106 protein-coding genes, 2 tRNA genes, 1 pseudogene and 1 riboswitch (2 of these 110 cut by a window edge) are annotated in these 112,009 nt (G+C 69.4%); of the genes and pseudogenes, 54 read left to right on the top strand and 55 right to left on the bottom strand.

Annotated features, from left to right (window positions below):
* Positions 1-511, top strand: partial view of an FtsX-like permease family protein gene (locus tag LDL49_RS19415; RefSeq protein WP_225292495.1) — the end only. It extends 1,472 nt beyond the left edge of the window; 511 of the gene's 1,983 nt are visible here — the last part of the coding sequence; its start codon lies beyond the left edge, outside the window; the stop codon is at positions 509-511.
* A gap of 219 nt (positions 512-730) precedes the next feature.
* On the opposite strand, the gene LDL49_RS19420 is transcribed toward LDL49_RS19415, so the two are convergent.
* A complete protein-coding gene (locus LDL49_RS19420; RefSeq protein ID WP_225292496.1) occupies positions 731-1,732 on the bottom strand; it encodes an LLM class F420-dependent oxidoreductase in 1,002 nt (333 codons plus the stop codon).
* A gap of 144 nt (positions 1,733-1,876) precedes the next feature.
* Between LDL49_RS19420 and LDL49_RS19425 the strand changes: the two genes are divergently transcribed.
* On the top strand, positions 1,877-3,256 hold the full coding sequence (locus tag LDL49_RS19425) for a sulfatase family protein (RefSeq protein WP_225292497.1): 1,380 nt from the start codon (positions 1,877-1,879) through the stop codon (positions 3,254-3,256).
* Here LDL49_RS19425 and LDL49_RS19430 read toward each other — a convergent pair.
* Positions 3,245-4,006 (bottom strand): helix-turn-helix domain-containing protein, encoded by a 762-nt coding sequence (locus LDL49_RS19430; protein WP_225292498.1) that lies wholly within the window; start codon positions 4,004-4,006, stop codon positions 3,245-3,247. The genes LDL49_RS19425 and LDL49_RS19430 overlap by 12 nt on opposite strands.
* Positions 4,007-4,058: 52 nt before the next feature.
* Between LDL49_RS19430 and LDL49_RS19435 the strand changes: the two genes are divergently transcribed.
* Complete coding sequence (locus LDL49_RS19435; protein WP_225292499.1) at positions 4,059-4,901, top strand: NAD(P)H-binding protein; 843 nt, start codon at positions 4,059-4,061, stop codon at positions 4,899-4,901.
* On the opposite strand, the gene LDL49_RS19440 is transcribed toward LDL49_RS19435, so the two are convergent.
* Positions 4,894-5,586 carry a FadR/GntR family transcriptional regulator gene (locus LDL49_RS19440; protein WP_225292500.1) on the bottom strand — a complete coding sequence of 231 codons (693 nt, stop codon included), beginning with the start codon at positions 5,584-5,586 and terminating at the stop codon, positions 4,894-4,896. The genes LDL49_RS19435 and LDL49_RS19440 overlap by 8 nt on opposite strands.
* A 69-nt stretch (positions 5,587-5,655) precedes the next feature.
* On the opposite strand from LDL49_RS19440, the gene LDL49_RS19445 reads away from it, so the two are divergent.
* From LDL49_RS19445 to LDL49_RS19455, 3 genes are read left to right on the top strand one after another with little or no spacing between them, the layout of a single operon-like run.
* Positions 5,656-6,393, top strand: a complete 738-nt coding sequence (locus LDL49_RS19445) for a (Fe-S)-binding protein (RefSeq protein WP_225292501.1) — start codon at positions 5,656-5,658, stop codon at positions 6,391-6,393.
* On the top strand, positions 6,390-7,781 hold the full coding sequence (locus tag LDL49_RS19450) for a lactate utilization protein B (RefSeq protein WP_225292502.1): 1,392 nt from the start codon (positions 6,390-6,392) through the stop codon (positions 7,779-7,781). The genes LDL49_RS19445 and LDL49_RS19450 overlap by 4 nt, the downstream gene beginning before the upstream one ends.
* Positions 7,768-8,352: a LutC/YkgG family protein gene (locus LDL49_RS19455; protein WP_225292503.1), complete on the top strand. Its 585-nt coding sequence runs from the start codon at positions 7,768-7,770 to the stop codon at positions 8,350-8,352. Before LDL49_RS19450 ends, LDL49_RS19455 begins: the two co-directional genes overlap by 14 nt.
* Here LDL49_RS19455 and LDL49_RS19460 read toward each other — a convergent pair.
* Positions 8,339-9,355: a baeRF2 domain-containing protein gene (locus LDL49_RS19460; RefSeq protein ID WP_225292504.1), complete on the bottom strand. Its 1,017-nt coding sequence runs from the start codon at positions 9,353-9,355 to the stop codon at positions 8,339-8,341. The genes LDL49_RS19455 and LDL49_RS19460 overlap by 14 nt on opposite strands.
* A gap of 3 nt (positions 9,356-9,358) precedes the next feature.
* Complete coding sequence (locus tag LDL49_RS19465; protein WP_225292505.1) at positions 9,359-9,652, bottom strand: DUF2795 domain-containing protein; 294 nt, start codon at positions 9,650-9,652, stop codon at positions 9,359-9,361.
* Positions 9,653-9,741: 89 nt separating this feature from the next.
* Here LDL49_RS19465 and LDL49_RS19470 point away from each other — a divergent pair, with 89 nt between their 5' ends.
* The 6 genes from LDL49_RS19470 (at position 9,742) to cobA (ending at position 16,433) form a co-directional block, all read left to right on the top strand.
* Entirely contained in the window at positions 9,742-10,806 is a 1,065-nt protein-coding gene (locus LDL49_RS19470) for a GNAT family N-acetyltransferase (protein ID WP_225292506.1), read from the top strand.
* 125 nt (positions 10,807-10,931) lie between these two features.
* Positions 10,932-12,107 carry a bifunctional cobalt-precorrin-7 (C(5))-methyltransferase/cobalt-precorrin-6B (C(15))-methyltransferase gene (locus LDL49_RS19475; protein WP_225292507.1) on the top strand — a complete coding sequence of 392 codons (1,176 nt, stop codon included), beginning with the start codon at positions 10,932-10,934 and terminating at the stop codon, positions 12,105-12,107.
* A 65-nt stretch (positions 12,108-12,172) separates the two neighbouring features.
* Positions 12,173-13,015, top strand: coding sequence for a sirohydrochlorin chelatase (locus LDL49_RS19480; protein WP_225292508.1), 843 nt, complete (start codon positions 12,173-12,175; stop codon positions 13,013-13,015).
* A gap of 21 nt (positions 13,016-13,036) precedes the next feature.
* A complete protein-coding gene (cobT, locus tag LDL49_RS19485) occupies positions 13,037-14,107 on the top strand; it encodes a nicotinate-nucleotide--dimethylbenzimidazole phosphoribosyltransferase (protein ID WP_225292509.1) in 1,071 nt (356 codons plus the stop codon).
* 10 nt (positions 14,108-14,117) lie between these two features.
* Positions 14,118-15,131, top strand: coding sequence for an agmatinase (speB, locus tag LDL49_RS19490; protein WP_225292510.1), 1,014 nt, complete (start codon positions 14,118-14,120; stop codon positions 15,129-15,131).
* 69 nt (positions 15,132-15,200) lie between these two features.
* Positions 15,201-16,433, top strand: a complete 1,233-nt coding sequence (cobA, locus tag LDL49_RS19495) for a uroporphyrinogen-III C-methyltransferase (protein ID WP_225292511.1) — start codon at positions 15,201-15,203, stop codon at positions 16,431-16,433.
* Positions 16,434-16,774: 341 nt separating this feature from the next.
* On the opposite strand, the gene LDL49_RS19500 is transcribed toward cobA, so the two are convergent.
* Positions 16,775-17,197, bottom strand: a complete 423-nt coding sequence (locus tag LDL49_RS19500; protein ID WP_225292512.1) for a hypothetical protein — start codon at positions 17,195-17,197, stop codon at positions 16,775-16,777.
* Between the two features lie 21 nt (positions 17,198-17,218).
* Between LDL49_RS19500 and LDL49_RS19505 the strand changes: the two genes are divergently transcribed.
* From LDL49_RS19505 to ettA, 7 genes are all read left to right on the top strand, one after another.
* Positions 17,219-18,937, top strand: a complete 1,719-nt coding sequence (locus LDL49_RS19505) for a GTPase (protein WP_225292513.1) — start codon at positions 17,219-17,221, stop codon at positions 18,935-18,937.
* The gene (locus LDL49_RS19510) at positions 18,934-20,556 is read left to right on the top strand and encodes a GTPase (RefSeq protein WP_225292514.1); all 1,623 of its coding nucleotides are present in this window, start codon (positions 18,934-18,936) and stop codon (positions 20,554-20,556) included. Before LDL49_RS19505 ends, LDL49_RS19510 begins: the two co-directional genes overlap by 4 nt.
* 379 nt (positions 20,557-20,935) lie before the next feature.
* A complete protein-coding gene (locus tag LDL49_RS19515) occupies positions 20,936-22,141 on the top strand; it encodes a single-stranded DNA-binding protein (protein WP_225292515.1) in 1,206 nt (401 codons plus the stop codon).
* 459 nt (positions 22,142-22,600) lie between these two features.
* Complete coding sequence (locus LDL49_RS19520) at positions 22,601-23,893, top strand: GGDEF domain-containing protein (protein ID WP_225292516.1); 1,293 nt, start codon at positions 22,601-22,603, stop codon at positions 23,891-23,893.
* A gap of 322 nt (positions 23,894-24,215) precedes the next feature.
* Entirely contained in the window at positions 24,216-24,701 is a 486-nt protein-coding gene (locus LDL49_RS19525) for a GbsR/MarR family transcriptional regulator (protein WP_225292517.1), read from the top strand.
* 861 nt (positions 24,702-25,562) lie between these two features.
* Positions 25,563-26,762 carry a cytochrome P450 gene (locus LDL49_RS19530; RefSeq protein WP_225292518.1) on the top strand — a complete coding sequence of 400 codons (1,200 nt, stop codon included), beginning with the start codon at positions 25,563-25,565 and terminating at the stop codon, positions 26,760-26,762.
* Between the two features lie 834 nt (positions 26,763-27,596).
* Entirely contained in the window at positions 27,597-29,261 is a 1,665-nt protein-coding gene (gene ettA, locus LDL49_RS19535) for an energy-dependent translational throttle protein EttA (RefSeq protein WP_225292519.1), read from the top strand.
* Positions 29,262-29,895: 634 nt separating this feature from the next.
* Here ettA and LDL49_RS19540 read toward each other — a convergent pair.
* A pseudogene (locus tag LDL49_RS19540) lies at positions 29,896-31,212 on the bottom strand (MFS transporter).
* A 153-nt stretch (positions 31,213-31,365) separates the two neighbouring features.
* On the opposite strand from LDL49_RS19540, the gene LDL49_RS19545 reads away from it, so the two are divergent.
* The 3 genes from LDL49_RS19545 to LDL49_RS19555 are packed head-to-tail and all read left to right on the top strand — an operon-like array spanning position 31,366 to position 33,571.
* On the top strand, positions 31,366-31,875 hold the full coding sequence (locus LDL49_RS19545) for a VOC family protein (RefSeq protein WP_225292520.1): 510 nt from the start codon (positions 31,366-31,368) through the stop codon (positions 31,873-31,875).
* Positions 31,876-31,930: 55 nt separating this feature from the next.
* The gene (locus tag LDL49_RS19550; RefSeq protein WP_225292521.1) at positions 31,931-32,401 is read left to right on the top strand and encodes a Zn-ribbon domain-containing OB-fold protein; all 471 of its coding nucleotides are present in this window, start codon (positions 31,931-31,933) and stop codon (positions 32,399-32,401) included.
* 42 nt (positions 32,402-32,443) lie between these two features.
* A complete protein-coding gene (locus LDL49_RS19555; protein ID WP_225292522.1) occupies positions 32,444-33,571 on the top strand; it encodes a thiolase C-terminal domain-containing protein in 1,128 nt (375 codons plus the stop codon).
* Positions 33,572-33,653: 82 nt separating this feature from the next.
* Here LDL49_RS19555 and LDL49_RS19560 read toward each other — a convergent pair whose 3' ends face one another.
* Genes LDL49_RS19560 through LDL49_RS19570 form a run of 3 tightly spaced genes read right to left on the bottom strand, consistent with a single transcriptional unit; the run spans position 33,654 to position 36,741 of the window.
* The gene (locus LDL49_RS19560; RefSeq protein ID WP_308016157.1) at positions 33,654-35,042 is read right to left on the bottom strand and encodes an acetate--CoA ligase family protein; all 1,389 of its coding nucleotides are present in this window, start codon (positions 35,040-35,042) and stop codon (positions 33,654-33,656) included.
* Positions 34,966-35,571 (bottom strand): CoA-binding protein, encoded by a 606-nt coding sequence (locus LDL49_RS19565; RefSeq protein WP_225292523.1) that lies wholly within the window; start codon positions 35,569-35,571, stop codon positions 34,966-34,968. Before LDL49_RS19565 ends, LDL49_RS19560 begins: the two co-directional genes overlap by 77 nt.
* A gap of 15 nt (positions 35,572-35,586) precedes the next feature.
* On the bottom strand, positions 35,587-36,741 hold the full coding sequence (locus LDL49_RS19570; RefSeq protein ID WP_225292524.1) for an acyl-CoA dehydrogenase family protein: 1,155 nt from the start codon (positions 36,739-36,741) through the stop codon (positions 35,587-35,589).
* Between the two features lie 98 nt (positions 36,742-36,839).
* Between LDL49_RS19570 and LDL49_RS19575 the strand changes: the two genes are divergently transcribed.
* The gene (locus LDL49_RS19575; protein ID WP_225292525.1) at positions 36,840-37,451 is read left to right on the top strand and encodes a TetR/AcrR family transcriptional regulator; all 612 of its coding nucleotides are present in this window, start codon (positions 36,840-36,842) and stop codon (positions 37,449-37,451) included.
* A gap of 61 nt (positions 37,452-37,512) precedes the next feature.
* On the opposite strand, the gene LDL49_RS19580 is transcribed toward LDL49_RS19575, so the two are convergent.
* Entirely contained in the window at positions 37,513-38,418 is a 906-nt protein-coding gene (locus tag LDL49_RS19580) for an SDR family oxidoreductase (RefSeq protein ID WP_225292526.1), read from the bottom strand.
* A gap of 94 nt (positions 38,419-38,512) precedes the next feature.
* Here LDL49_RS19580 and LDL49_RS19585 point away from each other — a divergent pair, with 94 nt between their 5' ends.
* The 3 genes from LDL49_RS19585 to LDL49_RS19595 all read left to right on the top strand — a co-directional run bounded on the left by LDL49_RS19585 (position 38,513) and on the right by LDL49_RS19595 (position 41,321).
* On the top strand, positions 38,513-39,688 hold the full coding sequence (locus LDL49_RS19585; RefSeq protein ID WP_225292527.1) for an MFS transporter: 1,176 nt from the start codon (positions 38,513-38,515) through the stop codon (positions 39,686-39,688).
* 65 nt (positions 39,689-39,753) lie between these two features.
* Positions 39,754-40,134, top strand: coding sequence for an acyl-CoA thioesterase (locus LDL49_RS19590; protein ID WP_225292528.1), 381 nt, complete (start codon positions 39,754-39,756; stop codon positions 40,132-40,134).
* Positions 40,131-41,321, top strand: coding sequence for an MFS transporter (locus LDL49_RS19595; protein ID WP_225292529.1), 1,191 nt, complete (start codon positions 40,131-40,133; stop codon positions 41,319-41,321). The genes LDL49_RS19590 and LDL49_RS19595 overlap by 4 nt, the downstream gene beginning before the upstream one ends.
* A gap of 21 nt (positions 41,322-41,342) precedes the next feature.
* Here the strand turns inward: LDL49_RS19595 and LDL49_RS19600 are convergent, their stop codons facing one another.
* From LDL49_RS19600 to LDL49_RS19615, 4 genes are all read right to left on the bottom strand, one after another.
* A complete protein-coding gene (locus LDL49_RS19600) occupies positions 41,343-42,851 on the bottom strand; it encodes a glycoside hydrolase family 13 protein (protein WP_225292530.1) in 1,509 nt (502 codons plus the stop codon).
* Between the two features lie 16 nt (positions 42,852-42,867).
* The gene (locus tag LDL49_RS19605) at positions 42,868-43,248 is read right to left on the bottom strand and encodes a globin (protein WP_225292531.1); all 381 of its coding nucleotides are present in this window, start codon (positions 43,246-43,248) and stop codon (positions 42,868-42,870) included.
* Between the two features lie 9 nt (positions 43,249-43,257).
* Positions 43,258-44,187 carry a mechanosensitive ion channel family protein gene (locus LDL49_RS19610; protein ID WP_225292532.1) on the bottom strand — a complete coding sequence of 310 codons (930 nt, stop codon included), beginning with the start codon at positions 44,185-44,187 and terminating at the stop codon, positions 43,258-43,260.
* Positions 44,188-44,681: 494 nt separating this feature from the next.
* Entirely contained in the window at positions 44,682-44,966 is a 285-nt protein-coding gene (locus LDL49_RS19615) for a hypothetical protein (protein ID WP_225292533.1), read from the bottom strand.
* Positions 44,967-45,268: 302 nt separating this feature from the next.
* Between LDL49_RS19615 and LDL49_RS19620 the strand changes: the two genes are divergently transcribed.
* From LDL49_RS19620 to LDL49_RS19650, 7 genes are all read left to right on the top strand, one after another.
* Positions 45,269-46,795 (top strand): NsdA family TPR-like regulatory protein, encoded by a 1,527-nt coding sequence (locus LDL49_RS19620; RefSeq protein ID WP_225292534.1) that lies wholly within the window; start codon positions 45,269-45,271, stop codon positions 46,793-46,795.
* Complete coding sequence (locus LDL49_RS19625) at positions 46,792-47,313, top strand: GNAT family N-acetyltransferase (RefSeq protein WP_225292535.1); 522 nt, start codon at positions 46,792-46,794, stop codon at positions 47,311-47,313. The genes LDL49_RS19620 and LDL49_RS19625 overlap by 4 nt, the downstream gene beginning before the upstream one ends.
* Positions 47,314-47,540: 227 nt before the next feature.
* On the top strand, positions 47,541-48,788 hold the full coding sequence (locus LDL49_RS19630; RefSeq protein WP_225292536.1) for a DMT family transporter: 1,248 nt from the start codon (positions 47,541-47,543) through the stop codon (positions 48,786-48,788).
* Between the two features lie 196 nt (positions 48,789-48,984).
* Positions 48,985-50,724 (top strand): tetratricopeptide repeat protein, encoded by a 1,740-nt coding sequence (locus LDL49_RS19635; protein WP_225292537.1) that lies wholly within the window; start codon positions 48,985-48,987, stop codon positions 50,722-50,724.
* A 25-nt stretch (positions 50,725-50,749) separates the two neighbouring features.
* Positions 50,750-51,205, top strand: a complete 456-nt coding sequence (locus tag LDL49_RS19640) for a hypothetical protein (protein WP_225292538.1) — start codon at positions 50,750-50,752, stop codon at positions 51,203-51,205.
* A gap of 91 nt (positions 51,206-51,296) precedes the next feature.
* Positions 51,297-52,079 (top strand): hypothetical protein, encoded by a 783-nt coding sequence (locus LDL49_RS19645; protein ID WP_225292539.1) that lies wholly within the window; start codon positions 51,297-51,299, stop codon positions 52,077-52,079.
* A 21-nt stretch (positions 52,080-52,100) separates the two neighbouring features.
* Positions 52,101-52,844, top strand: a complete 744-nt coding sequence (locus tag LDL49_RS19650; RefSeq protein ID WP_225292540.1) for an MBL fold metallo-hydrolase — start codon at positions 52,101-52,103, stop codon at positions 52,842-52,844.
* 42 nt (positions 52,845-52,886) lie between these two features.
* Here the strand turns inward: LDL49_RS19650 and LDL49_RS19655 are convergent, their stop codons facing one another.
* Genes LDL49_RS19655 through LDL49_RS19665 form a run of 3 tightly spaced genes read right to left on the bottom strand, consistent with a single transcriptional unit; the run spans position 52,887 to position 54,965 of the window.
* Positions 52,887-53,342, bottom strand: coding sequence for an NUDIX hydrolase (locus tag LDL49_RS19655; protein WP_225292541.1), 456 nt, complete (start codon positions 53,340-53,342; stop codon positions 52,887-52,889).
* A gap of 26 nt (positions 53,343-53,368) precedes the next feature.
* Positions 53,369-54,001, bottom strand: a complete 633-nt coding sequence (locus tag LDL49_RS19660) for a DUF47 domain-containing protein (protein ID WP_225292542.1) — start codon at positions 53,999-54,001, stop codon at positions 53,369-53,371.
* Positions 54,002-54,026: 25 nt separating this feature from the next.
* The gene (locus tag LDL49_RS19665; protein ID WP_225292543.1) at positions 54,027-54,965 is read right to left on the bottom strand and encodes an inorganic phosphate transporter; all 939 of its coding nucleotides are present in this window, start codon (positions 54,963-54,965) and stop codon (positions 54,027-54,029) included.
* Positions 54,966-55,139: 174 nt separating this feature from the next.
* Between LDL49_RS19665 and purU the strand changes: the two genes are divergently transcribed.
* Positions 55,140-55,991 carry a formyltetrahydrofolate deformylase gene (gene purU, locus LDL49_RS19670; protein ID WP_225292544.1) on the top strand — a complete coding sequence of 284 codons (852 nt, stop codon included), beginning with the start codon at positions 55,140-55,142 and terminating at the stop codon, positions 55,989-55,991.
* 14 nt (positions 55,992-56,005) lie between these two features.
* Here the strand turns inward: purU and LDL49_RS19675 are convergent, their stop codons facing one another.
* The gene (locus LDL49_RS19675) at positions 56,006-58,069 is read right to left on the bottom strand and encodes a prolyl oligopeptidase family serine peptidase (protein ID WP_225292545.1); all 2,064 of its coding nucleotides are present in this window, start codon (positions 58,067-58,069) and stop codon (positions 56,006-56,008) included.
* A 278-nt stretch (positions 58,070-58,347) separates the two neighbouring features.
* On the opposite strand from LDL49_RS19675, the gene LDL49_RS19680 reads away from it, so the two are divergent.
* The 3 genes from LDL49_RS19680 (at position 58,348) to LDL49_RS19690 (ending at position 59,968) form a co-directional block, all read left to right on the top strand.
* The gene (locus LDL49_RS19680) at positions 58,348-58,857 is read left to right on the top strand and encodes an HNH endonuclease (RefSeq protein WP_225292546.1); all 510 of its coding nucleotides are present in this window, start codon (positions 58,348-58,350) and stop codon (positions 58,855-58,857) included.
* A 78-nt stretch (positions 58,858-58,935) separates the two neighbouring features.
* The gene (locus LDL49_RS19685; RefSeq protein ID WP_225292547.1) at positions 58,936-59,745 is read left to right on the top strand and encodes a GNAT family N-acetyltransferase; all 810 of its coding nucleotides are present in this window, start codon (positions 58,936-58,938) and stop codon (positions 59,743-59,745) included.
* A gap of 25 nt (positions 59,746-59,770) precedes the next feature.
* Positions 59,771-59,968 (top strand): FmdB family zinc ribbon protein, encoded by a 198-nt coding sequence (locus LDL49_RS19690; RefSeq protein ID WP_225292548.1) that lies wholly within the window; start codon positions 59,771-59,773, stop codon positions 59,966-59,968.
* A gap of 76 nt (positions 59,969-60,044) precedes the next feature.
* On the opposite strand, the gene LDL49_RS19695 is transcribed toward LDL49_RS19690, so the two are convergent.
* The 3 genes from LDL49_RS19695 to LDL49_RS19705 all read right to left on the bottom strand — a co-directional run bounded on the left by LDL49_RS19695 (position 60,045) and on the right by LDL49_RS19705 (position 63,530).
* A complete protein-coding gene (locus tag LDL49_RS19695; protein ID WP_225292549.1) occupies positions 60,045-60,539 on the bottom strand; it encodes a WYL domain-containing protein in 495 nt (164 codons plus the stop codon).
* Positions 60,540-60,813: 274 nt separating this feature from the next.
* Positions 60,814-62,652, bottom strand: a complete 1,839-nt coding sequence (ilvD, locus tag LDL49_RS19700) for a dihydroxy-acid dehydratase (protein WP_225292550.1) — start codon at positions 62,650-62,652, stop codon at positions 60,814-60,816.
* A gap of 224 nt (positions 62,653-62,876) precedes the next feature.
* A complete protein-coding gene (locus LDL49_RS19705; RefSeq protein ID WP_225292551.1) occupies positions 62,877-63,530 on the bottom strand; it encodes a nuclease-related domain-containing protein in 654 nt (217 codons plus the stop codon).
* Between the two features lie 311 nt (positions 63,531-63,841).
* Here LDL49_RS19705 and LDL49_RS19710 point away from each other — a divergent pair, with 311 nt between their 5' ends.
* Positions 63,842-65,248 carry an amidase gene (locus LDL49_RS19710; RefSeq protein WP_225292552.1) on the top strand — a complete coding sequence of 469 codons (1,407 nt, stop codon included), beginning with the start codon at positions 63,842-63,844 and terminating at the stop codon, positions 65,246-65,248.
* On the opposite strand, the gene LDL49_RS58405 is transcribed toward LDL49_RS19710, so the two are convergent.
* Positions 65,139-65,720, bottom strand: a complete 582-nt coding sequence (locus LDL49_RS58405) for a zinc ribbon domain-containing protein (protein WP_308016152.1) — start codon at positions 65,718-65,720, stop codon at positions 65,139-65,141. The genes LDL49_RS19710 and LDL49_RS58405 overlap by 110 nt on opposite strands.
* Positions 65,721-66,118: 398 nt before the next feature.
* On the opposite strand from LDL49_RS58405, the gene LDL49_RS19720 reads away from it, so the two are divergent.
* Both LDL49_RS19720 and LDL49_RS19725 read left to right on the top strand, forming a co-directional pair.
* Positions 66,119-66,409, top strand: a complete 291-nt coding sequence (locus LDL49_RS19720) for a hypothetical protein (protein WP_225292553.1) — start codon at positions 66,119-66,121, stop codon at positions 66,407-66,409.
* A 5-nt stretch (positions 66,410-66,414) separates the two neighbouring features.
* Positions 66,415-66,777 carry a DUF5130 family protein gene (locus LDL49_RS19725; RefSeq protein ID WP_225292554.1) on the top strand — a complete coding sequence of 121 codons (363 nt, stop codon included), beginning with the start codon at positions 66,415-66,417 and terminating at the stop codon, positions 66,775-66,777.
* Between the two features lie 200 nt (positions 66,778-66,977).
* Here the strand turns inward: LDL49_RS19725 and LDL49_RS19730 are convergent, their stop codons facing one another.
* The 9 genes from LDL49_RS19730 to pepN form a co-directional block, all read right to left on the bottom strand.
* Positions 66,978-67,925, bottom strand: coding sequence for a hypothetical protein (locus LDL49_RS19730; protein WP_225292555.1), 948 nt, complete (start codon positions 67,923-67,925; stop codon positions 66,978-66,980).
* A gap of 59 nt (positions 67,926-67,984) precedes the next feature.
* Complete coding sequence (locus LDL49_RS19735; RefSeq protein WP_225292556.1) at positions 67,985-69,250, bottom strand: serine/threonine-protein kinase; 1,266 nt, start codon at positions 69,248-69,250, stop codon at positions 67,985-67,987.
* 155 nt (positions 69,251-69,405) lie between these two features.
* On the bottom strand, positions 69,406-71,625 hold the full coding sequence (locus LDL49_RS19740) for a glycoside hydrolase family 31 protein (protein WP_225292557.1): 2,220 nt from the start codon (positions 71,623-71,625) through the stop codon (positions 69,406-69,408).
* Positions 71,622-72,824 carry a glycoside hydrolase family 15 protein gene (locus LDL49_RS19745; protein ID WP_225292558.1) on the bottom strand — a complete coding sequence of 401 codons (1,203 nt, stop codon included), beginning with the start codon at positions 72,822-72,824 and terminating at the stop codon, positions 71,622-71,624. Before LDL49_RS19745 ends, LDL49_RS19740 begins: the two co-directional genes overlap by 4 nt.
* A gap of 35 nt (positions 72,825-72,859) precedes the next feature.
* Positions 72,860-74,122 carry an ABC transporter substrate-binding protein gene (locus LDL49_RS19750; RefSeq protein WP_225292559.1) on the bottom strand — a complete coding sequence of 421 codons (1,263 nt, stop codon included), beginning with the start codon at positions 74,120-74,122 and terminating at the stop codon, positions 72,860-72,862.
* A gap of 26 nt (positions 74,123-74,148) precedes the next feature.
* The gene (locus LDL49_RS19755) at positions 74,149-74,955 is read right to left on the bottom strand and encodes a carbohydrate ABC transporter permease (RefSeq protein WP_225292560.1); all 807 of its coding nucleotides are present in this window, start codon (positions 74,953-74,955) and stop codon (positions 74,149-74,151) included.
* Positions 74,948-75,877, bottom strand: a complete 930-nt coding sequence (locus tag LDL49_RS19760; RefSeq protein WP_225292561.1) for a carbohydrate ABC transporter permease — start codon at positions 75,875-75,877, stop codon at positions 74,948-74,950. Before LDL49_RS19760 ends, LDL49_RS19755 begins: the two co-directional genes overlap by 8 nt.
* A 23-nt stretch (positions 75,878-75,900) precedes the next feature.
* Positions 75,901-77,085: an ROK family transcriptional regulator gene (locus LDL49_RS19765; protein WP_225292562.1), complete on the bottom strand. Its 1,185-nt coding sequence runs from the start codon at positions 77,083-77,085 to the stop codon at positions 75,901-75,903.
* Positions 77,086-77,216: 131 nt separating this feature from the next.
* Complete coding sequence (gene pepN / locus LDL49_RS19770; RefSeq protein ID WP_225292563.1) at positions 77,217-79,775, bottom strand: aminopeptidase N; 2,559 nt, start codon at positions 79,773-79,775, stop codon at positions 77,217-77,219.
* A gap of 91 nt (positions 79,776-79,866) precedes the next feature.
* Between pepN and LDL49_RS19775 the strand changes: the two genes are divergently transcribed.
* Positions 79,867-80,499, top strand: coding sequence for a mycothiol-dependent nitroreductase Rv2466c family protein (locus LDL49_RS19775; RefSeq protein ID WP_225292564.1), 633 nt, complete (start codon positions 79,867-79,869; stop codon positions 80,497-80,499).
* Positions 80,500-80,645: 146 nt separating this feature from the next.
* Positions 80,646-82,049, top strand: a complete 1,404-nt coding sequence (locus LDL49_RS19780) for an aldehyde dehydrogenase family protein (protein ID WP_225292565.1) — start codon at positions 80,646-80,648, stop codon at positions 82,047-82,049.
* Positions 82,050-82,079: 30 nt separating this feature from the next.
* Here the strand turns inward: LDL49_RS19780 and LDL49_RS19785 are convergent, their stop codons facing one another.
* Together LDL49_RS19785 and def are read right to left on the bottom strand one after the other, a co-directional pair.
* Positions 82,080-82,823 (bottom strand): SDR family oxidoreductase, encoded by a 744-nt coding sequence (locus LDL49_RS19785; RefSeq protein WP_225292566.1) that lies wholly within the window; start codon positions 82,821-82,823, stop codon positions 82,080-82,082.
* A 9-nt stretch (positions 82,824-82,832) separates the two neighbouring features.
* Entirely contained in the window at positions 82,833-83,318 is a 486-nt protein-coding gene (def, locus tag LDL49_RS19790; RefSeq protein ID WP_225292567.1) for a peptide deformylase, read from the bottom strand.
* A 114-nt stretch (positions 83,319-83,432) separates the two neighbouring features.
* Here def and LDL49_RS19795 point away from each other — a divergent pair, with 114 nt between their 5' ends.
* Entirely contained in the window at positions 83,433-83,900 is a 468-nt protein-coding gene (locus tag LDL49_RS19795; RefSeq protein WP_225292568.1) for a ribose-5-phosphate isomerase, read from the top strand.
* Here the strand turns inward: LDL49_RS19795 and LDL49_RS19800 are convergent.
* Positions 83,897-84,043 (bottom strand): hypothetical protein, encoded by a 147-nt coding sequence (locus LDL49_RS19800; protein WP_225292569.1) that lies wholly within the window; start codon positions 84,041-84,043, stop codon positions 83,897-83,899. The genes LDL49_RS19795 and LDL49_RS19800 overlap by 4 nt on opposite strands.
* Positions 84,044-84,097: 54 nt before the next feature.
* The gene (locus LDL49_RS19805; protein WP_225292570.1) at positions 84,098-85,324 is read right to left on the bottom strand and encodes a GNAT family N-acetyltransferase; all 1,227 of its coding nucleotides are present in this window, start codon (positions 85,322-85,324) and stop codon (positions 84,098-84,100) included.
* Positions 85,325-85,442: 118 nt separating this feature from the next.
* Here LDL49_RS19805 and LDL49_RS19810 point away from each other — a divergent pair, with 118 nt between their 5' ends.
* Entirely contained in the window at positions 85,443-86,558 is a 1,116-nt protein-coding gene (locus LDL49_RS19810) for a PP2C family protein-serine/threonine phosphatase (protein WP_225292571.1), read from the top strand.
* Positions 86,559-86,709: 151 nt separating this feature from the next.
* On the opposite strand, the gene LDL49_RS19815 is transcribed toward LDL49_RS19810, so the two are convergent.
* Positions 86,710-87,309 (bottom strand): response regulator transcription factor, encoded by a 600-nt coding sequence (locus tag LDL49_RS19815; protein ID WP_225292572.1) that lies wholly within the window; start codon positions 87,307-87,309, stop codon positions 86,710-86,712.
* 157 nt (positions 87,310-87,466) lie between these two features.
* Between LDL49_RS19815 and LDL49_RS19820 the strand changes: the two genes are divergently transcribed.
* The gene (locus LDL49_RS19820) at positions 87,467-88,771 is read left to right on the top strand and encodes a M50 family metallopeptidase (RefSeq protein WP_225292573.1); all 1,305 of its coding nucleotides are present in this window, start codon (positions 87,467-87,469) and stop codon (positions 88,769-88,771) included.
* A 154-nt stretch (positions 88,772-88,925) separates the two neighbouring features.
* Here the strand turns inward: LDL49_RS19820 and LDL49_RS19825 are convergent, their stop codons facing one another.
* The 3 genes from LDL49_RS19825 to LDL49_RS19835 all read right to left on the bottom strand — a co-directional run bounded on the left by LDL49_RS19825 (position 88,926) and on the right by LDL49_RS19835 (position 91,949).
* Positions 88,926-89,888, bottom strand: coding sequence for a coiled-coil domain-containing protein (locus tag LDL49_RS19825; protein ID WP_225292574.1), 963 nt, complete (start codon positions 89,886-89,888; stop codon positions 88,926-88,928).
* Between the two features lie 4 nt (positions 89,889-89,892).
* Positions 89,893-90,033, bottom strand: a riboswitch (cyclic di-AMP (ydaO/yuaA leader).
* A 69-nt stretch (positions 90,034-90,102) separates the two neighbouring features.
* Positions 90,103-91,173, bottom strand: a complete 1,071-nt coding sequence (gene galT, locus LDL49_RS19830; RefSeq protein ID WP_225292575.1) for a galactose-1-phosphate uridylyltransferase — start codon at positions 91,171-91,173, stop codon at positions 90,103-90,105.
* Positions 91,170-91,949, bottom strand: coding sequence for a DeoR/GlpR family DNA-binding transcription regulator (locus LDL49_RS19835; RefSeq protein WP_225292576.1), 780 nt, complete (start codon positions 91,947-91,949; stop codon positions 91,170-91,172). The genes galT and LDL49_RS19835 overlap by 4 nt, the downstream gene beginning before the upstream one ends.
* Before the next feature lie 132 nt (positions 91,950-92,081).
* Here LDL49_RS19835 and LDL49_RS59195 point away from each other — a divergent pair, with 132 nt between their 5' ends.
* Complete coding sequence (locus tag LDL49_RS59195; RefSeq protein WP_372455117.1) at positions 92,082-92,159, top strand: 50S ribosomal protein bL37; 78 nt, start codon at positions 92,082-92,084, stop codon at positions 92,157-92,159.
* Between the two features lie 49 nt (positions 92,160-92,208).
* Here the strand turns inward: LDL49_RS59195 and LDL49_RS19840 are convergent, their stop codons facing one another.
* Complete coding sequence (locus LDL49_RS19840) at positions 92,209-93,528, bottom strand: TrpB-like pyridoxal phosphate-dependent enzyme (protein WP_225292577.1); 1,320 nt, start codon at positions 93,526-93,528, stop codon at positions 92,209-92,211.
* Positions 93,529-93,546: 18 nt separating this feature from the next.
* Entirely contained in the window at positions 93,547-94,182 is a 636-nt protein-coding gene (locus LDL49_RS19845; RefSeq protein WP_225292578.1) for a nucleoside/nucleotide kinase family protein, read from the bottom strand.
* Positions 94,183-94,789: 607 nt separating this feature from the next.
* Here LDL49_RS19845 and LDL49_RS19850 point away from each other — a divergent pair.
* Positions 94,790-95,356, top strand: a complete 567-nt coding sequence (locus LDL49_RS19850; RefSeq protein WP_225292579.1) for a nucleotidyltransferase family protein — start codon at positions 94,790-94,792, stop codon at positions 95,354-95,356.
* 492 nt (positions 95,357-95,848) lie between these two features.
* On the opposite strand, the gene LDL49_RS19855 is transcribed toward LDL49_RS19850, so the two are convergent.
* Complete coding sequence (locus LDL49_RS19855; protein ID WP_308016155.1) at positions 95,849-96,268, bottom strand: DUF2750 domain-containing protein; 420 nt, start codon at positions 96,266-96,268, stop codon at positions 95,849-95,851.
* A 60-nt stretch (positions 96,269-96,328) separates the two neighbouring features.
* Positions 96,329-96,664 carry a hypothetical protein gene (locus tag LDL49_RS19860; RefSeq protein ID WP_225292581.1) on the bottom strand — a complete coding sequence of 112 codons (336 nt, stop codon included), beginning with the start codon at positions 96,662-96,664 and terminating at the stop codon, positions 96,329-96,331.
* 197 nt (positions 96,665-96,861) lie between these two features.
* Here LDL49_RS19860 and LDL49_RS19865 point away from each other — a divergent pair, with 197 nt between their 5' ends.
* The gene (locus LDL49_RS19865) at positions 96,862-97,353 is read left to right on the top strand and encodes a site-specific integrase (RefSeq protein WP_225292582.1); all 492 of its coding nucleotides are present in this window, start codon (positions 96,862-96,864) and stop codon (positions 97,351-97,353) included.
* 53 nt (positions 97,354-97,406) lie between these two features.
* Here the strand turns inward: LDL49_RS19865 and LDL49_RS19870 are convergent.
* Positions 97,407-97,480: transfer RNA gene (locus LDL49_RS19870), tRNA-Gly, on the bottom strand.
* 89 nt (positions 97,481-97,569) lie between these two features.
* On the opposite strand from LDL49_RS19870, the gene LDL49_RS19875 reads away from it, so the two are divergent.
* Positions 97,570-97,646, top strand: a tRNA-Pro gene (locus LDL49_RS19875).
* Between the two features lie 54 nt (positions 97,647-97,700).
* Here the strand turns inward: LDL49_RS19875 and LDL49_RS19880 are convergent.
* From LDL49_RS19880 to LDL49_RS19915, 8 genes are all read right to left on the bottom strand, one after another.
* Positions 97,701-98,858 carry a tyrosine-type recombinase/integrase gene (locus tag LDL49_RS19880; protein WP_225292583.1) on the bottom strand — a complete coding sequence of 386 codons (1,158 nt, stop codon included), beginning with the start codon at positions 98,856-98,858 and terminating at the stop codon, positions 97,701-97,703.
* Positions 98,855-99,040: a helix-turn-helix domain-containing protein gene (locus tag LDL49_RS19885; RefSeq protein WP_225292584.1), complete on the bottom strand. Its 186-nt coding sequence runs from the start codon at positions 99,038-99,040 to the stop codon at positions 98,855-98,857. The genes LDL49_RS19880 and LDL49_RS19885 overlap by 4 nt, the downstream gene beginning before the upstream one ends.
* Positions 99,030-100,406 carry a replication initiator gene (locus LDL49_RS19890; RefSeq protein ID WP_225292585.1) on the bottom strand — a complete coding sequence of 459 codons (1,377 nt, stop codon included), beginning with the start codon at positions 100,404-100,406 and terminating at the stop codon, positions 99,030-99,032. The genes LDL49_RS19885 and LDL49_RS19890 overlap by 11 nt, the downstream gene beginning before the upstream one ends.
* A 324-nt stretch (positions 100,407-100,730) precedes the next feature.
* Entirely contained in the window at positions 100,731-100,871 is a 141-nt protein-coding gene (locus LDL49_RS19895) for a hypothetical protein (RefSeq protein ID WP_225292586.1), read from the bottom strand.
* Positions 100,868-101,284: a hypothetical protein gene (locus LDL49_RS19900; RefSeq protein ID WP_225292587.1), complete on the bottom strand. Its 417-nt coding sequence runs from the start codon at positions 101,282-101,284 to the stop codon at positions 100,868-100,870. The genes LDL49_RS19895 and LDL49_RS19900 overlap by 4 nt, the downstream gene beginning before the upstream one ends.
* Entirely contained in the window at positions 101,281-101,976 is a 696-nt protein-coding gene (locus tag LDL49_RS19905; RefSeq protein ID WP_225292588.1) for a DUF2637 domain-containing protein, read from the bottom strand. The genes LDL49_RS19900 and LDL49_RS19905 overlap by 4 nt, the downstream gene beginning before the upstream one ends.
* Before the next feature lie 86 nt (positions 101,977-102,062).
* Positions 102,063-103,433 carry an FtsK/SpoIIIE domain-containing protein gene (locus LDL49_RS19910; RefSeq protein ID WP_225292589.1) on the bottom strand — a complete coding sequence of 457 codons (1,371 nt, stop codon included), beginning with the start codon at positions 103,431-103,433 and terminating at the stop codon, positions 102,063-102,065.
* Positions 103,434-103,526: 93 nt separating this feature from the next.
* Complete coding sequence (locus LDL49_RS19915) at positions 103,527-103,856, bottom strand: SCO3933 family regulatory protein (RefSeq protein ID WP_225292590.1); 330 nt, start codon at positions 103,854-103,856, stop codon at positions 103,527-103,529.
* 147 nt (positions 103,857-104,003) lie between these two features.
* Here LDL49_RS19915 and LDL49_RS19920 point away from each other — a divergent pair, with 147 nt between their 5' ends.
* Together LDL49_RS19920 and LDL49_RS19925 are read left to right on the top strand one after the other, a co-directional pair.
* A complete protein-coding gene (locus LDL49_RS19920) occupies positions 104,004-104,789 on the top strand; it encodes a GntR family transcriptional regulator (protein WP_225292591.1) in 786 nt (261 codons plus the stop codon).
* A 9-nt stretch (positions 104,790-104,798) separates the two neighbouring features.
* Positions 104,799-105,446 (top strand): 2'-5' RNA ligase family protein, encoded by a 648-nt coding sequence (locus LDL49_RS19925; RefSeq protein ID WP_225292592.1) that lies wholly within the window; start codon positions 104,799-104,801, stop codon positions 105,444-105,446.
* Positions 105,447-105,967: 521 nt separating this feature from the next.
* Here the strand turns inward: LDL49_RS19925 and LDL49_RS19930 are convergent.
* A complete protein-coding gene (locus LDL49_RS19930) occupies positions 105,968-107,605 on the bottom strand; it encodes an HNH endonuclease family protein (RefSeq protein WP_225292593.1) in 1,638 nt (545 codons plus the stop codon).
* A 270-nt stretch (positions 107,606-107,875) separates the two neighbouring features.
* Between LDL49_RS19930 and LDL49_RS19935 the strand changes: the two genes are divergently transcribed.
* Genes LDL49_RS19935 through LDL49_RS19945 form a run of 3 tightly spaced genes read left to right on the top strand, consistent with a single transcriptional unit; the run spans position 107,876 to position 110,164 of the window.
* Entirely contained in the window at positions 107,876-108,601 is a 726-nt protein-coding gene (locus LDL49_RS19935; protein WP_225292594.1) for a DUF6879 family protein, read from the top strand.
* A gap of 17 nt (positions 108,602-108,618) precedes the next feature.
* A complete protein-coding gene (locus LDL49_RS19940) occupies positions 108,619-109,488 on the top strand; it encodes a Scr1 family TA system antitoxin-like transcriptional regulator (protein ID WP_225292595.1) in 870 nt (289 codons plus the stop codon).
* Between the two features lie 58 nt (positions 109,489-109,546).
* Complete coding sequence (locus LDL49_RS19945) at positions 109,547-110,164, top strand: hypothetical protein (protein WP_225292596.1); 618 nt, start codon at positions 109,547-109,549, stop codon at positions 110,162-110,164.
* A gap of 188 nt (positions 110,165-110,352) precedes the next feature.
* Here LDL49_RS19945 and LDL49_RS19950 read toward each other — a convergent pair whose 3' ends face one another.
* A protein-coding gene (locus tag LDL49_RS19950) for a hypothetical protein (protein WP_225292597.1) crosses the window boundary here: on the bottom strand, positions 110,353-112,009 show its 3' portion. The gene runs 683 nt beyond the window's last position; only the last 1,657 of its 2,340 coding nucleotides appear in the window; its start codon lies off the right edge, out of view; its stop codon occupies positions 110,353-110,355.

The raw sequence follows: 112,009 nt of genomic DNA on the forward strand, positions 1-112,009 counted from the left end.
CGTCGCTCTCGGCACCTCGGCCGACGCCGCTACCGTCGACCGGGCCCGTACGGCGCTGGCCGGGCTGGTTCCCGGGCACACGCCCACCACGGACGCCGACGACGAGCACTTCGGCGTCCAGATCCTGGCCGACGTCCGCGCGGGCACGGTGGTGGTGCTGTCGGTGTCGTTCCTGGTCGCCATCGCCAGTGCCGGGATCACGGCCGCGTCGTCGATCCTCGACCGCCGCCAGACGTACGGGCTGCTGCGCCTGGCGGGCACGCCGCTGGAGGTGCTCGACAAGGCACGCAGGGCCGAGACGCTCATCCCGCTCACGGTGATGGGCGGCGGCGCGATCCTGGTCGGCGCGTTCTGCGCGGCACCCTTCATGATCGGCGCGGTGAACTCGACCGGGGTGATCACGCTGTTGCTCTGCGTCGGCCTCGGCTTCGCCGGGGTGATCGGGGCAGGGGCGCTGAGCAGACCGCTCCTCAACTCGGTCACCGCCGACCCGGCTCCCCGCCCCGACTAGCGCACCGCTCGCCGCCCTTCCGCCCCTCGGCGGGGTCTCCCGCCATGGGACCTCCGCCACGACGGGCCGTCGTCCCCTCCACCGGAGGGGGTGCGCCTCCAAGGGCCCCCAGCCACTGCGGACCGTCTTCCTCTTCTCCCCCCGGAGGGGTATCCCTCCGGGGGACCTCAGCCACAACGGACCGTCACAGCGACCGAGACGGTCGATGGTCACGAGCTGTCAGTTCAGGACCAGGTCGCGGATGATCGTCAGTGACCGCTCGTCCCGCGGCCCCATCACCAGCAGGCTGGTGACCGGGCTCTGGCGCCACAGTTCGAGGCGTTCCTTGATCCGCCCGGGCGGCCCGACGAGCGAGATGCCGTCCGCCAGCTCGTCCGGGATCGCCTGGAACGCCTCGTCCTTCTTCCCGGCCAGGTACAGCGCCTGGATGCGCTCGGCGGACTCGGCGAACCCCATCCGGCCGATGATGTCGGCGTGGAAGTTGCGGTGCTTGGCGCCCATGCCGCCGATGTACAGCGTGAGCATCATCTTCACGCCGTCGAGCGCGGCCCGTACGTCGTCCGAGATCACCACCATGACCATGGCCGCGACGTCGAAGCCGGGCGCGGCGCCCGACAGCGCCTCGCCGTACATCTCCTCGATCTTGGACGGGAAGGCGAACAGCGGGAGCCAGCCCTGGCCGAGCTCGGCGGCCAGGGCCACGTTCTTGGGCCCTTCCGCCCCGAGATAGAGGGGGATGTCGGGCCGCAGCGGGTGGGTGATGAGCTTGAGCGGTTTGCCCAGCCCGTCCGCCAGGGGGAGCGGGTAGTGCGGTCCGTCGCTGGTCACCGGCTCCTCGCGGCGCCAGACCTGGCGCATGATGTCGACGTACTCGCGGGTCCTGGCCAGCGGCTTGGCGAACGGCTGGCCGTACCAGCCCTCGACCACCTGGGGCCCCGAGGCGCCGATGCCGAGCAGCAGCCGCCCGCCCGTGAGGTGGTCGAGCGTCATCGCGGTCATCGCCGTGGTGACGGGCGGCCTGGCCGACATCTGGGCGATCGACGTGCCGAGCTTGATGCGCGAGGTCCGCGCGCCGTACCAGGCCAGCGGCGTGAAGACATCGCTGCCGTACGCCTCGGCGGTCCATATCGAGTCATAGCCGAGCCGCTCGGCCGTCAGGACGGTTTCGGTCGCGTCGTCCGCGTTGCGCTGCCAGTAGCCGAGCTGTAAGCCAAGCTTCATGTGACACCTCCGGAATTTAGTTCTATTACGGCTGCGGCGGCGCCGGGTGTCAATGCATGATCTTCCGGGGAAATCACACTCGTGGTTAACGTTCTGTGTCGACTCGCTTGCGCGCTGCTGTTTCTTTCGGCAGGTGCGCTGCCCGTGACTCGTCCGGCGGTGGCCTCCGCGGCAAGCCGGCCGAACATCATCATGGTGATGGCGGACGACCTGGAGTACGGGGCGCTCTCCTACTTTCCCGCGATAGATCAGCAGCTGGTGCAGCAGGGCGCCTCGTTCGACCGGTTCTTCGTGTCCAACTCCTGGTGCTGCCCGTCGCGCACGACGATCCTGCGTTCCCAGTACGTCCACAGTCATGGCGTGCTGACCAACACCGCGCCGGAAGGCGGCTTCGACCGCTTCCACACCCTGGGGCTGGAACAGTCCACGATCGGCACCTGGATGCAGCAGGTCGGCTACCGCACGGCGCTGATGGGCAAGTTCCTCAACCACTATCCGGGCGGCACCGCCACTCAGACGTACGTGCCGCCGGGCTGGCACGAGTGGGACGTGCCCGTGCGCAACCTCTACCAGGAGTACGGCTACCGCCTCAACGAGAACGGCAACCTGGTCGACTACGGCTGGGGAGAGCAGGACTACCTGTCCGACGTGCTGGCGGGCAAGGCCAGAGACTTCATCAACGCCGGCCCGGAGCCGTTCTTTCTCTATCTCGCCCCCATCGCGCCGCACAACCCGGCCAATCCCGCCGTCCGCAACATGGACGCGTTCCCCTGGTCGCAGGCGCCGCGCACGCCGTCGTTCAACCAGGCGGACGTGTCGGAGGAGCCGGAGTGGCTGCGATCGAGGCCGCCGATCTCGCCGGAGGGCATCGACGAGGTCGACGAGCGCTACCGCAGGAGGCTGCGGGCCATGCTCGGCGTCGACGACCTCGTCAACTCGGTGATCGCCACCCTCCGCGACTACGGCAAGCTCGACAACACCTACATCTTCTTCACCTCCGACAACGGCTTCCATCTGGGGACGCATCGCCTCCCTCAGGGCAAGACCACCCCGTTCGAGGAGGCCATCCACGTCCCGCTGGTGGTGCGCGGGCCGGGCATCGAGCCGGGTTCGACGATCAACGAGATGACGGCGACGGTGGATCTGGCGCCCACGTTCGCCGCGCTCGGCGGGGCGGCGGTGCCGCCGTTCGCCGAAGGACGGTCGCTGGTGCCGCTGTTGGAGGGGAAGCGGCCGTCGCCATGGCGGCGGAACGTGCTGGTCGAGTTCAGCCGGCCGGCCAACCGGTCGTCGGCCGCGCAGACGCCGGTGCCCCCCTATGAGGCATTGCGTACGGAGACGCACACCTACGTGAGGTACGCCACCGGCGAGATACAGCTGTACGACCTCACCCGAGATCCGTACGAGCTGCACAACCTGGCCAGGTTCGCGGACCCGGGACTGGTGCTGCAGCTCCAGGAACGGCTGTCGAGGATGCACACCTGCTCGGGCGCCGAATGCCTGGAAGCCGACTCAGCCGGCTGAGCAGGTGCCGGGGACCGGCAGGCGGCCCGCCCGATAGGCGCTCGGGGGCACGCCCATCACCTCCCGGAACTCCGCCGTCATGTGCGACTGGTCGTAGTAGCCCGCGTCGGCGGCCAGCGAAGCGGCCTCTTCGCGACACACCCTGGCCAGCACGCCACGGACCCGGCTGATCCGGGCGAACCGCTTGGGTGGGACACCGACGCCGCCCGTGAACAGGTTGCGCAGGTGCCGCTCGCTCACCCCCAGCTCCCTGGCCACCGCGACCACCGGAGGCGCCGCCGCGAGGCTCACCAGGTCATTACGGTCCAGCGCCGCCTCGGCCGAGAGCAGCGCCGCCGCCGCGCCCACCAGGCCGGCGCGGTCCAGGTCAGCGGGCGACTGCGCGGACAGCCGGTCAAGGAAGGCCGCCTCCAGGCGCGTCATCACCTGCTCGGCCCAGTCGCTTCCCGTCACCATGCCCGCCAGCTCTTCGGCCAGCCGGTCCGCCCGTACCCCCCAAAGATCCCGGAGCGGGACGACCCGGTCCACGAGCTCGCTCAGCGGCACCCCGAGCAGCGGCCGGGCGGTCGCCGGGCGCAGCCGTACCGTGACGCAGTGCGGCACGTCCTTGGGCGCCAGGTACGACGCCCGCGTCCGCGGCCCCAGCACGTACAGGCGCCCAGCCCCGTCCACCGTGCGGAAGGCCACCGTCGGCGTGGTGTCGGGCTCCCGGACGTGAATCCGCCGGGTTCCCAGGAGTGCTCCATCCATAGTGCCGATTCTTCCTATAACCGACGCCAGGTGCGCTGCCAGCCTGGCTGACATGATTCTGATCACCGGTGCCACGGGCGCCATAGGCAGCCAGACCGCCCGCCTCCTCCTTGAGCGCGGCGAGGCCGTACGGTCGATGACCCGGGACCCGTCCCGCTCACCCGGCGGCGAAGCCGTCCAGGCCGACTTCGAAGACCCGCGATCGCTGCGGCGGGCGTTCGAGGGCGTGTCGGCCGCCCTCCTGCTGACCGGATTCGGCGGGCGGCTGAAGGAGCACGACCAGGCCATGATCGAGGCGGCCGGAGCGGCGGGCGTCAAGAAGGTGGTGAAGCTCTCGGCCATCGGCACGGGCGACTCCGACGACCCCGGCGATGCCCGGTCGTGGCACGTGCCGGGTGAGGAGGCCATCAAGGCGAGCGGCATCGCGTGGACCATGCTGCGCCCGGCCGGCTTCGCCTCCAACTCGCTGGGCTGGGCGGCAGCCGTCAGGTCGGGCGGCCCGATCCCCAACTTCACCGGAGACGGCGTGCAGCCCGTCATCGACCCGCGCGACGTCGCGGCCGTGGCGGTGGCCGCGCTCACGACGAGCGCGCACGACTCGCGCACCTACGACCTCACGGGCCCGGACCTGCTCAGCGTCCCCGCCCAGGTGTCGATCCTGGCCAAGGTGCTCGGCCGCCCGCTGGAGACCGTCGAGATCCCCATCGAGGCGGCCAAGGAGCAGATGCTCGCCTCGGGCGCCGATCCGAGCCTGGTCGCGGTCGCGGCCACGGGCTGGACCATGCTCAAGGAGGTGGGCTGGCCGCATCTCTCGGACGCCGTCCAGTCGGTGCTGGGCCGCCCGGCCACCTCCTACGAGTCCTGGGTCCGGGACCACCGAGCCGCTTTCAGCTAAGGGAGGGGTAGGCGTGGGCGAGGTGCTCGGCGACCGCGTTCGCAGCCTCGTCGGGATCGCCCGCCCGTACGGCCGCGAGGATGCGTTCGTGGTCGGCCCGCAGCACGGACGTGTCGCCGAGCCGCGTCACCGCCTCCACCGCGTAGCGCCTCATCGAGTCGCGCAGCGACCGCATGATGGCCGCGATCAGCCGGTTGCCCGACGCGTCGGCCAGTGCGCAGTGGAAGGCGGTGTCGTGCTCGACGAACTCCTCGGCCGACCTCGCCGCGTCCATGCCCGCCAGAGCCGTGGCGAGGCCGGTGGTGTCGGAGCCGGCCGAGGCCGCGCGGGCCGCCGCCCCACGTTCGATCATCAGCCGGGTGTCGATCACCTCGCGCAGCTCCAGGCTGGCCAGTCCCAGATGCAGCCTGAGCAGATCGGTGAGCGCCGTGTCGGGGCGGGAGGTCAGCACCGCCCCGGCGTCCGGCCCCCGCCCCACCTGCGACGACACCACGCCGAGCGTCTCCAGCACGCGCATGGCCTCCCGTACCGACGAGCGGCTGACCCCCAGCTGCTCGGCGAGGCTGCGCTCGGCGGGCAGCCGGTCGCCCGCCTTGAGACCGTCCGCGGCGATGCGCCGTTCGATCTGTGCGATGACGTCCTCGAACGTACGGGTCCGCCGGACGGGCTGCCAGTCGGCCACCATTGTCCCCCTCGTGCGGCTTCGATATGGTCTGACCATACTGTGGTCAGACCATACATCGGAAGGAGAGCCGTGCGAGTCGCCCTGTTCATCACGTGCGTGAACGACACGCTCTTCCCCGGCACCGGCAAGGCCGTCGTGTCGCTCCTGCGCAGGCTCGGCTGCGAGGTGGACTTCCCCGCCGCCCAGACGTGCTGCGGCCAGATGCACGTCAACACCGGCTACCGCGACGAGGGCGTACGGCTGGCGCGCCGCTTCACCGAGGTGTTCGCCGGATACGAGGCGGTCGTCGCGCCGTCCGGATCGTGCGCCGCCATGGTGCGCGAGCAGTATCCCAAGCTGGTGCGGCAGGGGAGCAGGGGAGCGGCGGCGATCGCCGAGGTCGCGCCCAAGGTCTACGAGCTGTCCGAGTTCCTGCTCGACGTCCTCAAAGTCGACGACGTAGGCGCATATTTCCCGCATCGGGTGACATATCACCCGACGTGTCACTCGCTGCGCGGGCTGCACCTCGGCGACCGTCCGACCAGGCTCCTCCAGAACGTCCGGGGCCTGGAACTGGTCCCGCTCCCGGCGGCCGAGGAGTGCTGCGGCTTCGGCGGCACGTTCTCGGTCAAGAACCCGGCCGTCTCCGCCGCCATGGGCGCCGACAAGGCGCGCAGCGTGCTCGACACGGGCGCGGAGGTGCTGTGCGCGGCCGACAACTCGTGCTTGATGCACATCGGCGGCACGCTCAGCCGCCAGCGGACCGGCGTCCGGGTCATGCATCTCGCCGAGATCCTCGCCTCCACCGAAGAGGGCGGTGCCCAATGAGCGCGACATTCCTCGGCATGCCAGGAAATTTCCCGCAAAATGCGGCGGAGGCCGTACAGAACTCTCAGCTCCGCTACAACCTCCGCAAGGCCACGCACACCATCCGTGGCAAGCGCGCGAACGTCGTCGGCGAGCTCCCCGACTGGCAGGAGCTCCGCGCGGCCGGCAAGGCGATCAAGGACGACACCCTGCGCCACCTCGACCGCTACCTCCTCCAGCTGGAGGAGGCCGTGACCAGGGCGGGCGGCCACGTCCACTGGGCCCGCGACGCCGACGAGGCCAACCGCATCGTCACCCGGCTCGTCCAGGCCACCGGCGAGAGCGAGGTGGTCAAGGTCAAGTCGATGGCCACCCAGGAGATCGGTCTCAACGAGGCGCTGGCCGCGCATGGCATCACCGCCTACGAGACCGACCTGGCCGAGCTGATCGTGCAGCTCGGCGACGACTTCCCGAGCCACATCCTGGTGCCCGCGATCCACCGCAACCGGGCCGAGATCCGCGAGATCTTCCTCGACAAGATGCGCCCGGTCCCGGCGGACCTCACCGACGAGCCGCGCGCGCTGGCCGAGGCCGCCCGGCTGCACCTGCGCGAACGCTTCCTCAAGAGCAAGGTCGCCGTCTCGGGCGCCAACTTCATGATCGCCGAGACCGGCACGCTGGTGGTGCTGGAGTCCGAGGGCAACGGCCGGATGTGCCTCACGCTGCCGGAGACCCTGATCAGCGTGGTCGGCATCGAGAAGCTGCTGCCCTCCTGGCGCGACCTCGAGGTCTTCCTGCAACTGCTGCCGCGCAGCTCCACCGGCGAGCGCATGAACCCCTACACCAGCATGTGGACCGGCTCGGCCGAGGGCCAGGACTTCCACCTGGTCCTCCTCGACAACGGCCGCACGAACGTGCTCGCCGACGAGGTGGGCCGCCAGGCGCTGCGCTGCATCCGCTGCTCGGCCTGCCTGAACGTCTGCCCGGTCTACGAGCGCGCGGGCGGCCATGCCTACGGCTCGGTCTACCCGGGCCCGATCGGCGCGATCCTCACCCCGCAGCTCAGGGGCATGTCGTCGGATCTGGATGCCTCGCTGCCGTACGCCTCCAGCCTCTGCGGCGCCTGCTACGAGGTGTGCCCGGTCGCGATCGACATCCCCGAGGTGCTCGTGGACCTGCGCGCCAAGGTCCGCCACGCGCCGGCCGAGCGGGTGGGCATGCGCGTCGCGGGCTGGATACTCAACGACGAGGTACGGCTGGCCAAGGCGCAACGCCTGGCCACCCGCTTCCGCAAGGTGGTGCCCAAACGCCTGCCGGGCCCCCTGTCGGCCTGGACCGACACCCGGGACCTGCCGGAGATCCCGGAAGAATCCTTCAGAGACTGGTGGGAGCGGAATGAGCGCGCGTGACGAGATCCTGGCCAGGGTCCGCCGAGCCGTTGAAGGCGCCCCCGAGGTGGCGATCCCGCGCGGCTACCGTACGGCCACGCAGGTAGCGGACCTCGTGGGCCTGTTCGCCGAGCGGGTGGACGACTACCGCGCCGTCGTGCACGTGCTGCCCGCGGCCGAGGTGCCCGGCAAGGTGGCCGAGCTGGTGGCCGGCCGCCGGATGGTCGTGCCCGAGGGGCTACCGGCGGAGTGGCGGGTGCCCGGCGCCGTCGCGGGTGACTCCGTGACCGAGCTGGACGCCGCCGACGGTGTGATCACCTGCTGCGCGGTGGCCATCGCCGAGACCGGCACGATCGTCCTCGACTCCGGCCCCGGCCAAGGGCGCCGGGCGCAGACCCTGGTGCCCGACTACCACCTGTGCGTGGTCCGCGCGGACCAGATCGTGGCCGGAGTGCCCGAGGCGGTCGCCCGGCTCGACCCGGTCCGCCCGCTGACCTGGATCAGCGGCCCGTCGGCCACCAGCGACATCGAGCTCAACCGGGTCGAGGGCGTACACGGGCCGCGGACGCTGGAAGTGATCATAAGTACCTGATGACCGCCGCCGCGTCCGAGATCTCCTGGCTGAACCACAGCTCGGCGTCCGTCATGGTCGCGGCTCTGGTCAGCGCGGAGTCCGCGCGCTCCGGCACCGGATCGTCCACCCCCCAGCCGCGTAGCTCCTCGGGGGCGGTGGCCAGCTGCGTGCCGCCTCCGCCGCCGATCCACATGGGCTTGGTCACCTCGCCCGGCATCAGCACCGCGTGCACCCTGCCCTCCCGCAGGGCGTGCGCGACTTCGGCCAGCCCGGTGGGGCCGCCGGTCTCCCGGTACCGGTCGAGCAGCTCCGCCCGCCGACGGTCGAGGTAGGAGTCGAGCGCGGTCTCGACGTCTCGTTCGAACTGCTCGTGGTCGGCGCGGCTGCCGTGTTCGACCATCATCACGCGGTCCACGGACTTCGTACCGAGATGATCGCAGAGCAGCGAACGCGACTTGGGGTCGCCGGCCACCACGACGAGTTCGAGGCCGAGCCGCCGGACCTGCTCGTCGATCTCATGCGCGACGGTCTTCGCGCTCTCCTCCCACGGCTCCTCCACGCGGCACTCGTACCGCTTCCGTGACCAGCCACCCCAGCTGGTCCTGTGCAGCGGCCACGAGGCGGCCGCCACGGTGGGCCGGCGGGGGGAGCCGCTGCCGAAGACGGTCAGCTCGGTGCCCGCGTGGTCCACGATGGCCCGCAGGTGCGGGAGGTTCTCTCCGCGCAGCATCAGCAGGGGCGTGACCAGCGGCAGCGGGCTGTACGCGGCCAGCTCCGGCGCCTCGGCGAGCGTCTCCGCCAGCACCACGTCGCCGTGGGTGGCGAACATCACCCGCGCGGCCGCCGACCCCGCGGCCTCCCTTTCCAGAGCGTCGAGCGTGTCCGGGTCCACCTCGCCGCGGAGCTGGGCACGCAGGTCACGCCAGTGCTTCTCACGCTCGCGCCCGGTGAGGGCGGCCAGATAGACCGAGGCGTACGGCCCGCGGCGCTCATAGAGCGGCCGGATGAAGTCGAGCCGCACCGTTCACCACCCCCGCTTCTCCATGCCGAGCCCGAACGCGTCCGCGGCCTGCCCGATGGTGAGGTACTGCCGCTCCGGGAACGAGTGCAGCAGCTCCAGCACCTCGTCGGGCGCGTGCCGATACTCGGCGTGCCGCAGCAGATCCTCCCTGGATGAGGGGAAAGAGGTGTCACTGACCCATTTGAAGAGCTCGGCGCCCTCGGTGTGCGTGGGGCCGCCGCCCCGGACCATGCCTTCCGTCTCGTGCTGCCGCTCCTCGTCAAGGCGGGGGCCGTGTTCGGCGCTGCCACGTTCCATGGTGGTCACTCCTCTCTAAGGCGACCTACCCCCGCTTTCATGGGCAAACATCGCGGCTGTGTACCCTGCCGAGGGTGTTCGATCCCGGTGTGAGAATCACCACCGCGCGGCTCGTGCTCCGGCCCTTCGGCATCTCGGACGCCGACCGGATCCGCTCGATCGTGCAGTCCGGTGCCCAGTTCCTGCCGCCCGGCACCCCGGGCAAGGCGTCGGGCATCGCACACTGGCTCAAGACCGGCGTGCACGAGCTGCGCCGCTCCGGGCAGGGCGTGCACCTGGCGATGGCCGACGCCGACGACCGCGTCGTGGGCGCCATCAGCCTGTTCAAGACCTCGTGGAGCGCGGGAACGACCGAGGTCGGGTACGGCGTGCACCCCCTCTACCGGGGTCGCGGGTTCGCGCCCGAAGCCGTCCGCGGGCTGGTCGACTGGGTCTTCGCCACAACGGAGCTGCGCAGGATCGACCTGACGGCCAACCTCGACAATCTCGCCTCGCTGCGCGTCGCCCAGAAAGCGGGCTTCACCTGGGAAGGCGTGCTCCGGGACGCCGCGATGGAGGACGACGGGCCGCACGATCTGGTGATCTTCGGCCTGCTGCGCGGCGACAGCCGCGCCCCGTCCGACACGCTGCCCCGCACCGAGCTGCGTACCTCGCGGCTACTGCTCAGGCCACCGGCCGAGGCCGACGTGCCGGACCTGGCGGCCACGGGCGCCGACCCGCTCACCCAGGCCGAGACCGGGCTGCCGCGCGGCTACACGGAGGCGGACGCCCGCGCGTTCATCGGCGCCGCCGAGCGGATCCGGACCAGGGGCCAGGGGATCGCCTACACCGTGGCGGAGCTGGCCGGCGGCCGTTTCGTGGCGAACGTGGACCTCAGGGACGCCGACTGGGCCAACAGGTCGGCGGAGGTCGGCTACATGACCGCGCCCTGGGCCCGCGGCCGGGGGTACGCGGGGGAGGCCGTGCTGGCGATCGCCCGCTGGCTGTTCGTCACGCAGGGCTTCGCACGGCTGCAGCTGCGGGCGGCGGTCACCAACGTGGCCTCGCAGCGGGTCGCGGAGAAGGCGGGCTTCGTCCGGGAGGGCGTGGCGCGCAACGCGCTTCTGGGGCGTGACCTGGTCGTCTACAGTCTCACTCCGGCCGATCTGGCCTGATGGATCTCGCCGGTCCGGCGGGCAGGACGGGGCGGTTCGGGCGGACAGGCACACCGGACAGGCGTTCGTACCCTTTGTGAAACACCTCGGCACCCGTCACCCTTAGTGGTGAGGCGGTGAGGCGCATGATCACGGTGGTCGGGTGGGACGGATCGGAGCTGTCGGCCAGGGCGGTCGAGCGGCTGCGCGGGGCGACGCTCGTGGTGGGGCCGGACGCCATCATCGGGCAGCTCAGGCTGACCGCTTCGGTCGTGGCCGACGGGTCGCTGCTCCAGACCCTCGACAATCACCTCGAACAGGGCGAGGGCGCCGCCGTGGTCGTCGCCGAGGGCGATCCCGGCTTCTTCGGCGTGGTGCGCAGGCTGCGCGCCCACGGGCTCAAGCCCGACGTGCTGCCCGCCACCTCACTCGTCACCCGCGCCTTCGCCTGCGCAGGGCTCAACTGGGAGGACGCGCTCGTCGTCGCCCCGGCCGGTCCGCACCAGCTCAACCGGGTCGTCAACGCCTGCCGGGCGCACCCCAAGGTGGCCCTGCTGGTCGCGCCCGGCGTCGGGCCCGGCGACATCGCCCGCGAGCTGGCGCCCACGACCCCGCGCGAGCTGATCGTCTGCGAGGACATCGGCGGGCCCGACGAGCGGGTCACCCACAGCCGCATGGGCGAGGCCACCACCCGGCCGTGGAAGGACCCCGACGTGGTGCTCGTCATCGACCCCCTCCACCAGACCAGGGAGCCCGGCTGGGTGGCGGGCGCGCAGCCGGGGCCGGCCGAATGGGCGCTGCCGTTCGCGTCCTCGATGCCGGCCGAGGTCAGGGCGTACATCCTGGCCAAGCTCGGCCCCCGGCTCGGCGACCTGGTCTGGGACGTGGGCGCGGGCTCCGGCGAGATCGCCGTCGAGTGCGCCCGGCTCGGCGCGGCCGTCGTGGCCGTCGAGCGGGACGAGGCGGCCTGCGCCCGGCTGCGCGCCAGCGTTCTCGAACACGGCGTCAAAGTGGCTCTGGCCAGGGGACAGGCGCCGCCCGCGCTCGAGCCGCTGCCCGATCCCGACGCGGTGTTCGTCGGCGGGGGCGGGGCCGACGTCATCGTGGCCTGCGCCGCCCGCCGGCCGCGCACGCTGGTCTGCGCGCTGAAGACGGTCGAACGGGTCTCCGCGGTGCTCGACCGGCTCCGCGAGCACGGCTATCGTGCCGAGGGCACGCAGATAATCGCCTCAAAGCTCACCATTCAGCCGGACGGATCGCATAGCCTGGCCGCGGCCGACCCTGTCTTCGTCGTACACGCGACCCCCTCGCGTGTGGCGTGACCTGTTTCAACCGGCACGCATCGGTTATCCTCGCGTGTCTTGCCTACGCACCGGAGATTCCCTCAATGAAGCCCCCGCTCCTGCTCATCGGGCAGGGCTCGAACGATGACGCCGACTCCGCCGAGTTCGGCAGGTTCGTCCACAGGCTCCGTTGCCGCCTGGACCAGCGGGCCGCCGACGTCTCCGGAGGCTATCTGGAGCGCGCCACGCCACGGGTCAGCGAGTCCGTCGCCTCTCTGGTCGCTCGCGGACACCACCGGCTGGTGGCGCTGCCGCTGAGCCTCAGCCGGGTGGGCGCGGAGTTCCCCGCCGCCATGGCCAGGGTGCAGGAACGCCACCCGACCCTCATGTGCGACTACGGCCGCCCGCTGGGGCCCGACCCCCGCGTGCTCGCGCTGCTGGCCGAGCGCCTCAACGACGCCGCCACCGAGATGCCCAAGCTGCGCCCGCTGGAGCTGGTCGGCGGCCGGCCGCGGCTGCGCGCCGTCGACTCGGCGGCCACCGAGCTGCCCCTCCACGTCGAGCCGGGAGAGACCGCGGTCGTCCTGGTCGGCGAGGGCTCCACCGACCCGGCGGCCAACGCCGAGATCCACCGCGTCTCGCGGCTGTTCTGGGAGACGCACGCCTACGACTTCATGACGGTCGAGACCGCCTTCGTCTCGGTCACGCCGCCCGGGGTGCCCGGCGGGCTCGAGCGCTGCCGCCGCCTGGGCGCCAAGCGGGTGATCGTCGTCCCGTACCTGCTGTTCGCGGGCGGGATGCTGGAGCGCGTGTGGGCGCAGGCGCTGGCCTACGGCGCCGGCCATCCCGATCTCGACATCCGTTGCGCCGAGGTGATCGGCGACTGCGAGACCCTGGCCGATGTCGTCATCGACCGTTACGAGGAAGCGCTCCAACTCGTCCCGTGACCCCCTACCCGGAGGTAAGCCGTGCTCGCTGAGACGCTCGCCGCGATTCGCCCCGCCGACCCGCGCGCCATCGCCGACGCTCGGGCCTACCAGGACCGTCTCACCAAGCCGCGCGGCTCGCTCGGCGCGCTGGAGGAGGTCGCGGTACGTCTGGCGGGCGCCGCGGGCACCACCCCGCCGCCCATGCCGGTCCCGGCGGCCTTGGCCATCTTCGCGGCCGACCACGGCGTCCACGCCCGCAACGTCACCCCGTGGCCGCAGGAGGTCACGATCCAGATGGTGGCCAACTTCCTGTCCGGCGGCGCGGTGGCCAACGCCTTCGCCAAGCAGGTCGGCGCGACGGTGACCGTGGTCGACGTGGGTGTCGCGGCGGACCTGCCCGACGCGCCGGGCCTGATGAAGCGCAAGATCGATTACGGCACGGCCGACCTGTCCGCGGGGCCGGCCATGACCGTGGATCAGGCCGTACAAGCGCTGGAAGCCGGCATCTCGGTGGCCCGCGAGCTGGTGGCGGGCGGCGCCCGCTGCCTGATCACCGGCGACATGGGCATCGCCAACACCACCGCCTCCGCCGCGCTGATCTCCGCCTTCACCGGCCGGGACCCGGCCGACGTGACGGGCCGGGGGACCGGGATCGACGACGAGACGCACGCCCGCAAGGTGAGCGTGATCCGTGAGGCGCTCCGGGTGAACGGCGTCAACTCCGTCATGTCCCTGCCCAACGACGCCCTGCGGGCCCTGGCCGCCGTGGGCGGGTTCGAGCACGCGGCGCTGGTGGGCTTCATCCTCGGCGGCGCCGCGGCCCGCGTGCCGCTGATCCTCGACGGGGTCATCGCCGGGGCGGCCGCCCTCGTGGCGGCGGCGCTCGACCCCGCCGCGCTGGACCACTGCGTCGCCGGGCACCGCTCGGCCGAGGTGGGCCACACCGCGGCCCTCGGCCATCTCGGCCTGCGCCCCATGGTGGACCTGGAGCTGCGGCTGGGGGAGGGCACCGGCGGGCTGCTGGCCTACCCGCTCGTCTGTGCCGCCGTACGCGTCATGCACGAGGTCGCCACCTTCGACTCGGCGGGAGTGACCGAAAAACACGTGTGATGATGGGGCCATGTCGAGATACGGCCCCATGTACGGTCCCGATGTCACCTTCCTCGGCGTCGAGCGGTGCGATGTCGGCGATCCCGCGACGTACGCGGGTGCCGACGTAGTGATCATCGGAGCTCCGTTCGACGGCGGCACCTCCAACCGTCCGGGCGCCAGGTTCGGCCCGATGGCCCTGCGCCAGGCCTGCTACCTGCCGCACGACGGCTCCAGGCCCAGCCTGGCCCTGCGCGTCGACGCGCTGCGGGACCTGCGCGTGCTCGACGCGGGCGACGTCGAGTGCTACTCCGGCGACGTCGAGTCCTCGCTGGCCGCCATCGAGGACGCGGTCCACCGCGTCGCCGCCTCCGGCGCCGTGCCGCTGGTCCTGGGCGGCGACCACACGGTCGCGCTGCCCGACGCCAGGGGCACCGCCAGGGCGTACGAGCCGGGCCGCACCTCGATGATCCACTTCGACGCGCACGCCGACACGGGCAACATCGCCTTCGGCCACCTGTACGGCCACGGCCAGCCCATGCGCCGCCTCATCGAGTCCGGCGCCATCCGCGGCGACCGGTTCCTGCAGATCGGGCTGCGCGGCTACTGGCCGGGTCCCGAGACGCTCGGCTGGATGGCCGAGCAGAACATGCGCTCGTACGAGATGACCGAGATCGTCACCCGAGGGCTCGAAGAGTGCCTGACGGAGGCGTTCGGGATCGCGCTCGACGCGTGCGACCAGATCTTCCTGTCCGTCGACATCGACGTCTGCGACCCCGGGCACGCCCCCGGCACCGGCACCCCCGAGCCGGGCGGGCTGTCGGCCAGGCAGCTCCTCGACTCGGTCCGGCGGATCTGCTACGAACTGCCGGTGGCCGGTATGGAGGTGGTCGAGGTGGCTCCGCCGTACGATCACGCGGACATCACCGCGTTCCTCGGGAACCGGGTTATCCTTGAGGCGCTGTCAGCGATGGCCAGACGCCGGAAGGACGATAATGGCGGGCCCCGCTGGGATCCTCACCAGCCGCTCCTTGACGGCCGATAAATCTCTCGGTAAGACCCGGTAGGTTTACCTCTTGACACACCAAGCTTCGCGAACGGGAGATTCCCCAGCATGGGCCCCTACCTCCTCGGCCTGCGGCTTTCCGGGCGCAGGGTCCTCGTCGTGGGCGGCGGGCGCGTCGCGCAGCGGAGGGTCCCCGCCCTACTGGAGGCAGGCGCCGAGGTCACCGTGGTGTCCACGAGCGTCACGCCCGCGCTCGACGACCTGATCGCCTCCGGCCGGGTCATCTGGCACGCGCGCCCCTACGAGGTCGGCGACTGCGACGGAGCCTGGCTCGTCCAGGCGTGCACCGACGACAAGTCCGTCAACACCGCCGTCGCGGCCGAGGCCGAGGCCAAGCGGATCTGGTGCGTGCGAGCCGACGACAAGGACGCCTCCGCCGCCTGGACGCCCGCCTCCGGGCGGGTGGACGAGATCACCGTGGCCGTGACCGCCGGCGGCGACCCGCGCAGGGCGGCCGGCATCAGGGACGCGGTCGTGGGCGCGCTGCGCGACGGCACGGTCGACGCCCGCCGCAGCCGCACCAAGCCCGTCGGCGTCGCCCTGGTCGGCGGCGGCCCCGGCGATCCCGGGCTGATCACCGTGCGCGGCCGGCAGCTCCTCGCGCAGGCCGACGTCGTGGTCGCCGACCGGCTCGCACCACGCGCCCTGCTCGACGAGCTGGCGCCCGACGTCGAGCTCATCGACGCCGCCAAGGTCCCTTACGGCAGGTCGCTGTCGCAGGAGACCATCAACGAACTGCTCGTCGACCGGGCCAGGCAGGGCAAGTTCGTGGTCCGGCTCAAGGGCGGCGACCCGTTCGTGTTCGGGCGCGGCGGCGAAGAGATGATCGCCTGTGCCCAGGCGGGCATCCCGGTGCTCGTGGTTCCCGGCATCACCAGCGCCGTGGCGGTGCCCGCCTCGGCCGGGGTCCCGGTGACGCATCGCGGGGTCAGCCAGGAGTTTCACGTGATCTCCGTGCACGTCGCGCCGGACGACGCCCGGTCGACCGTCGACTGGCCGGGGCTGGCCCGTTCGCAGGGCACGCTGGTGCTGATGATGGCCGTCGAGAGGCTGGCGAAGGTGGCCGAGGCACTCCTGAGAGATGGACGCCCTCCGGAGACTCCCGTAATGGTGGTACAGGACGGTACTCTTCCGACCCAGCGGGCGGTTGTGGCTCCACTTTCCAGCGTGGCCGACCGCGTGTCCGCGGCTGGTATACGGCCGCCGGCGATCGTCATCGTCGGCGACGTCGTAAGGGTCGGCCAGGAGGTCGAGATGGTTCGAGCGGAGCGTCTGCCGTGAACACGGCCATGGATGACGGGCGGCCGGAGTCGCCTGGGGAGCAGACGTTGAGCTTCCGCGCCTTCACGGACGAGTCCGCGGCGCCACCGGAGGCATCCGCGCCTGACGAGGAGACCCCCGTCCCGGCCTCGGCCTCGGAGCCGTCCGGCGAGCCGTCGGCGGAGCTCGGGGCGTCGTCGTCCGGCGATGAGCCCTCTGACGAGCCTGAGGCGCCGTCCGATGAGCGCTCTTTGGACGAGCCTGAGGCATCGTCTGACGAACGCTCTTTCGACGAGCCTGAGGCATCGTCCGATGAGCACTCTTTCGAGGAGGCTCAGGCGCCGTCCGACGAGTCTGCGGCGTCATCTGACGAGCAGCCGTCTGACGAGCCCGAAGCGCTGTCTGACGAGGTTGACGCGCCGTCTGGCGAGCAGCCGTCTGACGAGCCCGAGGCGCCGTCTGACGAGGAGGCTCTCGGCGGTGCCGAGGCGTCGTCCGACGATGAGCCTGCGGGCGATGCCGAGGCGTCGTCGGAGGAGGAGCCTGAGGCGTGGGCCGAGCTGGCCGAGTTGGCCGCGCCCGCGGATGATGAGGGTGCGGGCGATGAGGCCGCGGGCGACGAGCCTGCGGACGACGAGCCTGCGGACGACGAGCCTGCGGACGACGGCCTTCGCCTCGCCGATGACGAGCCTGAGGGGTCGGCGGACGTCCGCCCGGAGCCGTCCGCGTGGCACTTCCCGGACCCGCAGGCCGAACAGGACTCGGACGACGCGCAGGCCGTACACGCTGAGTCTGCTGAACCTGCTGTGCCGGCTGAGCCCGCGGAGCTCGTCGGCGCCGAGCAAGCCGCGGTTGAGCGGCCCCCCGTCCGGCGGGTCGAGCCCCTGCCCCCCGAGATGGTCGCCGCGCTGACGGCGGCGCTCGACGCGCTCCGCGAGAGCGTGTCCGACCTGCGGTTCGGCCTGGACCTGCCGGGCGCGGCCGAGGCCAGGCAGGCCCGCGCCGACCTGCTCGCCCAGCTCAAGGACTACGTGCTCCCGAGAGTACGGACGAACACCGCGCCCGCCCTCATCGTGGTCGCGGGCTCGACCGGCGCGGGCAAGTCCACGCTGGTCAACTCCCTGGCCGAGAAGAACATCTCCCGCACCGGCGTACGACGGCCCACCACCGGCATCCCCGTGCTGGTCTGCCACCCGGACGACCGGCAGTGGTTCACCAAGGGCGACCTGCTCGGCGGCATGCGGCGGATCGACAAGCCGTCGCCCGAGGACGGCATCGGCAGCCTGGTCGTGGTCGCGACCGAGAAGCTGCCGCAGGGCGTCGCACTGCTCGACACCCCCGACATCGACTCGGTCGTCGAGGAGCACCACGAGATCGCCCACCGCATGCTCGACGCCGCGGACCTGTGGATCTTCGTGACCACCGCCGCCCGCTACGCCGACGCCCCCGCCTGGAACCTCCTGCGGCTGGCCAAGGAGCGCGGCGCCCGGCTGGCCATCGTGCTCTCGCGCGTCCAGCCCAAGGCGCGGGAGGTCGTGCTGAAGCACTTCGTCCGGATGCTCACCGAATACGGCTTGGGCGAGGTCGACCGGTTCGTCATCGGCGAGACGAAGGTCGTCGACGGCAGGCTGCCCGATCATGAGATGACCGATCTGCGCCTCTGGCTGGCCGAGCTCTCCGTCGACGAGGACCGCCGCGCGCAGGCCGTACACGAGACGCTCAACGGTGTGCTCGACAGCTTCCGCACCCGCGTCCCCGCCCTGGCCAGGCATCTGGAGGGGCAGGTCGCGTTCCGTACCGAGCTGCGCGCCGACGTGGAGGCGGCCTACATGAGCGCGCTCGCCGAGATCGACAAGGCGACCAGGAACGGCATGCTCGTCCACGGTGAGGTGCTGGCCCGCTGGCAGGACTTCGCCGGGTCCGGCGACCTCATGCGCACGATCCAGTTCCGCAAGCGGGGCAGGTCGGGCAGGCAGGCGCCCGAGCGCGTCACCGCGTTCCGCTCGGCGCTGCGCGCCGGTCTGGAGTCGGTGATCGTCGCCGCCGCCCACCGCGCCGCCGAAGAGGTGGTCGCCCGCTGGCGGCACCGCTCGGAGCTGGGCGGCACGATCGGCGCGGGCCTCGAACGACCTTCCGACGAGCTCGTACGGCATGCCACCCGGGCCATCGCGGCCTGGCAGGAGCACGTCACCGAGCTCGTACGCACGGAAGGTGTGGCCAAGCGGTCGGTGTCCAAGTTCGTGTCGTTCGATGCCGACTCGCTATCGTTGATCTTCATGGTTGCGATGTTCAGCGGCGGCACCGTCGAAGGCGTGCCGCATCGGCTGGTCAATGCCCTGCTCGGCGCCGAGTCGCTGCGCGGCATCGGCGCCAAGGCGCTCAGTGACCTGCGAGCCAGGATCGGCATGCTGTTCGACGAGGAATCCATGCGTTACGTGCAAGCGCTCGACTCGGCCGGGATACCCGACGAGTCCACCGCGACCCGCCTCTACCAGGCGACGTACAACCTCGAGGTCGCTCGATGACCGCCGTCACCACCAGGCCGGGCCTGGCTCCGCGGCTGACCGCCCTGACCAAGATCGTTGAACTTGGCCCCGGGCGGCTCGACCAGAAGGTGCTCTCCGAGGCAAGCGCGCTGCTGACCCGGGCCGGCGAACGGCTCAAGCTGTCGTCGGAGCACACCGTGGTCGCCCTCGCCGGCGGCACCGGCAGCGGCAAGTCGTCGCTGTTCAACGCGATCTCCGGGCTGGAGCTCTCGCCCACGGGCGTACGCAGGCCCACCACGGCCCGTACCCACGCCTGCGTGTGGGGGCTGGAGGGCGCCGCGCCGCTGCTCGACTGGCTGCAGATCCAGTGGCGCCACCGCTTCGCCCGCGCCAGCGCGCTGGACAAGGGTGAGAGCCAGCTCCACGGCCTGATCCTGCTCGACCTGCCCGACCACGACTCGATCCGGGCGCTCACCGACACCGAGGCCGACCGGCTCATCGGCCTGGCCGACCTGGTGGTGTGGGTGCTCGACCCGCAGAAGTACGCCGACGCCTCCACGCACCGGCGCTATGTCACCGACCTGGCCGGGCACGACGCGATGACCGTGTTCGCGCTCAACCAGGCCGACAAGCTGTCGACCGAGGAACTCGCCGAGCTGGTCATCGACCTCAACGACCTGCTCCGCCGCGAAGGCGTCGAACATCCCAGCGTGGTGCCCACCTCGGCGGTCAGCGGCCGGGGCATCGACAGCCTCAAGAGCGTCATCTCGGGCGCGGTCAGCCGGCGGCGGGCGGCCATCCACAAGCTCGAAGCCGACCTGCGCCGGCTGGAGCGGCGCTTGACCGAGACCATGCCGGTCGGCGAGGCCCTCTCCGCGCCGGCGTCGGTCGACGAGGCCCGCAGGCTCGGTCTGACGGACGCGCTCTGCGACGCCGTGGGCGTTCCGGCGGTGGGCGAGGCCATGGAGAACGTCTACGCCGAGCGGTCGAGCCGCTGGGTGGGCTGGCCGTACCCGCGCTGGCTGGCCAAGTTCCGGCCGGACCCGCTCAAGTCACTGCGCCTGGACGATGTCAGCGACGAGATCCGCGGCATCACGACCGGCTCGGTGAGCGCGCAGGCCGCCGAGGTGTCCAACGCCGTCCAGGCACTCGCCGACGGGCTGACGGTCGGGATGCACCCGGTGTGGCGTACGGCGGTGCACCGCGCGGCCCGCTCCCGCTCCAGCCAGCTGCCCAAGGTGCTGACCGAGGACCTCACGGAGGTCGCGCCCGAGCTCGACCGGGTGCCGGGTTGGTGGCGGATACTGAAGATCTGGCAGTACTTCCTGGTCGGGGCCTTCGTCGGCGGGCTCGCCTGGCTGACGGTGGGACTGACCGTCCCCGGCCAGCTCCCCGCGTCCCTCCAACTGCTCGGCGACAGCGCCGCGCTGCCCTGGGTGGGGCTGATGATGGCTTCCGTACTGGGGTTGGGGGCGCTGTCAGGCATCGCGTCACGCAACTTCGTCGTGCTCGGGGCATCGAGGGAACGCGAACGCCTGGAACGGGAGATGCGCCGACGGGTGGCCGCGGTGTCGGAGACCATGGTGGTGGAGCCGGTGGAACGCGAACTGGGCCGCCACCACGCTTTCTACAGCGCGATGCGCGGGCTGTCCGGCTGACTCCTGTGTGGGCGGGGCCGCTTTCTCTTCAGGGTGCTGTGCGTGGTCGGCTTCGGGAACGCCTCGCCTGACCTCTTTCCGGGGCAGCCGCCTCGTGCAGGGGCAGCCGCCGCAGGGGCGGTTTCGTTCTACGGCCAGTTCGTTCTACGGGCAGTCGCCGCAGGGGCGGCTTGGTTCAAGGACAGCCGCCGCAGGGGTGACTTCGTCCATGGGCAGTCACCTCAGAGCAGGTGGCTTCGGTGGTGGCTTCGTCCACAGGCAGTCGTCCTCAAGATGCCCCTGTCCACAGAACCCCGTTCGGCCCCTCCCGCCCGTCCTCGCCTGAGGCACCGTATTCCCAGGTCGCGGGCACCCCGCCCGCCACAGGGGAGGCAACGGGATGAACGACATCTACATCACGCTCACTGGCAACGTCGCAGCAGAGCCACGGCAATACAGCTTCGACGACGGGGCCAGGGTGACCTCACTCCGGGTGCTCACCACCCACCGATACTTCGACAAGAAGACCGGACAGTGGGCCGATGGGGAGCGGGTGTGCTTCGCGGTCCGCTGCTGGCGGACCCTCGGTGACAACGTCGCCAAATCCGTGCAGGTAGGACAGCCCGTGGTCGTCTCCGGCAAGCTCCGCATCAGAGAGTTCGGCCCCGAGGGCGACCGGCGCTTCATGCCCGAGGTCGAGGCCAACTCGGTGGGCCACGACCTGCGCTGGGGCACGGGCGTCTTCGCCAAGCCGGAGCGCGGCGGCGGCACCGGCTCGGTGAGCAAGGAGATGCGCGACCGCCTGGACGAGGAAACCCAGGACTGGGCCCTGGGCGCCAAGCCCGTTCCCGACCGCCGCACGGCAACCCGCGCAGATGCCTGGGTGGCAGAAGGCTCCGCACCCCGCGTCGCGGAGGACCAGAAGCGCGGCCCTGACCGTCCGACGGAGCCGCGAGCCCTGACGGACGAGGCGATGGCATCGGGGGACCACACGGCATCACAGCAGGCTCGCCCGACTTCACCGCCCCCTGCGTTTGGGGAGAGCGGCACCGTCGAGGAGGGGCGTGCGCCGACTTACACCATCAAGGACCAGATATCCGCCAGCGTGCTCGGCACCGGGTCCCGTCGTGCTCGCCCACTCGAAAGCACCACTACGGCAGAGGTCCCCAAGCAGAGTGGCCCCGCAGCCACCAGGCAGCCCAGCGCCAAGCAATCCGCCTCTTCACCGAGCACCACCTCACCCACCGGTGATTCGTCAACTGACTCTGCACCCACAGACGCCGCGTCAACGGTTGCGGCGTCAATGGGCTCTACGCCAACCGGCGCCGCGTCAGCAGGCGGCGCATCATCCGGTTCCACGCCAACCGGCGCCACGTCAGCAGATGCGGCGTCAGCAGGTGCCGCATCATCTGGCTCTGCATCTGGCTCTGCGCCGACCAGCACCGCGCTGCGGGGTGCGGCGTCAACGAGGTCCCAGTCCCGAGGTGCTCTGTCTCCGGCAGCCCGCCCGGGCGGCGGCGCGACCGTACGAATCCTGGGTGCTGACGACAACGAGACCGAGGCGGAGGACGCTGGTTGGCCGACGGAGGAGCGAGCAGCAGCCTAGCGAGCGAGGAGCGAACAGCGGCCTAGCCGGCGAGGAGGGGACAGCGGCGTAGCTGGCGAGGATCGACCGGCGGCCTAGCGGGTTCTGCGGCACAACGGCTCACGCATGAGCGGAGCATCGGTCTATCAAGCCGGTGCCCGCTCATGCGCCCGCAGGTGAGCGGGAAGGAAGGGAGGGGTCACCGACCGTACGCGGTGATGCCATGAAGCCCCACGGGGTGGCACCGAAAATTCGGCCGATGGTGTTGCCGGGTGTCAGATGGCTAGAGCGTCTCTCAGGTCCAGGTCACGCCCTGCACCATGGCTGCTCCTTTCCAGCACGGTCCGCTCGCGGAGTGAGCGGGTCATTCGCCGACTACAGCACGTATGTGGTCACAACGTCAAACGTAGTTGGTTCCCATCGCGCAAGGCACACTCCGCAATTAATGTGTTACACATCGTTAGTCAGGGAGGGGACGAGATGGCGGCGACCAGTCACGCCTCGGTCAAGCCTCGCAACGGTGTTTCAACACTGGCCGGACGTTGGCCGCTGCTCGGACAACGGCGTCCGCTTCTTTACTACCTGAGCGGGATCGTCATCCTGAATCTCGCCGCAACCATCTTTTTCACGACATCTACCGAACTCCGATGGCCGCAACTGCTGACGTTCGCCGCTCTCATGGGCTGCGGCGCGGTCTGCATCGAGGCCACCAGGCGTCTGGGCATGCCTGCCGGTGTCTCCCGCGACCTGCTGTCGGCGTGGTGGTTGCCGGTGGCGTTGCTGCTGCCGCCGGCCTACTCGCTGTTCGCGCCGATCGTGCTGCAGGTCCTGCTGCAATGGCGGGTCCGTGCGACGGTCCTCTATCGCCGGGTGTGCAGCGCGGCGGTCATCGGGCTGGCTGCCTGTACGGCGTCCGTGACGTTCCACTGGCTCGTACCCGACTCGGCGGTGCTCTCGCGGGGCAGCGGGCCCCCGATCCTCTTCGCGATCGGCTCCGCCGTGCTCTTTGCCCTGCTCAACACCATCCTGATCGCGATCGCGGCACACACCGCCAACCCCGACATCTCCTGGCGAGAGGTGCTCTGGAACAGGGAGAACGTGCTCCTCGACGTCGTGGAGCTCTGCCTCGGCGTCACGGTCGCGATCGCCTGCGGGCTCAACCTCGCCCTCTTGCTCCTCGCCCTGCCGCCGGTCGTCCTGCTCCAGCGCAGCCTCCTGCACGCCCAGCTCCAGGCGGCGGCCCGCACCGACGCCAAGACCGGTCTGCTGAACGCCGCCGCCTGGCAGCGAGAGGCCGACACCGAGATCGTCCGCGCCCGCCGCACCGGCGAGACGCTCGCCCTCCTGATCATCGACATCGACCACTTCAAACGGGTCAACGACACCCATGGCCATCTGGCCGGCGACCAGGTCCTCGTCGGCGTAGCGGCCACCCTCCGCAGCCAACTGCGCGACTACGACGTGGTGGGCCGCTTCGGTGGAGAGGAGTTCGTGGTCCTCCTGCCCCGCGCCGACATCCACGAGGCCCGCCGAGTGGCCGAACGCCTCCGCTACTGCATCGGCCGCATGTCCGTCCCAGCGGACGACGCGATGATCTCTGTCACCATCTCGGCAGGCGTGGCCCTGATGAGCGTCCACGGCGACGACCTGATCGAACTCCTCGCCGCCGCAGACTTGGCGCTGTACCGCGCCAAAGAACTCGGCCGCGACCGCGTCTGCGTCCCCGTCATCCAACCATCCCCACCCGCCCTCCCCGAAGACCCCGCCGCCTGACGCCCTCCCCAATCCCCCGTCGCCTGATGTCCTCTTGGAATGCCAGCTGCCTGGTCGTCGTACTGGGCTTCGGTGGGCTGCTGCCTGATGTCCTTCTGGGAGATCGTCGTGTGGCGTCGCACCGGACTTCTGCGGCCCGCTGCCTGGTGTCCTCCTGAAGAGGCCGTCGTCTGACGTCGAACCCGCAATCCTCCAGCCCGCATCTGAACCCAGCGCCTAAGCCAGGGGTTTGTCTGCGTCCTTCTGACTATTGCTATACGCCGAGGCAGTACGTACACTTCGTCAAGTACGTACTTTACGATAACGCCGGAGTTCGCATTTGATGGAGCCGCAGGAGGCCGAGTTCGTCGACCGAATGGGCCTGGTCATGGAGCGTTTGGGCGGGACGCGGACGATGGGCCGTCTGTATGCGTGGCTGATGATCTGCGACCCCTCGCAGCAGTCGCTCACTGATCTGGCCGCGCAGCTCGGGGTGAGCAAGACCGCGATCAGCACGGTGGCCAGACAGCTGGAGGGCGCCGGGATGATCGAGCGCGTTCCCACCTCAAGCCGTGAGCACCGTTACCAGGTGGCAGGCGGGGGATGGGAACACGTCCTGAGGGTTCAGTTGGGCGGGGTGGGGTTCGGCCTGGAGACGTTGGACTTCGGGTTGTCGATCGTCGGCAAGGGCCAGACCGACCAGCGGGCGCGGCTGGAGGAATCCCGGGAGTTCTTCGCCTTCATCGAGCACGACACGAACGAATTCCTTCTGCGCTGGCAGGACTATCGCGAGAAGTCGGGTCACGACGAGGATCGGAGCGCTAAATGAACACGGGAAGGGTCCACTTCAGCGGCATGCCGATGAGGGAGTGATCTGGACATTGTCGGCACTCTCTACCTGTGGACGTGCGAGAGCCGCTCGCCACGGACGATCCCCGGCGACCACCACGTGAGCGATGGAACCCTCACCTCGCATGCGGAGAGCATGTGCCCTTCATCACGCACCGCCACGGGACCAACGTATTTCCTTAGGTTCCCGGCATCGCCGAACGAACAAGGCGCCGACGCACGAACAACGCGCCGCCGCACGCTTCACGTATAACAGCACGATCCACGTACCACCGTAAAATAGGGCTCTACCGCACGACGGCTGCTGTGACGGAACCCGGTCTCCGATTCCAGATCGCGCCGAGTCCCCTCCGGCGAGCAGCCGTACAACGTATTTCCATATATTTCCGGCCCCGCCCCACAGTTCATGCCTTACCGCAGGACCCCGCACCACGGCAGGACCTCTGCACTTCCACAGGATCCCGGCCCACCGCAGGATCCGGTACGGCGCTACCACTTCCGCTTCCGCTATCGGCCCAGGCGCCCTGCGCCAGGGCGTCTGGAACGTGGTCAGCGATCACCGGTCTCTGCTCTAAGCGCGCCGATGCCACGGATTCGCGCCAACCGCGCATCTCCATGGAGATCGTGGTGGAGTCCACCGCGATGTCGCGCCGGGATCCAGCACGGATGCAACCGCACGCGTCTCTCCGCTGGGGTGCTCGCCGCAGCGGTCAAAGACAGGCGGCCGTATGTAGACGGCCGCATCTAACCTCGGGCCGTCCCCGGGCGGCCAGGGCAGTACATCTCGATCTTTCAGGAATCGATCCACAGCCGAAACGGATCTACTACCAAGGGAGAGGCGATGGCCGACATCGTCGAGAGGTACAACATCCCCAAACAGCACTTCTGGCTGCACGGGCCGCGATCGGGTCAGCCGGTCGAGTATGACGCCGACATGGGAATGTGGAACGTCTACGGCTACCCGGAACTGCAGGAGGTCCTCGGAGACCCGGCGACGTTCTCCTCCGACACCATGCGGGTCATCCCCAAGGGCCTGATGCCGGCCGCCGAGGAATTCTCGATGGAGGGTTTCATCACCCAGATCGACCCGCCGGAGCACGGCAAGCTGCGCAAGCTGGTCAGCAGCGCCTTCACCCGTAAGGTCGTCGCGGATCTCGAGCCGAGGATCGCCGCCCTCACCCACGAACTGCTCGACGCGGCGCAAGAACGTGGCGAGCTGGAACTCGTGACCGATCTGGCCTACCCGCTTCCGGTCATCGTCATCGCCGAACTGCTGGGTGTACCCAGCAGCGATCGCGCCCTGTTCAAGCAGTGGGCCGATGCGCTGTTCCAGCGTGACGCCAAGATCTCACTCGCCAAGCCCACAGAAGAACAGAACGTGGCCATTCAGGCCACACTACGACCGTGGCATGAAATGTCCGCCTATCTCGCTGGCCACGCCGCAGAGCGCAAACGACAGCCGCGCGCCGACCTGCTCACCAAGCTGGTCGAGGCCGAGGTGGACGGCGAGCGCCTGCCCGACGCCCAGGTGGTCAACTTCGCGATCATCCTCCTGCTCGCCGGACACATCACCACGACGATGCTCCTCGGCAACACGGTGCTCTGCCTGGACGCCTTTCCCGAGCAGCAGGACAAGGTACGGGCCGACCGCGCCTCGGTCCCGGCCGTCATAGAGGAATCTCTCCGCTTCTTCACCCCGTTCGCCGCCCTCGGCCGCTCCACCACCCGCGAAGCCGTACTCGGCGGTGTGACGATACCGGCCGATCAACTGATCATGGTCTGGCCCGGACCGGCCAACCGAGACCCTCGTCAGTTCCCCAACCCCGACGTCTTCGACCCTGGTCGCGACCCCAACCCGCATCTCGCCTTCGGCCGCGGCATCCACTTCTGCCTGGGCGCCCCCTTGGCCCGGCTGGAGGGACGGGTCGCCCTGAACATCCTGCTCGACCGGTTCAACCCCCTGCGCACCGATCCGAACGACCCCGTGGCGTTCATGCCCACGCCGACCATGACAGGAGTGCGCCGCCTTCGATTGATCTGACCATTTGCGCGCGGGGTCACTGGGTCGGGGTGCGCAAACAACTCGTCGAGTACGGCATCCCGCGCGCCGACGGTCAGTTAGGGGTGTGTCCGGGGAGGAGTACGGCATTCCGCGCCAATGGTCGGCCAGGGGGTGTGTGCAAGGAGAGGTCAGGATCCCGCGCGTCGGCGGTCGGCTAGAGGGTGTGCGGGGAGGAGGAGGACGGTATCCGGCGCGTCGGCGGTCGGCCAGGGGGTGTGTGCGGGGATGCGATCCAGCTGGTGAAGCCGGGTGTGGTGGCCGACATCACCCGTGGCTGGCCTGGCCTGGCGGATCCGACGACGATCATCCGTGCCGACCGCCCCAAGGAGTTGGGGCTGCGGTGTGCCGATCTCGGGTTGTGGTGCGGCGGACGAGGTCGCCTCCGTGGCGACAGCCCGAGTTCGGGATCACGCCGGCTGCTGATGGCAGACCCCCTGCGGAGCCCGGCCGCACCGATCGTCAGCTGGCGTGTACGTCGCGCAGGGCCCGGCCACGCCGATCGGCACGGGGCGCATACGGCGTACAGGAAGAGGTTCCAGACGGCCGACTGCGCAACGCGGCGGTGGACGACGGCGGAACAGGCCGTCCTTCTCCTGAGCGCTCGCCCTCCTGAGCGCTCGCCGGACATGGATCCCAACGACCGAAGCTGTCGCCGGACATGGATCCCAACGCTCGAACCTATTGCCGGACATGGAGCCCAACGTCCGAAAACTGTGGCCGGAGATCGCCCACTATCCGATGTCGCGCCCGCCATCTCATGACCGTCCGGTGGAGCGGCGGAAGCCCGGGTCGAGAGCCCCTAAGCTAGATGCCATGCCGGAGTACATCTATACGCTGCAGCGCGTGCGCAAGGCGCACGGCGACAAGGTTGTCCTTGACGACGTCACGCTGTCGTTCCTGCCCGGAGCCAAGATCGGCGTCCTGGGCCCGAACGGCACCGGAAAGTCGACGCTGCTCCGGATGATGGCCGGCCTGGAGCAGCCGTCCAATGGCGACGCCAAACTCATGCCGGGTTTCACCGTGGGCATGCTCCAGCAGGAGCCCCCGCTCAACGAGGAGAAGACCGTCCTGGGCAACGTCCAGGAGGGCGTGGCCGAGACGCTGGAGATGCTCGAGCGCTACAACGCGATCGCCGAGCAGATGGCCACCGACTACAGCGAAGAGCTGCTCGCCGAGATGGGCAAGCTGCAGGACCAGCTTGAGCACCGCAACGCGTGGGACGTCGACAGCCAGCTCGAACAGGCCATGGACGCCCTGCGCTGCCCGCCGCCCGACGCCGACGTGACCACGCTGTCCGGTGGTGAGCGCCGCCGCGTCGCCCTGTGCAAGCTGCTGCTGGAGGCGCCCGATCTCCTGCTGCTCGACGAGCCCACCAACCACCTCGACGCCGAGAGTGTGCAGTGGCTGGAGCAGCACCTGGAGAAATACGCGGGCACTGTCCTCGCCGTCACCCACGACCGCTACTTCCTCGACAACGTCGCCGGGTGGATCCTGGAGCTCGACCGCGGCCGCGCCTACGCCTACGAGGGCAACTACTCCACCTACCTGGAGGCCAAGACGCAGCGCCTCAAGGTCGAGGGGCAGAAGGACGTCAAGCGTAAGAAGCGCCTCGAGGACGAGCTGGAGTGGGTCCGCTCCAACCCGAAGGCCCGCCAGACCAAGAGCAAGGCGCGTCTGCAGCGCTACGAGGAGATGGCGGCCGAGGCCGACAAGCACCGCAAGCTCGACTTCGATGAGATTCAGATCCCGCCGGGCCCGCGTCTCGGCACCACGGTGATCAGGTCCGAGGACCTCACCAAGGGGTTCGACGACCGGGTGCTCATGGAGAAGCTGACGTTCGACCTGCCGCGTAACGGCATCGTCGGCATCATCGGCCCCAACGGCGTCGGCAAGACCACGTTGTTCCGCATGGTCACCGGTAGTGAGACGCCCGACAGCGGTTCGATCGTCGTCGGCGACACCGTCAAGATCTCCTACGCCGATCAGAGCCGCGGCGGCATCGACCCGAACAAGAACGTCTGGGAGGTCGTCTCCGACGGGCTCGACCACATCAAGGTCGGCAACGTCGAGATGCCGTCCCGCGCCTACATCGCGGCGTTCGGTTTCAGGGGCCCCGACCAGCAGAAGAAGGCCGGCGTCCTGTCGGGCGGCGAGCGTAACCGCCTCAACCTGGCGCTCACCCTCAAGCAGGGCGGCAACGTCCTCCTGCTCGACGAGCCCACCAACGACCTCGACACCGAGACGCTCTCCTCGCTGGAGAACGCGCTCCTCGACTTCCCGGGCTGCGCGGTCATCACCTCGCACGACCGGTGGTTCCTCGACCGCATCGCCACGCACATCCTGGCGTGGGAGGAAGGGTCGAACTGGTTCTGGTTCGAGGGCAACTTCGCCGACTACGAGAAGAACAAGATCGAGCGTCTGGGCGCGGACGCCGCCCGCCCGCACCGGATCACCTACCGCAAGCTCCACCGCGACTAACTTCCGCACCCGGCCCGGGAGTGTTTGGGGTTTCCTCGACACTCCAGGCCCGGACCGCTTTTCCGATCTTGTACGCCCAGCTCGGTGAGCCGCGCCCCCGTGCGGGGCGCGTGCCGCTCGTCGTGGCTGGGCGTTTTTTCAGCCAGCATTTACGGCAGGCCCGGTGAGCCCCACCCTCTGTGCGTGGCTGGGGTCTGTCCAGGGACACGCTCCTCCGGTGGAGGTGGCTGGGCGCCGTGACGTGCGCACGGTTGGCCCTCTGGGTGCTGACCCCGACCCCGTGGATGCGGCGGCACCTGTCCACGAGGCGGCAGGCACCGGCACCCTGGAGAGCGCGGCGGACAGCTCGGTCGTCTCCGGACTCCCCTGCTCGTCACCCTCGGCCCCCGGAGGACAGCCGTCTTGGGCCTCCCCGAGCGCGGTCGTCCTTTCGGTCTTCCGTCTGTTGAGGGTGATCAGGCTTCGGTGTTCCGGAGCGCGGTCGTCCGTTCGGTCGGTCGAGGGCGGTCGTTTTCCGTCCGCCGAGGCCGGTCAGCCTCCGGTCTTCCCGGCCTCGGTCGTCCCTTCGGTCGCCCGGGCCCGATCATCGCCTCGGCCCGCCCAAGAGGGTCAGCCTTCGGCCTCCCCAGGGCGGTCAGCCTTCGGCCTCTCCCAGAGCGACGGCTACAGGGGTGCGGGCGGGGCGGCGCCATGGGCCGTTGAACAGGACGATCGCCGGGATGAACAGGATCAGGCAGCCGAGCGAGATGAACAGCCAAGTCTGCCAGTTCGTAGCCTCCACCACGCGTGGGATGGTGACCAGGCCGATCACGGCGATGCCCTTGGAGAGGAAGCCGAACAGCCCCCAGGCCGTGCCCTGCAAACGCGGGTCGGCGTCCTCCGCGTCCTCCGAGTAGTTGGCCATCCAGGGTGCGTACGCCACACCTAGCGAGCCGCCGAGCAGCGCCCCCACCAGCATGAGGGTGCCCGTCGAGACGCCTTCCTGCCCGAGCGCGACGGCGAGGTAGGCGGTGACGAGTACCGCGGCGATCGTGCCGCAGAGCGAGAACGGCTTGCGTAGCTGTGTGCGGTCCGAGAGGCGCCCGGTGATGATCAGTGTGATCAGGTTCAGGCTCCAGAACGCCGCCATGATCGTGGACGCCTGGGCGGTGCTGATGCCGAGCGCCCCGACGAGCATCGTCTGCCCGAACAACGACAGCGTGATGTAGAGCACCAGCCAGAGCGAGATGCCCACCACGTGCGCCCAGATGTTGCGCCTGGCGAACAGCGAGCGGAGGCGGGCCGGCTGGCTCAGGTCGACGACCTGGGTGGCGGCCTGTTCGGTGTGCTGGATCCTGGCCCGCAGCTCGGGGGAGAGGTCGGCGATGTTGAAGGCGATGACGAACGAGATCACCAGCGAGAAGCAGCCCATGATGACGAACTGCGAGCGCCACGAATCGTGGAAGATCGGCAGCGTCCAGCCCGCGATGGCCGCGGCCAGGAAGTTGGCGCCGACCGGTCCTCAGGTCCAGAAGCCGAACGCCTGCGCCCGGCCGAGCCGCGGCGAGAAGTCGCGGACCAGAGGCGCAGTGCTGGCCATCGCCACGCCGTCCACGAACGCCAGCAGGATGCGGGCCAGCAGCAGGTCGCGCGGGCTGTGCACGAGTGTCATGACGAAGCAGCAGACGGCGGTCAGCATCATCAGGGGCACCAGCAGCCGTACCCGGCCGAGCCGGTCGGTGAGCCGTCCGCCCAGGATGGAGGCGATCGCGCCGGCGATGGCCGCGGCGCCCGACACGGCGCCGTAAGTGGCCAGGGTCATGTGCAGGTCCTTGAGCAGCAGCGGGACCACCGGCGCGATCTGCGCCTCATAGGAACCGATGAGGATGGCGAGCACGGCCATCGTGAGGATCTTCATGCGTCGGGCGCCGGTGGGGTACTCGTCGAGTTCGCGGACGTAGGACAGCCTCATGACTCGCCTCTCTCGTCGTACAGGCCCCCGTCATGAGTTCTAGAAGGTAGCTCTAGAATCCATTTCTGAAATGCTGCTCCTCACAACGCCCCACGTCAAGAGTGCGGGTCGCTCCGCTAAGATCTAGAATAGAATTCTAGGAAGGGAGTCGGTGTGGACCTCGAACTGGACGGGCTAGAGGTGACCTTCGACCACACGGCCGTGGCGGCGCCCCGCATCCGGGACCTGCTGCCGATCTATCGCGACCTGCTCGGAGGCCGCCACCTGGGCGGCGGTGGCGACAACCGTTCAAGTGGCTACCGCACTCTGCAGCTCACGTACGCGGGTGGCGGCAAGGTCGAGCTGATGGAGCCGCTGGCCGGGTCGGACTTCTTCGACAGCTTCTTCGAGCTGACCCGCGGCAGAGGCGGCGTCCACCACCTGAACTTCCACGTCAACGACCTCGACGCCGCCGTGGCCAGGCTGACCGAGCGGGGCTACCGGCTCCACGGCCTGAACGTTCGCGACCAGCGCTGGCGTGAGGTGTTCCTGCATCCCAAGGAGGCGCACGGCGTGCTGATCCAGCTGGCCCAGGCGGGACCCCGTGGCGGGGAGTCCCGGCCTTCGTTGGACGACGTGCTTGACGGCCGCGGTCGCAACGGCAACGGGATTCCCAGCCCTTGAGATTCACCCGAATCTAAATCTAGAGTGTCATTCTAGAACCAGATTGGGGAGGCCGATGAAGCCCGTGCCGAAGCCCACGCCGGAGACGCAGCCCTTCTGGGACGGCACGGCGGCCGGAGAGCTCAGGATCCAGCGCTGCCGGGCGTGCGCGCGGCACTACTTCTATCCACGGCCCGGCTGCCCGCACTGCGGCTCCGCCGATGTGGAGTGGGTGCGGGCCAGCGGCCGCGCGACTCTCTACTCGTACGTGATCAACCACCGTCCCGCGCCCGGCTTCGAGGACGACGGTCCGTACGCGATCGCCGTCGTGGAGCTGGCGGAGGGGGTACGCATGATGACCAACATCGTCGGCGTCGAGGTCGTCCCCGAAAACCTGCCACTGGACCTGAGCCTCCGTGTGGTCTTCGAGCGGCGCGGCGACGTGCACGTGCCGCTCTTCGAACCGACGGAAGCGGCCGGCCCCAGAGACCGGCCCGAGCGACCAGCCGAAGCGACCGGCCGGAGCAACCCTGGACCGACCGGATGAACCCGGCGGGAGCCACTGGATGAACCAGGCAGGAGCGACCGCATGAACATCGTGATCGCCGGCGCGGCCGAGACCGACGAGGTGGGCCGCCTGCCGTACCACTCGACCATGGGACTGCACCTGGAGGCGGCGCGCAACGCGCTCGCCGACGCGGGGATGACCAAGGACGACATCGACGGCCTCGCCACCGTGGGCACCCCGGGGCCGGTGCAGATCGCCCACGCGCTCGGCGTCACACCCGCCTGGCTCGACGGGACCGGCGTGGGCGGGTCGTCGTTCCTCTTCCATGTACGGCATGCGGCCGCGGCGATCCGCGCCGGGCTCTGCCGCACCGTGTTGATCACCCACGGCGAGTCGGGACGGTCCCGGGTCGGCGCGGCGCGGTTCGGGATGGGGGCCGACTCGTTGCTGGGGCAGTTCGAGCTGCCGTACGGGGTGGCGGGGCCGCCGACGCTGTTCACCCTGACGGCGCTGCGGTACATGAAGGAGACCGGGCTCCCGCACGAGCAGCTGGCCGAGGTGGCGGTCGCGCAGCGGAGGTGGGCGCACCTCAATCCGCGCGCGATGTACCAGGAACTGATCACGGTCGAGGACGTGCTGGCGTCTCGGCTGGTGGCCTACCCGTTCCACCTGCTGGAGTGCTGCCTGGTGACGGACGGGGGCGGCGCGCTGATCGTCACCTCCGAGGATCGGGCCAGGCGCGACCCGGTCCACCTGCTCGGCTCGGGCGAGGCGGCCGACTCTCCGATCATCTCGCAGATGGAGGATTTCACCACGTCCAAGGCGTTCCGGCTGTCGGGGGAGTCGGCCTTCGCCGAGGCCAAAATCTCGCATGAGGATGTGGACCATCTGATGGTGTACGACGCTTTTGCGCACGTGCCGATCTACGGGCTGGAGGATCTGGGCTTCGTCGGGCGGGGCGAGGCGGGGGCGTTCATCGCCGAGGGGCACACGTCGCCGGGCGGTCGGCTGCCGCTCAACACCAACGGGGGCGGTCTCTCGTACACGCATACCGGGATGTACGGGATGTTCGCCATCCAGGAGGCGGTCCGGCAGCTCCGCGGGGAGGCCGCCGCCCAGGTGCCGGGGGTGGAGGTGAGCGTGGTGCTGGGCAACGGCGGCATGTTCGCCACCGCTGCCACCTTGGTCCTGTCGAACCGGCTGCCATGACCGACCCGGCCCCGCCGAACCGGCCTCCGTGACGGACGTCCGCAGTCCCGTCCGGCTGCCCTGACGGGCGCCTGCGGTCCCGTCAGGTGCGCCACGTCACCAGCGCGTCCAGAGCCTCCACGTGGGACCCCCTGACCAGCAGCGGGTTGATCTCCAGCGACTCCAGCCGGTCCCCCAGCGACTCCGCGAACGCCGCCACCCGCGCCACCACTTCAGCCACCGCGTCGAGGTCGGCGGGCTCGGCGCCCCTGACGCCACGCAGCAACGCGGCCCCGCGCAACTCCGTCAGCGCCTCCCGCACCGAACGGGCGTCCACCGGCAGGATCCGCAGGGCCGTGTCACGCAGCACCTCCACCCAGATCCCGCCCAGCCCCACGGCCAGGGTGAGGCCCCAGGCGGGATCTCGCACGACGCCCACCAGCAGCTCCACCCCGCCGTCGCGCTGCGGCTGCACCAGGGCGGCCGCCTCCCCGGCCAGCGCGGCGACCACGTCGCGGTAGGCCAGCCGTACCTCGTCGGGGGAGGAGAGCCCGAGCCGTACGCCGCCGACGTCGCTCTTGTGGCCTAAGCCCTCGGCGGCGGTCTTGAGCACCACCGGGAACCCGAACCGCTCCGCCGCCGCGACCGCCGCCACCTCATCGCCCACCAGCTCCGACGGCACGACGGGCACCCCCGCCGAGGCCAGCAAGGCAGCGGCGCGATGCTCCCCCCACACCCCGAACGCCCCGACCAAAGCCGCCTCCTCACTCGCGATGGCAGCCGCTCCGCCCGAGGCCGGGCCGGCGAGGGCGCGGGTGTGGGCCGCCGACCACCGGACGGCCGCGCCGATCGCGGACATCCCGTGCTCGATCCCGCCCACCACGTACGGAAACCCGGTCTCCTCCTGCACCGCCCGGCCGAACTCCGTGACGTCCGTCAGCACATTGCTCACCACCACGACCGGCACCGGCGACTCGGCGATTCGCCGGGCGCTGGCCGCGTACAGCGCGAAGACCGGAGCGGGGTCCGGCGGCGCGACCCGAGGCGGCTCCGAGAGCAGCATGACCAGATCGATCCCCGGATCGGCGGTCACCGCTTCCAGGGCCCGGCCCAGCAGCGTCCGGTCGATCAGCACGTAGCCGGTCACGTCGAGCGGGTTCTGCACGGTGCCGAAGGACGGGACGATCTCCGCCAGTCGCGCCACCGTCGAGGGCGCGAACGGCGGCAGCTCCAGGCCCTCGTCCTCGGCCCGGTCGGCGATGATCTCCGACGCGCCGCCCGACGGCGTGACGACGCCGACGCGCCGCCCGGGCAGCGGTCCCACGGAGGCGAGCAGCCCCGCCGTGATGACCAGGTCCTCCAGGGACCGGACCCTGATCACGCCGAGCTGCCGCAGCGCCGCGTCGATGACGTCGTCATCGCCGACCAGCGCGCCGGTGTGGGCCTGCGCCGTGTGGGAGGCGAGCCTGCTGCGGCCGATCTTCAGCGCCACGATCGGCTTGCCCGCCAGCAGCGCCCGCCTGGCGACGCGCGCCGCTCTGCAGCACCACACCCACCGATCCGCGCAGCAGCGGCTGGGGGATGGGCAGCCCGTACGGGGTGATGCCGGCGGCGGCGTTGATGTAGCCGTTCCCGTTCGGCCCCAGGATCGTCAGATCATTTTCCGCAGCAAAAGCCGAAATTTCCGACTCCAGCCGCGCGCCCTCAACACCTGCCTCCCCGAAGCCCGCCGTCAGGATCACGTAACACCGGATCCCCAGCTTGGCCCCCTCCCGCAGCACCCCCAGCACCGCGGCGGTCGGCACCATGACGTAGGCCAGATCGACCGGCGCCGGAACCTCGGCCAGGCTCCGGTGGGCGGGCGCGCCGTGCACGGTCCCGCCGCGCGGATTGACCAGGTGCACGGGCCCGGCGAAGCCGTACATGCGCAGGTTGAGCAGTGTGCTGATCGACCACCCCGACTTGTCGGTGGCGCCGACCAGCGCGATGGACCCCGGGTTGAACAGCGCCTCGACCGACATCTCACTCCCCAATGGTCACTCCCCGATAGTGCCCAGGCGGGCGTGACCCTTGATCAGATTGCGGGCTATCGTGCGGCGCTGGATCTCGTCGGTGCCCTCGAAGATGCGCAGCAGGCGCAGCTCGCGATACCAGCGTTCGATCGGCAGCTCCTTGGTGTAGCCCATGCCGCCGTGGATCTGCAGCACCCGGTCCACGACCTGGTTGGCCATGACCGCGCCGTTGAGCTTGGCGATCGAGGCGGCGTGCCGGGCGTCCAGGCCCTCCTGCACCCGCCAGGCCGCGTACAGGGTCAGCCACTTGGCCGCCTCGATCTCCACCTGCGAGTCGGCGATCATCCACTGGATCGCCTGGTACTCGGAGATCGTCTGCCCCATCGACTTGCGGATCTTGGCGTAGTCGATGGCCATCCCCAGCATGCGCTCGGCCGAGCCGATGGCCCGCGCCGGGATCATGTAGCGGCCCTGGCCGATCCACTGCATGGCCAGCTCGAAGCCCTTGCCCAGCTCGCCGAGGATGTTCTCCTCCGGCACCCGGACGTCCTGGAACACCAGCGACGCCGGGCCCCATTCGCCCATGGTCGGGATCGGCTCGGATGTCCAGCCCATCTCGCGGTCGACCAGGAAACAGGTCACGCCGTACGGCTCGGCCACGGCGAACACCATGACGAAGTCGGCCTCGCTGCCGCCGGTGATGAACGTCTTCTCGCCGTTGATGATCCACTCAGCGCCGTCACGGACCGCGCGGGTGCGGATGTTGCGCGCGTCGGAGCCCGCGCCCGGCTCGGTGATCGCGAAGCAGGAGCGGCGCTCACCCTCGATCGTCGGGAGCAGGTAACGCGCCTGCTGCTCGGCGGTGCCCGCGTAGAGGATGTTGTCGGCGCTGCCGCCGAACATGAACGGGACGAAGGTCCTGCCCAGCTCCATGACGATGATCGCGGACATGACCGGGCCCAGCGCGGCTCCGCCGTACTCCTCGGGGGTGTTGATCCCCCAGAAGCCCATCTTCCTCGCCCTGGCCCGCAGGTCGCTGAGGACCTCCGGGGCGAGCGCCGGGCGGCCCTCGCGCTCGTTGCGCAGGACCTCCGGTTCCAGCGGCATGATCTCCTTCTCGACGAAGGAGCGTACGGTGTCGCGGATCTGACGCTCCTCGGCGCTGAGCGAGAAGTCCATGACCGCCTCCTCAATTTCTAGAACGTTCCTCTAGGAAGCCAGTCGGGCCGCGCTCCTGTCAAGAATCAAATTCTAGAATTCACGGTACGATGGGACGCATGGCACGGAAGTCGTCGTGGGAGTGGAGCCGTACGGCCCAGACCCGCCAGAGCATGCTGACGGCGGCTCGCGAGGTCTTCAGCGAGCACGGTTTCGCCGAGGCTAACGTCTCCGAGGTCGTGGCCCGCGCCGGCTCCAGCGTCGGCAGCCTCTACCACCACTTCGGCGGCAAGACCGAGCTGTTCCTCGCGCTCTACGAGGACCACCAGGCGGCGCACGAGGAGGCCGCGGCCGCCAGCGTGTCGCGGGCCAAGCAGGCAGGCGTCCATGACCCCGTCGAGCTGCTCATCGCCGGGGCGCGGGCCTACCTCGCGGGCGCGTGGGAGCGGCGCGACCTGGTCCGGCTGTTCATCGACGGTGACGGGCCGCCGGGCTTCGAGCTGGTCCGCCGCACCCGGGGCCGGGAGTGGGTGCGCCAGAACGCCGTGCTGCTCGGTGCGGGCGCCGACCCGCTCGACCGGTTCACCGTCGCCGCGCTGACCAGCGTCATCGGCGAGGCGGCCCGCGAGGTCGCCACCAGCGACACCGAGGACGCCGCCCGCGAGGTGATCGAGGCGGCGATGACGCTGATCCGCCGCCTCGACCCGCTCAGGGTGCCGGCAGAAGGCTGATCACCCCGACCACACGCGGCGCACCACGGTCAGCCCTCCCGCTCGGGGAAACCGCCGTTGGTCAGCTCTCCCGCCCGGGGATCTGGCCGTTGGTCAGCGCGTTGGGCGCGGCCTTGTCGACCAGGGCCGGGATGACCGCGCCCAGCTCGGCCGGGTCCCACCGGCCGCCCTTGTCGACGGCCGGACCGGCGTGCCAGCCCTCGGCCACGCTGATCACCCCCGCCCGCACGTTGAACACCCGCCCGGTGATGCCCCTCGCCTCGGCGCTGGACAGCCAGACCACCAGCGGCGCGATGTCGTCGGGGTCGGCGCTCGATGAGCCGGCGCCGGTCGGGGCGAGGTTCTCCGTCATGCGGGTGAGCGCCGCCGGGGCGATCGCGTTCACGGTCACGCCGTAGCGCTCCAGCTCCTTGGCCGCGATGACGGTCAGGCCCGCGATGCCGGCCTTCGCGGCGCCGTAGTTGCCCTGCCCCGGATTGCCGTAGATGCCGGAGGACGAGGTGGTGTTGATGATCCGCGCGTCCACCCGCTCCCCGGCCTTGGCCTTGGCCCGCCAGTAGGCCGCCGCGTGGCGCAGCGGCGCGAACGTGCCGCGCAGGTGCACCCTGATGACCGCGTCCCACTCCTCGGCCGTCATGTTGACCAGCATCCGGTCGCGCAGGATGCCCGCGTTGTTGACCAGCACGTGCAGGTCGCCGAAGCGGTCGACGGCCGCCTGGACCAGCCGGGCCGCCCCGTCGAAGTCGGAGACGTCCTCGCCGTTGACGATCGCCTCCCCGCCCAGCGCCTCGATCTCCTCGACCACCGCGGCGGCGGCGTCCGACGAGCCCGTGCCGTCGACCTCCGCGCCCAGGTCGTTGACCACGACCTTCGCGCCCTGCCGGGCGAACTCGAGCGCGTGACCGCGCCCGATGCCCCTGGCCGCGCCCGTGACGATCACCACGCGACCCTCGACGATCCCGCTCATGTCACACCTCGATCCTTGCCTGCCGATGATCCTTGACTGCTCGCCGATGCGAACTAGATTCTAGTATTGAAATCTAGAAAGGACAGTGCGCCCGGTGGTGTACACGTTCGCGGCGCTGCTGGCCGGACTGTCGCCGGACGCCTGGACGATCGTCGCCCTGCGGGTGTTACAGGCCGCCGGCGCCGCCATGCTGCTGACCAACAGCGCCGCCCTGGTCACGGACGCCTTCCCCCGCTCGCGGCTCGGTGAGGGGATGGGCGTCTATGTCGCCTCGTTCTCCATCGCCCAGCTCGCCGGTCCCACCCTCGGCGGCTTCCTGGCCGAGCGCCTCGGCTGGCGCTGGGTGTTCTGGTACAACGTGCCGCTCGGCCTGGCCTGCCTGGTGTGGGGCGCGATCGTGCTGCGACGGGTCGAGCCCGCCGGCCGCGATCGCGGTCTCGACCTGCCGGGCAACGTGCTCGTCCTGGTCACCCTGGGCGGGCTGCTGCTCGCGCTGTCGGAGGTGACCAGGCTCGGCTGGGCCCACCCGCTGATCCTCGCCGGGCTGGCCGCCTTCGTGCTGGGTCTGCCGCTGTTCGTGTTCAGGGAGCTCAGGGCCGCCCATCCGGTCGTGGACATCGGCCTGTTCCGGGACCGCGGCTTCGCCTTCGGCACGCTGGCGTCCTTCCTCAACTCCGTCGCCCGCGTCGGGCTGGTGTTCCTCCTGGCGCTCTACTTCCAAGCCGTGCGCGGCGACGACCCGGTGCGGGCCGGGCTGAAGGTGCTGCCGCTGGCCGCCGCGGGGATGATCGGCTCGGCGGGCTCGGGCCTGCTGCAGCGCCGGCTGAGCCCGCGCGCGCTCGCGGTCGCCGGGGCGGCCACGACCACCGCCGGGCTGTTACTCCTGCTCTGCACGATCTCGTCGCGTGTCCCGTACGCCACGGTCGCGCTCGCGCTGGTGCTCATCGGACTCGGCTCGGGGGTGTTCCTGCCCTCCAACACCACCGCGATCCTGGACGGGCTGCCCTCGAACCGGCTGGGCATCGTCAACGCGATGCGGCTCATGCTGCAGAACACCGGCGTGGTCGTGGGCACCGCGCTGACGCTGTCCATCATCACCGCGCCGCTGCCCGCCGCGCTGCACGACCGGGTCTTCGCAGGCACGCTCTCGCGGGTCTCCGGCCTCGCGGTCGAGCAGCTCGTCACCGGCTACCGGTGGGCCCTCGGGTGCACGGTCGCGATCTCGGTCCTGACGGTGCTGGCCTGCACGGCCCGGAGCAAGGCCACCTGACCGGGACGGGTACGGTGGCCTGCGTGGTTGAACATTCCCTCGCCCAGCGGCATATCTTCCCCCGAATGGTGAGATTTGCGGACATCGACTCACTTGGGCATGTGAACAACGTCCGCTTCTTCGACTATCTGGAGGACGCCCGGCTGGGGATGCTCCACATCGATCCGTACAAGGCGGGCGACGCCCCCTTCAAAGGACTCGTCGTCTCCCGTCACGAGATCGACTACCTGCGCCCGCTCGGCTTCCGCCCCGAGCCGGTCCGGGTGGAGACCTGGGTGACGGAGATCAGGCCGGTCCGGTTCACGCTGGAGTACGAGATCCGCGACGACGACGAGCTGTTCGTCCGGGCCACCTCGGTGATCGTCGCCTACGACGTCGAACGTGCCGCGCCGCGCAGGCTCACCTCCGACGAACTCGGCTACCTGCGGCGGTTCATGTCGGCATGAGGCGCTGGCTGATGCTCGGGCTGGGGGTCAACGCGCACGCCTGCGTCACGCTGGGGCTGTTCGGCCTGCCGCTCGTCATGCCGGATATCCAGCGATATTTCGGTGTCTCGCTGCCGGTCGCCGGGGTCATCGGCAACGCTCCCGGCTTCGGCATCCTGCTGTCCCTGGTCGCCTGGGGCATGCTGGCCGACCGGCGGGGCGAGCGGCTGGTACTCGGTGTCGGCGTCGGGCTGGCCGCCGTGCTGTTCGCCGCCTTGGCCTTCGTGACCGAGATCTGGGCGGTGGTCCCGCTGCTCGCCCTGGCCGGGGCCATGGGGTCGGCGGCCATGGTCGGCGGCGGCCGGATCGTGCTGCGCTGGTTCGAGCCGCCGGAGCGCGGCGTCGCGATGGGCCTGCGCCAGGTCTCCTACACCCTCGGCATGGCCGTCGCGGCGTTCGTCCTGCCGCCGATCGCGCGGGCCCACGGCATCTCGGGCGTGTTCATCGTCTGCGCCGGAGTCAGCCTGCTCGCCGCCGTGCTGGCCGCCCTCTTCCTGGCCGAGCCGCCGCACGCGATCTCGGGCGCGCGTACGGCACCGGCCGCCTCGCCGTACCGGCAGCCCGCGCTCTGGCGGGTGCACGCGACCAGCGCGTTGCACGTGGTGCCCCAGATCGTCGTCAGCACGTACGGCGTGGCCTGCCTGGTCGGCGTCTACGGCTGGGACGGCGTACAGGCGGGACAGCTCTTCGGCGTGGCGGCCATCGGCGGCGCGGCGATACGTATCGCGGTCGGCCGCTGGTCCGACCGGAGCGGTCTGCGGATGGCGCCGCTGCGGCTGCTGACCTTCGGCTCGCTGGCCGTGCTGGCCCTGCTGGTGCTGGGCGCGGTCACCGCATCCTGGCTCGGCCCGGCCATGCTGGCGCTGGCCGCGGTGATCACCGTGGCGGGGAACGGGCTCGCCTACCTCTCGGCGGGCGAGCTCGCCGGCCCCGGATGGGCGGGGCGGGTGCTGGGCACCCACAACACCATCCAGAACGTCGTCTCCCTCGTCGTCACGCCGCTGGCCGGACTGCTGATCACGGCCACGGGCTACTGGGCCGGGTTCGCGGCGGGGCTGGCGTGCGCGCTGATCTCGCTGCCCGTCATCCCCACCCGCGGCGAGCGCCACGCCACCGCGGAGCCGGAGGCGTCCCAGCCGTCAGGATGACGCACGCCCCAGAAGACGGTCTCAGGATGACGTACGTAGCCAGACTGCGGTGTCGGGCGGCAGCAGGTCGCCGTCGAGCGGCCCGCTGGGCAGCAGGACCCCGCCGTGCGACGGCAGCCGCACCGGCTCGGTGCCGCAGTTGAGTGCGCAGATCAAGGACCCGCGAGTGAAGAAGAGCGCGCCTTCGGGGGAGTCCAGCCACTCCAGCGTGTAGGGCAGCGACCCCACCAGCTCACGGCGGCAGGCCAGGGCCCGGCGGTAGAAGGTCAGCGTCGATCCCGGATCGCCGGCCTGGGTCGCCGCGCTGAGCGCCGCGAACGTGGCCGGCTGCGGCAGCCACGGCGCCACCCCGTCGGGAGAGAACCCGTAGGACGCGCCGTCTGCCGACCACGGCAGCGGCACCCGGCAGCCGTCGCGGCCGACCAGCTCGCCCTTCGACTGGATGAAGACCGGGTCCTGCCGCGCCTCCGGGGGAAGATCCTTCACCTCGGGGAGGCCAAGTTCCTCCCCCTGGTAGAGATATGCCGACCCGGGGAGGGCCAGCATCGTGAGCAACGCCGCCTTGGCCCGCATCAGTCCCGTGCCCGGATCGGCGGTGTCGTAGCGGGTGCGGTGCCGTACGACGTCGTGGTTGGACAGCACCCACGTGGCGAACGGGACCGCGGCCAGCGTGTCGTCGATGACCTTCTTGAACGCGGTCGATGACCAGGGCGCCTGCAGCCAGGCGAAGTTGAAGCTCTGCTGCAACTCGTCGGGGCGCACGTAGAGCGCCAGGTCCTCGGAGCTGTCCGTCCACACCTCGCCCACCGCCATGCGCTCGCCGGGATAGCCGTCGAGCAGCTTGCGCCAGGACCGGTAGACCTCGTGCACCTCTGGCTGGCCCCAGATCGGCGAGACCGACTTGAACGACTGGTCCTGGATGTCGGGCAGCCCTTTCGCCTTGTACAGGCCCATCGCCACGTCGATGCGGAACCCGTCGACACCCCGGTCGAGCCAGAACCGCAGGATGTCGAGGAACTCCCGGTGGATCTCGGGGTTGCGCCAGTTGAAGTCCGGCTGGCCGGGGGCGAACAGATGCAGGTAATACTGCCCGTCCGGCAGCTTCGTCCAGGCCGGGCCGCTGAAGGTGGACTGCCAGTTGTTCGGCTCGGCGCGGAAGATGTAGCGGTCGCGGTGCTCGCCGCGCAGCGCGGCCTGGAACCAGGGGTGCTCCGAGGAGCTGTGGTTGGGCACCACGTCCACGAGGACCTTCAGGCCGAGCCGGTGCGCGTCGGTGACCAGCGACTCGAAGTCGTCCAGCGTCCCGAACAGCGGGTCGACGCCGCGGTAGTCGGCCACGTCGTAGCCGCCGTCGGCCATCGGCGACGGATAGAAGGGAGTCAGCCAGATCGCGTCGACGCCGAGCTCCGCCAGGTAGGGCAGGTGCTCACGCACTCCGGCCAGATCGCCGACGCCGTCTCCTGAGGCGTCGGCGAAGCTGCGAACATAGATCTCGTAGACGACGGCATCACGCCACCAGGGGATGTCCATGGGGCCGTCATGCCCGCTATGTCGGAGAGTTCACCATGCTGTGCGCCGCGTAGACCAGGTAGTCCCAGAGCTTGGTCTCCTGTTCCTGCGGCAACTCCAGCGACTCGACCGCGTCGTGCATGTGCCGCAGCCAGGCGTCGCGCTCGGCCTCGCCGATGACGAACGGGTTGTGCCGCATCCGCAGCCGCGGGTGCCCGCGCTCCTGGCTGTAGGTGGTGGGGCCACCCCAGTATTGGATGAGGAACCCCCGCAACCTGTCTTCGGCCCCGGTGAGGTCTTCCTCCGGGTAGAGCGGGAGCAGCAGCGGATCCTGCGCGATCCCCTCATAGAAGCGGTGTACGAGTCGCCGGAAGGTCTCCTCGCCGCCGACGGCCTCGTAAAAGGAGGTTTCAGTCACCGTACAAGCCTATGCGGTGGCGACCATGGGGATGCCCGCGGCGTCGAGCGCGGACTTGACCTGGAGCCTGAGCTCCCGCGCGACCTGCGCCTGCCTGGACGGCAGTGTCTTGGCGGAGATCCGGAACACCAGCGAACTGTCGGACAGCTGCTCCACGCCGACCACGGTGGGCTCCTCCACGATGAGCGTCTCGCGGAAGTCGGTGTCGGCCCAGATCTCCTCGGCCACGTGCTCCAGGATGGCCCGGACCGTGGTGACGTCGGTGTTCCAGGCGACGGGGACGTCGAGGTAGGCCCGCGACCAGCCCTGCGACTCGTTGCCGATGCGGGTGATGGTGCCGTTGCGGATGTACCAGACGCGGCCGTCTGCGTCACGCAGCCTGGTGACGCGCAGGGTGACCGCCTCGACGGTGCCGACCGCGGCTCCCGAGTCGATCACGTCGCCCACGCCGTACTGGTCTTCCAGCAGCATGAACATGCCCGCGATGAAGTCCTTGACCAGCTCCTGCGCGCCGAAGCCGATCGCCACGCCGAGGATGCCGACGCTGGTGAGCAGGGGGGCGATGGGGATCGTCAGCCGGTCGAGCACGGTCAGCACGGCGGTGCCCATGATGACGATCGAGGCGATGTGCTGCAGCACCGAGCCCATCGTCTCGGCGCGTTGCTTGCGGCGCTCGTGGAGCAGGGCGTCGATGCCCTCGGTCGCGGCGCCGGTCCTGCGGAACCGGCCGGTGAGCGAGGTGCCGGTGGCGGCGCGGCTGACCACCCGGGTGATCAGGCGCTTGGCGATGTTCCGCACGACGAGGGCGAGCACCAGGATCAGGACGACCGTGATGAGCGTGGCGACGATGGGGGCGAGGGAGCCTACAGGTAGGGAGTCTTGCAGGAACCCGCAGAGGAACTTGTCATTCTCGCAGGCCGCACCCACATCGCTGATCATCTTCGACGGGTCCAGCGGACTCGGCGGAGGAGTAGTAGGCGGTGCCAGCAGGAACACTGGTGGGGTCCCCTTCCGGAAGCGGTTCGGTCGACGGACTTTTCGAGCGGAACGCTCAAAAAGATACCGCCGACCGAACCGGCCGCAGTCACATCACGCCGGGGAAGACGGGGTTGTCAGGCCCCTTGGGCCGCGGAGGGCGAGGCCTGACGCTCCGGTGACGTACGGCTCGGCTGGGACACACACCCGGAAGCATGTCCCAAGCCGTTTCCGGGAGGGGTCCCCCGAACACCCTCCAGGCGGACCTGGAGGGCATCTCCTGTGTACGGCTGGCTGGCCGTACAAGCACGAGTCCCGCGAGAAGCGGAACCGGCGGGATGGCCAGAGCCCCTGCGGCGTGCAGGAGACCCTCCGCACCGGCCACCCCGCCGGCTCCGAGAAGCCGCCATGGGTGCGGTGAGCCGTGGTGGCTGCGCTCCACCCGGACCACCGCGTCATCATTCCCCCACGGCGGCGAGTACGCGTGCGACCTTGGTCGCCGCACCAGCCGGGTCGTCGGCCGTATGCATGCGCTCACCCCAGGACCAGCAGTACCACCAGTCCGGAAGCTCGGCGACCGCAATGGGCCGGCAGGTGACGCTCTCGGTCAGACTGGTCGCGTTCGGGTTGATCACCCGGACGAACACCCGCCCGTTCTGGGTCCGAACCACTCGTGCGAGCAACCCGCGAGCGTCGAGTTCCGACACCAAACGCTCCAGGTGCCCGAAGTTGTCGTCCCCCACCTTTCGTCCCTCCCTTGAATCGTTGCTGGTGGGCCAAAGATGACTCAAGTCAACGGAGTGCGCAACGAGGGGTTTCTGCTCACGGGGAGTCCGTTGTCCCTCATAGGGGGGAAGAAACAGTCCGCCGGAAGACGATCCTTAACCGGAACCTTCATGAAGGCGTTTCCAACCCGTCAGCAATGCGCCATAGTCATTGGTAGGCGCAGCGCGACCTTATCGCTACGCTCGGTTAGCAGTTTCGGACCGACGGGACTTGCGTGAGAGGGGCCGGGATGTCCGGCAGGCAGCACAGAGAGACGGAGATGGCGCGGCGGATCCGGGCCAGAGGGCTCGCGACCGGGCGCACCTCCGCTCAGATCGCTGAGGAGATCCACGAGCACTGTGGACCCCAGTTCGGCACGACCAGGATCAAGGGACATCGCCTCTCGCACGGCATCGCCCTGGCCGACGTCATCGAGCAGGTCAGAGCCCTGTTCGAGCGCGACGGCAAGACCCAGCCCGGCATCGGCGAAACCCTGCTGTCCGCCTACGAGAGCGGGCTCAAACGGCCCGGCCCCGAATATCTCCACTACCTCTGCTCGGTCTACCGGGTCGAGCCGGGCGCCCTCGGCTACGAGGGTCCGTGCATCTGCGGCCACGGTCACCGGATGCCCGGGGTGGTCGCCGCCGAGGTCAAGGAGCGGCCCTCCATCGCGAGCCCACAGCGCGAGCTGCTGGTGCCACCGGAGAAGGCGACGCCGGCCCCCTCCGACGAGGAGGACGAGAACATCCTGCGTCGCACGCTGCTGAAGCTGCTGAACAACAGCACCCAGACCGCCAAGTTCGAGGGCGAGGTGCTGGGCGCCTGCGAGGGCATCAGGCGGCGGATGGACGCCATGCTCGTGTCGGCCACCGTCTCTCCCGCCATGCTCGATCAGTGGGAGGAGGCCACGCTGGCCTTCGGGCGCCAATACACCACCACCGCGCCGCTGCGGCTGCTGTGCGACGTGCTGCTCGAGCTCAGCGCCGTCCACAACGCCATGTCCTGCCGCCAGCCCATCGACCTGCAGGAACGCCTGTGTCGCATGGCCGCTCAGCTCTCCGGGCTGAGCGGCATGATCATGATCAACCTCGGCGACCACCGGCTGGCCCGCTCCTTCTTCCGTACCGGCCGCACGGCCGCCGACGAGACCGGCGACCGCGCGCTGCGCGCCTGGGTGACGGCCCGCGAGGCGCTGGTCCCGCTCTACTACGGCGACGCCCGCGAGGCGCTCAACCTGGCCAAGAAGAGCCGCGACCTGGCCGGCCAGACACCGTGCGCCGCGCAGGCCATGGCGCCGGTCGTCGAGGCCCGCGCGCTGGCCATGATCTCGGGCGTCGACAGCAAGAAAGAGGTCGTCGACCAGGCCAAACGCGCTCTGGCGCGGGCCAGGAACGCCTTCTCGCACATGAAGTCGCACGAGCGCGAGGACATGGCCTTCGGCTACACCGAACGGCAGCTCTACTTCTACCAGGGCGACGTGCTGACGAAGCTCGGCCAGACCCTCGAAGCCGAGGTGGTGCTCGACCAGGCACTCGACAAATATCAGGATCACATCATCGACCAGACGCTGATCAGGCTGGACCGCGCACAATGCCGCCTGATCGAGGGGGACGTCGGGGAGGCCATCGCCATGGGACATGAGGCGATGCGCCTGCTCGGTCCCGAATACCGCACCGATTTCATCATGCGCCCGGCTATCGCGCTCGCACAGGCGATCAAGGCGCGCGACGCGAATCATCCCGACCTGGCCGCGTTCCAGGAGGAACTGCGTCCTTCTGAGCTGGCCACCGGGGAAGGGAGTGCATGAAGCTGAAGATCCGACGTTATCGTTGGTCTGACCTCGACACCATCCTCGCCCTGCACCGGATCTCTCTCGCCGAGGTGGGACTGGCGCCGGGCGACGGTGTTTACTACGACGACGACTTCCCCCGCATCCAGGAGCTCTACCTGGCGTGCGGCGGTGACTTCCTCGTCGGCGAGCTCGGCTCGCGGGTCGTGGCCATGGGCGGCCTGAGACCCATCGACTCGGAGACGGCCGAGGTGTGCCGGCTGCGGGTCCATCCGGACTTCCAGCGACGCGGGTTCGGCGCCACCATGCTGCGGGCCCTGGAGAAACGGGCGGTGGAGCTGGGCTTCCACCGCGTCCGCGGAGACACGACCCTCAACCAGGGGGCCGCCCTGGCGCTGTACGAGCGCCACGGCTGGCGGGAGATCGCCCGGCGGCAGGTCGGTGACCTCGTCGTCGTCTATGGCGAGAAGCGCCTTGTGCCGCAGGAGGGTGACCACCGGCGGGTCGTCGAGTCCGCCGACGCGCTCGAATCGTAGTGCCATAACCCCGTGCCTGCCCGGGCCGAAGTGTGCGGGCAGGCACACTCCGTAGTCGCGCGGCCGAGCCGGGCGAGCGGAGGTGAGGGAAATGGTGCCCTGGAGACTCCTGCGGATAGGGATGTACGCACCCGCGGGTGAGGCTCGTTCTTCTCGGTGGTAGAGGAACATCACCGGCTGCTGCCTGTACACCGATGGCTGCTGATTGTAGTGAGATGCTTTTTGGCATGGCCGTTGTGCCCGCTCCCCGGCCCCTCCTGGGAGCCGTGCTCCTGTTGTTCGTCAGCGCCGCGTGGGGGTCGGCGTTCCCGCTGATGAAAGATCTCATCCTTCGGTTACCCGTCGAGGATCTGCTCGCCGAGCGCTACCTCCTCGCGGCGCTCACCCTGCTCCTGCTCCGGCCGCGCAGCCTCCGGCGCCTGTCACGGGGGACCTGGGTCAACGGGGTCATCCTGGGGGCCATGTTCGGCGTCGGGCAGTGCGCCCAGGCCATCGCGCTCGACAGCCTCCCATCGGCGGTGTCGGGGTTCGCCGTCGGGTGCAACGTGGTCATCACCCCGATCCTGGCCCTGGTGGTGTTCCGGGCCAAAGTGCTCCACCGGGTCTGGGCGGGCGTGGGACTCGCCTTGGCCGGCATGACCGTATTCACGTTGATGCGCGGCGCGGAGGACCGGGAGATCTCCTTGCTCGCGCTCGGGGTGACGCTCGGTGCCGCCGCCCTCTACTCCGGCCACACGCTGTACCTCTCGCGGCTCTCGGGCGGCGAGAAGGTCTTCGACGCCTACGCGCTCACCGTCATCCAGCTCGCCACGATCGGCGCCATGGCCGGGGTGCTGGCCGTGCGCGACGGGATCGCGGTGCCCGCCACCCTCTCCGACTGGGGGATACTCGCCCACCTCTCCGTCGTCTCGTGCGCTCTGGGCTTCCTGGCCCGCTCGTACGGCCAGGCGCACGTCCCGGCCATCCCCAGCGCCGTGCTGATGTCGTCCCAGCCACTCTGGGTGACGGCGATCGCGGTGATCTGGTTCCACGAGCAGGTGGGCCTGAGCATGATCGTGGGCGGCGGGCTGATGGCGGCCGCGATGCTGCTGGCCGTGCCCGGCAGGGGCTCGCCGCGAGACATGGGGGACCGGGCCCTGGCCGTGGTGACCAGGAAGGCCAGGAGGGTGCTGGCCGACCTGAAGACCAAGCGGGACGATCCGCTGAAGCTGGAGCGGCGCGCTGTGTCGTACCCCGCCAAGACCGCCTGTGCGCGTCCCGAGGCGTGCCCGTGGAACGTCCGGTCGCACAAGGGGACGAGGGAGCCCAGCCTCGATCGGTTGATCGAGCAGGCCACCAACATCGTCAGAGCGAAGAACCTTTCTCACGACGGTTGCCCATCGGACGGTCTCGTCGGCCGATGTTTGTGCGCGTTGGTCGAGGAATCTGGACAGAAGAGGTCGGTGTCAATCTCCCGCTGGTTTCGGTCCCAATAGGCCAGTAATCGCAGTCAAAAAACAAGCGGTTCTTATTGATTGACCGCTCACTTATTCGCCAGAAAACTTGATATTCGCTGAGGTGTCCGATAGTGGTGAATAAACCCAAAAGTGAGAGGTTCATCATGAAGCGCATCGTCGTCCGCAAGCCTGGCACCGCGAGGCTCGCCGGGACCTCCAGCGTCATACATAAGGGGTGATCGAGGGAAGGTCCCATCTCAGGGCTCAGGGGGGCCCGCCCGACCGATGGGAGGCCGTACACCTGCTGATGCCGTTGATCGACGGGCACAGACGGCCCCTGGGCCCCTACACCGTCGGATCCGCGCTGCTGCACCACCTGGTCCCGGCCGCCTTGGACAGCTCCAAGGATCTCGTGGCGGCCCATGACATCGAGATCCAAGCAGTGGCACCCGGTCTGTGCGACCGGGTACCCCTCCGCAGGATGGCTCTGGACGCGAGCCTGTCCGAGGACGAGCGCATTCTGGTGCCCGCGCCGCGCCGCTCACTGCGGCTGGCCAACGGGATCGCGGAGTTCGTCCGCGCGGTGGTGCCGCCCGGTCGCGCCCTGGCGGTGTGCAACGCCGACGCCGTCGATCCCACCGACGCCGAACTGCTCGACGTGCTGATGCGCAGGATCCCGCCGGACATCCTGACGATCATGGTCTACTCCGGCGGGCCGGAGCCCCCCGAGGAATCGCGCGATGCCGACGAGCTGTGGGAGCTCGTCGACCACTGCACGAGGGAGGGCTTCCTGCACGCGCTGGTCGAGCTGGGCCAGCTCGGCCTCGCGCGCACCGAGCCCGGCAGTCGGCGGTGGTGGCTCTTCGCGCAGCGCACCGCGACCGCGCTCGGCGCGCTCGGCCAGACGCTCGAGGCCCGCGTGCTGTGGGAGGCCGCCCGCCGCTCCAGCCAGGATCCCGCCGTCCACTCCGCCAGCGCCTACGGCACCGCCATGCTCGACGCCCGCCACCCCGACGCCGCCCAGCGCGACCTGGGCCGGGCCACGGGCTGGATCAACCAGGCGATAGCCATCTCCAGCCTGCTGCCCGACCCCATGGAACGCGCCTTCAAGCTCGGCTTCGACCGCAACGGGCTCGCGCTGATCGAGCTGCGGCAGGGCCGTCCCGAGGCCGCGCTCGCCCTGGTGGACTCCGCCATCGACCTGGCCCGCGAGCTGGGTGAGCGGCACCCGGTGCACCGGATGGTGCTGCTGGCCAACCGTGCCCAGCTGCTGGCCACGCTCGGGCGGGTCAAGGAGGCGCTGGAGGAGTACGGTGCGGCCATCGCGATCGATCCGATGTTCCCCGACTACTACCTCGACCGCGGCAACCTGCTCTACCGGCTCGGGCGGCACGGGGAGGCGCTGGCCGACTACGAGTGGGCGATGGAGGTCGGGCCGCCGCTGCCCGAGGCGCACTACAACCGGGCCGAGCTGCGCGTCGTACGGGACGACCTCGGTGGCGCCCTCATGGACCTCGGCCGGGTGATCGAGCTGGACCCGGACTACCTCGACGCCTACATCAACCGGGCGGGCCTGCTGGCCATGCTGGAGCGGGACGAGGAGGCCAGGGCCGACGTGACGGTCGGGCTGGGCCAGTCGCCGGGCAATCCGTACCTGCTGGTCGTGCTGGGTCAGCTGGAGACCGCGGCCGGCCGGCTGGGCGAGGCCCGCCGGGCGCTGGACCTGGCGGTCGGCGCGGCTCCCGAGCTGGCGTCGGCCTGGGGCAACCGCGGCGTGCTGCGCTACGAGGCGGGGGACTGGGTGGGCGCGCTGGCCGACCTGACGCAGGCCATCACCCTCGAAGCCCACCAGCCGACCCTCTACGACAACCGCGCCGTGGTCCATCGCGCCCTCGGCCACCCGGCCGAGGCGGCGGCCGACGACGAGCGGGCGGCCCGTCTGCGGTCGGGCAGCGTTCAGGGCATCCGCGATTAGGCAGGGCATCGGCCAGGATGTAGGGATGCCGAAGCAACGAGCGGCCAGGGCGGCGGCGGTCTACGCGGCCTTGGGCGTTCTCTGGTGGGCCACCGCCCGCATCGGGTGGACGGCCGTCGGCTGCGAGGAGTGGAACTGCATACCTCCGGCGCTCGGCACCCTCCTGGCGATCACCGTGGGCACGTTCGCCCTGTCGGTCGTGGTGCTCAACCGGGTGGAGGTACGGCCGGGCTTCCGCGTGGCCTGGGTGACGGCCGCCATGCTGGTGGTCTTCAGGGTGGCGGGCGAGGTGCTCCCGTCCTCGTCGTCCAGGTTCGCCCACGTGGTGATGTCGGCGGTGGCGTTCGCGATGGCGGGTGCCTTGGCGGCCTTCGCGACGGACACGGAGGTCGCCAAGGGCAGGCGGCTGCTCGTGTCGCTCGGCGTCCCGGCTCTGGTGTTCGTCGCGATCGCGGTGTCCTGGTGGTGGCGCGGACCTTGACCCGGCGCCGGCGGGTTTTCCGGCGACCCGCCGGGCGCGGAGTGGCACGAAGGGCGCTGGCAGAGCCCCTCCTGGGGCTACGGTGGGACCCGTGGCCTTTGACGAGCTGTTGCGCGACCTCCAGGAAGGAGCCAGCGCTCAGGCGGCGGGCATCAGGCGCGGCTACGGCGGCCCGCCCGCCCGCACGGTGAGCGTCCGCTCCGGCCTGGCCCGGCTGCGCTGCGCCTCGCTGCTCAAGCCGCTGTACGCGTGGGTGGCGGCCGCGCACATCCCCGACGCCGAGCGCTGGCGCCGCCACGCCGAGCCTGCGGTGGTCGTCTCGTCCAACGCCGACACGCTCAACCTCTGGCTCGCGGTCGGGCCGCGGGTCATCCTGGACGACATCTACCAGCGCACGGGCGTCGTCTGGGCGCCGCCCAACGGGGATCCGTCGCGCTTCGGCTCGGTCGAGGTGGCGGCCGACGAGGTCGCCACCGCCTACGCGGCGCTCGCCCAGACCGCCGCCGCCGGCGACCCGGTGGCGGGCACGGTCCTCGACTGGATGCGCGAGGTCACGGGCCAGCAGGCGTTCGGCGCCCGCGAGGCGCTCGGCTCGCCGGAGGCCGGGGTCAAGTGCGGCTGGTACGGCGCGCCGGACGAGACATGCCTGCGCACGCACGCCGTGGCGGTGCTCCCCAGGGGCGGCACTCGGGCGACGGTCGTGGTGGGGATGACGGCGCAGCCCTACACCGACCCGGGGGAGCGGGAGATCTACGCGGCTCGGGTGACCGAAGGGCTGCCGGTGGAGGGCGAGCACGAGAAGGTGGCGGGGGAGCTGCTGCGCGGGCTGATGCTGACCACGCTGACGGAGCTGGGTCATCGCCACCCGTCCTGAGCCCGCTATATTTCCCTGTTCATGGTGAGAATCACGGTGCTGGGCGGCTGCGGGGCATGGCCGGCGGCCGGGCAGGCGTGCAGCGGCTACCTGGTCGAGCACGACGGTTTCCGGGTGCTGATCGATCCCGGTTACGCCACCCTGCCCAGGCTGTTGATGTCGACGGCCGCCGAGGAGATCGACGCGGTGCTGGTCACGCATGGCCACCCCGACCACTGCGCCGACCTGAACCCCCTCCTGCGGGCCCGCGCCCTGGGAGACGCGCCGCCGGCCGCGCTGCCGGTGTACGCGCCGCCTGAGGCCCTCACCGCCGTGCTCGCGCTGGACAAAGCTCGCATGCTGGCCGGCAGCTTCGTGTCGTACGACCTGGCTCCCGGCAAGCCGTACGAGATCGGGCCCTTCCGCCTGGACACCTGGTCGCTCCCGCACCATGTGCCCAACGCGGGGCTCCGGCTGACCGGTGGCGGCCGGGTGGTCGCGTATACGGGAGACACCGGGCCCGCTCCCGAGCTGGCCGAGCTGGCCCGGGACGCCGACGTGCTGCTGGCGGAGGCGACCTATCCCGAACGGGTGCCCGACGAGGACGCCCCCTACCTGTCGAGCGCCCTCGACGCGGGTCGTACGGCGGCTCGCGCCGGTGTGGCCCGGCTGGTGCTCACCCACCTGTGGCCTGACACCCCGCCCGAGCCCGCGCTGGCGGCGGCCGCCAGGACGTATGACGGCGAACTGGCCGTGGCCACGGGCGGCCTCACCCTGGACCTGTGAGCGAGCGTCAGGCCGCTCGTGGTCACGAGCTGCCCCACGCTGTCAGGCCGGTCCCGTCAGCTTGGCGATCACCTCGGCCAGCTCGGGCGGCTGGAGTTCGTCCGGCAGCTCGTCGGCGGCGAACCACCGGTAGCCGAGGTAGGCCCGTGCCTCCTCGTCCGTGAGCTCACCGGGATCCACCTCGGGGGCTTTCCCGGGGAAACAGGCCAGGTAGAACGGCTCGGTCTTCACATACCGCACACCGAGCCAGGTGAAGTCCCGATGGACGGGCACCCACTGATCACGCACCGCCGACCCCGGCAGGCCGGTCTCCTCGGTCAGCTCCCGGGCGGCCGCTTCCAGGGGCGTCTCGCCGGGATCGATCCCGCCACCCGGCGGCTCCCAGATCGCCTCACCACTGACGTGGTCATGCCACCGCACGAGCAGCACCCGGCCCTCGGCGTCCACGCAGACCACCCGCGCGGCCGGACGGTCGTTGCCGATCTGGTGGGACTCCATGGATCCTCCTCACGCCGCTGCCGCGGTCAGCGTTTCATGGAGCCGTCGGCGATGGCGTCGGCGGCCTCGCCGATGGCCATGCCGACGATCTCCAGGCGGCGCACCAGCTCGCGCTGCTTCATCGCGTCGGAGGTCAGCTCGCCCGAGAAGATGCGGGCGATCTCGTACTGGTACATGCGCCTGATGGACCTGCCGGTCTTCTTCGCCTCCAGCGCGTCATGGAGCACGGCCGAGGGGCGGGAGGCGAGGTCGCGGACGGCGTTCTCCAGGGCGTCGATGCCCTCGATGACCTGGTCGAGCAGCGGTGCGAAGCGGAGCTGGTCCGGCACCCGATAGAGGTGCGACTCCCGTACGAAGTCGCGCAGCGAGTCCAGGACGTCGTCGATCGAGCGGGAGAGGCGGTAGAGGTCCTCCCGGTCGATCGGGGTGACCAGGGCCGACCTGAGCTCCTCCACCAGGGTGCGCCGCTCCTGGTCGCCGAGGTGCTCGATCACCCTCATCTTCTCGTGCGCGCCCGTCCGGCCCACCTCCCCGCCGATCATGGCCATCGCCAGCCAGGCGCCCTCCTTGGTCGCCGACAGCTGGCCGAGCAGGGCCTCGGTGAGCGCGCTGTCCATGCGTCCCGACAGCAGCGCTTGCGCCCGCCGCAGCCGCTTCATAGCGTCTGGGCCCGCCGCGACCGCTTCATGCCGTCACCTCCCTCACCGCGTACGACGCGACCGCGGCCACCAGCGCGCTCATCGGAAGCGTCAGCACCCAGGCGATGACGATCTTGACGGCGGCGTGCCAGCGGACCCGCCCGGCGCCCCGTGCCACTCCGGCGCCGATCAGCCCGCCGGCGATGGCCTGGGTCATGCTCACCGGCATACCCACGGCCGAGCAGCCGATCACCGCGATGCCGGAGGCCAGTTCGGCCGTTACGCCGTGCAGGGGACGGAAGACGATGATCTCCCGGCCGAGCGTGCGTCCCGCCTTGGGCAGGCCGTACACGGCGCCGAACCCGAACAGCACCGCCACCAGCGAGGTGTAGGGGAGCGGCGCGTTCGAGAAGCCCCCGGCGACCATCAGGACGGCCAGCACCTTCTGGCCGTCGTTGGCCGAGTAGGCGATGGTCTGCAGCAGGAAGCCCGCCCAGTGCCAGCGCGGGAGCCCCCGGCTGGTCGTCACCAGGAGCAGCAGCCGGATCACCACCCAGCCCAGCAGCCCGCCCACGACGGGCGCGGCCAGCGCGAAGGCCAGCACCTGGGCGACCGACCCGGCCGAGACCGGCAGCCCCCAGCCGAGACCGGCCCCGGTGAGGCCGCCCACGATGGCCAGGGTGAGGCTGGTCGGGAGGCCTTTCGCGCTCAGCGCCATGACCACGATCAGCGCGGCGACCACCGCGACCGTCATCGCGACCTTCGCGCCCGGCCCCTGGAAGGTGGCCAGCCGGGTCACGAACGTCCGCGCGACCTGATGGGTCACCAACGGCACCAACGCCATCAGCACCACCAGGGTGACGATGCCGACCGCCGGACGGATCGCGGGCAGTTTGAGCCCGGTCGCGAGCAGGGCGCCACCGTCGTTCATCCCGGACACGAACGCGAACAGACAGGCGATCGCGATCAGTACGGAAGCATCCAAAGGCGGGCACTCCATCCCATTCGGGGCGGTCTAGCGGGAGAGGCGCTCCACGCGCACTGCCCGTCGGCCGTACGGCGATGTGGAGTCCGCCGCTGAGAGGTAGTCTGCCCAGGTCAACCCGAAGCCACCCGGTGATCTCCTGTCCGCGAGAGTGAAGTTAATGAGCAAGAAAAGATGAGCTCTGCCGAATACATCCTGACCCTGTCCTGCCCCGACCGGCCCGGTGTCGTGGCCGCGGTCTCGGGCCTGCTGGCCGGGCACGGGTGCAACATCATCGAGAGCCAGCAGTTCGGGGACCGGGAGGCGCAGCGGTTCTTCATGCGGGTCCAGTTCGCGGCGCCGCTGCCGGAGGACGAGCTGCGTGCGGCCTTCGCCGCCCTGGCGCCGGAGTTCGGCATGGAGATCAAGCTGCGCGACGTGGCCAGGAAGCCGCGGGTGCTCATCATGGTCAGCAAGTTCGACCACTGCCTCAACGATCTGCTCTACCGGGTGCGCGCCAAGGCCCTGGACATCGAGATCGTCGCCGTCGCGTCCAACCACCCCGACCTGCGGCCCCTGACGCAGTCGTACGGCATCGACTACCACCACCTGCCCGTCACCCCCGAGACCAAGCCCCGGCAGGAGGCGGAGGTGCTGGCGCTGGTCGAGCACTACCAGGTGGAGCTGGTGGTGCTGGCGCGCTACATGCAAGTGCTGTCGGAGGACCTCTGCGAAAAGCTGGCGGGCCGGGCCATCAACATCCACCACTCGTTCCTACCGTCGTTCAAGGGCGCCCGGCCCTACCACCAGGCGCATGACCGGGGCGTCAAGCTGATCGGCGCGACGGCGCACTATGTCACGTCCAACCTGGACGAGGGGCCGATCATCGAGCAGGAGGTGGCCCGGGTCAACCACAGCCACTCCCCGGCGGACCTGGTGGCGATCGGGCGGGACGTCGAGTGCGTGGCGCTGGCCAGGGCCGTGAAGTGGCACGCCGAGCAGCGGGTGCTGCTCGACGGCCACCGGACGGTCATCTTCCCCCGCTGACGGGCTGCTCCTGGCTAGAGGCCGGTGTGCCGGGCCAGGAACGTCAGCGTGTCGGCCGACAGATCGACCGACCTGCTGACCGAACGGGCGCCATGGCCCACCTCGGTCTCGTTGCGCAGCACGATCGGCCCCTCGCCCGTGGACGCGTGCTGCAGCGCCGCGCACATCTTCCACGCGTGCAGCGGGTGCACGCGCGTGTCCGACTGGAAGACCGTGAACAGCGTCGCGGGGTACGCCACGCCCTCGCGAACCTGGTGATACGGCGAATAGCTCGACAACCAGCCGAACCCCTCGGGATCGGCGGCGGAGCCGTACTCGACGTTCCAGGTAGCCCCCAGCCCGAACTGCTCGTAACGGATCATGTCGAGCAGCGGGGCGGAGCAGGCGACGGCCGCGTACAGCTCGGGACGCTGCGTCAGCGCCGCACCCACCAGCAGCCCGCCGTTGGAGCCGCCGGAGATCGCCAGCTGCTCGGACGTCGTCACGCCGGTCGCGATGAGGTGCTCGGCCGCAGCGTGGAAGTCGTCGAAGACGTTCTGCTTGTTGCCGAGCATGCCGGCGCGGTGCCAGTCCTCGCCCTCCTCGCCGCCGCCGCGCAGGTTGGCGATCGCGTAGACGCCGCCCGCCTCCACCCAGGCGAGCACCGAGGCGGAGTAGCCGGGGGTCATCGACAGTCCGAAGCCGCCGTAGCCGTACAGGATGGTCGGACGCGGCCCGTCGCCGTCGACCGGCGAGATGACCAGCATGCGGACGTCCGTGCCGTCCTTGGACCGGTAGACGACCTGGGACGTGCGCACCGGCGGCACGTCCACCACGCCCGGCGAGGCGGCCCAGAGCGTGGTCTCGCCGGTCCTGGCGTCGTAGCGCTGGATGGTCGGCGGCGTGGTGTTGTCGGTGTAGCCGAACCACGCCTCGTAGCCGCCCTCGGGACGCTCGGCTATGCCGCCGATCGAGCCGAGGCCGGGGGCCGGCACCTCGCCGATCCGCTCGCCGGTGGCCAGGTCGTGCACCGTGATCTCACTGATCGCGTGGCGGGTCCAGCTCACCAGCATGACCGGGCGCTCCAGGGCGTCGAGGATCGCGAAGTCGGACAGCACCGCTTCGGAGTCCTCCGGGATCAGGTCGCGCCAGTTGTCGAAGCCGGGCGTCTCCGGGTCGGTGACGCAGATCCGGGTGCGCGGTGCGTCGCGGTCGGTGTGGATGTACAGCCTGCCGTCGCGGCCGTACCAGAATCCCGTCTGGGCGTCCACGCCCTCCTGCACGACCTGGAGGTCGGGCCCGTCGGGCGGGGAGGTGGTCAGGTCGGCCACCCACAGGTCGTTGCGCGGCGCCGTGCCCTCGCTGGCGGAGATCTGGAGCCAGCGGCCGTCACGCGAGACCGAGACGCCGTAGTAGTTGGTCATCTTCAGGCCCTCGCCGAAGATCATCACGTCGTCCTCGGTGGACGTGCCGACGCGGTGCAGGTAGACGCGGCGGTGGAACTGCGACTCGCTCTCCGGCAGCTCCGTGCTCGGCAGCCGGCGTACGTAGTAGAACGCCTCGCCGCCGGGCAGCCACGCGATGGGGGAGTAGCGGCACCGATCGATCGGGCCCTCGACCCGGGCACCGGTGGCCACGTCCATGACGTAGAGGACCGACTCCTCGTTGCCGCCCACCGAGATCTGGTAGGCGAGCAGGCGGCCCTCCTTGTCGGGCTGGACGGCGTCGAGCGTGGTCAGGCCCGACGGGTCGATGGCCATGGGGTCGATCAGGACCCGCTCGGTGCCGCCGGCCCCGTCGTCCTCGGCCACGTAGTAGACCGCGTGCTCCTGGTCCGGCGTGCGGCGGCTGAAGAAGTGGCGGTCGCCGCGCCACACGGGCACCCCCACGGAGCCGGACCTGAGCAGCTCGGCGATGCGGTCCCCGAACCGCTGCGGCTTGCTCTGCCGCTTGAACAGGTCGGCCTGCGCGAGCAGCCATCCCTGCGTCTCCGGGCTGTCGGGGTCCTCAAGCCAGCGATAGGGGTCCGCGACGGGAGTGTCGTGCAAAATCTCGGCGCTTTCCTCGCGGCGTGCTGTGGGGTAGGGCTCTCGCGTCATGCCCGAACCCTACTGCCAAGCAGGGCGCGTAAAGCCCTGGTGAAGTGGGCATAAAACGTACCGTGCGTCCCTCTGGTCATTCCGGCTGGGGGTTATGGGGTGGCGGGGAGCACGCGGTAAACGTCAGACTTGGTGACAGGACGGTGCCGTGGTGACCATCCGCTGGACCGTCCGGCGGAGGTCCACGTGACGGAAGCACCAGTGCCCCAGGAGGGGCCGACAGCCGGGACATGCCACGGCATGTCCCCCTTGATACCCATGCAGCAGGGAGAGGCCCGATGACGCGCCAAGTCCTGCTGCTCAACGCTACTTACGAGCCACTCACCACGCTGTCGCTGCATCGAGCCATCGTGCTCGTGCTGCGGGAGAAGGCCGACATCGTCCACCGTGACGGCGGGGGCGCGGTCCTGCGCTCCGCGACGTGCACGCTGGAGGTGCCCTCGGTGGTCCGGCTGCGCAGATACGTCCGTATTCCCTACCGGTCTCGCATCCCCCTGACCAGGGCCGCGCTCATGCGGCGCGACGATTACCGCTGTGCCTACTGCGGCCTGCGGGCCGAGACCATCGATCATGTCATCCCCCGGTCCAGGGGTGGCGCCCACACCTGGGAGAACTGCGTCGCCTCGTGCACGCCGTGCAACCACAGGAAGGCCGACAAGTTCCTGGAGGAGCTGGGGTGGACGCTGCGCGTCGCCCCGGCGGTGCCACGGGGCGCTCACTGGCGGCTCATCGGCGCCTCGCTCGTCGGCGATCCCCAGTGGGCGCCCTACCTGGAAGCGGCAGCCTGACCTTCGGGCCCGGATCCCTGGGATCCGGGCCTGAAATGTCTTTGTCGTGCTTCACGGCTCCTGGCAGGATTCCAGGGCATGTGGACCTTCACCACCGACGTGGAGGAGTACGCGACCGCCGCCGAGGCGTTCCTGCTCGCCGACCCCGTGGGCAACACGGTGCCGCTGACGGTGCTGGCCAACATTCGCGCCGGGATGCCGGCCGATGACGCCTCCTTCGGCTGGTGGACCCGCGACGGCGAGGTCCGGGGGGCGGCCTTCCGCACGCCGCCGAACCCGATCGCCCTGGCCCGCATGCCGGTCGCGTCCATCGCGTCGCTGGTCACGGCGTGGCGGGGCGAGATCACGGAGGTCCTGGGCCCGCAGGAGCTGACCGGCGCGCTCGCCGAGGTGCTCGGCGAACCCCGCTCCGTGTTGTCGGAGCGCCTCTACCGCCTCGGCACCCTGATCGTCCCCGGCACGGCGGGCCACGGCCGCCTGGCGGGTGTCGCCGACTTTCCCCTGCTGGTCGCCTGGTTCCAGGCGTTCGGCGAGGAAGTGGGTCTGGGCGTGGGCGGGGATCCCGTTCAGCAGGTGGAGCACCGGCTGGCCGGGCGGCAGCTGTTCCTGTGGGAGGCGGACGGGGTCCCGGTGTCGATGGCCGCCCTGTCGCCCGCGGCGGGCGGGGTCTGCCGTATCGGGCCGGTGTACACGCCGCCGTCCTGTCGCCGGCGGGGGTACGGCGCCGCGGTCACCGCGTTCGCCAGCCGGGTCGCGGTGGAGACGCGGTGTGAGCAGGTGGTGCTCTTCGCCGACCTGGCCAACCCGACGAGCAACGCCGTCTATCGGTCGATCGGCTACGAGCCCGTCTACGACTACGCCCAGGTGACCTTCGGATCTTTGCCGTAGCCTTGTTTGCCGTAGTCTTGGGGGCATGCCGCGCTATGACTTTCGCTGCCGTGCCTGCGGGTCGACCTTCGAGGTGACCCGTCCGATGGCCGCCTCCGACGAGGCGGCCGCGTGCCCCGAGGGGCACGACGACACCGTCAGGTTGCTCTCCACGGTCGCGATGACCGGCGGCGCCGCCGCCCCGCCCTCGGGTGGCTGCTGCGGCGGGGGTTGCTGCGGCTGACGCCCGGATCCACCGGCCACCCAAGCCTGACCCGCCGCGCCTACGGCTGGGCGCGACGGGTGGGGCAGGGCACTCCTTAGGCGGCGCGGGCCCGCTTGCGTCGCTGGAACGGCAGGAACCGGTCGGCCAGGTGCGGCCGGGACGGGGTCAGCGTCGGCTCGACCGCGAGAATCCGGTCGAACCGGAACGCCCGGATGGCCCGCCGCATCCGGCAGACCCCGACGAGATACCAGTATTCGCGATGCACCAGACACGTCACCGGCTCGACATCCCGAGCCGTGACATGCCCTGAGGCATCCCGATAGTGCAGACGAATCATCAGCCTGCTGGTGATGGCGTCCGCGATGAGCCTGGCCCGCGACGCGATGTCCAGGGGCAGCGGCTCGGTGAGCGTCGTGAGGGTGGTGGCGATGACATCGTCGTCGAGCTCCAGATGCTCGAGCGCGTGTTGCAGACCGCGCCTGGCGGTGACAGCCTGCGGACCGGACCCCAGATGAGCGAGGGACAGGGCGAGGGCAGCGATCTCGGCGGTGGTCAGCGGGCGAGTGTGGGAGTTCACGCCTGTAGCCATACCCCCACAATAGAGACGACCACCGACAGTTTTCGAAAGCCTGTACGGCTGGTAAGCACCCTGTATCGCACGAATAAGGCCCGGAACCCGCCACGTCACCACTGACGCAACCCGCACGCCATCACGGACGGAAGCCATGGCCGACGACTGACGGAAGCCATGGCCGACAAGACGCGCGTCACGGCGCTCAGCCGGTGAACCGGAGGAGCGTGCCCCTGGACAGACACCAGCAGGCACGGTGGGTGGGGCCCACCGTGCCTGCCGTAAAGAAGAATTATCGAGACAGCTGGGAGAGGTCGCGCGAGGCGCCCGTGGAGGCCGAGGTCGTCATGGCCGCGTACGCCTGGAGGGCGACGCTGACCGGGCGGTTGCGGTCGCGCGGGCGGTAGCCGCCCAGGTCGGCGAGCAGACGCGTACGGCGCTCCGCCAGCTCGGCCTCGGGGACCCGGAGCTCCATCGACCGGTTGGGGATGTCGATCTCGATCATGTCGCCGTCCTCGACCAGTGCGATCATGCCGCCCTCGGCCGCCTCCGGAGAGGCGTGCCCGATCGACAGCCCGGACGTGCCGCCGGAGAAACGGCCGTCGGTGACCAGCGCGCACGCCTTGCCCAGGCCCCTGCCCTTGAGGAACGACGTCGGGTAGAGCATCTCCTGCATGCCCGGCCCGCCCTTCGGGCCCTCATAGCGGATGACGACCACGTCGCCCTCCTTGACCCGGTCACCGAGGATGCCCTCGACCGCGTCCTCCTGCGACTCGAACACCACCGCCGGCCCGGTGAACTTCCAGATCGACTCGTCGACCCCGGCTGTCTTCACCACGGCGCCGTCACGCGAGATGTTGCCGTAGAGCACCGCGAGCCCGCCGTCCGAGCTGTAGGCGTGCGCCAGGTCGCGCACGCAGCCCTCGGCCCGGTCGGTGTCGAGGGAGTCCCAGCGGTTGTCCTGCGAGTATGGCTTGACCGTGCGGACATTGCCGGGCGCCGCGTGCCACAGCTCCAGGGCCTCGGGCCGCACCGTGGGCGACTGGGGGTCCCAGGCGGCGATCGTCTCGCCGAGCGTGGTGCCGTTGACCGTCGGCAGATCGCGGTGGAGCAGCCCGGCGCGGTCGAGCTCACCCAGGATGGCCGGGATGCCGCCCGCGCGGTGCACGTCCTCGACGTGGTACTTGCTCGTCGCCGGAGCCACCTTGCACAGGCACGGCACGCGCAGGGAGATCTCGTTGATCTCCTTGAGCCCGAAGTCGACCTCGGCCTCGCGGGCCGCGGCCAGGATGTGCAGGATCGTGTTGGTCGAGCCGCCCATCGCCACGTCCAGCGCCATCGCGTTCTCGAAGGCCTCGCTGGTGGCGATCGAGCGCGGCAGCACCGACTCGTCGCCGTCCTCGTAGTAGCGGCGGGTGATCTCCACGAGCTGGCGCCCGGCGTCCTCGAACAGGTTCTTGCGCGCCTTGTGCGTGGCCAGGATCGTGCCGTTGCCCGGCAGCGCGAGGCCGATCGCCTCGGCCAGGCAGTTCATGGAGTTGGCGGTGAACATGCCCGAGCACGACCCGCAGGTCGGGCAGGCGTTCTCCTCCATCTCCAGCAGATCCTCGTCGGAGACGCTGCTGTCGGCGGCGGCGACCATCGGGTCGACCAGGTCGAGCTTGCGGCCGGGCGTCTTGCCCGCCTCCATCGGCCCGCCCGAGACGAAGATCGTCGGGATGTTGAGCCGGAAGGCGGCCAGCAGCATGCCCGGCGTGATCTTGTCGCAGTTGGAGACGCAGATCATCGCGTCGGCGCAGTGGGCGTTGACCATGTACTCGACGGCGTCGGCGATCAGCTCGCGCGACGGCAGCGAATAGAGCATGCCGCCGTGGCCCATCGCGATGCCGTCGTCGACCGCGATCGTGTTGAACTCGCGCGGGATCGCCCCCGCCTCGCGGATCGCGGCCGACACCACGTCGCCGACGTCGCGCAGATGAACGTGGCCCGGGACGAACTGCGTGAAGCTGTTGGCCACGGCGATGATGGGCTTGCCGAAATCGCTCCCGGCTACGCCGGTCGCCCGGAGGAGGGCGCGGGCGCCGACCATATTCCTGCCGTGGGTGACCGTACGAGACCTGAGGGCGGGCATTGAACTTCTCCCATCGTTGCGAGTCCTCACATCGTACGACCATTTGCCCGGTTGCTGAGACAACTGTCCATCGCTCGGACGTGTACGGGGGCGAGCTGGGTGGACCCGGCCGCGAGGGCCGCCCCGAACGCCTCAGGACCCGGAGCGCGGTCAGGACCCCAGTGACCTGCCTACGGAACTGCTGAAGGCACGCCCGGCGGACGTGCCTTCGGAGTTGGGTCGGGTCAGTCCTCGCCGTATCTGGCGGGCAGGACCTGGGCCGCGATGTCGTGCAGGCGGTCGATCTCGGCCTTGGTCAGCGCCCGCTCCCGCTTGGTGATCCACTTGCGGGCACGGGCGCCCTCGTAGACGTCCACGCCGCGGATCGTCATGATCTTCCATGGCACGGGCGGCCCGTAGATGGCCAGCGAGGGCACGACGGAGATCTCCTTGCCGTAGGCCTCGCTGATCAGCTCGCTGGCGCGCGAAGCCTCCCACTTGGCCTCGGTGAGACGTGGCTTCATGTCGAACGGCCCATGAAAGAGCTTCTTGCCCATCTGGACGCGTACGGGCAGCCGTTTGTCCCACTTCTCGGAGTCGACCGCGTAGACGCCCGTCGGGCCCACCACGAGGTGGTCGATCTGGGCCTCGCTGTCCGGGATCGCCCGCGCGTGGAGCGTGCGATAACCGTTGCGTTCGAGCTTGCGTAGTTGGGCCTCGGTGCGGCGCTCCGCGATGGAGGCACGGCGCCAGGCCGGCACGGTCGAGTTGGACCGCGCTCGGTAAACAGTGTCGAGGATGGCCGCGATCACGCCCGCGGTCACGCCTACCCGCCAGTCGCCCACGAGGATGCCCACGACCACGCCAACGGGGATCGCCAGCAGCGCGCGGTTGCGCATGCGGCGGAAGCGTGGCTGTTGGAGCAGGCTGCGCACGGACGCGCGCTCGATGGGCGCGTAGGTTGACGTGGGCGCCGATTGCTTCGCGGGGGCCGGCTCGCCTTCGGGTCGGTCACTCACCCAGATGGGTGACGCGTTGTGACCGTCTTCTCGCTGATGGTCGGAGTCCACGTAACTCACCGTAGCCCGTGGTTCTTGTCGATTCCTAGTGCTGCCTTGTCCATAGTTTTATGGCCCAGCTCACCGTGTTCTACGCCCGTTTTCCGGGTATCTATTACGTTCTTCTCTAGAGATGCCTAATGTGCGGTAGCGTGCGAGAACTTCACGAGCTTTCGGCGCTCGAGCAGGCGCAAGCCATCCGTGACCAGGAGATTTCGCCGGTCGAGCTCACTCGGCACTACCTCGATCGGATCGAGCGAATCGATCCACAGGTGGGTGCGTATGTGACGGTGACCGCCGAGAGAGCCCTCGAACAGGCGCACCGTCTGGCCAAGGAGCTGCCAGACGGACCCCTCGCCGGAGTGCCGATCCCCATAAAGGATCTTAACCTGGTGAAGGACGTGCCCATCATGTTCGGGTCGTCGACATACCGGGGTTTCGTCGCCCCGGTGGACGACACGGTGGTCGAGCGCCTGCGTGACGCGGGCACGGTGATGCTGGGGAAGACCGCGACACCGGAGTTCGGCCTGCCCTGCTACACCGAGACCGCCTTCTCGCCGCCCGCCCGCTCGCCATGGGATCCGCGTACCTCCGCGGGCGGGTCGAGCGGCGGCGCCGCCGCGGCCGTGGCCGCCGGGCTGGCGCCGGCCGCGCAGGGCAGCGACGGGGCCGGTTCGATCCGCATCCCGGCCTCGGTGTGCGGGCTGTTCGGCATCAAACCCACGCGCGGCCGGATCAGCTTCGCGCCGATCATCCCGGACCTCGCGGGCCTGTCGACGAACGGTCCCCTCGCCCGAACCGTCGCCGACGCCGCCGCGCTGCTCGACGTGATGGCCCACAACAGCCCCGGCGACCTCTACCTCGCACCGCCGCACCAAGGCACGTTCCTGGAGTGCGTCGGGCGTGAGCCGGGCCGGCTGCGCATCGCCCGCTACGCCCGGCCGGTCGTGCCCGGCGCCGACGTCCATCCGGACGTGCTCGCCGCGTACGAGGCCGCCGCCGTGACGCTGGCGGCGCTCGGCCACGAGGTCGTCGAGATCGAGCCGCCGTTCGGGCCGGAGACCGTGCCGGAGTTCACCGTCATGTGGTACGCCTTCGCCTGCATGCACCCCGTGGCCGAGGACCAGGTCGAGCTGCTCCGGCCGCTCACCAGGCGGCTGCGCGAGCACGGCTTCGCCACCCCCGCCCCCGCGTTCCTGAAGGCCCAGGCCGCTCTGCAACTGGCCACCAGGGCGGCGCTCGCGGTGACCGACGCCTATGACGCGGTGCTCACGCCGACCGTCACCCAGCCGCCGCGGCCGGTGGGCTGGTTCGAGGACGTGGACGACGTCGAGGAGACGTTCGAGCGGATGAAGAGGTTCGCCGCCTTCCCCGCGGTCTACAACGTGACCGGCCAGCCCGCCGTGAACCTGCCCCTGCACTGGACCCCCGACGGGCTGCCGATCGGCGTCATGCTGGCGGGCCGCCTGGGCGCCGAAGGCACGCTGATCTCACTGTCGGCCCAGGTCGAGTCGGCCCGGGGCGGTTTCTGGGGGGACCGGCGACCGGCGATCTGGTAGCCGTGTCGTGCCGCTGGCGTGATGGTCGGGGGCCGAGCCCGCAGAAGAAGCGGCCCATGGCGGGCTTGCGCCGCCACCCGGTCAGGCCCTCCTGTGCCCACGCCGTCACCCGCTCCCGCGCTACCACCAGGGTCTGCGCCTGCATCTGCAGATGCGTCCGCGCCCGCATCTGCACCTGTGGTAGCACGGCCGCCCTGATCGGGGCCCGGCTCGACGGCTCTCTCGCTTGGCGGTTGGCCTTCCGGCCCACGCGGTTGCGTGGTTTGCGCGCCCCAGCTCGCACACCCGGTCTGGGTTGTGCGTGCTCCGCCCTCCCGGCGGCGAGGATGTTCTTGGCGGCGTTCACGTCGGCGTGCTCGGTGTGTCCGCAGGAGGTGCACCGGAAGGCCGCTTGACTCTCGCGGGACTTGCGATCCACCACCGTGCATACGTTGCACGTCTGACTCGTGTACGCCGGATTGGCAGTGATCACGTTGGTGCCCGTGTAGCGGGCCTTGCTCCGGGGTGGCCAGTTCGATCCGATGCCAGCTTTTGTCCAGGATGGACCGGTTCAAGCCGGACTTGCCCGCGCCCCTGTTAGGCAGGAACGCGCCCCGCCGTTCGGGGTCGGGCCGGGGTGCGACGCGGGCGGGCGGTCCGGGCGAAGTCCCCAAGTACCGCAGGCGGGTCTCGCCCAGCCACGCGAAGTCCTGCTTGGCTTCGGCTTGACCACGCCCCGGTTGGCTTACCCCCATGGCCAAAGCCAGGGATCCGCGCCGTAGATCATCGATCGCATCCACAGTTGAGTTGACCTTGTCTGGGGGATCTTGAGTCAGACTCTCTCACGACCGGGTCTGGCCGGACAGCCGAACCGGGATTACGTTCGTGGGTGTGGACAGCGCGCTGGAGATTCTGGCTTTTCTCTTGGGGGTTTCGCTCGGTCTGTTCGTGCTGATCAGCCTGGCGGTTCTGGTGCCGGGGCGGGGTTCTGCACGGAGGATGGAGACGGGCCCGGTGTGGCTGGGCGGTCCGTCCGGGAGCGAGCACGGCGTGAGCACGTCGGGGCTGGTTCTGGCCGACCGGGTCGCTCATTGGGCGCCGGCGCCCGAGACCGACTGGGTCGCGATGGCGGAGACGGCCGAGCCCGGCAGGCGCGTCGGCGGCGCTTCGGCGGGATGGTGATGGCGATGCGCGGACTGACCTCGACCCAGGCCGACGACATCAGGCAGGCGCTCACCGTCGCCGAGCGGCGCAGCGGCCTGCGCTTCGGCGCCTTCCTCGGCCCGCCGGTCGGCACCCGGCGGCACTTCGCCGAGCGGCTGCACGCCGCGCTCGGCGAGGAGGCCGACGACGCGGTGGTGATCTTCGTGGACGTCGCCGGACGGGCGCTGGAGATCGTGACCGGCGAGAACGCCCGGCGGCGGCTGCCCGACACCGCGTGCCGGCTGACCGCCATGTCGATGGCCACGGCGTTCAGCGCCGGCGACCTGGTGGGCGGGCTGCTGTACGGCATCGGCATGCTGGGCGAGCAGGCCACCGCCAGGCGATAGAACGGGCGTCGCCTGCGCCCCCGCGGTAGGCGACGCCCACCCCGCCTTTGTAAGCGAGGCGGGCGGCGGGGTCAGCCTGGAGGCTTCCAGGGGGTCAGCATGGGGGCAGGCCCAAACCGTCATCGGGGTAGGCCAAAAGCGTTGGAGCAGGCCCAAAGCGTCATCGGGGCAGGCCAAAAGCGTTGGGGCAGGCCCAGGGGTCAGCGTTGGAGCAGGCCGGCGACGTGCTCGCTGACGCCCGCCAGCAGCGTGGCGGGCACGATGGGCGAGCGGCCGATGGCCGAGAACAGCGCGGGCAGGCCGGGCAGCGGGAACCCGTCATCCTTGAGCGCGGCCGAGCCGACCTCGTTCTTGTCGAGCGCCGCCCGGCTGCGCTGCCAGGCGTCGAGCACCTCTTCCGGCGAGGGCACACCGAAGCCGTGGCCGACGGGCGCCGCGTGCCGCAGGCGTACGAGCGGCGTCTCCGCGAACGCCAGCGCGGTGCGGGCCCGCACGTGCAGGTCGGCGCGTTCGTCCGGCTCGATCCAGTGCATCGCCGTGCACGGGTTGCGGCAGCCGGCGACGCAGACGGCCATCGCGCCCGCCACCTGGCTGTGCTGCCGGTCGAAGTACGCGCGCCAGCCCTCGGGCGGCTCGCTCGCCACCCGCAGGGTCCGGTTGGTGGCCGACTGCTCGGACTTGGTGTGGTCGCACTCGCGGTCGCCGATCACGCCGAACCTGCTGCCCGGCGCGCTCAGCCCCGCGGGCCAGCGCGCGGGGTCGCCGGCATGGCCGAGATGCGGCTCGTAGGCCAGCAGCGGCAGGTATTCGCTGGCGATGTGGACGGCGGCGATCATCGGGCTCAGCTCCCGGCGTTGCCAGCGGATGGCGATGACCTCCAGCAGCAGCCCGTAGGCGGGCCGCAGCGACTCCAGCGCGCCGCGTGGCTGTTCGCGCGGGGTCTGCGGCATGTGGCAGGCCCGTGCCTGGCGCCGCAGATCCGCGGGCACGGCCTTCGCCTCGGCCGCGAAGTCCTCCGCGTCCAGCGAGAGCAGCCTGCTGCCGAACTCGCACACGCCGGCGATCTCCTCGGATGAGGCCAGTGCTCCGAGGTCGGAGAAGGCGTAGCGGCGGGCCAGCGCTACGAGCAGATCGCGAGTGGTATCCACCCGATCACCCTACTCATGACCGGATACTCGCCCGTCCGACAAGACCGCCGAAAGGGCCACTAGCTGGGGCAGGGCGCCTTGATGCACTGGATGTCACCCGGTGGCTCGCTGACCGTGGGCTCGACCGTGGGCGCGGTCGGCTCCGGTGTGGTGGGCGGATCCGTGGGCTCGGGCTCGTGAGTGGTCGGCGTGGCCGTCGGCGTGGCCTTGGTCGGGCGGACGGTGGGCGTCGCGGTGGGGGTCGGCTTGTGCGAGCCGCTCGGCCGCGCGACGGGGGCGGACTTCGACGGGGGCGCCAAGGGCTTCCTGCTCGGGGTGACGGCGCTCGTGGGCGTGCCCGAGTCGTGCGTGACGGGCGGCAGGACGCTGCCGCTCTGCTCGGCCGCCTGGTCGCCGCGTATCCACACCGACCCGGCGACCGCCAGCGTCACCAGGATCGCCACGGCCATGGCCACGACGGCGCTCAGCGCGCGGCGGCCACGCGGCATGGGCGGTGAGCCCGGCGCGTCGAAGGCCTTCCTGGCCGCCTCGCTCATCAGCGCGGCCGTCGGCCAGCGCCGGTCGGGTGTCTTGGCCAGCGCCCTGGTCACGACCTGGCACGGTCCGGGCGGCACCTCGGCGGGCAAGGCCGGGACGGGCGTGTGCAGGTGCTTGTAGATGATCTGGACGGGGGTGTCGCCCTCGAACGGCGGCCGCCCGGTCAGGCACTCGTAGGCGACCACGCCGAGTGCGTAGACGTCGACGGCCGGGGTGATGTCGCTGGCCGTGGCCATCTCGGGGGCGCAGTAGCCGGCCGAGCAGAGCATGGCGCCGGTGGCCGTGAGCTGGACCGCGGAGACCGAGTGGGCGATGCCGAAGTCGGTGAGCGCCACGCTGCCGTCGGGACGGACCATCAGGTTGGCCGGTTTGACGTCGCGGTGCACGATGCCCTGCGCGTGGGCGGCGGCCAGCGCGTCGCCGACCTCGGCGACCAGCCGCATGGTGGCCGCCGGGTCGAGCGCCTCGCGGCGCAGGACGCGGTCGAGCGACTCGCCCTCGACGAACTCCATCACCAGGAAGCTCACCTGGCGCCCGTCGACTTCGGAGGTGCCGTAGTCGTAGACGTCGACCACGCCGGGATGCCGCAGCGTGGCCATCGCCCTGGCCTCGTTCTGGAACCGCTGGGCGAACTTCGGGTCCTCGGTCAGGGCGGGGATCAGCACCTTGACCGCCACGGTCCGGCCGAGAACGGTGTCGGTGGCCCGCCAGACCTCGCCCATGCCGCCGCCGCCCACGCGGCTGATCAGCGTGTAGCGATCGTTGAGGCTGGTCCCGGATCCGAGCACGTCTTCGAGGCTAACACCGCGACCTCGATGGACGCGCCGGATCCGGCGCTCAGAACGCCTCTGTGGTAGTGCCTCCCGTTCCCGAGGCGGGGCTGGTGAAGGTGCTGTTGGCACCGGGCTCGCGCTCGACGGCATCTTCCACAATCCGACCCCGATCAGGTCGCGAACACAGGTGAGAGATGGGGCCAGTGCGCCGCCGCGCAGAGGACCGGCGGGCGGTCGAGCGGCGCGGGCAGCGTGACCACGCGCCCGCCGCGATGGGCGCGACCGGTCCAGACGTCGACCCAGTCGCCTTCGGGCAGGTAGACCGCCTGCTCCGCGATCTCGGCCGCCGTCACCGGGGCCACCAACAGGGCGTCGCCCAGCTTGTACTGCAGCGGATGCTCCCAGACGCGCGGGTCGTCCGGGTGGTCGAAGAACAGCCCGCGCATCAGCGGCGCCCCGCCGCCGACCGCCTGGCGGGCCTGCCCCGCCAGATACGGCACCAGCCGCTCGCGCACCTTGGCCAGCCGCCTGAAGACGGGCAGCACCCGGTCGTCGCCGGTCTGCTCGGTCACGTTCCACGGCGTGCGGTCCCTGAGGGGCAGGCGGTGGTGGTTGAACTCCGAGTGGTACTGCATGATCGGCATGAACGCCGCCGCCCCGGCCGCCCGCAGATAGAGCTCGGCATCGGGCAGGTCGCCGGAGAACCCGGCCAGGTCCCAGCCCCAATAGACGATCCCGCAGGCCGAGGCGGTGATCCCGGCCCTGATAGAGGACCGGAACGCCGCCCAGGTCGAGTCCTCGTCCCCGGCCCAGAACGCGCCGTGCGGCTGGGACCCGGTGAACCCGGCCCTGCTGAACGTCACCGGCGCCTTGCCATAGCGCTCCAGCAGCTCGCCGAAGGCGCGCGCGTAATGCACGGGGAACAGGCCGTTGCCGTCGTCGCCCCTGCGCCCGTCGGCGTAGCGCAGGTCGTGGCCCCACGCGTGCTCGCCGCCGTCGGTCTTGAACCCGTCCACGCCCACCTCGTCCACCAGGTAGGCGCGCTTGGCCGTCCACCAGTCGCGGACCTCGGGCGAGGACAGGTCGGGCATGAGCGCCAGCGGGAACCACCAGCCCCGGTTCCGGTACGGCCGGCCGTCGGCCTCCCTGACGCCGTAGCCGTTCTCGACCAGCTGCCGGGCGTCCACCGCGGCCTGGTGCCGAGGGTGCGGGCGCGTCTTCTGCAGCGGGATCTGCCAGAGCAGCACCTTGACGTCCCGCTGGTGCAGCTCGTCCACCATGCCCTTGGGGTCCGGCCACGGCCCGTCCGGCGGGAAGGCGTAATCCGCCAGCCGGTGCGGCTCCTCCGACGGCTCGTACTCGGCCCCCCGGAACGCCGTGAACGTCGTCTCGTCGCTCCACGCCTCGATGACCAGCGCGCCGACGGGGATGTCGTGCTCGCGATGCCGGTCCATCTCGGCCATCACGCGTTCCTGCGTGTTCCACTCGTTGCCGCTGGCCCACAGCCGGAACACCCACGAGGGCAGCTCCGTCGGCCGCCCCACCTCGTCGAGGAAGTCCCGCAGCACGTCGGCCGGGGTCGCGCCGTCATAGAGCCGGACCGAGGGCTCGCCGTCCGGCCCCACCTCCGCCTCCACGACCAGCCGGTCCGGCGTGGACGCGCCGACGTCGTACCAGGTCCGCCTGGACGTCTCGACGTGGAACCCCCAGCTCGCCGCCCCGCCGACCACGAGCGCGAACGGCATCGGCAGGTACGTTCTGCCGTGCGCCCCCTGCGCCTTGTACTGCTCGAACACCACCGCGTCCAGCCGCCGCCCGCGCTGGTCCACCGCGTCGAACCGCTCCCCGAACCCCACCACGTGCTCACCGTCGGCCAGCGCCAGCTCGAACCGCACCCGCCGTACCCCGTCGCCGCCGGCCAGCCACCGTACGCTCCCCGGCACCACCCGGTCCGCGCCGCGCACGACGAGCTTCCCGCCCGTCCGGCCCCACGCCGCCGCCGTCACCTCGAACCACCTGCTGGTACGGCTCCCGCCTCCGTCCAGCGCGGCCCGGAAGCGGTAGGCGTACCGATGCCCGGCGCGCAACACGGGCGAGCGCGCCACCCACGATCCGGCGGCGGCCCGCGCCGCCCTGGCCTGCGCGCCCGCCAGATGCCCGCCGTCAACGGTCCCCGCGGCGTCCGGCTCCGGCGTGGTGCCTGACCTGGTCAGCGGCAGTTCTGCCGGCGCCGCGCCGTCGGTGGCCCATTCGCACACCACCGAGACGACCTTCGCCGAGGCCCGCACCCGTAGCTCCACCGCCTCGCCGTCCATCGGCCAGGCGGGCACCCGCTGGTCCTCGGTCGTGGCGTACGGGTGCCCGGACCCGTACGGCCGATGCCGGATCATGCCCGCACCCCCAGCTCGTCCAGCTTGCTCAGCTCGTCGGCGAGGATCAGGTACATCCCGTGCGACCACAGCAGCGGCGTGGCCACGGTGCCCCATCGGTCCAGCCACTCCTGGAGCCGGTCGGGCGCCAGGAGCCGGTCGGACACCTGTTCGGGCAGGTCACCCTCGGGGGTCGCCTGGGCCGCCATCCAGTCCAGGTACCGCCGGGCCTCCGCGCGCCGCCCGGCCCGCGCGTGGTTCCAGCCGAGGAACCCGGCCAGCAGCACCCAGCGCCCGCCGCCGTAGAAGGTGTCGGCCAGGTAGCGGTACACGCCCCCGTCGACGGCGAGCTGCCGCTCCACCTCGGCCACCGTCGCCGCGCCGACCGGATGATCGGCCGCGTAGAGCCCGAACGGCTCGACGCAGGCGAGCAGACTGGCGTCCACGGCCTCACTGCCCAGCCATTTCGTGAGATATCCGGAATTCGGCCCCCCGCCGCCGAACGCCCCGCCGCCGAACGCCCTGCTGCCGGACGCCCTGCTGCCGGACGTCGCGGCACCGGACGCCGCGGTGGAGGTGGTGCCCGCGACGCCTTCGGCGGCCACCAGGGCCGCGATGCCCGCCACCGCGCGCCCCGCCGCCTCCGACTCGGCCCCGCTCAGCACGCCCAGCGCGACGGCCGCCCGCAACCCCGCGTGCACCGCGCCCAGCGTCGCCACGTGCCGCTGCTCGACGTGCTCCTCCCACCAGTCGTAACACGGCATGTCCCAGAACGAGGTGAGATACCGGGCCGCCGTCCGCACCCCCTTCTCCACCCCCGGGACCGCCCGGCCGTGCCGGAAGGAGTGCTCGCGCAGGGCCCACAGCCACGTGCCGTACCCGTCGAGCTGGAAGTCCCACCAGTCGACGTCCCCGTCCACACCGTCGAGTGTGAACCGCGTCGGCAGCATCTCGGCGGGCGAGACCGGTTCACCGCGTCCCGCACGCGAGACGAGCGAGTCGACCTGTCCCGCCCGGTCGCCGATCACCCGGGCACACCAGGTGTGGAAGGCGTCCGCACCGGCGGCGTCGCCGTGCCTGCTCACCCCCTCGGCGATGAACGCCCCGTCACGCAGCCACGAGTAGCCGCGGTAGGCGGAGAAGGTGGGCGAGGCCGGGTAGGCGCCGGTGGGGGACTGGAGCCGCTGGATCACGTCCAGGCTGTGCGACACGAGGGTCACGGAAACCGATCTCCTGAGATGGGTGGGCGGGCAACTCAGCCGAGCAGGGCGTCGACCTCGGAGGCGGCGGCCTTGAGCGCCTCCTCCACCGGCTTGCGCCCGGCGGCGGCCTCGGTCAGCTGCTTGGTCACGGCGTCCTGCATCTCCTGCTGGCGCTTGATGACCGGCGGCAGCGCGATCGACTTCAGCGAGTCGAACACCGCCTGGCGGTTGGCGGGCTTGGGGTCCTTGAGATAGCCGGACAGGACCGCCTGGTCGGCGACCGGCGGCAGCTCCCACGACGACTCGACGCGGGTGGTCGCCGCGGTGTTCGACGAGGACAGGAACCGGGCCCAGGCCCAGGCCTCCTTGCCGTGCTTGGTGCCGGAGGAGGCGGCGACCGCGTTGTGGAAGACGGCGCTGGCCTTGGCGCTCTCACCGGGCTCGACGACCACGTCCCAGGTGAAGGGGGCATCCTTCAGCCCGGCGAACTGCCAGATGCCGTTGTGCCACATGGCGAGCTTGCCGGACTTGAAGAGGTTCGTGTCGTAGTCGGCGGTGCCGCCGATCTCCGCCTCGGTCGGCATCGTCTTGCCGACCTTGGAGACCAGCCACCGCGCCGCCTTGACCCCGGCCGGGCTGTTGAACGCCGACTTCTTGCCGTCGGCCGACAGGAACTCGCCGCCCGCCTGCTTGAGCGTCTTGTAGAACTCGAAGAACTGCACCGGCTGGAAGTCGCCGAACACGCCTTTCTTCTTGTCCGTGAGCTTCGCGGCGGCGGCCTGCTCGTCGGTCCAGGTCCAGTCGGCCGTCGGCGGGGCCACGCCGGCCTTGTCGAACAGGTCCTTGTTGTAGAAGAGCACGACCGTGGAGAACGAAGCGGGCAGCGCGTACTGCTTCCCGTCGCGCTTGAACGCCTCGAGCGACTCCTTGACGTACACCGACGGGTCGCCGTCGCCCTTCACCGTGTCGAGGTCGAGCAGGGAGCCCGCGCCGGCGTAGGTCACGAAGTTCTCGTAGTTGAGCTCGAAGGTGTCGGGCGCGGTGCCGCCGGCGATGCTGGTCTGGAGCTTGGTGAAGTACTCGTCGAAGGGCGCGGTCTCCACCACCACGTCGACCTTCGGGTTCTCCTTCTCGAAGGCCTTCTCGATCTTGTCCAGGTCCTTCACATGGTCGGGCGCGGCCGAGAACGTGAAGTAACGCAGCGTCACCTTGCCGCCCTCGCCGGACGTGGCCTTCGTCGCCGAGCCCTGGGAGCAGGCGGTGGCGAGCAGCGCGGCGGCCGCGAGGGAGGCGGCAACCCTGATTCTCTGTGACATGGGGGACTTCCTTTACTTGTGCACAACTACTTGAGCCCGCTCTGCGCGACGCTGGCGATGACGTGCTTCTGCGCGAAGACGTAGAGGATGAGGATCGGCACCACGCTGATCACCGAGCCCGCCATGACCACGTCCCACTCGGTGGTGAACTGGCCGTGCAGCGTGGCCAGGCCCAGCGGCAGCGTCATGAACTCGGGCGACTTGATGATGATCAGCGGCCAGAGGTAGCTGTTCCAGCTGGCCATGAAGCCGAAGATGGCGAACGTTGCCAGAGCCGGCCTGATCAGCGGCAGCACCACATACACAAAAATCCGGAAATGTCCGGCGCCGTCCAGCACGGCCGCCTCGTCGAACTCCCTCGGCACCTGATTGATGGCCTGCCGCAGCAGGAACACCCCGAACGCCGACGCGATCGTCGGCGCCAGCAACGCGAAGTACGTGTCGACCAGGTTGAACGTGCGCATCTCGATGAACAGCGGCACGACCAGCACAGGCAGCGGCATCATCAGCGTCGCCAGGTAGACGGCGAACAGCGCGCCCCGCCCCGGGAACGGCAGCCTGGCGAAGGCGTAGGCGGCCATCGCGCTGGTGAGGAGCTGCAGGGTGGTGGAGGCCGCTCCGATCCAGGCGCTGTTGGCCACGATCCGCCAGAAGGGCAGAGTGTCGAGCAGCTTGCCGTACGCGTCGAGGCTCGCGCCGTCGGGCGTGAAGTCCGGCGGTACGGCCAGCACGGCGTCGCTCGGCGTGATCGACGTGATCACCGCCCAGGCGAACGGGAACAGCATGACCACCGCGCCGAGGCCCACCAGCAGGTAACGGGTCGCCTTACCCATAGGTCACCCACCGCCTCTGCCCCCGGATCTGCACGATCGTCACGAGCAGCACCAGGGCGAACAGCAGCCACGACAGCGCCGAGGCCGCGCCCGCCCGGCCGTACCGGAAGGTGAGGTCGTAGATCTGCGACACGACGACCTGCGTCGCGCCGCCGGGCCCGCCACCCGTCATGATCTTCACCTGGTCGAAGACCTGGAAGCCGTTGATCAGCGAGATCACCACCACGAAGAACGACGACGGCGACAGCAGCGGCAGCGTGATGTGCCTGAACCGGCGGACGGCGCCCGCCCCGTCGACCATGGCGGCCTCCTGGAACTCCTTCGGGATGGCCTGCAGCCCCGCCAGCAGGATGATCATCACGAAGCCCAGGTCCTTCCAGGCCGAGGCGAAGATGATCGACGGCATCGCCCAGTCGGGATCGGTCCACCAGCCGGGCCCGCTGACGCCGAACAGCCCCAGCGCCCAGTTGACGACCCCGCTGGCCGGGTTGAGCAGCCACTTCCACATCAGCGCCACGACGACCCAGCTGGTGATGACGGGCAGGAAGTAGACGCCGCGCAGCAGCCTGCGTCCCGGCATCGCCCTGTTCAGCAGCAGCGCCAGGCCCAGCCCGCCCAGGTAGACGAGCGGCAGGTAACCGGCGATGAAGTACAGCGTGTGCAGGAACGCGGCCCGCGTCCCGGCGTCGCCGAGCAGCTCGATGTAGTTGCCGAGGCCGACCCAGCGCATCTCGGTGATGAGGTCCCATTCATGGAGGCTCGTCCAGAACGAGGCGACCATCGGGATCAGCGTGTAGAGCGTCAGCGGGATCAGGCTGGGCAGCAGGAACACGGCCACGGTCCCGGCGTGGCGCCATCGCCGCCGCGGCGCCCGCCGCTCGCGCGTGCCCCCGGCCTTCGCCCGGACGGCCGTGAGGGTCATGTGGTCGCTCCGTTTTAACTGACTCATGGCGTCGTCCCGATCAGGCGGGCCCGTACCAGGCGGCCCTGCTCCCCGGCGGCCCCGGCGGCGTCGAAGGGAGTGGCCAGCACGAGGGCCGCCGCGCCCTGGGCCCAGCTGGTGTCGTCCCAGCTCTCCACCTCGATCGAGATGTCGCGGCGCCCCGGATACAGCTGCGCCCTGACGGCCGGGTCGAAGCCCACCTGCCAGAGCGGCCAGTCGGCCGTCCCCTCGCCGAGCACCACCACGACCTCGGGATCGACCACGTTGATCAGCCCCGCCGCGGCTCGCCCGAGCACCGCACCCGCCTCGGCGAACACCTGCTCGTCCGGCTTTCCTGATGCGGCACGGGCCGCCAGCAGCCCCGCCGAGCCGACGTACGCCTCCAGGCACCCGCGCGCCCCGCACCCGCACACCGGCCCAGCCGGATCGACGGGCACGTGCCCGAACTCCCCGGCCCCGCCCCTGGCGCCCCGGTAGACCCGCCCGTCGGCCACGATCGCCGCGCCGACGCCGCGCCCGATGGTCAGCACCAGGAAGTCCCGATGGGTCCGCCCCCTGCCGTAGAGCCGCTCGGCCGCCGCCAGCGCGTTGACGTCGTTCTCCACCAGCACGGGCAGCTTGAGCCGCCGCCGCAGCCGCTCGCCCACCGGCATGGCCTGCCACCCCAGGGTCGGCGCGTTGACCGTGCCGACCGCCTGGTCCTCCACGCTGCCGGGCACCCCGACACCGATCCCGAGGAGCGGCGGCGCCTGCCCGTGGCCGGCCGAGGCGGACGTACGCGCCGTCACCCCGCGCCCGCTGCCCGAGACCACCGCCTCGACGGCGTCGGCCAGCCGGTCCAGCGCCTCAGGGGACGACGGGTCGAACGCGCACTCCCAGGCCCCCAGCACCTCGCCGTCGAGCCGCACGTCGACCAGCACCAGATGGTCGGCCGTCACCTTCACGCCGAGCGCGCGCCCCGCGCTGCCCACCAGCCCGAGCCGCTGGGCGGGCCGCCCGCCGCGCGACGGCTTGAGATCGAGCTCCTCGAGCATCCCGTAGCCCATGAGCTCGCGCGTGAGCTGCGTGACGGTCGCCGGGCTCAGGTCCAGCTCGCGCGCCAGCTCGGTGCGGCTCAGCGGCCCGACGGTGCCGAGGAGCGCGAGGATCGCCGTCCTCGTGAGATCACCGCGATCAGTGCCTGCCATGTGATGAGAACGACTTTCTTTAGAAATAAAGTTAGTGGTGAAAATATGGGCCCGCGCAAGGCGCCTGTCAAGAGTCCGGGAACGCGAAAAGGGGCCTCCGTCACCGGAGACCCCTTCTCAAGAGCCGTGCGCTAGGAGGCGTCCTTCGCGCGGTTGCGCAGGGCGCGGCTGACGCCGTCGGCGCCCTCCAGGATCATCCGGCGCAGCGCCTGCGGCGGCTGCTCCTTCTCCAGGTAGGACTCCGCCGCCTGTACGGTCTCCGGCTCGATGAGCAGCGCGGGGAAGCAGCCGACCGTGAACGTCTGCGCCTGGTCGAACGTCCACTCCCGGTAGATCCGGCCGATCTCCGCGAAGTATTTCTCCCGGTAGGGGGCCAGCAGCTCCGGGTGGTGCGGATCCTGGAAGCCGTTGACCGTCGTACGGGCGATGTGGTTGGCCAGCTTGCCGCCCACGATCGAGGCCCACGCGGCGGCCTTGCCCTCGGCCGTCGGGATGGCCGCCCGGCACAGCGCCGCGGAGCGCTCGCCGGTGGCGGTGGCGTCGCGCGCCAGCTCGGCGTCGATGTCGGCGCCGTCCAGCCGGCCGCCCACCACCAGCGCGTGGACGAGCGTCCAGCGCAGGTCGGTGTCGACGGTCAGCCCCTCGGGCACGGCCGAGCCGTCCAGGATGCCGGCGATGATCGCCAGGTCGGCCTCGGAGGTGGCCGTGGGCGCGAACGCCTGCAAGAAGGCGAGCTGGTGGTCCGAGCCAGGCGCCGCCGTGGCGAGCAGCGTCCGCAGCTCGGTGGCCAGCAGCGACAGGCCCTCGGCCCGCCACGCCGGGTCGGCGTACTGCTGCACGGCCATCCGCGCTTGCCGGAGTACGGCCTGCAGGACCGTGATGTCCTTGACCGTGCCGACGCCCGAGACGACCAGCTTGACGTAGTCGCGGGTGGACATCTCGCCGTCGCGGGTCATGTCCCACGCGGCCGACCAGCACAGGGCCCGGGGCAGCGACTCGGTGAAGCCGGCGATGCCCCCGTCGACCAGGGTACGCATCGACCGCTCGTCCAGCCGGATCTTGGCGTAGGTCAGGTCGTCGTCGTTGACCAGGACCAGGTCGGGCTGCTCCGCGCCGATCAGCTCCGAGACCGTCGTACGGGCGCCCACCACGTCCAGCTCGACCCGCTTGGTGCGCGTCAGCACGCCGTCGGCCAGCGAGTAGAGGCCGACCGCGACGCGGTGCGAGCGCAGCGTCGGGTAGTCGGCCGGCGCCTCCTGGAGCACCTCGAAGGTCTCGAAGCGGCCGTCGGCGACGGTGAACGACGGGCGCAGCGTGTTGACCCAGGCGGTCTCCAGCCACTCCTTGGACCACGACGACAGGTCGCGCCCCGAGGTCCGCTCCAGCGCCCCGAGCAGGTCCTTCAGCTCGGTGTTGCCCCAGGCGTGCTCGCCGAAGTAGTCGCGCACCCCGGCCAGGAAGTTGTCCAGCCCGACGTAGGCGACCAGCTGCTTGAGCACCGAGGCGCCCTTCGCGTACGTGATGCCGTCGAAGTTGACCTCGACCGCCTGCATGTCGGGGATGTCCGCGGCGATCGGGTGCGTGGACGGGAGCTGGTCCTGGCGGTAGGCCCAGGACTTCTCCACGTTCGCGAACGTCGTCCAGGCGCCCTTGCCCCAGCGGGTCGCCTCGGCCTGGGCGAGCACCGACATGTAGGTGGCGAACGACTCGTTCAGCCACAGGTCGTCCCACCAGCGCATGGTCACGAGGTCGCCGAACCACATGTGCGCCATCTCGTGCAGGATCGTCTCGGCGCGCCGCTCGACGACGGCGTCGGTGACCCTGGACCGGAAGACGTAGTCCTCCAGGAACGTCACGCAGCCGGCGTTCTCCATCGCGCCCGCGTTGAACTCCGGCACGAACAGCTGGTCGTACTTGCCGAATGGGTAGCGGACGCCGAACACCTTGTGGAAGAAGTCGAAGCCCTGCCGGGTGACCTCCAGGATGTTGTCGGCGTCGAGGTGCTCGGCGAGCGAGGCGCGGCAGTAGATGCCCAGCGGGATGCCGTCGTGCTCGGAGGTCACCTTGTGGTACGGCCCGGCCACGAGCGCGGTGATGTAGGTCGACATGACCGGCGTGGCGGGGAACAGCCAGCGCTTGGCCGCCTGCACCATGCCGTGCTTGCCGGCCTGCTCCGGCAGGTACTCGACCGAGGAGGCGGCCGCGTTGGAGACGACCTCCCAGTCGGCCGGGGCCAGCGCCGTCAGCTGGAAGCTGGCCTTGAGGTCGGGCTGGTCGAAACAGGCGTACATGCGGTGCGCGTCGGCCGTCTCGAACTGGCTGTGCAGGTAGACCTTCTGGTCCACCGGGTCGACGAAGCGGTGCAGCCCCTCGCCGCTGCGCATGTAGACGCAGTCGGCGTCGACGCGCAGCTCGTTGGACTCGGCCAGCGAGGGGAGCGGGAAGCGTCCCTTCTCCGCGTCGTAGGTGGAGACGTCGAGGTCGGTCCCGTTGAGCGTGACCTTGCGAACGTGCGCGCCGTGGAGATCGATGAACGTGGCCGAGCCCGGGCGGCTGCTGCTGAACCGGACGGTCGTGACACTCTCGAAGCGCTCGTCTCCCTCGGTCAGATCGAGTGCGACCTCATACGACTCGACCTTCAACAGCCGGGCGCGCTCGCGAGCCTCGTCCCGGGTCAGGTTGCCTGCCAAGTTCCACTCCTTTTCGCACTTCTTTTCGCTACTTTATGGAGGTTTGTCGGTATCCTGCCACGCGGGGAATAGGACATCGACACCCCAGGTTATGGCCCTCGTGACAGACACGACCCCCGTAGACCTTTGGTTCGATCCTTTCTGCCCATTTGCCTGGGTAACGTCACGATGGCTGCTCGAAGTCGAGAAGGTTCGTCCGATCGAGCCCCGCTGGCGCATCATGAGCCTGCAGGTCCTCAACGAGGACAAGGACGTCTCTGACGAATACCGGGCGTCGTCCGCCCGGGGCACGCGACTCATCAGGGTCATCGCCGCCGCCGCCGACCGCTTCGGCGAGGAGTACGTCGGCCGCCTCTACACCGAGTTCGGCACCCGCCTGCACAACGAGGGCCGGGGCAGAGACCTCGACACCCTGCGCGAGATCGCCGAGGAGTCGCTGGAGGCCGTGGGCCTCGACAAGGGCCTGGCCGCCGAGGCCATGGACTCGACGGACTACGACGACGTCATCCGCAAGTCGCACGACGAGGGCATCACCCTGGTCGGCCAGGAGGTCGGCACCCCCGTCATCCGCGTCGGCGCCAACGCCTTCTTCGGGCCGGTGGTCACCACCATCCCCAGGGGCGAGGACGCGGGCCGGCTCTGGGACGGTGTGCTGCTGGTCACCGAGTTCGACGACTTCTTCGAGCTCAAGCGCTCGCGGACCCGGCGGCCGAGCTTCGACTGACCTTCACCGCTGTCTTCACCTCGCAGTGATTTGTAGCCGCGTAATCCGCGCCTATCCGGTGCGTCCGGCCGTACTCTTCTGAAAGAGCAGCCGCACGAGGCGCCACGCCCTCGCCCAGCGATGGCCGGCGCGCGAGGATGGGGGCTATGCGTCAGCTGTACATCGGTGGTGCCTGGACCGCTTCGGTTTCCGGCGAGCCCATCGAGGTCGTCAACCCGGCCACGGAGCAGATCATCGACCGGGTGCCGGCGGGCGCCCCCGACGACGTCGAGGCGGCCGTACGCGCCGCGCGGAGCGCCTTCCCCTCCTGGTCGGCCACGCCCGCCGCCGAGCGCGGCAAGCTGCTGGCCGCCGCCGCCGAGCTGCTGACCGAGCGCGCCGGCGACATCGCCAAGACCATCGCGACCGACATGGGCTCGCCCCTGGGCTTCGCGCTCAAGGTGCAGACGCTGATGCCCGCGGGTGTGCTGGCCGGCTACGCCCGGCTGGCCGAGAGCCATCCGCGCGAGTCGCGCGTCGGCAACTCGCTGGTGCTCAAGGAGCCGGTCGGCGTGGTCGCCGCGATCACCCCGTGGAACTACCCGCTGCACCAGATCGTGTGCAAGGTCGCCCCGGCTCTGGCGGCCGGCTGTACGGTCGTGCTCAAGCCGTCCGAGGTGGCGCCGCTGGCGGCGTACGCGCTGACCGAGATCTTCCACGAGGTGGGCCTGCCCGCCGGCGTGTTCAACCTGGTCAGCGGGCGCGGGCCGGTGGTGGGCGAGGCCATGGCCGCGCACCCGGAGGTCGACATGATCTCCTTCACCGGCTCCACCGCCGCCGGGCGCCGGGTGGCGTCGCTGGCGGTCGAATCGGTCAAGCGGGTGGCGCTGGAGCTCGGCGGCAAGTCCGCCAACCTGATCCTGCCCGACGCCGACCTGGGCGCCGCCGTCAAGGTCGGCGTCGCCAACTGCTTCGTCAACGCCGGCCAGACCTGCTCGGCGTGGACCCGCATGATCGTCCACCGCGACCAGTACGACGACGCGGTCCACCTCGCCGTCGACGCGGCGCGCCGCTACACCGTCGGCGACCCGTTCGACGAGACCACCCGCATCGGCCCGCTGGTCTCCGAGGCCCAGCGCGACCGCGTGATCCACTACATCAACCGGGGCCAGGAAGAGGGCGCCAGGCTGGTGACCGGGGGCACCGAACGCCCGCACCCGCGCGGCTTCTACGTCGAGCCGACCGTCTTCGCCGCGGTCGAGCCCGGCATGACGATCGAGCAGGAGGAGATTTTCGGCCCGGTCCTGACGATCATCCCCTACACCAGCGAGGAGCAGGCCGTCCGCATCGCCGATGACACTCCCTACGGCCTGGCCGGCGCGGTGTGGGCGGGCACCCAGGAGCGCGCGGTCGCGGTGGCCCGCAGGCTGCGCACCGGGCAGGTCGCGATCAACGGGGGCGCGTTCAACCCGCTCGCCCCGTTCGGCGGCTACAAGCAGTCGGGCATCGGCCGCGAACTGGGCGAGCACGGACTGGAGGAGTTCCTCGAGGTCAAGTCGCTGCAGCTCTGAAGTCTGTGCAGCTCTGAGGCCCGTCGCGGTTCAGAGGAGCAGTCCGCCGGCCGCCAGCAGGTTCTGGCCGGTGATCCACCGCCCGTCGGCTCCGGCCAGGAACGCCACCACGGCCGCGATGTCGTCCGGCCGCCCCAGCCGTCGCAGGGCGGTCATCGCGGGCATCTGCTCGAGCGCCTCCGGCGGGTTGTTCTCGCGCAGCATGTCGGTGTCGGTCGCGCCGGGCGAGACGATGTTGGCCGTGATGCCGCGCCCGCCCAGCTCACGCGCCGCGACCTTGGTGAACTGCTCGACGGCCGCCTTGCTCCCCGCGTAGAGGGAGATCCCCGGGCCGGGCAGGCGCGTGTTGAGCGTGGAGATGTTGATGATCCGCCCGCCGTCGCGCATCACCCGCCCGGCCCACTGGATGGCCAGGAACACCGAACGCGCGTTGACCGCGAAAACCCGCTCGTAGGACTCGTCCGTGATGTCGGCGATGAGTCCCGGCCCGGTCTCCGCCGCGTTGGCGACCAGGATGTCGAGCCCCGGCAACAACTCCTCGGCCGTGGCGAACAGCCGGTCGAGATCCGCCCTGCTCGCCTGATCGGCTTGTACGGCATGCGCCCCGGTCGTCGCGGCCACCTCCTTGGCCAGCTCCGAGTTGCCGCGATAGGTGAAGACCACCTCGGCTCCGCCAGCGGTCAGCCGCTCGACGATGGCCCGGCCGATGCCCCGGGAGCCACCTGTGACCAAAGCGCCCTTCCCTGAGAACACTCGTCCCGAAGATTCGCTCATGCCGCCAACCTACGTTCTGAGCATGATCTTGCGCGCGTCCGGCTTCGGCAGCCTGTCGACGTACAGCCGCCCGTCGAGATGCTCGGTCTCGTGCTGGAAGCAGCGGGCCAGCGAGCCGCGTGCCTTGACGCGCTGCGGGCGGCCGAGCCGGTCGAACCCCTCGACGGTCACCCCCGCGGCCCGCGCCACCGTGGCGTAGATCGGCGTGCCGGTCTGCCGGTCGGGCACTGACAGGCAGCCCTCCTCGTCCAGCACCTCTTCGGGATCGTCCACGGTCAGCACGGGATTGATCATGTGACCTTTGCGGCGGTTGATGTCATAGACGAACAACCGCCGAGGCACGCCGATCTGCGGACCGGCCAGACCGACGCCGTCCACCGCGTACATCGCCTCGAACATCTCGTCGATGAGGCGGCGTAGCTCGCGGTCGAAGCCTTCGACGGGTTCGGCGGGTGTGCGCAGCACAGGATCGCCGAGGACGCGGATCTCGCGCATGATGCTCTACTTTCCGTAACTTCCGTAAGGACTGGCCAACCAATGGGGTCCTTACTCTAGCCAGCGGACGCGCTGGTGCGAGGCGCGTGTGCGGCGCTGTGGAAGACTGGGCGCGTGCGTGTCTATATCGGTGCCGACCATGCCGGCTATGAGTTCAAGAACCACCTTGTGTCCTGGCTCAAGGACAACGGGCACGAGGTGACCGACTGCGGTCCGTTCGTCTACGACGCCGAGGACGACTATCCGGCCTTCTGCCTGCGGGCCGCCGAGGGTGTCGCCGGCGATCCGGGCAGCCTGGGCGTCGTCATCGGGGGGTCGGGCAACGGCGAGCAGATGGCCGCCAACAAGGTGCGCGGCATCCGGGCCGCGCTGGCCTGGAGCCAGGAGACGGCCAGACTCGCCCGCGAGCACAACAACGCCAACATCGTCTCCATCGGCGCGCGCATGCACTCCGACGACGAGGCGACCGGCTTCGTGGAGACCTTCCTCGCCACGCAGTTCTCCGGCTCGGAGCGGCATGCCCGCCGCATCGCGCAGGTGGCGACCTACGAGACGATCGGCCAGCTGCCCTCTCTGCCCTAAGCCCGCCGCTTGGGGTCGCGTCTGGGCATCTCGTCACGCAGGGGCCGCCGGTCGGCGGCCTCCTGCTGCTCCTTCGAGGGCCGCGACACGTCGCGGGCCCGCATCGCGGTGATCGCGGTGATCTGCAAGCTCTGCAGTGCCATGCCCGCGAGCCTACGTCAGCGGGGCCCGCGTGGCTCGCGTCCGACGGGACCGCCTCAGAAGGACAGCCCTCCCCACGGCTTCGGACTCCACGCCATGGCGGCGTCGAGCCTGCGCACCGAGCCCGCCGAGTGCTCGCGCAGCAGCCCCGCGTCGAGCTGCGCCGAGAGCAGGCCGTCGCCCATGTACGCCGAGCCGAGCGAGGAGACCCGCAGCGACAGGTCGGGCTCGTCCTCCACCGGCTTGCACTCCGCGCCGGAGGTGTCGGCGCTGAGCCGCCAGCGGCGGGCGTTCCACGGGCACACGTCGTCCTCGACCTCGATCACCACGTCGACGGCCGACGAGTACGCCCGCGAGGTCAGCGCCCGGTCCACCTCCACCAGGCGTACCCACAGCTCGTCGGTGCAGGTCGCCCGCAGCTGCCGTGGGTCGGCGAGCAGCGCGAGGAGCGCGTCGTCCACCGCCCGGCTGCCCTCCACCCGGGAGACCAGGTCGCGGTCGAGCAGGCCGCGCCACAGCAGCGCGCGGGCGGCGGGGTCGGTCGCCTCGAGCTCCACCAGCTTCAGCAGGCCGTTGGACATACCGTTGTCGTCCCAGTCCGCCTTGACCCTGAACAGCGCGTAACCGCGTACGCCCCGGTCATCCTCGGCGATCACCGAGCGGAGCGCCCCGTCCCCGTGCCGGTCGAACTCCTCGTCGGCGAGCTGAGCATCCCAGAAGTGCTTGTTGCGGAGATAGCGCCCGGGGCGGTCGGTCACGACGGAGGCGAACAGCCGCTCGAACTCGGCTCTGGCCTCGGCCGGCTTGGCCACCCTGAGGCGCAGCGCGGGATCCGTGGGGGCGTTCGCCACGAAGGCCGAGCCGTGCTTCGCGATGCTGAATCCCATCTCGGTGGACGCCCTGCCGTACCCGAACCTGCCGTAGATGACGGACTCGGAGGCGTACAGGGCGGCGACGGACTCGCCCCGATCGCGTACGTCGGACAGCTGCCTGCGCATCAGGCTCGACAGCACGCCGCGGCGGCGGTGGGAGGGGAGCACGCTGACGGCCGTCACTCCCGCGACGGGGATCTGCGCGCCGGGGACCGTCATGGTGAAGGAGAAGACGGCGGTGACACCGGCCATGACATCGCCGTCGAACGCGGCGAGCGTCCGATCGAACTCGGTCTGCGCTTTGGCTCGTTCGAACACCTGGGGATGGGGCGTCCAGTTGAAGCCTTCGGAGAGCACATCGGCGAACTTCGGCCACTCGGCCTCGTCCACCGGACGGATCGGATACGTCATCCGTCCACCGTAGGAGCGGGCAAAGGGGGAGGGCCACCCAATATACGTGCTTAATGATCAAGGCCTTGGTCAAGTGGGCTGCCCAAAGGGAGGCCAGAGCGCTACAGTCAGGCGCATCATGAGTTCCCGTTCGGCGCTGCAGATACCGCCACGGCTCCGCGCGCTCCTGGTGCGGGTGCCGTTTCTGGTGTCCGCCGTCCGGTTGCTCAGGAGGGGCTCCTTGGCCCGAGACCGCAACCTGCTGGTCACGCTGACGATGCTCACGCTCGTCATCGGACTGCTGGCCGCGCAGATCTCGACCGAGTGGTTCTCGCCCTCGCTGCTCATCCTCGTCCTCCTGGTGGGCGGCCTGCAGCTCCGGCTGAACAGCCTGATCAAGCTGCTCATCGCGGTGGCCATCTCGCTCGGCTATATCGCCGGCACCCTCGGGGTCGGCCAGATCGGCCTCGGGCTCATGGTGACGATCGGCTTCACCACGGTGCTGGCCGTGCTGATGGCCCGCACCCGGGGCAAGCTCGGCGTGCAGGGGCTACGCGGCGACGCCATGCTGCTGGAGCTGCGCGACCGGCTCAGGAGCCAGGGTGAGCTGCCCCCGCTGCCCAAGGACTGGGGCGGCAAGGTCGTGCTCAAGCAGGCCGGCGGCTCCTCCTTCGGCGGCGACTTCCTGGTCTCCATGCGCGACGCGGACAAGGTGGAGATCGCGCTGGTCGACGTGTCGGGCAAGGGCGTCGACGCGGGCACCAGAGCGCTGCTGCTGTCCGGCACGTTCGGCGGGCTGCTCGGCTCCGGCGTCGACTTCCTGCCCGCCTGCAACACCTACCTGCATCGTCAGCGCGGCGACGAGGGGTTCGTGACGGCCGTGCACGTACGCCTCGACCTGGCGACGGGCGACTACACGATCACCTCGGCCGGCCACCCGCCGGTGGTCAAGTTCGACGCGGGCACGGGCAACTGGCAGGTCGCCACGGCCAAGGGCGTCGTCCTCGGCGTGGTCCCCGACCTGCACTGCGAGCCCGACAGCGGCACCCTGCGCAAGGGCGACGCGCTGCTGCTCTACACCGACGGGCTGATCGAGCAGCCCGGGCGCGACATCGACGCCGGGCTCGACAAGCTGCTCGGCGAGGCGGAGCGGCTGCTGCCCTCGGGATTCCGTGACGGCGCCCGGGCCCTGGTCAACGCCATGGCGTCGGGTCACAACGACGACTGCGCGCTGGTGCTCATCTGGCGTCCGTGACGAATCACACGGGTCAAGCGGTGAACAAGGTCACTGGCAGCGCTTGATCGACTTTGAGATGCTCGAAGAGTTCACCACTCCGGGTCCCGGCGGAGCGGCGCGGCTTCACCGGGATCCGGTCTTATGGTGGGGCTTCGTCTTGGTGGGGGCTTCACAGCCAGCCTGAGTCGCTGGCGATGCGTACCGCGTCGAGGCGGTTGCGGGCCCCCGTCTTGCACATGATGCGCGACAGATGGTTGCGTACGGTGCCCACCGACAGGAAGAGCTGGTCGGCGATCTCCGTCGAACGGGCCCCGCCCGCCGCGATCCGCAGCACGTCGAGCTCGCGCCTGGTCAGCGGGTTGACGACCGACTGCAGGGCGGCGATCGCCAGGTCGGAGTCGACCGCGCGGCGCCCGGCGGCGACCAGCCGCAGGCCCTCGGCGAGCTGCTCGGGCGCGACGTCGAGGCTCATGAACCCGAGCGCGTGCGTGGCGAACGCCCTGCGCACCTGACCGGGATTGGGCTGCGCCGACAGGATGAGTACGTGACAGCCCTTCTCGCGCAGTCGCGCCGCGGGGAACAGGCCGCCCCCGCCGGGCAGGTCCAGATCGACGATCGCCGTGTCGGGCGCGCACGCGGCCGCCGCGGGCAGGACGCCGTCCGCGTCTCCCACCTCGGCCACCACCTGCAGGTCGGGCTCCGCGTCGAGCGACGCCACCAAGCCGCGCCGGACCAGCGGCAGATGCTCGGCGACCAGAATCCGGATCAAGGCTCCCACCTCCGTCATCCCCCAGAGTGATCGCCTGATCGCGTACTGTCAACGGAATGTGGCGCCGCGGCAAAGGGTGCGCACGCCATCGAGGTGTAATGACTTCGACTACTCTGGGGGCTGTCGGGACCTTCTGTCTGCCCTGGAGCGGGACTAGATGAACTGGCTTTACCTCGCGGGGATCGTAGTCTTCCTGATCGGGCTGATGGCATCTGTCGCGTTGCACGAACTCGGCCACTTCGTGCCCGCCAAGATCTTCGGTGTCAGGGTGCCCCAGTACATGGTCGGCTTCGGCTCGACCGCCTGGTCCATCCGGCGAGGTGAGACCGAGTACGGCATCAAGTGGATCCCGCTGGGCGGCTACATCCGCATGATCGGCATGCTGCCGCCACGGCCCGGCGACGATCCCACCAAGCTCAGGGGTTCCTCCACCGGCCCGTTCCAGGGGCTCATCGAGACCGCCCGCGACGCGGCGCAGGAAGAGGTGCGGCCGGGCGACGAGGAGCGGGTCTTCTACCGGAAGAAGTGGTGGCAGAAGGTCATCATCATGTCCGGCGGCCCGTTCATGAACTTCGTGCTGTCGTTCATCCTCTTCTCGGTCCTGCTCGTCGGCATCGGCCTGCCCGCGCTGACCCCGGTGGTGTCCCCGAAGACCAACACCTGCGTGATCCCGATCAGCGAGCAGCGCACCGACTGCCGCGCCGGCGACCAGCCGACGCCCGCCGCCAAGGCCGGCATGAAGCCCGGGGACCGGCTCGTCTCCTTCGGCGGCCAGAAGATCACCTCCTGGGACGACGCCACCCGCCTGATCCGCTCGCACGGCGCCGGCCCCGTCGCCGTCGGCATCGTCCGCGACGGCAAGCCGATGACCCTCAACGTGACGCTCATCGCCCAGGACCGGCCGTCGCCCACCGACCTGAAGAAGATCGACAAGAACGTCGGCTTCCTCGGCGTCATGCCCACCGAGGTCAGGGAGCAGCAGAGCCTCGGCGTCGTGATCGGCTACATGGGCCAGCTCACCGCCCGGGTCGCCGACTCGCTGCTGAACCTGCCGCAGAAGATGGTCGGCGTGTGGCACGCCGCGTTCTCCGGCGACAAGCGCGACCCCGAGGGCCCGGTCGGCGTCGTGGGCGCCGGACGTATGGGCGGCGAGATCCTCTCCTCCGACCTGTCGAGCGTGGAGAAGGTCGCCTTCCTGGTGAACCTGCTGGCCGGGTTCAACCTGGCGATCGGCATGTTCAACTTGATCCCGCTGCTGCCGCTCGACGGCGGCCACATCGCGGGCGGGCTCTGGGAAGGCCTCAAGCGCGCTTACGCTCGCGTCACGCGGCGTCCCGAGCCCGCGTACGTGGACATCGCCAAGGTGCTGCCGCTCACCTATGCCCTGGCCTTCGCCATGATCATCATGGCCGGCCTGCTCGTCTACGCCGACCTGATCAACCCGCTCACGCTCACCGGCTGACCGGCGGGTCGGCACGAGCAGGCTCAGGGGGTCTGCCCGTCTCCGCGGTGCGCCAGGATGGCCTTGCCGGGCGCGGGCGCGCCCATCGACCCGCCGCCGACCGCTTCGGCGGCGGCAGGGTGGCCCGCTCGTCCTGGTTCAACGGGGCGAGGATTTAGAACATCGAGATGTGCACGTGGTCGAAGTGGTTCTCGGTGATGCTGCCCCGGTCGGACATCGAGCTCCACCCCGAGCCCTGGTTGATGCGCTGCTTCCAGATCACGTACTTGACCCCGAGCTTGTCCTTGTTCTCCAGCGCCCAGGCCGCGACGCGGTCGCCGAGTGCCTGGTGGGCCGCGCTGGGCATGGTGCCGCCGGTGCTCATCATGAAGTCGCACGCGCGCCCCAGCGGGTGCTCGCCGCCGCCGCCCGAGCGGAAGCAGCCCACCTCGTACGGCAGCGCGAAGTCCTTCTGGATCAGCCCGCGGATCACCCGCATCCGGGCGGTGATGTTGTCGGAGCCGGACGGCAGTTGTGGCGCCCAGCTGCCGTCCGAGCGGCGGCCGGGGCCGAACGGGATGAGGCCCTTCAGCTTCTTCTGGATGTCCTTGATGACGCCCTGCGCGTCGTCCCGCTGCTTGGCCACGGTGGTCGCGTCATCGCGGATCTTCGACTCGAGGGCGGTCGCCTGGTCCGCGGCCGCCTTCTTCTCGTTCCGGGCGGTGGCCACGCCCTGCACGATCGCCTGTTGCTCGGCCGCGAGATGGGCCAGCAACGCCGCGCTGGAGGCATCGGTCGGGAGGGTGAGGTTCGGCAGCGCGCCGGTGCCGTTCTGGTACTGCATGCGCGCGAGCTCAGAGGCGCGTTTCTGGGCTGTGACGAGCTGGGCCTCCGCCGTGGCCAGCCGTTTCTTGGTCGTTTCCGAGTCCTGTTTGGCCTTGGCCAGTTCGACCCGCTTGAGGTTGTAGGTCTCGATGAGCTTGTCGACCTTCTTGTCCAGCTGCTTCAGCTCCGCGCGGAGCTGGGCCTCGCTGGGCTTGGGGGCGGCAGCGGCGGGCGCGCCCGTGAAGGCGCCGAAGGCCATGGAAGCGGAGGTGATGAGCGCGATGGCAAGACTCGAGGGGGACGCAGCCGCCACGAAGGGTTCCTCTCCCTATGCCGGCCGGGTTAGCTGACGGGTTCGGGCAGGGAGATGCCGCCTTACCACCTGAGTGGATTCACCCCAAGACGCGATGGGTCCCCGGCTCCCGGGCCACGCGCCCGGGATTAGGCCGGCACCGACGGTTTCGGTCGGTGCTGAACAGGGATATTAGTAGTAAAACCAAGGTCATGCGACTTCAAGCAGAAACCAATTAGAGATCTACCTGTGATTTAAGCATGCGTGCGGCTTCCTCCGGCAGGACATCGTTGACGAACGCGCCCATGGCCGACTCCGAGCCCGCCAGATACTTGAGTTTCCCGGGCGCCCGTCTGATGCTGAACAGCTCCAGGTGCAGATAGGCCAGGTCACGATCCTGCCGCACCGGCGCCTGGTGCCAGGCGGAGATGTACGGCATGGCGACGCCGAACAGCCCGTCGAGCGCCCGCAGCACGGATGTGTAGAGCGGGGCGAAGGCGGCGCGTTCCTCCTCCGACAGCGCGGCCAGGTCCGGCACCTGCCGGTGCGGATACACGTGCACCTCGAACGGCCAGCGGGCGGCGGCGGGCACGAACGCGGTCCACAACTCGTTGGCCGCCACCACGCGCACCCCTGCGGCCCGCTCGGCCGCCAGCACGTCGGCGAAGAGGTTGCCGCCCCGGTGCCGGGCGGCCGCGCCGAGCTGGAGCTTGGTCCGCGGGGTCACGTAGGGGTAGGCGTAGATCTGGCCGTGCGGGTGCGGCAGCGTGATGCCGATCTCCTCGCCCCGGTTCTCGAAGCAGAACACCTGCTCGACGCCCTCGATCGCGGACAGCTCGGCCGTACGGTCGGCCCACGCCTCCATGACCAGGCCCACCTGCTCGTCCGAGAGCCGCGAGAACGACGACGAGTGCTCAGAGGTGAAGCACACCACCTCACACCGCCCCACCCCCGGCCGGACCTCACTCAGCCCCCCGACATCCTCATAAGTCCCGAAATTTCCGGAAAAAGAGGGGAAGCGGTTCTCGAACACCGCCACGTCATAGTCGTACGCCGGGATCTCCGACGACCTCGTCTCGGACGACGGGCACAGCGGGCACTCGTCGGCCGGAGGCAGGAACGTACGCGTCTGGCGGTGCCCCGCCATCGCGATCCATTCCTCGGTGAGCGGGTCGTAGCGCAGCTCCGACGCCATCGGCCTGGGGTCGAGCGCCCGCCGGTCGATCGCGCTCCGGTCGGCGTCGTCGCGCCGGTCGAAGTAGATCAGCTCTCGGCCGTCGGCCAGGTGGGTGATGGTGCGTTTCACTGCGAGTCCTCCGCGATGATCAGTTCGCCGGCGCGTTCGCCCAGCTCCATGCGTGCTTCCTCGGACAGTCCCGAGTCGCTGATGACCGCGTCGGCCTCGGTCAGATCGGCGATCGTGCTGATGCCGACCGTGTTCCACTTGGTGTGGTCGGCCGGGATGACCAGCCGGTGCGCCGCGTGCACCAGCTCCCTGTCGGTCTCCGACTCCAGCAGGTTGGGCGTGGTGAACCCGGCCCGCACACTCATCCCGTGCACGCCGAGGAACAGCGTGTCGACGTGCAGCCGCCGGATCGCGGCCACCGCGACCGGGCCGACGAGGGCGTCGGACGGCGTGCGTACGCCGCCGGTCAGCACAACCGTGCGGTCGGCGCGCGGGTTGCGGTGGAAGACGTCGGCCACCGGGATCGAGTTGGTGATGACCGTGAGTTCGGGAACCGAGATGAGGTGGTGGGCCAGGGCCCAGGTGGTGGTGCCTGCAGACAGGGCGACCGCGGTGCCGGGCCTGACGAACTGGGCGGCGCGTCGCGCGATGGCCTCCTTCTCCTGCTGCTGGCGGGCGGACTTGGCGGTGAAGCCCGGCTCCTCGGTCGAGCCGGGACCCAGCGCGGTCGCGCCGCCGTGCACCTTCTCCAGCAGCCCGCGCTCGGCGAGCACCTCGAGGTCGCGGCGGACCGTCATGTCGGAGACGCCGAGCTCGCGAACGAGGTCGGCCACCCGAACGCCGCCGCTGCTGCGCACGCGTTCGAGGATCGCCTGCTGGCGCTGCTGTGCGAGCACGCCCCCGCTCCTTCCAACAGATTCCACCAAATTATGACACGGCTTTGTTGGGGAATGTTAGGTCGTACAGCTTGTGCGGTAGACCACAGCGCGAGACGTTGGGAACGCGGACCGATCACACTGGAGGTATCCATGGCGAAGCGATCTCGCAAGACCAAGGCGCGCAAGAAGAAGAAGGCCAACCACGGCAAGCGCCCGAACGCGAACTGACCTGCCGACCGGCCGCGGTGACCTCCTTCACCCCGGCCGGTGCGACGGCTCAGCCCGGGAGACTGTGCAGGGCCTCGTCGATGCGCTCCTGCGGGAGCGGGTAGTCCTCCATGCGCCCCGACAGGTAGCGGTCGTAGGCGGCCAGATCGAAGTGTCCGTGCCCGCACAGCGCGGTCAGGATCACCTTCTCCTCGCCGCTCTCCCTGCACCGCAGCGCCTCGGCGATGGTCTCGGCCAGCGCGTGCGTCGGCTCGGGCGCCGGGACGATGCCCTCGGTACGGGCGAAGCGCACCCCTGCCTCGAAGCACTCGGTCTGCGACCTGGTCACCGCCTCGAACAGGCCCAGCTCGTACATGTGCGACAGCAACGGCGACATGCCGTGATAACGCAGCCCACCCGCGTGGATCGGGTCGGGCACGAACCCGTGGCCCAGCGTGTGCATCTTGAGCAGCGGCGTCAAGCCCGCCGCGTCGCCGAAGTCATAGGCATAGACGCCCCGCGTGAACGACGGGCACGCCTCCGGCTCGACGGCGCGCAACGTGACGTCGAGGTTCCCGGCCAGCTTCTCGCGCAGGAACGGGAAGGTGAGCCCGGCGAAGTTCGAGCCGCCTCCGGTGCAGCCGATGATCAGGTCCGGCATCTCCTCCAGCTGGGCCAGCGCCTCCTCGCCGATGACGGTCTGGTGCATGAGCACGTGGTTCAGCACCGAGCCGAGCGCGTAGCGGGCGTCCGGGTTCGCGCCGGCCACCTCGACCGCCTCGCTGATCGCGATGCCGAGGCTGCCGGGTGAGCCGGGGTCGTCGGCCAGCACCTTGCTGCCCGCGCCGGTCATGGTCGAGGGGCTGGGGCACACCGTCGCGCCGTACACCTGCATGAGCGAGCGCCGATAGGGCTTCTGATCGTAGGAGGCGCGGACCATCCAGATCCGGCACTCCAGATCGAACTGCGCGCACGCGAACGCCAGCGCCGACCCCCACTGTCCCGCCCCGGTCTCCGTGGTGAGCAGCCGTACGCCTTCGCGGGCGTTGTAGTACGCCTGGGGGACGGCGGTGTTCGGCTTGTGGGACCCGGCCAGGGAGACGCCCTCGTACTTGTAGTAGATCCGCGCGGGCGTGCCGAGCGCCTTCTCCAGCCGACGCGCCCGGATCAGCGGGGTCGGCCGCCAGAGCCGGTAGACATCGAGCACCTCCTGGGGAATGGCGATGTACCGCTCAGTGCTCACCTCCTGGCCGATCAGCTCCATCGGGAACAGCGGCGCCAGGTCATCGGGTCCCACCGGCTGCCGGGTGCCCGGATGCAGCGGAGGAGGCGGCGGCGCGGGCAGGTCGGGCACGACGTTGTACCAGCTACTGGGAATGCCGGAGCTCATGACCTCAGTCTGCGCCGGTCACCGCCCGCCCTCAATCAGGATGGCCATTCGTCCGGGATGGTCCGCGCGTACGGCCACGTCGGCGGTCCGCAGCGGATCGGCCTCCCGCTCGTAGCGCGCGTAGGCGGGCAGCCGCCACCGCTCGTCCCCCCCGGCCATCCGCCCCAGCGCCCCCTCGGACAGCCACAGATGCACGCTCACCTCGAACGGCAGCCCGCGGCCCAGCAGCAGCGTCCCGTCGAGCAGCAGCACAGCCCCTTGAGGCAGCGTCTGGTACGGCAGGCGGTACGCGCGGTCGGCCCGGCTGTCCCAGAGTGCCGGCAGTACCTTGCCGGTCCCCTGGGGCCCCAGCGGCCCGAGCACCTCCCGGGTCAACGCCCCGGTGTCGAGCCAGTCGTCGTAGAAGGCGTCGGGGTTCGTCCGGCCGTACTCGAGCCTGAGGGACGCGGGCCGCAGGAAGTCGGCGGCGGACACCCGCAACACGGCCCGGCCCCGCGTCCTGAGCGGCGCGACCAGCTCGTCCGCCAGCCGTTCGGGGTGGGCGGGCGACGCCCCGTCGACGGCGACCCGCGCGTAGGAATCGCGCGGCAGGCCCGCGATCCGCTCGGCCAGCTCCTCGACCAGGGCCTCTCGGGAGATCGCTCGCGCACGCATCAACCCGAGCGTACGCGCTCACCCCGGGCCTACGCGCTCACCCCGCAACCGCTCAGGTGCCGCCGGGACCGCTGGGGCCGTTTCCGGGGCCACTCGGGTGGGTGCGGTGCGGGACCGCTCAGGTGGGCTCGGGACCGCTCAGGCGGTGGCTGGGGCCGCTCAGGCGGTGCCACGTGGCCACGTGGGCCCGTCGTCCTGCCTGGCGTGCCGCCCTCGGCGCACGCAATCGGGACACACAGGTTCCTGCCGCGACCGAGTCAAGGCTTCCGGCGTGGGCTGTGAGCCCGGGGAAACCGCGGTGTCGGAGTCGACCAGGAACATCGTGACGCGTTCCGGGTCGTAGCCGAAGGTGCGCTTGCAGCCGTAGCACCGGCCTATCGTCGTGATCCCTTTGTCCGCCATGCGGCCTCCCTATCGGGCACGCCCGGTACCGAGATCAAGAGCGTAACGGAGCTTGACTCACGAAGTGCGATAACAGCCGAAACCACCACAAGATCGTCTGGCACGGACCGCGTAAGCGGAAGGGCCTGACGCGCGCACTCGCATGATGGCTACGTTGATCTCCATGGGCTCACTGACTTTGGCGGATATAACCACGACATTAGACATGGCGCTCGAGGCGCTCGGAACTGCGAACGCCAACCCGGCGTATCGCGTGTGCGGCACAAGCGCCGCACTCCTGCAAGGCGTCCCCCTACCGGTTGGGGACATCGACATCCTGCTCGCCAGCCGAGAAGACGTAGAAACGTGCGCCGCGGCACTCTCCTCGTTCCCCTGCCTATATGCCGCCTCATGGTTCCCGGAATCTTCGCAATACTTCACCAGGTTCGCGGTGAATGGCGTCGAAGTGGACCTCAGCACCGTCGAGCGGCAAGTCGATTCGGACGGTTGGGAATGTGCGGGCAGCGGCCCGTGGCAGCATTACGTCCTGGTCACATGCGGCTCTCACCAGGTGCCGGTGGTTCGGCTGGAACTCCGATTGGTCACGGAACTGCTACGAGACCGAGCTGATCGATACGACCCGCTCCTCGACCACATGGGCACACACGGGTTCGATTCCGCTCTGTTGCGACGGTCGATGAACGCCCACCACATTCCCGCTCACCGCCAGCGTCAAGTCCAAGACCGCCTCGCGCGGTCTTCTCTCGGCACCCCGTCCCTGCCCCCTGCCTGACGCTTCCCGCCTGCCTGGACGTGGCGGCCGGTTGCAGGAACGCGATCGGGTCATCGCACAAGTGCTCGAGGCCGAGCAGAAGAAGCGATCGGGCGCACAACGGGCAAAACGGCACGAAGATCACAAAGGCCAGGCTCCCCGTACGGGATGACCTGGCCTTCCGCCGTGAGAGCGGACGACGGGAATCGAACCCGTGTAGCTAGCTTGGAAGATAGCGGCTCATGATCCCCTGGCCTGCTCCGGCTCTGGTCAGATGCCGCACGGCCCTGCCGGCGAGATCCCGTGATTCCCCCTTGATCACCGCTCCATCGGGCACGCAACGGGCACGCGCCCACTGGCGACGGTTTTACAGCGTGTGCCCGTTCCAGCCGATAGACGGCCTCCCGACCTGCGGCGGGACAGCATCCCGCCGCACGAGACCAAGATCGTTGCACGCATATTGCACAGCCCGGCTTGTTCAACAGAAGCTCGATCTTGAACACTCCGGACCGCTCAGTCCTGATCTCGGGAAGTCGCGCGTGACGCCTGGGCGACTTCGAGCCGGGCGAGCACGTGGTCCACCTCAAAGTCCCAACCCACCGCTCGCGCGCCCGACCAGTTGATCCCAATCAGCAGGCCATCCGTCTTGAGCTCAGGCAGCCACTCACGCACCCATTCGTCGACGCCGATCTCCCTGGGTTCCATCGCACCATAGACGGGAACCGTCTTGATGATCTTCTTCACCCGGGAGAGCGAAGACCAGAACGGCATGCTCCGTCGTCCACTCGGCATCATCGGAGTCGGACAGCCGTTATCGTCCTGCACCGTCCACACTGTGCGGTGGGATGCGACATCGCGAAAGAACGCCGCCGCCTGTGCCCCACTCTGACTCACGCCGACACGGTACCTATGACCGAAGTCGTGCGTACGCACGTGCCCGTCCCCCCGTGCACATAGGAGCGTCAGGTCTCATCTCAGCCACTCATCCACCGGTCACCGATGGTCGCGATCATCCCGGAGCCAAGCGCCCCCGCCGGAGGCATGGTTGTCCTTTCGCCGTTCGGCGACTGCGCAAACGAGCGCTCCGAGCATCATCCCGAATCCCACCTTCACAGTGATATCGAGGGTTTCATCGCTGGCGGCGAAGGAATTACCGAACAAGCCAGATGAGCTGACCAGGGCAAGAAGAAACAAAGCCACGCCAGCGCCGAGGAAGCCGGTTCGGAAGGTCGGAATTACGGCGCCAGGATTCATGCCAGCGCGCCATATGGCGTTGCCGAGAGCGGTCAGAGGGAGAGCGACGAGGAGCACGTCAAATAAGGTCGTCACGGCGGCTGATCGTAGGGCAATGATGCCGGGACCGGAATAGTGTGTGGAGGAAGGTAGCGCATCCCGACTGCGGCCCGGGTGGCGGACCGCACGCGAGAACGGTCCCCAGACGGCACGCGCAGCGTACGGCCCGCAAGCTCGGGCCGCACGGCGGCGTGCGCCGCCGCCTTGATGTGGCCGTTGTCCGTGTAGTCGGCATGCTGGCCGAACCGAACGGCGGCAAGCTCGTGGACGACACGCCCAAGTCCCGGGCCGGTCGTCGGGTGGTGGCCATCCCTTCGGAGATCTTCCCCGACCTTCGGCGACATCTGGAGCGGTACACCGAACCAGGAGAGAACGGTCACGTCTTCATCGGCCCCAAGGGTGGCCTGCTGCGGCGCTCGGCCTTCCGGCGCATCTGGAACAAAGTCCAGATCAAGGTGAAGCTGCCCGACCTTCACTCCCATGACCTCCGGCACGCGAGAAACACCCTCGCTGCGCCCACAGGCGCGAGCCTCCGCGAGCTGATGACCCGGATGGCACTCCTTCACCCGAACGGCGCTGACCACCCACACGCGACACAGGACCGTGACCAGGCCATCGCGCAGGCACTCGGTAAGGCGCTGAAGGGGGCACGGAAGGGGGCACGGAAGGAGCGCGGAAAGAAGTCATCGGGCACGCAACGGGCACGGAAGATCGAGAAGAAGTAGCGGAGATCGCAAAGGCCAGGTCGCCTCATGGGGCTGACCTGGCCTTTCGCCTTTGGAGCGGACGACGGGAATCGAACCCGCGTAGCTAGTTTGGAAGACTAGGGCTCTACCATTGAGCTACGTCCGCGCGAACCGGTCGAAGTCTGGTCTAGACTTCATCCGGTCGTCAGGGCGTAAGCGTACCGGAGTCACGGAGCGCGTGCGTACCCGGCGAGACGGGGCGTGGCGCAGCTTGGCAGCGCGCTTGCTTTGGGAGCAAGAAGTCGCAGGTTCAAATCCTGTCGCCCCGACCAGCTCAAAGGCCACCTCCGAATCGGAGGTGGCCTTCTGCGTGACAAACTGAGTGACTACGGCTCCGCGCCGCCCTCGAAGATGCGGTCCATGGCCACGGCACCGGCCTGGAGGACGGGCCGGATCTGCTTGCGGTAGACGGCCTCGGTCACGGCCGTGCTGCTGTGGCCGACGAGCCGGGAGATCTCCTCAAGCGGGATGCCGTTGTCCGAGAGCAGCGAGACGAAGCTGTGGCGCAGCTCGCGTGGCGTCCACTCGGCGGGGTTCAGGCCCTCGGCATCCCTGATGACGACACGGAAGGCACGCCGGACGTTCGAGGCGTCCAACTCCGTACCAGTTGACGAGGCGAACACCAATCCGGCGGTGTTCCAGGAATTGCCCTGCTCGCGGCGCTGGTCTTCCCGATGCTGCCGGAGCACCTCCACACAGCGCCGAGGCAGGGCGAGCGTGCGCCGGGACTTCCGCGTCTTCGTGTCTCCGTCCGCACGTACCGACCGCCACACCGCCACATGCGGAGGCACGGGAGGGACGGTTTTCGGATCTCCTTCCAGATCGACGTGATCCCACGTCAGAGCCCTGAGTTCCTCCGTACGCGCGCCAGTGAGCAGGGACACCACCACGTAGGCGTACAGCCTTGTTCCGGCCGCAGCCTTGAGCACAGCGTCTGCCTGGGCGAACGTCAGCGCCTTCGACGGCCGCCCCGCCTTTCCTGCGGGGACTGAACACAGTTCCACGACGTTCCGCTTGACCTTGTCGCGAGCCATCGCCCGCTTGAGAGCGCGATTCAGGCAGGACCTGATGATCTGCAAAGTACGGGTGCTGAGCGTCTTCGCCTTGTCCGCCAGCCACCTGTCCACGTCCTCGGCACTGAGGTCGCGGAGCTTGCGCTTGCCCAGGGCAGGGATGACGTGCTTCCTGCACAGGATCGCGTAGGACTCCACAGTCCGTGGATCGCGACCGTTCAGGCCGTAGGTCAGCCAGTCGTTCACGGCCCGTTCGACGATGTAATCCCCGGGAGCGATGGCGAGGCCGTCCTCGTAGTCCCGGACGATCTCTTTGAGCTTGTCCTTGGCGGTGGTCTTGGTCTTGCCGCTGGCCTTCTTGACGATGCGCTTTCCGGCAGGCGTGTAGCCAACCGTGAGTGAGGCGATCCAGCGTTGCCGCTCCTCGTCCCAGTGCAGACCGCCGTCCCCGCGGCTTCGGCGCTTAGTCATGACGCCTCCCGCTGCAAGAGGGTGATGTACTCGGCCAGGGCGCTCTCCGGGATCAGACGGCAGCGGCCCTGCTTGACCGACCGCAGGCGGCCCGAGCGGAGCTGCTCGTAGATGACGCTGCGGCTCATCCGGAGCTTCTGCATGGCGTCCGGGACGCGGTAGAGCTGGGTGTCATCGGCCATGGCGGACCTCCGGGGCGAAGGAGGCGGCCAGGGCGGATTCGCCGGGTGTGAAGCCCTGTCCGGCGTACTGCCAGTGGCCGAGGACGAAGGTGGTTTCCGGGTCGTGCGGCAGACGTGCGCGGGTCCAGTCGATGCGGGCCTGGCGCAGGTCGCCGAGGGTGGTGGAGTAGGCGCGGCTCTTGGTGGAGAAGTGGCCTCGGAAGCCGAGCATGTGGGCCCAGTCGCGGAGGCGCAGGTGGACGAGGTCGGGATGAGTGATCGGGTTGCCGAGCCTCCAGGCGGTGCGGATGAGGTGGGCCGGGTGGTCGGCGATGTCGAGGCGGTGGAGTTGAAGGATGGTGGCGCTGGTCATGGGCCGGTCGAGGGTGCCTGAGGACTCGGCGGCCTTGGTTGCGTACTTGGCGATGTAGCCCGCGACCTTCACTTCAGTCATGTCGCCGTTGCCGGAGTCGGCAGTGTCGATGTGCTTGACGTCGAGCTGGTCGCCCCAGACGAGTTCGCGGGTGGGCTGGCCGAGCTCGGGCGCGGATAGGTGTACGGCGCGAGCAGCGGAGTGGACCGCGTCGTCGAGCAGCTCGACAGTGGCCCAGATTGGTGGTGGGGCTGGTGTGTTGTCCTGGGTGCGGCTGTCCAGCCGGATCACGGCGTGGAAGTGGACGACGCCGCGAGTCTGGTACTCGGCGACCTTGGCGAAGGAGATCCGTACGGTCTCGTTGAAGGTCTTGCGGGTCAGGCCCGCAGCGGCGGCCAGGTGCCGGCGGAGGTAGATGGTGAAGCGTCGCCACAGATCTCCGGCGTGGGCGTTCCACAGGATGTGGCCGACGTAGTCGTAGGCGTCAGGGTCGAGCGGTTGGCCGATAGCCGGGTTCCCTTGCTGGTGGCGGGTGAAGCAGGACAGGCCGTTCCTGCGTGGGTGGCAGACAGGGGCCACGCCGTCCTTGCCGGGGCCTCGGTGGACGGGGCCGAAGGTCGGTGCGGTGAAGGTGGCCAGCACCCTCGGGTGGGTTCGTACGGTGGCCGGGACGTTCTTGTCGCCACCGAGCAGGCCCGCGCGGATGAGGTGGAAGGTGTCGCGTCGGTAGGTCTCGGCGCAGGCCGGACAGCGGGCTTGGCGGCGGTTGCCGCAGCGGACGAGGAGCTGACCGTGGGGCTCGCTGGTGGTTGCGTAGTGCCGGAGTAGCTCGCCCGTTTGGGTGTCGATGGTCATCGACTCGCCGGTAAGACGGATCGGCTCGCGGCAGCCGCGCAGCCGGTCCACCTGGTGCAGCCAGCGAGTCACGTCGTAGTTCGAGCGCCGGGCGAGGTCACGGATGACCGGGCCGACGAGAGCGCTGATGGGTGCGGGTAGCTCGGGAGCCTCGGTCACAGTGCCTCCTTTCCGGTGCCTTCGCAGCACGGGCAGTAGATGGTGATCAGTCGGTGGGTGCGGACGGAGCGGACGCGGACAGAGCCGTATCCGCCGCATTCCGGACAGTGCCGGTGACGCATACTGGAGGTCCTTCGTTGAGTGCGGAGGGTGACGCCCCACGGGGACGGCGGGCTGCCAGGCTTGAGCCGTCCCGTGGTGGCGTCGTCGGGCTTTAGTTCTGGCTTTCGATGCCGGTGCCGGAGCAGTCGCGGCAGGTGTCGTCGTCGTAGAGGCCGGTGCCGTTGCAGGTGGCGCAGGCGTAGGCGCGGATCTCGTAAGTGGTCATCGGGTGCCTCTTCCTTGGCAGGTGGGGCAGGTCTCGTTGGTCTCGATTACGAGGGTCTGGCCGTTGGACTGGGGCTGGCTGCGGTAGCCGAGTACGGCGCCGAAGCCGAGACAGCGGCGGCAGTAGGGCTGATTCATGCCGGGTCTCCCTGCGTGTTGGTGATCCAGGCGACGCGGTTGCCGCTGGCGTGGGCGATGGCGGCCAGGACGCGGGCGAGATTGGTGGCGTCCAGGCGGGTGATGGCGGGGCCGAGTTCGACCGGTAGGCCGTCGGCGAGCGAGAGGGCGATGCGCAAGATGGCGGCTTCAGAGCCGGAGCAGGGCATACGGCCGCTGGACAGGGCGGTGTGGGCGGCCTGCCAGTCGATGACCGCGTACGGGACTCGGGTGTAGGTGGCGGTGACGTAGTCGATGGCGTAGCGCCGGAACTCGGGGCGCTGCAGCCATACGCCGTGCCGGATGAGCAGCTCGACGGCGGCTTCCATCGAGTAGGAGCCTCGGGCCCATGCTCGGGCGGCCTCAGCCAGCTCGATCGGGGTGGGGTGGGTCATGCGACGGGTTCCTTTCTGATCTGGGTGAGTAGGTCTGTGGCCAGGTCGGCTGAGACGTGCATGCGGGCGGCGAGGTGCTCGCCGGTGATGGGGCGGTTGTGGGTGGCCTGGTGGTCGTCGGCCAGGCGGCGGGCGTAGGCCAGAAGTGCCGGCGACGGCCCGGCCTCGGCCGGGTGCGGCTCGGCGACCTGTTCGGCCGGGCGCGGTGCTGCGTCGTCCAGCGCGGGGACGTCGGAAGTGACCAGCTCGGTGATGGCGGCCGTGCCGGTGGCGTCCTCGGTCACCGACCCTTCATCGGGTTCTGGCGGCCGGTGAGAGGCGCGGCGCTCCAGCATCGAGACTGCGACCAGGAACGCCACGGCCGGAGTGGCGGCGGTGATCCAGCCCCACACGCTCGGGTGAGCGGTGGCCAGGTTCGCCGCCAGGGTGAGCACGATGCCGCCGGTCAGTACGAGCGCGGGCCAGGAGATGCGGCCGTGTCGGCGACGGCCGGTGCGTTTGTCGCGTTGGAGCTCGCGGGCAGCCATCACGCACATCAGGTCGATGCACACGGCGACAGCCCAGGACTGCCAGCCGAGCTGCCCGTGCTGGGCGGCCAAGTCGCTGATGTGGGTGAAGGAGCCGACAGCGGCAATGACCGCTAGGACCAGCACGGGGCCCGTGTCGAGCAAGCGCGAGCGGATACGTTCCACGGTGGACACCTCCCTTCGGGTTCAGGCATGGGTCGGGTAGGGACTTGGCGCGATGGGCTCACGCCGGGGCCGTGGCAGGTGGGTGGTTAGGTGGGTTCGCCTTCGCGGGCCAGGGCTTCCAGCTCCGCGTCTGTGACCGTCACGGTGTCGGTGCCGGTGAGCAGGTCGGCCCAGGCAGGCGTGAGCATGGCGTGGGCCGTGGCGGCGGCCTCGGCGACTTCTTCGCTGACGTAGACCGAGCGGGCGTGGTACCAGCGGCCGTCATCGCCGACCACTACGGCGGTGCCGGGCATGTTGGCGGCGATCTGTCGGGCCGCATCGAGGGCTGCGGGGTCGGTGTCGCCGAGGGTCATGGTGGCGGTCTCCGGGTCGTTGACCCGGTGGCAGACCCGCCCGGACAGTTGGGATCGCAGGGCGGTGACGCCGGGGCCAAGGTCGGAGCCGACCCGCTGGCCGCAGACGAACAGGTAGAGGCCGAATGCCCGGCCGAGCTGGGCGAGCCTGAGGAGGGCGGTGGCGGTCGAGGCGATCTCGTCCTTCTCGCCCTTGTGCGCCATCAGGAACAGCTCGGCCACCTCGTCCACCAGGACCACGACGGGCGTCGGGCGGAGATCTTGCGGAAGCTTCCAGATATTGCGCACCTTGTTCGCCCGGCACAGTGCCATGCGCGTTTTGACCAGACAGATCAGGTCGTCGAGCAGGCCGACGCATTCGGCCCGTTCAGTGGCGATGGCCGACAGGCGCGGCTCGTAGGCGGTCAGCTCCACGCCGCCCTTGAGGTCGAAGCCCACCAAGGCAACCGGCTGCGAGGACAGGCCGGTGATGAGCGCGTTGAGCAGGGTGGACTTGCCCGACTGGGTCGCGCCGGTGTTGAGCCAGTGCGGCACGGTACGGAAGTCGACCACCCACGGCGCGCCGGTCTCCAGCAGCCCGACCCGCACCCGCAGCAGCCCTTCGGACAGCACCGGGATACGCACCTCGGACAGCGGATCGCCTCGGGTGGCCAGCAGCGTGACCCGGCCGGGCTTGGACGAGACGAGCCGTACCGAGTGCACGCGCCAGGCGTGCGCGAGGTTGGGCAGCCGGGCGCTGTAGTCGTCCGGCGTCTGGCCGTCCATCAGCTTGACGTTGATCCGGAAGCCGAGGCGGCACGGGCGGATGACGCCGAGCCGGGGTGGCTTGTCGATCGGGACGCGACGGATCTTCCGCTTGTGTGACAGCGAGATGGCCGCCTGCCCGACGATCGGCAGACCATCGAGGGTGTAGCGCCAGCGGCGCCGCTTGCGGGTGAGTGTGCAGCCCAGGGCGACGTTGTCCCAAGTGAAGTAGACGTGCATCGTCTTGAGCGGGTAGCCCACGACGAGCCAGAACGAGACGGGATGGAGCGCGCGCCACACCAGAAGCGCCGTGCAAACCGAGGCCACCGTGATGGCCAGCGGGATCAGCCAGTCGGACATACTTGGAACGTTCCTTTCGTATTGCGAGAGGAAGGCCCCGAAGCGGGCGGTTAGCTGCCAGGCGATGCGCCCGCTCCAGGGGTGCTGCAGTGGCTAGGCCGCCTTGGGGTTGGCCACCGAGATGGCCTCGGCGCGAAAGCCGAGACCGGAGCGGCCGTTCATCGACCAGAAGAACGCGGCCAGGCCGACAGGCCGGACCTGCACACCCTCGGGGATCTGCGGGAACGTCACGCTCGGGAACGTCACCACGATCACCGGGTTGCGCCGGTCGTCGTTCGGCTTGGGCAGCAGCGGGATGGTGTAGAGCTCCCGCCCTTCGGCGTCCCTCTTCACCTCGCCCGTAGCGCGGTCCACGATCTTCGGCTCGGGCTCGCCGGCGACCGTGAATGCTAGGGCGGTGATGTCGACGGGGATGTTGCGCATGGTCGTCCTCCAGACCTCAGGTCCTCAACTCCTAATGAGGACTGCTGAGACGATGATTACCCTCAGTGGTCCTGTCGTCAACTCCTAATGAGGAGTAGAGTGCGCGCAGAGCAGTTTTTACTGTTCGCTCACCACGAGGCGGAAACAGTGACATCAGGTTTGGGCGGATTCGCCCCTAAGTACCAGCAGATCGCGGAAGAGCTACGGCAGGACATCCGGGAAGGCCGTTACCAGCCAGGCGAGCGCCTGCCCGCGGAAACGGCCCTGGCAGAGCGATTCAGGGTGAGCCTGCCGACCATTCGCCAGGCCGTCGGCGTGTTGCGCGCGGAAGGGCTCGCCGAGTCCAAGCACGGCATCGGCACCTTCGTACGCCAAGACCACCGGCTCGAACGACGCTCCCGCCACCGCTACGGCCGGGCCCGCAGCGATCAGAAGCTCCTCACTTCACACCTGCGTCACGACATCGTCTTCGCCGGACCAGAGAAAGCGCCGGCCCGCATCGCCGAGGCCATGGGCATCCCCGAGGACACCGAGGTCATCACCCGCCGCCGCGTCCTGTACGACCAGGAGACCAACAGTCCCGAGGAGATCGGCGCCAGCTACATCCCGACCGACATCGCGCGCGGAACCTCCCTCGAAGAACGCACGGTCGTCCCCAAGGCACTGTTCCTGTGCATCGAAGACCTCAGCGGCAAGCGCTATCACCACGCTCGCGACCAGTGGATCGCCCGCAACGCCACCCCAGAGGAGGCCGCCACGCTCGGCCTGCCACAGGGCGGCCAGGTCATGCACGTCATCCACACGGCCCGCGCCGAGGACGAGACCGTCCTGGAGGTGTCGGAATCCATCTGGCCGGCCGACCGCGTCACGATCATCGACGAGTACGACATCGAGCAGGATGAGCAAGCTCCCGACGTTCCCTCACAGATCTGAGGTGGTTCAATGAGCATCCACGATGCCGACGAGGTGCGCTCGCACTGGTGGCCTCGGGAAGGGTGGCGGCCGGGCCGCCTGGTCTACACCTGGCACCTGACCTTCGAGCACGCCCGACAACTGCACCAGCTCGCCGAGCGCTACCAAGCGGCTCTCGCAACGATTGAAGAGCACAACCCGATACCCGCGCGGTGGCTACACCTCACCGTGCAAGGGGTCGGGTTCGTCGACGAGGTGCCCGAGGAGCAGCTTGACCAGATCGCTGAGGCCGTACGCGTCCGTCTGGGCGAGCTGGGCCCCGTTGAGCTGACCTTCCACCGGCCTACCTTGCTCGGTGAGGGAGTGGTCCTGGCTCCAACTCCCACAGAGCCGCTGCATCAGATTTGGGACGAGATCAGGAGCGGCATCGCCGAGGTGATGGGGAGCGCGCCCACGGCAGCAGAGCAGGCCAAGGGTTTTCGACCGCACGTCAGCCTGACCTACATCAACGCACCTGGACCGGCCAGGCCCTACATCGACGCCCTGAGCGCGGTCGAAGCCGAGCCGGTCAGTGTCGACGTCGAGCAGGTTGCGCTGATCGTGCAGAACCGTGTTCTTGATCCCGAGTGGCTCTATCGCTGGACTACCCGTACGGCGGTGCCCCTCGGGGCCCGATAGAGAGGAACGCTTGGTGGTCGTCCGATCTTGAGTGGTTACAACCTTCTATACGGGTTCAAGCCGCCGCCCGATGGGCGGCGGGCGGCCGGGCGGTCCGGGCGGGCATGCGGCCTCTCCGGGCCGGTCCCGCCCGGCCACCCCGCCGCACAACGGGACGCAGTCAGAACGACGCGCAGAAGATGTACCGAGCACCGTCGAAGCGGCGGAGCGTCAGCCGTATCGAGCCGAGACGCAAGGTCAAAAGCATGCCTCCGGCGGGAGCACTCCGGCACCGAGGTGATCGCCACACGGGACGTGACGTTGATGGGTGGCTGAGGGCTGATCACCTCGCACGCCATCGACTCAGGCAAGCCCAGCAGACCAGCTCCTCCGTATCAAGCTCGGCTCTGACCGTTGGCATCGAATGATCGAGGAACGGCGACCGGCGAACGTACACGCGAAGCCGAACTTGACACTCCGTCCCCGGCCCGCTGCCGCTACGCGGTGAGTCGACGGCGTACGAGGTGATCAGAGTCGCCTCGCTATGTTGCCTTGTCCCTCGCGTGCCTACTCTCCTTGTAGCCAGAATTGCAGTATGGATGCGTAAATTGAGCGTTGCTCAGCGCCCCTGTTCCGCCGTCCTGTCTCCTAACTATATGATCAACTGTTGCAGATCGAAGGTGGAGAAGTCCGCCACATATTTCGCATCTAGGAGCTGTCTCCATAGTTGCCTTGAGAGCGAGAGCGTTCTTGGTCTCCGTAGAGAAATTCCGTCCGCTTGCTCGGTCCTCATCGCTTTGTATCTTGACGGAAGATTTAAGCGCAGACTGCGCCTTCAGGCGTTCGATCACCTGAGCCTCAGTGCAGCCTTCTCGTAGCGCGGCTAGTATCGTTTGATACATTAGGAGAATTATTGGGGAAGATCGCTGGAGGCTGCCGTAGGAGCGGACTATCTGGTTGAGAAAGTACTTATGTTTGATGAGGAATTTCTCAAACTCGGCCCGTTTTTCAGTGAATTTTGGAAGGGCGCGCTTGTCGACTAGTTCCTGCATAAAAGTCACGGCCGATAGGAAGGCCGCAGGTTGGAATCGACCAGTGGCACTATAGAAATATACGGCAGGATGGAGTCCTAGAGAAGCGGGGTCGTTTCCGGCTATTCTGCTTGCAGCTTTTCTTACGCCGCGCATGAAGCCTAGAGTTGCTAGTCCATCTGTGTCGTCTGCTAGCGGCCTAGCGGAGGCTTTACCTCCCGAGCGGCGTTTTTTCGCGGGGACATCCTCGCGCCACATCTCTGGCTGAAGGTCGTTGACGAAGTTGACGAGCTCGAAGATCATTTTTACACTGTCGGCAGAATATGCCCGTCCGGCCACGGGAAGATCCGCTGTTCTGATCGCAGCGTCTAGGTTCGGCCTAAAGATGAGGTCATATACTTCTTTGGCGATGCTCTCGATCTCTGACTGAGTTGTATCGCTAAATGTCGACCAATACTTGTGGCCGGTCCCTGCCCGTATAAAGGCCCGGGCGGCAAGGGCGTTCGGCTTCCGGCGGGCCTTGATCATGTCTAGTTCGGTCGGATCGATCGGGGTGGCCTGTTGATTGATTCTGAAGAACGAGCTCTCTGCCTTTTCGGCCCCGCCTCCCACCCACTGCAGGTTGATAGCGAAGGCGCTCAAATTGCGCGCTAGACGCAGTCGATCCTTTGACGCGGTGTCGGAATTGCGTAGTGCAAGATTAAGCTCATTGTATGAGCCGACAGACTCTGATATCAGTTTGCGTGTGGCGGCGGCGGCTCGATGCTGCTCGTCGGGAATGTTGTTATCAAAGAATCGAATCGATGTATACCGGTCGCCGTAGTCGTCGTGAACCCAGGCAATCAATGCACTCAAGCGGTGCGCTCCGTCAATGACGAAGATATTTCCGCTAATCGGGGATCGCCATAGAATAACTGACGGAATCAGATCGCCTTCCAGGAAGCTTCTGACGAGCTCGGCTACTTTTTCGGGAGTCCAGTTAGCCGTTTCGCGCTGGAAGTCAGGCTTGCGAAGTACGTTGTAGATCAGGCTTTCGGGGCCAAGATCGGTAATCTTCATGGTAGTGCTGAGGATGGAAGCCTGCGTTGCGGGCTCATCGGTGGCGGCCTCGAAGTCGTCCCGCGGAATAAGCGCGTCCATGTTGACCATATGGGTTGCCATGTTGAAACCCGCCTTTCGTGGTCAGTACGACTGCAGGCGCCTTGGTCTGACCTGTCGCCGTAATGGGATCAGTGGCTGGCCAGCCTAGCGCCATGCGGGTTTCTGATATCAGAAAACACTGAGGCGGCTCTGGGAACAGAAAGGGCTTCAGTTGATGGCGCTTGACGGCAACGTTGCGTGCGTGCAAGCTCACAGACTGCAGGGGTGGTGTCGCCGACACGACAGGAAGGGTACGCCGTGGCTCTGGACTTCGTGGGTATGGATCCCAGTTCGCCGAAGAACGAGTGCCCGGCAGTGTTCGTGGACCCGGAGACGGGTGACATGTACTTCCAGGGCAGGACCGTCACCGATCCGGCCGTCCTGGAGCGCATCGCCCAGGATTCCCCGATCGCCGCCGATGAGTCCGTGGTCTGGCATCCCGCGCGCATGGCTCCGATCGTGATGGAGGCCGTCAGCGGCACCTATGAGCGGAACAAGCAGGGGCCCGGCCTGCCCAGCTTCGAGCGCATGCTGGAGAACGCGGAGCGGTCCGCCGTGCACCTGGAGATGCGCGACACCTACGACGCGACAGACCCGGCGTTCCTGAAGTGGCAGGAAGATGGCAGCACCGACTACGAGTGGGATGACTGGGTCGAGTTGATCGGCGCGGCGGTGGCTCGCGGGGTGCGGATGCGGCGCCTGCGGATCGTGGCGGAGCCGGTCAGCGACTACATCCGGTGGGAGCACGCCATCAGCTACGGGAACGTCAAGGCGGGCGAGGAGCTTCGCTGGCTGCCGAGGCGGCAGGCGTACGACCTGATGTTGCCCGGTGCGGACTTCTGGATGTTCGACCAGCGCATCGTCCGCTACAACTTCAACGCGGGTGACGGCCGGAGTCTGAGGCAGTACGAACATGTCAGTGACCCGCGCAGGGTGGCGCAGGTCGTCGGTGCGTTCGAGATGGCCTGGGAGCGCGCCATCCCGCACGAGGCCTACCGGCCCTAGAAGGTACGAGTTCCGCTTTGCCTTCGTCCACCTCTTCCTCCAGCGTCCAAGCGGCCCGGCGACGCCTGGCTGACCAGCTTCGGGAGATCCGGCAGGACGCTGGCCTGACCGGGCGAAGGCTCGCGGAGCTGGCCGGGTGGCACGGCGTGTCGAAGGTGTCGAAGATCGAGCATGCCGCTCGTCCGATCACCGCTGCAGACCTGCGGGTGTGGTGCCGAGCCTGCGATGTCTCTCTGGAGCGGGAACAGGAGCTGCTCGCCGAGCTGCGCGACGTGGCCGGGATGTGGGTGACGTACAAGCAGCTCAACCGAGGCGGCCTGAAGAGGGCGCAGGAGTCGGTTCGCGAAGAGTACGAGCGCGCCCGGCTCATGCGCGCCTACCAGACGAAGGTCATCCCCGGCCTCCTGCAAACCGCGGCCTACACCGCGGCCGCACTCACGCAGGTACGCATGGAGCAAGGCGTAGACGTCGACGACGTTGCGGCCGCGGTCGCTGAGCGGGTGGACCGGCAAGGCTGCCTGCGGCGGCGTGATGCGCGCTTCCTGTTCGTGCTGGAGGAGGATGTCCTGTGGTACCGCCCGTACGCGGACGAGGTGCACACCGAGCAGCTGCGGCACCTGCTGGATGCAATGCGCCGGCCTTCGGTGTCGCTCGGCATAATCCCCCGCACGATCCACCGTCGTGGCGTGGCTCCGGACGAGTCGTTCGACATCACTGACGAGGAATCGGTGACCGTGGAGCTGGTGTCCGGCTACCTGACGATCACGCACCCATCCGAGATCGCGATGTACCTGCAGGCGTGGGATCGGCTGCTCGGCCTGGCCGTGGTTGGCGACCCAGCTCGGAGGCTGATCCGGCAGGCGCTGGAGGCCCTGCCGAACGAGTAGCGGGCAAACCCCGGCAACTTCATTGAGCCTGGCGAACAGGATTGCTTACGGTCTGTGTGTGTTCCCCGTACAGAATGTGATCAGTAGCTTCCGGGTGCCTTTCGTCATCGGCTACACCGGCGATGTCGTCCAGCAGGCGTTGAAGTTCGTGCCACGCTCAGGAGGATGGAAGCTCAGCTATGACGCACCGAGGGCGGGCGACTGGGCCTACGGCGTGTTGCGCCTTCGGCAGAACTCCAAGCGGTCGGGCCGGCCGGACTTCACAACGGTGAACACGCGGCGGCAGTGGCGCTGCATGTCCAAGCGGCTGTGTCAGGTGTGCGCACGCTCAGCGGTGGATCCGGACACGGGGCGGATCTCGTGGCTCCTGTCGTCTGAGGGAGGCGGCTACGAGCGCGACGGCTTCACCAATGCGCCGCCGACATGTAAGGCGTGCATCCCCGAGGCAATCACCTACTGTCCGCATCTCCGGCGCAACGCCATGATCGTGACCGTAGGCGACAGCATCCCGTACGGAGTGCGCGCTGATCTATTCTTGCCCTACTTGCCGCCAATGGTGCCGTACGAACGCAACTCGATCGTCCTGCTGAGTGATCCCGACCGCGAGTTCGCGCTCGCTCGCGAATTGCTAGTTCGGCTGAAGGATGTGCGGCCTGCCCGCATCGAGCGACGGTAGGCCATGGTCGCTAGGCAATATTCTAAGTAGCGGCGGGGTGCACGAGTCCGGATACTCGTGGTCTCTAGCGGATGTGTGGCTCAGGGAGCAAGAAGTCGGGGTTTGGCCCACCGAGTGGCCAAGTTTCCGATATTTGCTTCTGATGCAACAGATAGTCACGCGGCAGGAGACGTGGCCACAAGCAGGTTTCACGGATCTCGCTTCCAGTATTCCGGAGCGACTCCGGACTGTCTCACTTTCTCAGCGAGTTCGGTCTGTCCTTGAGCTTTCAGTAGTTTAATCCACTGGCGGGTCATGGAATCGGCGCAGAAGATGTGGGGGGCATCGCCGGCGTTCAGCCGAGTGAACAGCACGGTGGCGGCCTCCTCGAGATTGCCCTGCCTCTCCAGCCAGGTTGCCAACTTCGTAGCCGCAGGCGCGTTGCCGTCATCAGCCATACTGCGCAGCTCGTCGATGCGCCCTTCGCGGATCAGGAAGTCGCAGAGACGGTATTGGGCATATTCCTCGCCTGCGTTCGCGAGCGCCCTCAGCTCGTCGATACGCCCCTGATCCAGTAGGAGGCGAGCCCATCGGGAGGCCGCCCAGTTATAGCCGGTCTCGGCGACTCGCCTCAGCTCGTCCGGTCGGTGCTGGGCCTGCAGTTCGGCCAGTCGGCTCGCGGCCGTCAGGTCGCCGACTTTTTCCCGGGCATGGAGCAAGGCCAGGCCTTCGTCAACACGGCCCTGCTCGGTTAGCAGTTCCGCCAGCCGAGGAGCGGCGTGCCAGTCACCAAGCTCCACTCGGAACGGCATACCCGGCGTCTCATTGAGTCGAGTGATCAAATCGGCGAGTTCTGAGGCCTTTGGCCATGTCCGTGCCGTAGCGCGAGTGGCCAGCTCTTCTGCTGCCTCTTCCCATCGCTCATTTTCTGACAGGATGACGATCAGTCTGAGCGCGGCGATGTTCTCGCCCTGATCCGCAACCGCCCGTAGGACCGCGGCGGCGTCCCCGATCTTGCCCGTTTCTTCCAGTGCCCGAGCCAGTTGCAGTATGCCGTCGATGTCTCCGGACTCGGCCATGCTGCGCACGACGTCCAAGCCCTCTTCGGCGCGGCCCTCTGCGATCAAGACTTCGGACAAACGCACGCCCGCGTAGAAGTCACCCGCGTCCATGGCACGGCGATACAGGTGTTCCGCAAAGCTGTACATCACTCGCTTCCGGGCACTGTCAGCCACTCGGGCCAGGTCGCCAGGTTCCTTCAGCCAGATGGCCAATGCATGCCAGATCTCCGGTGGGACAGGCTCAGAGCCGCGTTCCTCGGCAATGTGCTGCTTCAGGTAGTCGGCGAGAACATAGCCCGTGATCTCACTCATGTTCTGGGCGACTGGTGCCAGACACGCGGCTGCACCATGTAAGAGGTGGGTGGTGCCTGCGATGGCTGCTGTGAACCAGTCGGGTGGCGCCGCGCCCCGAGCTCGTGCATCGCAGTAGGCAGGAGCCGCGGCCCTGAGAAAGCCCGGGTGCAAGGGGCTATGAGTACCCAGGCGGAAAGCGTCGACGGCGACCGTGAGTATCGCGCGCTCGTAGGGATCCGCGTTGACCCACCGCGCGACTAGTTGTGGGGCCGCGGCCATGGTTTGGGTGAACCCATAGTCGCTTGATTGCAGCGCGAGCTGGACACGCGGATCAGCATCAGCGGTTCGCTTGGCCCGCTCGCGTTCGGTGTCGCTGAGGCCGCCGCTGATGTGTACGACATCAGCGAGGTTCAGCAACTCCCGTTCCCGGGCATAAGGGTCGACTGCGCCGCCAGCCGGCGGGGTGGTGTACGTGCTGTAGCTGTCGGGCCATAGGGTCGCGACGATAACC

This window comes from Nonomuraea aurantiaca (assembly GCF_020215705.1).
GTDB lineage: Bacteria > Actinomycetota > Actinomycetes > Streptosporangiales > Streptosporangiaceae > Nonomuraea > Nonomuraea aurantiaca.

Excerpts from the sequence above, each read along its gene's own strand:
- LDL49_RS19420 (WP_225292496.1), bottom strand. The coding sequence starts at position 1,732 with ATGAAGCTTGGCTTACAGCTCGGCTACTGGCAGCGCAACGCGGACGAC.
- LDL49_RS19430 (WP_225292498.1), bottom strand. The coding sequence starts at position 4,006 with ATGGATGGAGCACTCCTGGGAACCCGGCGGATTCACGTCCGGGAGCCC.
- LDL49_RS19435 (WP_225292499.1), top strand. The coding sequence starts at position 4,059 with ATGATTCTGATCACCGGTGCCACGGGCGCCATAGGCAGCCAGACCGCC.
- LDL49_RS19440 (WP_225292500.1), bottom strand. The coding sequence starts at position 5,586 with ATGGTGGCCGACTGGCAGCCCGTCCGGCGGACCCGTACGTTCGAGGAC.
- LDL49_RS19450 (WP_225292502.1), top strand. The coding sequence starts at position 6,390 with ATGAGCGCGACATTCCTCGGCATGCCAGGAAATTTCCCGCAAAATGCG.
- LDL49_RS19455 (WP_225292503.1), top strand. The coding sequence starts at position 7,768 with ATGAGCGCGCGTGACGAGATCCTGGCCAGGGTCCGCCGAGCCGTTGAA.
- LDL49_RS19465 (WP_225292505.1), bottom strand. The coding sequence starts at position 9,652 with ATGGAACGTGGCAGCGCCGAACACGGCCCCCGCCTTGACGAGGAGCGG.
- LDL49_RS19475 (WP_225292507.1), top strand. The coding sequence starts at position 10,932 with ATGATCACGGTGGTCGGGTGGGACGGATCGGAGCTGTCGGCCAGGGCG.
- LDL49_RS19480 (WP_225292508.1), top strand. The coding sequence starts at position 12,173 with ATGAAGCCCCCGCTCCTGCTCATCGGGCAGGGCTCGAACGATGACGCC.
- speB (WP_225292510.1), top strand. The coding sequence starts at position 14,118 with ATGTCGAGATACGGCCCCATGTACGGTCCCGATGTCACCTTCCTCGGC.
- cobA (WP_225292511.1), top strand. The coding sequence starts at position 15,201 with ATGGGCCCCTACCTCCTCGGCCTGCGGCTTTCCGGGCGCAGGGTCCTC.
- LDL49_RS19510 (WP_225292514.1), top strand. The coding sequence starts at position 18,934 with ATGACCGCCGTCACCACCAGGCCGGGCCTGGCTCCGCGGCTGACCGCC.
- LDL49_RS19515 (WP_225292515.1), top strand. The coding sequence starts at position 20,936 with ATGAACGACATCTACATCACGCTCACTGGCAACGTCGCAGCAGAGCCA.
- LDL49_RS19520 (WP_225292516.1), top strand. The coding sequence starts at position 22,601 with ATGGCGGCGACCAGTCACGCCTCGGTCAAGCCTCGCAACGGTGTTTCA.
- LDL49_RS19525 (WP_225292517.1), top strand. The coding sequence starts at position 24,216 with ATGGAGCCGCAGGAGGCCGAGTTCGTCGACCGAATGGGCCTGGTCATG.
- LDL49_RS19530 (WP_225292518.1), top strand. The coding sequence starts at position 25,563 with ATGGCCGACATCGTCGAGAGGTACAACATCCCCAAACAGCACTTCTGG.
- ettA (WP_225292519.1), top strand. The coding sequence starts at position 27,597 with ATGCCGGAGTACATCTATACGCTGCAGCGCGTGCGCAAGGCGCACGGC.
- LDL49_RS19550 (WP_225292521.1), top strand. The coding sequence starts at position 31,931 with ATGAAGCCCGTGCCGAAGCCCACGCCGGAGACGCAGCCCTTCTGGGAC.
- LDL49_RS19555 (WP_225292522.1), top strand. The coding sequence starts at position 32,444 with ATGAACATCGTGATCGCCGGCGCGGCCGAGACCGACGAGGTGGGCCGC.
- LDL49_RS19565 (WP_225292523.1), bottom strand. The coding sequence starts at position 35,571 with ATGTCGGTCGAGGCGCTGTTCAACCCGGGGTCCATCGCGCTGGTCGGC.
- LDL49_RS19570 (WP_225292524.1), bottom strand. The coding sequence starts at position 36,741 with ATGGACTTCTCGCTCAGCGCCGAGGAGCGTCAGATCCGCGACACCGTA.
- LDL49_RS19575 (WP_225292525.1), top strand. The coding sequence starts at position 36,840 with ATGGCACGGAAGTCGTCGTGGGAGTGGAGCCGTACGGCCCAGACCCGC.
- LDL49_RS19580 (WP_225292526.1), bottom strand. The coding sequence starts at position 38,418 with ATGAGCGGGATCGTCGAGGGTCGCGTGGTGATCGTCACGGGCGCGGCC.
- LDL49_RS19590 (WP_225292528.1), top strand. The coding sequence starts at position 39,754 with ATGGTGAGATTTGCGGACATCGACTCACTTGGGCATGTGAACAACGTC.
- LDL49_RS19595 (WP_225292529.1), top strand. The coding sequence starts at position 40,131 with ATGAGGCGCTGGCTGATGCTCGGGCTGGGGGTCAACGCGCACGCCTGC.
- LDL49_RS19600 (WP_225292530.1), bottom strand. The coding sequence starts at position 42,851 with ATGGACATCCCCTGGTGGCGTGATGCCGTCGTCTACGAGATCTATGTT.
- LDL49_RS19610 (WP_225292532.1), bottom strand. The coding sequence starts at position 44,187 with ATGATCAGCGATGTGGGTGCGGCCTGCGAGAATGACAAGTTCCTCTGC.
- LDL49_RS19620 (WP_225292534.1), top strand. The coding sequence starts at position 45,269 with ATGGCGCGGCGGATCCGGGCCAGAGGGCTCGCGACCGGGCGCACCTCC.
- LDL49_RS19625 (WP_225292535.1), top strand. The coding sequence starts at position 46,792 with ATGAAGCTGAAGATCCGACGTTATCGTTGGTCTGACCTCGACACCATC.
- LDL49_RS19630 (WP_225292536.1), top strand. The coding sequence starts at position 47,541 with ATGGCCGTTGTGCCCGCTCCCCGGCCCCTCCTGGGAGCCGTGCTCCTG.
- LDL49_RS19640 (WP_225292538.1), top strand. The coding sequence starts at position 50,750 with ATGCCGAAGCAACGAGCGGCCAGGGCGGCGGCGGTCTACGCGGCCTTG.
- LDL49_RS19650 (WP_225292540.1), top strand. The coding sequence starts at position 52,101 with ATGGTGAGAATCACGGTGCTGGGCGGCTGCGGGGCATGGCCGGCGGCC.
- LDL49_RS19655 (WP_225292541.1), bottom strand. The coding sequence starts at position 53,342 with ATGGAGTCCCACCAGATCGGCAACGACCGTCCGGCCGCGCGGGTGGTC.
- LDL49_RS19660 (WP_225292542.1), bottom strand. The coding sequence starts at position 54,001 with ATGAAGCGGCTGCGGCGGGCGCAAGCGCTGCTGTCGGGACGCATGGAC.
- purU (WP_225292544.1), top strand. The coding sequence starts at position 55,140 with ATGAGCTCTGCCGAATACATCCTGACCCTGTCCTGCCCCGACCGGCCC.
- LDL49_RS19675 (WP_225292545.1), bottom strand. The coding sequence starts at position 58,069 with ATGACGCGAGAGCCCTACCCCACAGCACGCCGCGAGGAAAGCGCCGAG.
- LDL49_RS19680 (WP_225292546.1), top strand. The coding sequence starts at position 58,348 with ATGACGCGCCAAGTCCTGCTGCTCAACGCTACTTACGAGCCACTCACC.
- LDL49_RS19685 (WP_225292547.1), top strand. The coding sequence starts at position 58,936 with ATGTGGACCTTCACCACCGACGTGGAGGAGTACGCGACCGCCGCCGAG.
- LDL49_RS19690 (WP_225292548.1), top strand. The coding sequence starts at position 59,771 with ATGCCGCGCTATGACTTTCGCTGCCGTGCCTGCGGGTCGACCTTCGAG.
- LDL49_RS19695 (WP_225292549.1), bottom strand. The coding sequence starts at position 60,539 with ATGGCTACAGGCGTGAACTCCCACACTCGCCCGCTGACCACCGCCGAG.
- ilvD (WP_225292550.1), bottom strand. The coding sequence starts at position 62,652 with ATGCCCGCCCTCAGGTCTCGTACGGTCACCCACGGCAGGAATATGGTC.
- LDL49_RS19705 (WP_225292551.1), bottom strand. The coding sequence starts at position 63,530 with ATGCGCAACCGCGCGCTGCTGGCGATCCCCGTTGGCGTGGTCGTGGGC.
- LDL49_RS19725 (WP_225292554.1), top strand. The coding sequence starts at position 66,415 with ATGCGCGGACTGACCTCGACCCAGGCCGACGACATCAGGCAGGCGCTC.
- LDL49_RS19740 (WP_225292557.1), bottom strand. The coding sequence starts at position 71,625 with ATGATCCGGCATCGGCCGTACGGGTCCGGGCACCCGTACGCCACGACC.
- LDL49_RS19750 (WP_225292559.1), bottom strand. The coding sequence starts at position 74,122 with ATGTCACAGAGAATCAGGGTTGCCGCCTCCCTCGCGGCCGCCGCGCTG.
- LDL49_RS19755 (WP_225292560.1), bottom strand. The coding sequence starts at position 74,955 with ATGGGTAAGGCGACCCGTTACCTGCTGGTGGGCCTCGGCGCGGTGGTC.
- LDL49_RS19760 (WP_225292561.1), bottom strand. The coding sequence starts at position 75,877 with ATGACCCTCACGGCCGTCCGGGCGAAGGCCGGGGGCACGCGCGAGCGG.
- LDL49_RS19765 (WP_225292562.1), bottom strand. The coding sequence starts at position 77,085 with ATGGCAGGCACTGATCGCGGTGATCTCACGAGGACGGCGATCCTCGCG.
- LDL49_RS19775 (WP_225292564.1), top strand. The coding sequence starts at position 79,867 with ATGGCCCTCGTGACAGACACGACCCCCGTAGACCTTTGGTTCGATCCT.
- LDL49_RS19780 (WP_225292565.1), top strand. The coding sequence starts at position 80,646 with ATGCGTCAGCTGTACATCGGTGGTGCCTGGACCGCTTCGGTTTCCGGC.
- LDL49_RS19785 (WP_225292566.1), bottom strand. The coding sequence starts at position 82,823 with ATGAGCGAATCTTCGGGACGAGTGTTCTCAGGGAAGGGCGCTTTGGTC.
- def (WP_225292567.1), bottom strand. The coding sequence starts at position 83,318 with ATGCGCGAGATCCGCGTCCTCGGCGATCCTGTGCTGCGCACACCCGCC.
- LDL49_RS19800 (WP_225292569.1), bottom strand. The coding sequence starts at position 84,043 with ATGGCACTGCAGAGCTTGCAGATCACCGCGATCACCGCGATGCGGGCC.
- LDL49_RS19805 (WP_225292570.1), bottom strand. The coding sequence starts at position 85,324 with ATGACGTATCCGATCCGTCCGGTGGACGAGGCCGAGTGGCCGAAGTTC.
- LDL49_RS19810 (WP_225292571.1), top strand. The coding sequence starts at position 85,443 with ATGAGTTCCCGTTCGGCGCTGCAGATACCGCCACGGCTCCGCGCGCTC.
- LDL49_RS19820 (WP_225292573.1), top strand. The coding sequence starts at position 87,467 with ATGAACTGGCTTTACCTCGCGGGGATCGTAGTCTTCCTGATCGGGCTG.
- LDL49_RS59195 (WP_372455117.1), top strand. The coding sequence starts at position 92,082 with ATGGCGAAGCGATCTCGCAAGACCAAGGCGCGCAAGAAGAAGAAGGCC.
- LDL49_RS19840 (WP_225292577.1), bottom strand. The coding sequence starts at position 93,528 with ATGAGCTCCGGCATTCCCAGTAGCTGGTACAACGTCGTGCCCGACCTG.
- LDL49_RS19845 (WP_225292578.1), bottom strand. The coding sequence starts at position 94,182 with ATGCGTGCGCGAGCGATCTCCCGAGAGGCCCTGGTCGAGGAGCTGGCC.
- LDL49_RS19850 (WP_225292579.1), top strand. The coding sequence starts at position 94,790 with ATGGCGCTCGAGGCGCTCGGAACTGCGAACGCCAACCCGGCGTATCGC.
- LDL49_RS19865 (WP_225292582.1), top strand. The coding sequence starts at position 96,862 with ATGCTGGCCGAACCGAACGGCGGCAAGCTCGTGGACGACACGCCCAAG.
- LDL49_RS19880 (WP_225292583.1), bottom strand. The coding sequence starts at position 98,858 with ATGACTAAGCGCCGAAGCCGCGGGGACGGCGGTCTGCACTGGGACGAG.
- LDL49_RS19885 (WP_225292584.1), bottom strand. The coding sequence starts at position 99,040 with ATGGCCGATGACACCCAGCTCTACCGCGTCCCGGACGCCATGCAGAAG.
- LDL49_RS19895 (WP_225292586.1), bottom strand. The coding sequence starts at position 100,871 with ATGAATCAGCCCTACTGCCGCCGCTGTCTCGGCTTCGGCGCCGTACTC.
- LDL49_RS19900 (WP_225292587.1), bottom strand. The coding sequence starts at position 101,284 with ATGACCCACCCCACCCCGATCGAGCTGGCTGAGGCCGCCCGAGCATGG.
- LDL49_RS19910 (WP_225292589.1), bottom strand. The coding sequence starts at position 103,433 with ATGTCCGACTGGCTGATCCCGCTGGCCATCACGGTGGCCTCGGTTTGC.
- LDL49_RS19915 (WP_225292590.1), bottom strand. The coding sequence starts at position 103,856 with ATGCGCAACATCCCCGTCGACATCACCGCCCTAGCATTCACGGTCGCC.
- LDL49_RS19925 (WP_225292592.1), top strand. The coding sequence starts at position 104,799 with ATGAGCATCCACGATGCCGACGAGGTGCGCTCGCACTGGTGGCCTCGG.
- LDL49_RS19930 (WP_225292593.1), bottom strand. The coding sequence starts at position 107,605 with ATGGTCAACATGGACGCGCTTATTCCGCGGGACGACTTCGAGGCCGCC.
- LDL49_RS19935 (WP_225292594.1), top strand. The coding sequence starts at position 107,876 with ATGGATCCCAGTTCGCCGAAGAACGAGTGCCCGGCAGTGTTCGTGGAC.